This is a genomic window from Xanthomonas sp. WHRI 7065 (genome assembly GCF_040203115.2).
GTDB classification, from domain to species: domain Bacteria; phylum Pseudomonadota; class Gammaproteobacteria; order Xanthomonadales; family Xanthomonadaceae; genus Xanthomonas; species Xanthomonas arboricola.
Genome location: NZ_CP168194.1, coordinates 3778264 through 3893606 on the forward strand (window position 1 = coordinate 3778264; position 115343 = coordinate 3893606).

83 protein-coding genes, 1 tRNA gene, 2 other RNA genes and 1 pseudogene (1 of these 87 running past the window's edge) are annotated in these 115343 nt (G+C 64.6%); 41 read left to right on the forward strand and 46 right to left on the reverse strand.

All coding sequences use genetic code 11. The features are described from left to right. From pilB to ABQY64_RS15810, 3 genes are all read right to left on the reverse strand, one after another. Nucleotides 1–1188, reverse strand: the 5' portion of a protein-coding gene (pilB, locus tag ABQY64_RS15800) for a type IV-A pilus assembly ATPase PilB (RefSeq protein ID WP_349779527.1). It extends 549 nt beyond the left edge of the window; only the first 1188 of its 1737 coding nucleotides appear in the window; the start codon lies at nt 1186–1188; the stop codon falls past the left edge of the window. Between the two features lie 64 nt (nt 1189–1252). Then, entirely contained in the window at nt 1253–1654 is a 402-nt protein-coding gene (locus tag ABQY64_RS15805; protein WP_221238164.1) for a pilin, read from the reverse strand. A gap of 112 nt (nt 1655–1766) precedes the next feature. Next, nucleotides 1767–2207 carry a pilin gene (locus tag ABQY64_RS15810; RefSeq protein ID WP_039812285.1) on the reverse strand — a complete coding sequence of 147 codons (441 nt, stop codon included), beginning with the start codon at nt 2205–2207 and terminating at the stop codon, nt 1767–1769. A 323-nt stretch (nt 2208–2530) separates the two neighbouring features. Here ABQY64_RS15810 and ABQY64_RS15815 point away from each other — a divergent pair, with 323 nt between their 5' ends. The 5 genes from ABQY64_RS15815 (at nt 2531) to ABQY64_RS15835 (ending at nt 11466) form a co-directional block, all read left to right on the forward strand. Next, a complete protein-coding gene (locus tag ABQY64_RS15815; RefSeq protein ID WP_039812282.1) occupies nt 2531–3787 on the forward strand; it encodes a type II secretion system F family protein in 1257 nt (418 codons plus the stop codon). 6 nt (nt 3788–3793) lie between these two features. Further along, nucleotides 3794–4657, forward strand: coding sequence for an A24 family peptidase (locus ABQY64_RS15820; RefSeq protein WP_016849610.1), 864 nt, complete (start codon nt 3794–3796; stop codon nt 4655–4657). A 13-nt stretch (nt 4658–4670) separates the two neighbouring features. Continuing rightward, nucleotides 4671–5309, forward strand: coding sequence for a dephospho-CoA kinase (gene coaE, locus ABQY64_RS15825; protein WP_349779526.1), 639 nt, complete (start codon nt 4671–4673; stop codon nt 5307–5309). 151 nt (nt 5310–5460) lie between these two features. Continuing rightward, entirely contained in the window at nt 5461–10167 is a 4707-nt protein-coding gene (locus tag ABQY64_RS15830) for an RHS repeat-associated core domain-containing protein (RefSeq protein ID WP_349779525.1), read from the forward strand. 903 nt (nt 10168–11070) lie between these two features. Next, the gene (locus tag ABQY64_RS15835) at nt 11071–11466 is read left to right on the forward strand and encodes a SymE family type I addiction module toxin (RefSeq protein ID WP_104559906.1); all 396 of its coding nucleotides are present in this window, start codon (nt 11071–11073) and stop codon (nt 11464–11466) included. Between the two features lie 104 nt (nt 11467–11570). Here ABQY64_RS15835 and ABQY64_RS15840 read toward each other — a convergent pair whose 3' ends face one another. The 4 genes and pseudogenes from ABQY64_RS15840 to rimK all read right to left on the reverse strand — a co-directional run bounded on the left by ABQY64_RS15840 (nt 11571) and on the right by rimK (nt 15176). After that, nucleotides 11571–12905 carry a HAMP domain-containing sensor histidine kinase gene (locus ABQY64_RS15840; RefSeq protein ID WP_016904089.1) on the reverse strand — a complete coding sequence of 445 codons (1335 nt, stop codon included), beginning with the start codon at nt 12903–12905 and terminating at the stop codon, nt 11571–11573. Then, complete coding sequence (locus tag ABQY64_RS15845; protein WP_006448355.1) at nt 12898–13575, reverse strand: response regulator transcription factor; 678 nt, start codon at nt 13573–13575, stop codon at nt 12898–12900. Before ABQY64_RS15845 ends, ABQY64_RS15840 begins: the two co-directional genes overlap by 8 nt. Nucleotides 13576–13601: 26 nt before the next feature. After that, nucleotides 13602–14080 (reverse strand): annotated as a pseudogene (locus ABQY64_RS15850) (hypothetical protein). Between the two features lie 190 nt (nt 14081–14270). Beyond that, nucleotides 14271–15176, reverse strand: coding sequence for a 30S ribosomal protein S6--L-glutamate ligase (gene rimK, locus ABQY64_RS15855; RefSeq protein ID WP_166767257.1), 906 nt, complete (start codon nt 15174–15176; stop codon nt 14271–14273). 480 nt (nt 15177–15656) lie between these two features. On the opposite strand from rimK, the gene glgX reads away from it, so the two are divergent. Continuing rightward, nucleotides 15657–17789 (forward strand): glycogen debranching protein GlgX, encoded by a 2133-nt coding sequence (gene glgX / locus ABQY64_RS15860; protein WP_104570931.1) that lies wholly within the window; start codon nt 15657–15659, stop codon nt 17787–17789. Between the two features lie 633 nt (nt 17790–18422). On the opposite strand, the gene ABQY64_RS15865 is transcribed toward glgX, so the two are convergent. The 5 genes from ABQY64_RS15865 to ABQY64_RS15885 form a co-directional block, all read right to left on the reverse strand. Next, nucleotides 18423–18815 (reverse strand): H-NS family nucleoid-associated regulatory protein, encoded by a 393-nt coding sequence (locus tag ABQY64_RS15865; RefSeq protein ID WP_023904915.1) that lies wholly within the window; start codon nt 18813–18815, stop codon nt 18423–18425. An 88-nt stretch (nt 18816–18903) separates the two neighbouring features. After that, nucleotides 18904–19290, reverse strand: a complete 387-nt coding sequence (locus ABQY64_RS15870; protein ID WP_026064907.1) for a hypothetical protein — start codon at nt 19288–19290, stop codon at nt 18904–18906. A 1156-nt stretch (nt 19291–20446) separates the two neighbouring features. Beyond that, entirely contained in the window at nt 20447–22027 is a 1581-nt protein-coding gene (locus tag ABQY64_RS15875; RefSeq protein WP_349779524.1) for a hypothetical protein, read from the reverse strand. Nucleotides 22028–23108: 1081 nt separating this feature from the next. Then, nucleotides 23109–23182 (reverse strand) — tRNA-Gly (locus tag ABQY64_RS15880). A gap of 104 nt (nt 23183–23286) precedes the next feature. After that, nucleotides 23287–25071 (reverse strand): autotransporter domain-containing protein, encoded by a 1785-nt coding sequence (locus tag ABQY64_RS15885; protein ID WP_349779550.1) that lies wholly within the window; start codon nt 25069–25071, stop codon nt 23287–23289. Nucleotides 25072–25261: 190 nt separating this feature from the next. On the opposite strand from ABQY64_RS15885, the gene thiS reads away from it, so the two are divergent. From thiS to ABQY64_RS15905, 4 genes are all read left to right on the forward strand, one after another. Next, the gene (gene thiS, locus ABQY64_RS15890) at nt 25262–25462 is read left to right on the forward strand and encodes a sulfur carrier protein ThiS (RefSeq protein ID WP_016903326.1); all 201 of its coding nucleotides are present in this window, start codon (nt 25262–25264) and stop codon (nt 25460–25462) included. A 49-nt stretch (nt 25463–25511) separates the two neighbouring features. Beyond that, nucleotides 25512–26306 carry a thiazole synthase gene (locus tag ABQY64_RS15895; RefSeq protein ID WP_016903327.1) on the forward strand — a complete coding sequence of 265 codons (795 nt, stop codon included), beginning with the start codon at nt 25512–25514 and terminating at the stop codon, nt 26304–26306. Nucleotides 26307–26478: 172 nt separating this feature from the next. Next, on the forward strand, nt 26479–27237 hold the full coding sequence (gene trmB, locus ABQY64_RS15900; protein WP_053045691.1) for a tRNA (guanosine(46)-N7)-methyltransferase TrmB: 759 nt from the start codon (nt 26479–26481) through the stop codon (nt 27235–27237). A gap of 74 nt (nt 27238–27311) precedes the next feature. After that, nucleotides 27312–29174 carry an SLC13 family permease gene (locus tag ABQY64_RS15905; RefSeq protein ID WP_016903329.1) on the forward strand — a complete coding sequence of 621 codons (1863 nt, stop codon included), beginning with the start codon at nt 27312–27314 and terminating at the stop codon, nt 29172–29174. A 19-nt stretch (nt 29175–29193) separates the two neighbouring features. On the opposite strand, the gene ABQY64_RS15910 is transcribed toward ABQY64_RS15905, so the two are convergent. Further along, nucleotides 29194–29535, reverse strand: coding sequence for a Rieske (2Fe-2S) protein (locus tag ABQY64_RS15910; protein ID WP_039525787.1), 342 nt, complete (start codon nt 29533–29535; stop codon nt 29194–29196). A gap of 253 nt (nt 29536–29788) precedes the next feature. Between ABQY64_RS15910 and ABQY64_RS15915 the strand changes: the two genes are divergently transcribed. The 5 genes from ABQY64_RS15915 to ABQY64_RS15935 all read left to right on the forward strand — a co-directional run bounded on the left by ABQY64_RS15915 (nt 29789) and on the right by ABQY64_RS15935 (nt 34256). Then, nucleotides 29789–30064 (forward strand): hypothetical protein, encoded by a 276-nt coding sequence (locus tag ABQY64_RS15915; RefSeq protein ID WP_024940319.1) that lies wholly within the window; start codon nt 29789–29791, stop codon nt 30062–30064. 216 nt (nt 30065–30280) lie between these two features. Next, nucleotides 30281–30994, forward strand: a complete 714-nt coding sequence (locus ABQY64_RS15920; RefSeq protein ID WP_065050315.1) for a fumarylacetoacetate hydrolase family protein — start codon at nt 30281–30283, stop codon at nt 30992–30994. A gap of 60 nt (nt 30995–31054) precedes the next feature. Beyond that, nucleotides 31055–31486 carry a large-conductance mechanosensitive channel protein MscL gene (gene mscL / locus ABQY64_RS15925; RefSeq protein WP_024940317.1) on the forward strand — a complete coding sequence of 144 codons (432 nt, stop codon included), beginning with the start codon at nt 31055–31057 and terminating at the stop codon, nt 31484–31486. A 109-nt stretch (nt 31487–31595) separates the two neighbouring features. After that, entirely contained in the window at nt 31596–33014 is a 1419-nt protein-coding gene (locus ABQY64_RS15930; protein ID WP_349779523.1) for a M20/M25/M40 family metallo-hydrolase, read from the forward strand. A 189-nt stretch (nt 33015–33203) separates the two neighbouring features. Beyond that, nucleotides 33204–34256, forward strand: a complete 1053-nt coding sequence (locus ABQY64_RS15935) for a LacI family DNA-binding transcriptional regulator (RefSeq protein WP_039525778.1) — start codon at nt 33204–33206, stop codon at nt 34254–34256. 235 nt (nt 34257–34491) lie between these two features. Here the strand turns inward: ABQY64_RS15935 and ABQY64_RS15940 are convergent, their stop codons facing one another. Further along, on the reverse strand, nt 34492–37428 hold the full coding sequence (locus ABQY64_RS15940; RefSeq protein WP_102585144.1) for a TonB-dependent receptor: 2937 nt from the start codon (nt 37426–37428) through the stop codon (nt 34492–34494). Between the two features lie 141 nt (nt 37429–37569). Next, nucleotides 37570–41040 carry a LamG-like jellyroll fold domain-containing protein gene (locus ABQY64_RS15945; RefSeq protein WP_349779522.1) on the reverse strand — a complete coding sequence of 1157 codons (3471 nt, stop codon included), beginning with the start codon at nt 41038–41040 and terminating at the stop codon, nt 37570–37572. Nucleotides 41041–41259: 219 nt separating this feature from the next. Between ABQY64_RS15945 and ABQY64_RS15950 the strand changes: the two genes are divergently transcribed. Further along, nucleotides 41260–43224: a glycoside hydrolase family 97 protein gene (locus ABQY64_RS15950; protein ID WP_349779521.1), complete on the forward strand. Its 1965-nt coding sequence runs from the start codon at nt 41260–41262 to the stop codon at nt 43222–43224. 300 nt (nt 43225–43524) lie between these two features. Then, nucleotides 43525–45012: a neprosin family prolyl endopeptidase gene (locus ABQY64_RS15955; protein ID WP_349779520.1), complete on the forward strand. Its 1488-nt coding sequence runs from the start codon at nt 43525–43527 to the stop codon at nt 45010–45012. Between the two features lie 51 nt (nt 45013–45063). Here ABQY64_RS15955 and ABQY64_RS15960 read toward each other — a convergent pair whose 3' ends face one another. The 10 genes from ABQY64_RS15960 to cysD all read right to left on the reverse strand — a co-directional run bounded on the left by ABQY64_RS15960 (nt 45064) and on the right by cysD (nt 59333). Then, nucleotides 45064–46578 carry a carboxylesterase family protein gene (locus ABQY64_RS15960; protein ID WP_349779519.1) on the reverse strand — a complete coding sequence of 505 codons (1515 nt, stop codon included), beginning with the start codon at nt 46576–46578 and terminating at the stop codon, nt 45064–45066. Next, the gene (locus ABQY64_RS15965; RefSeq protein WP_115511503.1) at nt 46575–47498 is read right to left on the reverse strand and encodes a TrmH family RNA methyltransferase; all 924 of its coding nucleotides are present in this window, start codon (nt 47496–47498) and stop codon (nt 46575–46577) included. Before ABQY64_RS15965 ends, ABQY64_RS15960 begins: the two co-directional genes overlap by 4 nt. Nucleotides 47499–47820: 322 nt before the next feature. Next, nucleotides 47821–48363, reverse strand: a complete 543-nt coding sequence (locus ABQY64_RS15970; RefSeq protein ID WP_349779518.1) for a GNAT family N-acetyltransferase — start codon at nt 48361–48363, stop codon at nt 47821–47823. A 17-nt stretch (nt 48364–48380) separates the two neighbouring features. Next, a non-coding RNA gene (locus ABQY64_RS15975) (sX9 sRNA) lies at nt 48381–48457 on the reverse strand. Between the two features lie 116 nt (nt 48458–48573). Continuing rightward, on the reverse strand, nt 48574–51249 hold the full coding sequence (locus tag ABQY64_RS15980) for a M1 family metallopeptidase (RefSeq protein ID WP_349779517.1): 2676 nt from the start codon (nt 51247–51249) through the stop codon (nt 48574–48576). Between the two features lie 136 nt (nt 51250–51385). After that, a complete protein-coding gene (locus ABQY64_RS15985) occupies nt 51386–51715 on the reverse strand; it encodes a hypothetical protein (protein ID WP_104573754.1) in 330 nt (109 codons plus the stop codon). A 277-nt stretch (nt 51716–51992) separates the two neighbouring features. Next, nucleotides 51993–55118, reverse strand: a complete 3126-nt coding sequence (locus ABQY64_RS15990; protein ID WP_024940307.1) for an efflux RND transporter permease subunit — start codon at nt 55116–55118, stop codon at nt 51993–51995. Then, nucleotides 55115–56188, reverse strand: coding sequence for an efflux RND transporter periplasmic adaptor subunit (locus ABQY64_RS15995; protein WP_349779516.1), 1074 nt, complete (start codon nt 56186–56188; stop codon nt 55115–55117). The genes ABQY64_RS15990 and ABQY64_RS15995 overlap by 4 nt, the downstream gene beginning before the upstream one ends. A 260-nt stretch (nt 56189–56448) precedes the next feature. After that, entirely contained in the window at nt 56449–58425 is a 1977-nt protein-coding gene (gene cysN, locus ABQY64_RS16000) for a sulfate adenylyltransferase subunit CysN (protein ID WP_349779515.1), read from the reverse strand. After that, complete coding sequence (gene cysD, locus ABQY64_RS16005; protein ID WP_349779514.1) at nt 58425–59333, reverse strand: sulfate adenylyltransferase subunit CysD; 909 nt, start codon at nt 59331–59333, stop codon at nt 58425–58427. Before cysD ends, cysN begins: the two co-directional genes overlap by 1 nt. A gap of 179 nt (nt 59334–59512) precedes the next feature. Between cysD and ABQY64_RS16010 the strand changes: the two genes are divergently transcribed. From ABQY64_RS16010 to ABQY64_RS16020, 3 genes are all read left to right on the forward strand, one after another. Further along, on the forward strand, nt 59513–61360 hold the full coding sequence (locus ABQY64_RS16010; RefSeq protein ID WP_349779513.1) for an assimilatory sulfite reductase (NADPH) flavoprotein subunit: 1848 nt from the start codon (nt 59513–59515) through the stop codon (nt 61358–61360). A 120-nt stretch (nt 61361–61480) separates the two neighbouring features. Then, the gene (cysI, locus tag ABQY64_RS16015; protein WP_374151304.1) at nt 61481–63187 is read left to right on the forward strand and encodes an assimilatory sulfite reductase (NADPH) hemoprotein subunit; all 1707 of its coding nucleotides are present in this window, start codon (nt 61481–61483) and stop codon (nt 63185–63187) included. Continuing rightward, the gene (locus tag ABQY64_RS16020; protein ID WP_024940721.1) at nt 63184–63909 is read left to right on the forward strand and encodes a phosphoadenylyl-sulfate reductase; all 726 of its coding nucleotides are present in this window, start codon (nt 63184–63186) and stop codon (nt 63907–63909) included. Before cysI ends, ABQY64_RS16020 begins: the two co-directional genes overlap by 4 nt. Before the next feature lie 130 nt (nt 63910–64039). Here ABQY64_RS16020 and ABQY64_RS16025 read toward each other — a convergent pair whose 3' ends face one another. The 3 genes from ABQY64_RS16025 to ABQY64_RS16035 form a co-directional block, all read right to left on the reverse strand. Continuing rightward, entirely contained in the window at nt 64040–65605 is a 1566-nt protein-coding gene (locus tag ABQY64_RS16025; protein WP_349779511.1) for a PepSY domain-containing protein, read from the reverse strand. Then, nucleotides 65605–67608 carry a TonB-dependent receptor gene (locus tag ABQY64_RS16030; RefSeq protein ID WP_349779549.1) on the reverse strand — a complete coding sequence of 668 codons (2004 nt, stop codon included), beginning with the start codon at nt 67606–67608 and terminating at the stop codon, nt 65605–65607. Before ABQY64_RS16030 ends, ABQY64_RS16025 begins: the two co-directional genes overlap by 1 nt. Before the next feature lie 195 nt (nt 67609–67803). Further along, on the reverse strand, nt 67804–68238 hold the full coding sequence (locus tag ABQY64_RS16035; RefSeq protein WP_349779510.1) for a DUF2946 family protein: 435 nt from the start codon (nt 68236–68238) through the stop codon (nt 67804–67806). 303 nt (nt 68239–68541) lie between these two features. Here ABQY64_RS16035 and ABQY64_RS16040 point away from each other — a divergent pair, with 303 nt between their 5' ends. Next, the gene (locus ABQY64_RS16040; RefSeq protein WP_039525745.1) at nt 68542–69738 is read left to right on the forward strand and encodes a GAF domain-containing sensor histidine kinase; all 1197 of its coding nucleotides are present in this window, start codon (nt 68542–68544) and stop codon (nt 69736–69738) included. 527 nt (nt 69739–70265) lie between these two features. Here the strand turns inward: ABQY64_RS16040 and ABQY64_RS16045 are convergent. Together ABQY64_RS16045 and ABQY64_RS16050 are read right to left on the reverse strand one after the other, a co-directional pair. Further along, on the reverse strand, nt 70266–70547 hold the full coding sequence (locus ABQY64_RS16045; protein WP_104623748.1) for a hypothetical protein: 282 nt from the start codon (nt 70545–70547) through the stop codon (nt 70266–70268). Between the two features lie 509 nt (nt 70548–71056). After that, a complete protein-coding gene (locus ABQY64_RS16050; protein ID WP_024938173.1) occupies nt 71057–72040 on the reverse strand; it encodes a LysR family transcriptional regulator in 984 nt (327 codons plus the stop codon). A 163-nt stretch (nt 72041–72203) separates the two neighbouring features. Between ABQY64_RS16050 and cobA the strand changes: the two genes are divergently transcribed. The 4 genes from cobA (at nt 72204) to ABQY64_RS16070 (ending at nt 75960) form a co-directional block, all read left to right on the forward strand. After that, nucleotides 72204–73409: a uroporphyrinogen-III C-methyltransferase gene (cobA, locus tag ABQY64_RS16055; RefSeq protein ID WP_349779509.1), complete on the forward strand. Its 1206-nt coding sequence runs from the start codon at nt 72204–72206 to the stop codon at nt 73407–73409. A gap of 16 nt (nt 73410–73425) precedes the next feature. Next, nucleotides 73426–74385, forward strand: coding sequence for a cysteine synthase A (cysK, locus tag ABQY64_RS16060; RefSeq protein ID WP_349779508.1), 960 nt, complete (start codon nt 73426–73428; stop codon nt 74383–74385). Between the two features lie 330 nt (nt 74386–74715). Beyond that, nucleotides 74716–75222 (forward strand): isoprenylcysteine carboxylmethyltransferase family protein, encoded by a 507-nt coding sequence (locus ABQY64_RS16065; protein WP_349779507.1) that lies wholly within the window; start codon nt 74716–74718, stop codon nt 75220–75222. 198 nt (nt 75223–75420) lie between these two features. After that, nucleotides 75421–75960 (forward strand): O-acetyl-ADP-ribose deacetylase, encoded by a 540-nt coding sequence (locus tag ABQY64_RS16070; RefSeq protein ID WP_024938170.1) that lies wholly within the window; start codon nt 75421–75423, stop codon nt 75958–75960. Nucleotides 75961–76119: 159 nt separating this feature from the next. On the opposite strand, the gene ABQY64_RS16075 is transcribed toward ABQY64_RS16070, so the two are convergent. The 8 genes from ABQY64_RS16075 to gap all read right to left on the reverse strand — a co-directional run bounded on the left by ABQY64_RS16075 (nt 76120) and on the right by gap (nt 87375). Then, on the reverse strand, nt 76120–77124 hold the full coding sequence (locus ABQY64_RS16075; RefSeq protein ID WP_349779506.1) for a class I fructose-bisphosphate aldolase: 1005 nt from the start codon (nt 77122–77124) through the stop codon (nt 76120–76122). A 292-nt stretch (nt 77125–77416) separates the two neighbouring features. After that, a complete protein-coding gene (pyk, locus tag ABQY64_RS16080; protein WP_104583696.1) occupies nt 77417–78883 on the reverse strand; it encodes a pyruvate kinase in 1467 nt (488 codons plus the stop codon). A gap of 341 nt (nt 78884–79224) precedes the next feature. Next, on the reverse strand, nt 79225–79872 hold the full coding sequence (locus tag ABQY64_RS16085; protein WP_349779505.1) for an HAD family hydrolase: 648 nt from the start codon (nt 79870–79872) through the stop codon (nt 79225–79227). Then, on the reverse strand, nt 79869–81044 hold the full coding sequence (locus ABQY64_RS16090) for a phosphoglycerate kinase (protein ID WP_349779504.1): 1176 nt from the start codon (nt 81042–81044) through the stop codon (nt 79869–79871). Before ABQY64_RS16090 ends, ABQY64_RS16085 begins: the two co-directional genes overlap by 4 nt. 323 nt (nt 81045–81367) lie before the next feature. Continuing rightward, nucleotides 81368–82726, reverse strand: a complete 1359-nt coding sequence (locus ABQY64_RS16095; protein ID WP_349779503.1) for a DUF3999 domain-containing protein — start codon at nt 82724–82726, stop codon at nt 81368–81370. Then, nucleotides 82723–85503 (reverse strand): DUF2339 domain-containing protein, encoded by a 2781-nt coding sequence (locus tag ABQY64_RS16100; protein WP_349779502.1) that lies wholly within the window; start codon nt 85501–85503, stop codon nt 82723–82725. Before ABQY64_RS16100 ends, ABQY64_RS16095 begins: the two co-directional genes overlap by 4 nt. Nucleotides 85504–85685: 182 nt before the next feature. Beyond that, nucleotides 85686–86156 (reverse strand): hypothetical protein, encoded by a 471-nt coding sequence (locus ABQY64_RS16105; RefSeq protein ID WP_102585122.1) that lies wholly within the window; start codon nt 86154–86156, stop codon nt 85686–85688. Between the two features lie 217 nt (nt 86157–86373). After that, nucleotides 86374–87375: a type I glyceraldehyde-3-phosphate dehydrogenase gene (gene gap / locus ABQY64_RS16110; RefSeq protein ID WP_024938165.1), complete on the reverse strand. Its 1002-nt coding sequence runs from the start codon at nt 87373–87375 to the stop codon at nt 86374–86376. 487 nt (nt 87376–87862) lie between these two features. On the opposite strand from gap, the gene ABQY64_RS16115 reads away from it, so the two are divergent. The 9 genes from ABQY64_RS16115 to ABQY64_RS16155 all read left to right on the forward strand — a co-directional run bounded on the left by ABQY64_RS16115 (nt 87863) and on the right by ABQY64_RS16155 (nt 94534). Beyond that, nucleotides 87863–88375, forward strand: a complete 513-nt coding sequence (locus ABQY64_RS16115; RefSeq protein ID WP_039512379.1) for an SgcJ/EcaC family oxidoreductase — start codon at nt 87863–87865, stop codon at nt 88373–88375. Nucleotides 88376–88662: 287 nt separating this feature from the next. Next, entirely contained in the window at nt 88663–89286 is a 624-nt protein-coding gene (locus tag ABQY64_RS16120) for an OmpW family outer membrane protein (protein WP_349779501.1), read from the forward strand. Between the two features lie 119 nt (nt 89287–89405). Then, entirely contained in the window at nt 89406–90020 is a 615-nt protein-coding gene (locus ABQY64_RS16125) for an OmpW family outer membrane protein (protein WP_349779500.1), read from the forward strand. Continuing rightward, entirely contained in the window at nt 89992–90924 is a 933-nt protein-coding gene (locus ABQY64_RS16130; RefSeq protein ID WP_374151305.1) for a S1/P1 nuclease, read from the forward strand. Before ABQY64_RS16125 ends, ABQY64_RS16130 begins: the two co-directional genes overlap by 29 nt. A gap of 13 nt (nt 90925–90937) precedes the next feature. Continuing rightward, on the forward strand, nt 90938–91762 hold the full coding sequence (locus ABQY64_RS16135) for an MBL fold metallo-hydrolase (RefSeq protein ID WP_349779499.1): 825 nt from the start codon (nt 90938–90940) through the stop codon (nt 91760–91762). Nucleotides 91763–91837: 75 nt separating this feature from the next. Beyond that, a complete protein-coding gene (gene modA, locus ABQY64_RS16140; RefSeq protein ID WP_349779498.1) occupies nt 91838–92614 on the forward strand; it encodes a molybdate ABC transporter substrate-binding protein in 777 nt (258 codons plus the stop codon). Nucleotides 92615–92629: 15 nt separating this feature from the next. Then, a complete protein-coding gene (gene modB, locus ABQY64_RS16145) occupies nt 92630–93316 on the forward strand; it encodes a molybdate ABC transporter permease subunit (RefSeq protein WP_349779548.1) in 687 nt (228 codons plus the stop codon). Further along, entirely contained in the window at nt 93316–93930 is a 615-nt protein-coding gene (gene modC / locus ABQY64_RS16150) for a molybdenum ABC transporter ATP-binding protein (protein WP_016902262.1), read from the forward strand. The genes modB and modC overlap by 1 nt, the downstream gene beginning before the upstream one ends. Nucleotides 93931–93976: 46 nt before the next feature. Further along, nucleotides 93977–94534 (forward strand): flavin reductase family protein, encoded by a 558-nt coding sequence (locus ABQY64_RS16155; protein WP_349779497.1) that lies wholly within the window; start codon nt 93977–93979, stop codon nt 94532–94534. A gap of 18 nt (nt 94535–94552) precedes the next feature. Here ABQY64_RS16155 and ABQY64_RS16160 read toward each other — a convergent pair whose 3' ends face one another. The 4 genes from ABQY64_RS16160 to ABQY64_RS16175 form a co-directional block, all read right to left on the reverse strand. After that, nucleotides 94553–95146 carry a hypothetical protein gene (locus ABQY64_RS16160; RefSeq protein ID WP_374151306.1) on the reverse strand — a complete coding sequence of 198 codons (594 nt, stop codon included), beginning with the start codon at nt 95144–95146 and terminating at the stop codon, nt 94553–94555. Then, nucleotides 95135–95210, reverse strand: a non-coding RNA gene (locus tag ABQY64_RS16165) — sX9 sRNA. The genes ABQY64_RS16160 and ABQY64_RS16165 overlap by 12 nt, the downstream gene beginning before the upstream one ends. Nucleotides 95211–95280: 70 nt before the next feature. Further along, a complete protein-coding gene (locus ABQY64_RS16170) occupies nt 95281–96573 on the reverse strand; it encodes a TonB family protein (protein ID WP_349779496.1) in 1293 nt (430 codons plus the stop codon). Then, a complete protein-coding gene (locus ABQY64_RS16175; RefSeq protein ID WP_102585180.1) occupies nt 96563–96931 on the reverse strand; it encodes a BlaI/MecI/CopY family transcriptional regulator in 369 nt (122 codons plus the stop codon). The genes ABQY64_RS16170 and ABQY64_RS16175 overlap by 11 nt, the downstream gene beginning before the upstream one ends. Nucleotides 96932–97083: 152 nt before the next feature. Here ABQY64_RS16175 and ABQY64_RS16180 point away from each other — a divergent pair, with 152 nt between their 5' ends. The 5 genes from ABQY64_RS16180 to ABQY64_RS16200 all read left to right on the forward strand — a co-directional run bounded on the left by ABQY64_RS16180 (nt 97084) and on the right by ABQY64_RS16200 (nt 105233). Continuing rightward, nucleotides 97084–99042, forward strand: a complete 1959-nt coding sequence (locus tag ABQY64_RS16180; RefSeq protein WP_349779495.1) for an acetyl-CoA hydrolase/transferase C-terminal domain-containing protein — start codon at nt 97084–97086, stop codon at nt 99040–99042. Nucleotides 99043–99173: 131 nt separating this feature from the next. Beyond that, a complete protein-coding gene (locus ABQY64_RS16185) occupies nt 99174–100349 on the forward strand; it encodes a phosphatidylinositol-specific phospholipase C1-like protein (RefSeq protein ID WP_374151307.1) in 1176 nt (391 codons plus the stop codon). 134 nt (nt 100350–100483) lie between these two features. After that, nucleotides 100484–103198 carry a TonB-dependent receptor gene (locus ABQY64_RS16190; RefSeq protein WP_349779494.1) on the forward strand — a complete coding sequence of 905 codons (2715 nt, stop codon included), beginning with the start codon at nt 100484–100486 and terminating at the stop codon, nt 103196–103198. Nucleotides 103199–103569: 371 nt separating this feature from the next. Beyond that, entirely contained in the window at nt 103570–104499 is a 930-nt protein-coding gene (locus ABQY64_RS16195; protein WP_349779546.1) for a L,D-transpeptidase, read from the forward strand. Between the two features lie 2 nt (nt 104500–104501). Next, entirely contained in the window at nt 104502–105233 is a 732-nt protein-coding gene (locus tag ABQY64_RS16200) for a M23 family metallopeptidase (protein ID WP_349779493.1), read from the forward strand. Between the two features lie 55 nt (nt 105234–105288). Here the strand turns inward: ABQY64_RS16200 and ABQY64_RS16205 are convergent, their stop codons facing one another. After that, nucleotides 105289–106050, reverse strand: a complete 762-nt coding sequence (locus tag ABQY64_RS16205; protein WP_016902252.1) for an SDR family NAD(P)-dependent oxidoreductase — start codon at nt 106048–106050, stop codon at nt 105289–105291. Between the two features lie 101 nt (nt 106051–106151). Here ABQY64_RS16205 and ABQY64_RS16210 point away from each other — a divergent pair, with 101 nt between their 5' ends. Continuing rightward, entirely contained in the window at nt 106152–107123 is a 972-nt protein-coding gene (locus ABQY64_RS16210; protein ID WP_349779492.1) for a LysR family transcriptional regulator, read from the forward strand. Between the two features lie 288 nt (nt 107124–107411). Here ABQY64_RS16210 and fhuE read toward each other — a convergent pair whose 3' ends face one another. Next, nucleotides 107412–109604, reverse strand: a complete 2193-nt coding sequence (gene fhuE / locus ABQY64_RS16215) for a ferric-rhodotorulic acid/ferric-coprogen receptor FhuE (RefSeq protein WP_349779491.1) — start codon at nt 109602–109604, stop codon at nt 107412–107414. 448 nt (nt 109605–110052) lie between these two features. Between fhuE and ABQY64_RS16220 the strand changes: the two genes are divergently transcribed. Beyond that, nucleotides 110053–110994, forward strand: a complete 942-nt coding sequence (locus tag ABQY64_RS16220) for an alpha/beta fold hydrolase (protein ID WP_349779490.1) — start codon at nt 110053–110055, stop codon at nt 110992–110994. A gap of 113 nt (nt 110995–111107) precedes the next feature. On the opposite strand, the gene tkt is transcribed toward ABQY64_RS16220, so the two are convergent. Both tkt and ABQY64_RS16230 read right to left on the reverse strand, forming a co-directional pair. Beyond that, on the reverse strand, nt 111108–113108 hold the full coding sequence (gene tkt / locus ABQY64_RS16225) for a transketolase (RefSeq protein ID WP_349779489.1): 2001 nt from the start codon (nt 113106–113108) through the stop codon (nt 111108–111110). A 247-nt stretch (nt 113109–113355) separates the two neighbouring features. Beyond that, nucleotides 113356–114636 carry a dicarboxylate/amino acid:cation symporter gene (locus tag ABQY64_RS16230; protein WP_026064592.1) on the reverse strand — a complete coding sequence of 427 codons (1281 nt, stop codon included), beginning with the start codon at nt 114634–114636 and terminating at the stop codon, nt 113356–113358. Nucleotides 114637–115343 lie beyond the last annotated feature (707 nt).

Consider the following 115343-nt stretch of genomic DNA (forward strand, 5'->3'; position numbering starts at 1 on the left):
CAGGAACGAGCGCAGCGCCGCGGCGAAGGTCATGCCGCGCTTGTTGTTCTGCTGCACCTGGTTCACGCCGGGCAGACGGATTTCCACCGGGTCCTCGGCCGTGGAGATGTTGCGCGTCTCGTCGTTGAGGATGCCGAGTGCCGTATACAGCGACACCGTCTTGCCCGAACCGGTCGGCCCGGTCACCAGCACCATCCCGTACGGCTTATGGATTGCCTCCAGGAACAGCTTCTGCTGGTCCGCCTCGTAGCCCAGCTTCTCGATTCCCAGCTTGGCCGCGCTGCCGTCAAGGATACGCAGCACCACCTTCTCGCCGAACAACGTCGGCAAAGTGCTCACGCGGAAGTCGATCTGCTTGGTCTTGGACAGGTTGAGCTTGATGCGCCCGTCCTGCGGCACCCGCTTCTCGGCGATATCCAGCTGCGACATCACCTTCAGACGCGCCGCGATGCGCTGGTTCAGCTTCACCGGTGCTTTGGCCACATTCTTCAGCAGCCCATCGATCCGCAGCCGCACCCGGTAGTCGTCTTCATAGGGCTCGAAGTGGATGTCGGAGGCTCCCCGCCGGATCGCATCCACCAGCACCTTGTTGACGAACTTCACCACCGGCGTGTCGTCGCCCTTGGCATCGACCCCGGAATCCCCGCCGGCGCCCATGTCCTCGTCCCCGGCCGACACGTCCAGATCGCCCATCCCCTCGTCGTCGTCACCTAGCGACGAGCCAAGCGCAGCATTGCTGGCTTGCCACTGCTCTAACGTGCGCCGGATCTGATCCTCGTCGACCAGGATCGGCTCGACCACCAGATTGGTGTGGAACTTGATATCGTCCAGCGCCCGGGTCTGGGTCGGGTTGCTTACCCCCACGAACAACCGGTTGCCGCGCTTGAACAGCGGCAGCACCTGGTACTTCTGGAGCAACTCCTCACTGACCAGTTTGACGGCGTTCTGATTTGCGTCGAACACCGAAACGTCCATCAACGGCATGCCGAACTCGACTGCGTTGGCAGCAGCGAGTTGAGCAGCAGAGACTAGCTTCTTTTCGGCAAACCATTGCGGCAGAGGAATTTTGGCAGTAGCCGCCTGATCCATCGCACTTCGAGCAGTGGCTTCTTCCAGCGCACCATCCTGCACCAAGCGCCGAGCAATCCCAGTGATTCCAACAAGATTTGCAGTCAATGGAACGCTCATTACTCACCTACGATAGGACAGACATTTGATCTTTTAAACGCAATCTCGAGCACAACTGTAGAGATCACCTACACGCTTGAGGAAGATACTTTGACTGAATAGTAGTCCCAGAGCCATTGCATCGCCATACAGTCGAACCTGTCCCCGACCAGTCAGGCACCAATTGCATTCGTGACGTTCGTATGTATTGATTTGCGCCCTCACTTGAAAAGGCTACAGTAATAACTCCACCGGCCTCAATCGTGACGGAAGAAACATACTTCCCCTTGATGCTCTCAGGAGTTCCCAACCCAGCCTCAACATTCGTACTTGGTGAAGCACTCTTAGCCCAGTGGAACTCTTCGACAGCCACCTTTGCGCCTGAGGCCAGACTTAGGCCTTCCGACACCTGAGCTCTAACGAGGTAGTCCTGGTAAGCAGGCAATGCGATCGCTGCCAGAATGGCGATAACGGCAACCACAATCATCAACTCAATCAAAGTGAATCCGCGGACCCTCACTTTGCCCCCTTTGAGCTTAACACTCAGTCAGAAGTAAAAAAGCCCCGGGCGAGCCGGGGCCTTTCAACATGAGCCTTTATTACGGGGTCGCTGCAGTGCGGCAAGAGGTCGGCAGATACTTCTGATCAATCGTAGTGCCGGTGATGCACCCCCAGCTGATCGACCCGTTGTTGTCAGTCGGGGTGAGGACGAGATTCTTGCCACTCAACTTTGCATTAGCTGTATTGAATGCTGCAGTGATGATTCCACCTGCCCCAACCGTCACAGACGTCACATACTTTCCCTTGATGTTCGCAGCAGCCTCAAGGCCAGCGGCGGCATTATTGGCCGGGAAGGCGCCGGTGTTGGCATAAGTTTCAGCGACAGCTGTCTTCGCCCCAGAAGCGAGGGAAAGTCCTTCCGACACTTGCGAACGAGCCAAGTAGTCCTGGTAAGCCGGCAGCGCAATGGCAGCCAGGATTGCAATAATCGCGACTACGATCATGAGTTCGATCAAAGTGAAACCTTTTTGCTTCTTCATTGTCTACATCCCCTAAAGAGTTGAATGGATTCAGTTGCGGTACTAGCTGACTAACGGCACACCTGCGGTACTCACGGGTCAAACTAAGCACAGTTCATGCCAACTTGCTTTGCCGAAGCGCTCCCCGGAGCAATAGTTGCAGACAAACGGATCTCAGAGGAAGCACTTATGTCGACAAATGGGAGGCCGTGACGCAAGTGACGCTAGAGGTCATATTTGGCCCTCGCGCGGGTCCGAAGTGGACGAGCGCGAGGTGTGCCGAGGTTGAGCAAACAGGCTACCATTGGGGAGCACCGGCCTGGGGATGGCCGCGAGGAACGCTAATGTCAGTCGCCCGTAGCAGCATCAAGAAACAGCCGATAGACCGAAACGTAAATGAAATGGTGCCCTTCGTCTGGGAAGGTACAGACAAGCGTGGCGTCAAGATGAAGGGGGAACAGCCCGCTCGCAATGCAAACATGTTGCGCGCCGAGCTTCGGCGGCAGGGGATCACGCCGATAGTTGTAAAGACCAAGCCGAAGCCGCTTTTTGGCGCTGCTGGCAAAAAGATATCGTCCAAAGACATTGCGTTCTTTAGCCGCCAAATGGCAACAATGATGAAGTCAGGGGTACCTATCGTTGGGTCGCTTGAAATTATTGGCGAAGGACATAAAAACCCTCGCATGAAAAAGATGGTTGGTCAAATTAGGACTGATATTGAAGGAGGATCGTCGCTACATGAAGCAATTTCGCGACATCCAGTCCAGTTCGATGACCTTTATCGAAATCTAGTTCGGGCGGGCGAAGGTGCAGGCGTCTTAGAAACCGTTCTAGATACTGTTGCGAATTATAAGGAAAACATCGAAGCTTTGAAGGGCAAAATAAAGAAGGCCTTATTTTATCCTGCTATGGTGATGGCAGTCGCCATCATCGTTAGCGGAATTTTGCTTGTTTTTGTTGTTCCTCAGTTCGAGGATGTGTTCAAAGGGTTCGGAGCAGAATTGCCTGCCTTCACTCAGATGATCGTTGCCGCATCTCGCTTCATGGTGTCTTATTGGTGGCTAATGCTACTTGGCAGTATCGCAGCGATTGCGGGATTCATCTTTGCTTACAAGCGCTCTCCCCGCATGCGTCATGGGATGGACAGGCTAGTGTTGAAGGTGCCAATCATTGGCCAAATCATGCATAACAGCTCAATCGCCAGATTTGCCCGAACGACTGCTGTAACGTTCAAGGCGGGCGTTCCACTAGTTGAAGCTTTGAGCATTGTTGCCGGCGCGACTGGCAATAAAGTTTATGAGGAAGCTGTGCTCCGTATGCGCGATGACGTTTCTGTAGGCTACCCTGTCAATATGGCGATGAAGCAAGTCAATCTTTTCCCACACATGGTGGTTCAGATGACTTCGATCGGCGAGGAAGCAGGCGCCTTAGATGCCATGTTATTCAAAGTAGCTGAATATTTCGAGCAGGAAGTTAATAACGCCGTGGATGCATTGAGCAGCCTGCTGGAACCATTGATCATGGTGTTCATTGGCACAATTGTGGGCGGCATGGTAATTGGCATGTATCTTCCCATCTTCAAACTTGGCTCAGTGGTGTAAGGCAGCATGGCATTTTTAGACCAGCATCCCGGTCTCGGCTTTCCCGCCGCGGCCGGACTGGGACTGCTGATCGGCAGCTTCCTGAACGTGGTGATCCTGCGCTTGCCCAAGCGCATGGAATGGCAGTGGCGGCGCGATGCGCGCGAGATCCTGGAGCTGCCGGACATCTATGAGCCGCCGCCGCCCGGGATCGTGGTGGAGCCCTCGCACGACCCCGTCACCGGCGACAAGCTCAAGTGGTGGGAGAACATCCCGCTCTTCAGCTGGCTGATGCTGCGCGGCAAGTCGCGCTACAGCGGTAAGCCGATCTCCATCCAGTACCCGCTGGTGGAGCTGTTGACCTCGATCCTGTGCGTGGCCAGCGTCTGGCGCTTCGGCTTCGGCTGGCAGGGTTTCGGCGCGATCGTGTTGAGCTGCTTTCTGGTGGCGATGTCCGGCATCGACCTGCGACATAAGCTGCTGCCGGACCAACTGACCTTGCCGCTGATGTGGCTGGGTCTAGTTGGCTCGATGGACAACCTCTACATGCCGGCCAAGCCCGCCTTACTGGGCGCGGCGGTTGGCTATGTCTCGCTGTGGACGGTGTGGTGGCTGTTCAAGCAGCTCACCGGCAAGGAAGGCATGGGCCACGGCGACTTCAAGCTATTGGCCGCGCTGGGCGCGTGGTGCGGGCTGAAAGGCATCCTGCCGATCATCCTGATCTCCTCACTGGTCGGCGCCATCCTCGGCTCGATCTGGCTGGTGGCCAAGGGCCGCGACCGCGCCACCCCGATCCCGTTCGGCCCCTACCTGGCCATCGCCGGCTGGGTGGTGTTCTTCTGGGGCAACGACCTGGTGGACGGCTACCTGCACTTCGCAGGCCTGCGTTGATCGGGGCACGGCGATGAGCGATTTCATCGTCGGCCTCACGGGTGGCATCGCCTCCGGCAAGAGTGCCCTCGCTGCCGAGTTCGAGAAACTGGGCGTGCCGGTCATTGATGCGGATGTCGTTGCGCGGCAGGTCGTGGAGCCCGGCCCCATTCTTGATGCCATCGCCGATCGCTTCGGACGCGCCATCTTGTTGCCGGATGGCGCGCTAGATCGCTCCGCCTTGCGCCAAATTGTCTTTGCCGATCCACTTCAACGGAAGGCGCTCGAAGCCATCACTCACCCCGCCATCCGCGACGAACTGCGTCGCGCGGCACTGGCTGCCCGGGGACCGTACACCATCGTGGCGATCCCGCTGCTTGCCGAAGCCGGAGGACGTGCCACCTACCCGTGGCTCGACCGCATCCTAGTCGTCGATGTCCCGGCCGCCCTGCAGCATGCGCGCCTCATGCGCCGCGATGGCGCAACACCCGAATTGGCAAGTCGGATGATCGCCGCGCAGGCGGCGCGCGAACAGCGAGAAGCCATCGCCGACGATGTCGTCAGCAACGACAGCACTCCGGAACGATTGGAGCCCGAAGCGCGCAGACTTGACTTGGCATACCGGGCTAAAGCGGCAACCAAGCGACGTAGAGCGACACCAACCGATCTATAGCTCTTGAAAACCTGTTCCATTCTGGGACTTGGCCGTGAATCGATTAGAGAGGAACCTAGTCATCTGATACGTGTGGGCCATCACCCTCAGAACCACGCAAGGCCCTTCTCGTTTGATTAGGAGGCGACGTCGTTCCCAGCCAGATGAACTTATGCATTCCAACGCCACGGATAATAGGCTGACCATGAAGCAATTCAACAATTCGCAAAGCGCTTTTCTCTACGTAGCGTGGAATTGGATTAAAGGCTTGGCTACCAAGTACCATATCTTTCGCATCCCCGGTACAGCAAGGCGTTGCGCTACAGGCCGCAGGATGCCGTTTTGCGGTTCGACGAACGCCTTAGGATTACTGATCGGCCTAGCCCTAGCCATCTTTGTGAAAGATGCGTTGGCGGCCTCGCCCCAGTCCTGGACCACCAACGTCGTTCCCGGAGTTTTCCCGAGCGAGAGTTCAGCGCTGTCTGCAGTGCGCTCCAAAGGTGCCGAATACGTCTACGCAGAAGAGCTTCAATACACACAGCAAAGTTCCGACACTACGGCCTACGTCTATAGGGCGAGGCCGCGCCCTCCAGAAACCGGAGCCTGGGCTTACACGGGATACGGCAACGACTCCCCTGGAGTTGGTTCGGAGGAAATCGCCAACGCAATGACATTGGCAGCATACAACGCCCAGTATCCAGAATGCCGGTTTACGTCGTTTACTCCAACCGAGGACTGGCAGGACCAAGGTAGCTTTGGAGGAATTCCTTCAAATCAGTCACGCGTCTTCGACATGATCGCCAGTGACTCGAGTTGCTCCAGGCGCTGGACGGTGCAGCAATGGCGCAACCGGAAGGTGGAATGCGCCCAGTATCTCGGATGGAATGGATCCAGCTGTATACGAGACGCTATCGCAACACTGTACTCAAAGCCCCTTACTTGCTCTCCTTGCGATTTACGCGACAACCCTATCAGCCTTACCACAGGCAACAAGGTTCAAAAGGAAGTCGACATCTCGGTTGCCTGGACCAATTTTTATCGCACTTACAATTCTTCATTCAAAGTCACCGGCGGCATCGGAAGGCAGCACTGGACTCACAACTTCAATGTGCGCCTCGTGATTGGTAATGGAGCAAATTCCGTTCTCTACCCAGATGGTTCACTTTCCGTCTTCCAAAACGGCGAAGGGATTGACGGTTCTGGCGCCAGGCTCAGGTACGTCGGCGGCGAGTACACCCTGGAGACAGGGAGCGAAAGATATATTTTTAATGACTATGGCCGCGCTTATCAGATAGAGTATCCAGACGGTAGTGTCATATCACTTTATTTCGACTTCAAACAGAGACTTGCGCGCGCGATGCATTCATCGGGCCGCTATCTTGATTTCACTTATGCAGACTCAAATGGCGCTAATGAATCAGAAATCTCCACGGTAAGTGACGCGAGAGGAATTCTTGTCACCTATGTCTACGATGCTGCAAGAAGGCTTGCTGGAGTCATCTACGCAGATGGTACTTCAAAGCACTACTATTATAGCGACCCTAATTTTCCAGACGGATTAACGGCAATCGGAGACGAGTCCGAGACGATTTACTCCAACTACCAATACGACACCGATGGCATGGCCACTCTCTCGGAGCATGCTGGTGGTGTGAGCAGAGGTGTATTCGAGTACGTCAGCGGCGATCTGGTAAGACACACTGGTGCAAATGGCGCCATTGAAGAAGTCCAGCTTTCCAGCGATGAACCTTATCGGAAGGTATTAAGCATTTCTTCTTCACAGGGCGTTGCATCCAGGTCTTATGCGTCTTATTCGTCAGATTTCCGCAGGAGACTCGTCTCGAGTACGGATAGACTGGGGCGCACCGAAAATCTTTATTATCAAGAGCTTACAGATCCGGAATTGGGAAGCATCTTGGTGACGCAGAGCACGCAGGCCGCCGGAACGCCTCAGCAAAGAAAAATAGAAAGCTGGAAAAGCAGGGATACGAACCGGACAGTAAAAACTCTCTCAGAAGCAATCTCTGTCAAGTATCTGCTCAACTCGCGTGGCCAACCGTTGGGTATTATCAAGGAGGATCTTGCTTCTGCAACTACTAGGAGTTCAACGTCCAGGTATTGCGAACAACAGGACGTGCAAGCATTGACATGTCCAAGCGTCGGGCTGATTCTGGTTACGAATGGCCCGCTACCCGGAACTCAGGACACAGTTGCGTTCTCCTATTTCTCTGGTGACAGTGCGGGATGCAATTCGCAATCAGGCCTCTGCGCATACCGCAAAAGCGACTTGTGGAAAGTCACTAACGCCCTCGGCCAAGTCATCGAATACCTCGCCTACGACGGCGCCGGCCGCCCGCTGTCCATCAAGGACGCCAACGGCGTTGTCACCGACTACACCTATCACCCGCGCGGTTGGCTGACCGCCAGCAAGGTGCGCGGAAGCGATGCGTCCAGCGAGGCCGATGACCGCATCACCCACATCGATTACTGGCCGACTGGCCTGGTCAAGCAGGTCACCCAGCCCGATGGCGCGTTCACTGCCTTCACCTACGATGCGGCGCATCGGCTGACCGATATCACCGATAACGCGGGCAACACTGTCCACTACACGCTGGACAACGCCGGCAATCGCGTCAAGGAAGACACCCAGGACGCAACCGGTACGTTGAAGCGCACGCTCTCGCGTGTCTACAACCAGCTCGGCCAACTCAAGACGCAGGCCACCGCGGGCAGCGACCCCACCGATTTCGAGTACGACGCCAACGGCAACGCCACCAAGGTGACCGATGCATTGGCAACCGCGACGCAGAGCGAATACGACCCGCTAAACCGGCTGTCGCGCACGCTGCAGGATGTAGCCGGCATCAAGGCCGACACCACATTCGACTACGACGCGCTGGACAACCTCACCAAGGTCACCGACCCCAAGGGTCTGGACACCAAATACGAGTACAACGGCTTCGGCGATCTGGTGAAGCTCACCAGCCCGGACACTGGCGTCACCAGCTACACCTACGACAGCGCCGGCAACCGCGCCACCCAGACCGACGCGCGCGGCAATACCACCGCCTACGGCTACGATGCGCTCAATCGCCTGACCAAGGTCACCTACCCCACCAGCGGCCTCAACGTCACTTACACCTACGACGTGACGCAGACGGCCTGCACGAGCGGGGAGACCTTCTCCATCGGCCGCCTGACCAAGATGCAGGACGGCGGCGCCATCACCCAGTACTGCTACAACCGCTTCGGCGATCTGGTGCGCAAGGTGCAGACCAGCAACAGCAAGGCGTTGGTGCTGCGCTACGACTACACCGTCGGCGGCCAGTTGCGCCGCATGATCTATCCGGACGGGGCGGTGGTCGATTATGTGCGCAACTCGCAAGGCCAGACCACCGAGGTCGGCGTGACCCCGGCCGGCGGCAGCCGCCAGGTGCTGCTGGGCAACGCCAGCTACTACCCGTTCGGTCCGGCTGCCGGCTGGACCTATGGCAATGGCCGCATCCTCGCCCGCCAGTACGATCTGGACTACCGCCCGCAGGCGATTCAGGACACCCGCCCGGGTGGGCTGGAAGTGGGCTTCGGCTTCGACCCGGCCGGCAACCTCACCGCACTGACCCCAGCCGGCAATCCCACGCCCGAAATCGGCCTGGGCTACGACGCCCTGGGCCGCCTGACCGGCCTCAAGGACGGCCGCACCGGTACCCTGATCGACGGCTACAGCTACGACGCCACCGGCAACCGCCTCAGCGCCAAGGTCGGCACGGCCATGCAGGCCTACACCTACCCGGCCGACAGCCACCGCCTCAGTGCGGTGGCCGGCGTGGCCCGCAGTTACGACGCTACCGGCAACACCACCGCCATCGGCGGCACCGCGCGCCAGTACACCTACGACACCACCGGCCGCATGACCCAGGCCCGCCGCGCCGGCGCGGTGACCATGAACTACCGCTACAACGGCCGTGGCGAGCAGGTGCGCCGCTTCTTAGGCACCACCAACACCTACACGCTCTATGACGAAGCAGGCCATTGGCTAGGCGACTACGACAGCAACGGCGCGCCCAAGCAGCAGGCGATCTGGCTGGACGATCTACCGGTCGGCCTGCTGGCCAATGCCAACACGCTGCACTACATCGAACCCGATCATCTGGGCAGTCCGCGCGTGGTGATCGACCCAACCCGCGATGTGGCGGTGTGGACATGGAGCTTGAAGGGCGAAGCCTTCGGCAACACCGCGCCGAATCAGGATCCGGATGGCGATGGTGCGGCGCTGGTGTTGGATATGCGCTTCCCGGGGCAGCGGTTTGATGCAGCGAGTGGATTGAATCAGAACTACTTCCGGGACTACGAGGCCGCTACCGGGCGCTATGGGCAGAGTGATCTCATTGGATTGGAAGGGGGGACAAGCACATATAGCTACGTAGCGTCCAATCCGATCAATTCCCTGGATCGGAACGGCTTACTGGCAACACCAGGACCTGGCTATAGATTCGAAAATCACAAAGAGCTTGCCCGAGCCGAAGCGATTGCAAAGCTGCAAAGGTGCAATGTAGAAGATTGCGACCCGAGCAATCCTTACAAAATAACCGAGTCGCAGAAGGCGGAAGTAATTTCCAAGGTGATGTTCGCCACCATCTATCGTGACAACTCTGTTGGAACTTGCGGTTATGCCAATCCAAATTTGGACCCAAATGCTATCGGCATCGGCAATGCCATTTTCTCAGGAACAGGATGCTGCTCAATGGCCTCGGTCATCGCCCATGAAGCTGTGCACTTGGTACTTGGCAGCCCACTTTCGCTTAGCCTTCAGCAAAACTACGAAGGCGTCGCTAGATACTTGCAGCAAAAATGCTTCGGTTGCGGATCTGCCTTTGAATAATATTTTAAAACACCTACTTATCTTTTTTACGGGCATCACACCCATGCTAACAACGGCGTGTGGGCGAGGTGACATCGAACCGCCCACGCAAATTAGCGTAGGTAGCGATTATGGCGATCTCGTACAATTTCATAATTGCCAGGCTTCTGCCAGAAGACAACTCTCCGAAATTGAGAAGTGTGAAATTAACTTACTTAAGAAAGAGTGCACCCCTTCTGCCGATTGCCTCATCACCTGCCAATCCAGTCCGGATGGACATAAGGTAGGCGGAGGTTGCTACCACCTCTGCTTTAGCACTATAACGGGCCACAACTGGAGCGAAAGGCCTAAAGCTGATTTCAGCAGCTGCGGCGCCAGTTAAGATGAGGTAAAGAATAGTATTGAGAACAGCAAAACCCATATCCGTAGCCGGCTACATGTTTCGCGATTGCGCGCAGTTGGCTGAACTTGAGAGCCTTCAGAAGCTCTGTTTGCGGATAAACATTGCAACGGATAGGACGATCACGATATTTGCCCTGACCGTTGGTACGCCAAAGCTTAATTTTCATCTGACCCTACTCCATTCATTTTGCGCAGTTGACATCCCAGATGACTAGTAGCGACCTCTACCACAAGAAGCGTAGAAACTCCGCTTACAGCGGTACCCACCTCCGTCAAACCGGTGGGTTTTTGTGCCTGTTCGCAGTCGCAAGCCGACGCGATGCCTGCGTCGGGAGGGCGGCTAATACAACACTCCTTCGGGAGGAATACGCCCGCCGGCTATGAGCGGTTTCTAACCTCCCCACATCCCATCGCCGGCCGGCGACGGTGCCTGTTCCTGGAAGGAGGCGCTGTCATGACAGATGCATCGGTATTGCAGGTTGGTGGGCGTCGTCGCCCCGTGGTGCTGGCGGAGGTGAGGCGATGAGCCGGGCGCAGTCTCCAACCGCCAAGCGGTCCAAATCGAATACCAAGCGCACCGCTTCCGCCAAGCGAGCAGCCACGCCGGTAAAGGACACGCAGCCCATGCGGCTGGTGCCGTCACCCACGTTCGATGTGGACAATCTCACCTTCGACCGTCGCCACAGGCCTCCCGTGGACGATCTGCCGCCGCGGCCACCGCGCAAGGCACGTACGCCCACGCGCTGCACGGTGGGCTATGCGTTCTACGATGCGGAGCCGGGCCGGCCACATAGCCAGCGCATCCCGAGCGTACGCCTACGCGGGCTGTGGCTGGAGCAGTTGGGGTTTGCGGTTGGGTGCAAGCTGCAGATCACGGCGTGTGCGGGCGAGTTGGTGGTGACGGTTGTAGAGCGCTGAGCTGGGTTTTGGGTGCGGATGTTGTCTGCAAGCACCGGCGCGGGGGCGTCATGGGTATAAGGCTGTCGCGCCCGGGTGCGCTCCTACGGGAGTGCGGGTGGTGGTCAGCGGTGGAAGGCTAGGGTTGCGATGACGCCGCGCTGCTGGCCTGGTCGCACGCTGACGCGCCAGCCGTAGAGGTCGCACAGCCGGCTGACGATCGACAGGCCGATGCCGCCGCCTTGCGAGTGGCCGGCGTGGGTGCCGCGGTAGCCGCGCTGGAACAGTTTGGCGGCGTCTTCCTCGCTCAGGCCGGGGCCGGAGTCGATCACTTCCACCGCATCGCCAAGCACGCGCACGCGTACCTGGCCGTCCTGGGTGTACTTGACCGCATTGCCGATCAGGTTGCCCAGCGCCACCGACAAGGCGGATTCGGGCGCGTCGATGACCAGGTCGCGTTCACCCTCCAACAGCAGCTCCAGCTGCTTGCCGCCGAGCTGGGCGCGGTGCGCGTCGATCAGCTGTTCGGCCACCTTAGCGACGTTGCTGCTGCCCTGCCCGCGTTCGTTGCGCGAGAGCAGCAGCAGCGAGCCGATCAGGTCGCTGCACTGCAGTTCGGCGCGCTGGATGCGCTGCAGGCGTTGCAGCATCTTTTCGTCGAGATTGGGCTTGGTGAGCAGCAGTTCGGTGGCGCCGCGAATCACCGCCAGCGGGGTGCGCAGTTCGTGGCTGACGTCGGCATTGAATTCGCGATCGCGCTGCACCACCTCGGTGAGGCGGGCCGAGTAATCGTCCAGCGCTTCGGCCAGCTGGCCTACTTCGTCGTCCGGGAAGTGCGCGGCCAGCGGCTTGGGCTCGCTGGTGCCGCCGCGATAGGCGCGCAGGCGTGCAGCCAGGTCCGACACCGGGCGCATGACCTTGGATGCCGACCACCAGCCAATCAGCAGCGAGAAGCCGCTGAACACCAGCACCGAAAGCATCAAGGTGCGCTTGAGCTGGATCTCGCCCTTGATGGTCTGGGTCATGTCGTAGGCGAGGAAGAACCACTCGCTCGGCGTCTTGCGCACGGCCAGCTTGTACGAATACGCGTTGCCGTTTTCGTCCACGCCGGAGATGGTGTGGATGCCGTCAGGAAACTGGTACCACTCCGGCTGTTCCAGCCGCAGCGCTTCGAACTTGTCGCTTTTGACCACCCGCCCGCGCATCTGCTGCACCGGCAGGTCGGGGTTACGCAGCGGGTCGGAATAGAAGCGCTGCGCAAAGGCGTCGATATTGCGGTTCATCACGTCTTCCACCAACTGGTTTTCCACGCGCGAGCGCGCCCAGTTGGTGGCGAAGGCGAACAGCGTGGTCAGGCAGAAGCCCAACAGCACGAACGACAGGATGATGCGGCTGCGCAGGCGCCGCCGATAGCGGCCGCGCCTGCGGGCGGGCCGCGCGCCGTTATTGCTTTCAGGCATCGGGCGAGGCGATGCGATAGCCGATGCCGTGACGGGTCTGGATCATCGGCACATCGAAAGGCTTGTCGACCACCGCACGCAGGCCGTGGATATGCACGCGCAACGAATCCGAATCCGGCAGTTCTTCGCCCCAGACGCGGGTTTCCAGCTCCTGACGGGTAACCACGGCCGGCGAGGCTTCCATCAGCGACTGCAGGATCTTCAACGCAGTGGGGTTGAGCTGCAGCAGCTTGCCGCGGCGACGCACTTCCAGCGTGTCCAGGTTGTATTCGAGATCGCCGGTTTCCAGCACGCGGGTGTGCACGCCCTTGCCACGACGCGACAACGCATTGAGCCGCACTTCCACTTCCTGCAGCGCGAACGGCTTGATCAGGTAGTCGTCTGCGCCGGAGTCGAAACCGGCCAACTTGTTGTCCAGCGAATCGCGTGCGGTGAGCATCAGCACCGGTGTCTGCTTGCGCGCTTCGTTGCGCAGCTTGCGACACACCTCGATGCCATCCATGCCGGGCAGGTTGAGGTCGAGCACGATGGCGTCGAACTCGTGCACCACGGCCAGGTGCAGACCGGTCACGCCGTCGGCGGCAAAGTCCACCGTGTGGCCGCGGTCTTCGAGATAGTCGCCCAGATTGGCGGCGATATCGCTGTTGTCTTCGATTACTAGAATTCGCACTGGAACCTCATTGGTTAAGCTGTTTTTTAGCGCTGGCGCCGAGAAATGTTGTCTTGACTCGCAGTCGTCTGACGGCGGCGCTCGGCGGCGGTCATACCCTGCCTGATACTCATCTGCGGACCAAGTGCACGCGCGCGCCGGCAATTAGCCGATCATCTTCGCCTGCCTTGGTCAAAATCTGGGTGACGGGCTCCTGATCGTTATGCAACGCTGCGCACTTGTCCGGCTGCAGCACGGTGACATCCGGCTGCGCCTCCAACGTGGCTTCGCTGCAATCAAGTGCCGATGTCACCTTAGCGCGCTCATCCTGACTGATCTCGGAGTACTTCGCGCCCTTGTGCATATCGCTCCGCACCTGCTCAGCCGGTGGCTTGGACGGGGCGCCGACATCACCCGCCATTGCGCAGGCAGGGCTGATCAGGAAACCGCTCACGCTGAGCAGCATTGCGGTGCTGACTTGCCTTGCCATGCCGACGCCTCCTTGTGTGCCTGAGCGATTTAACATCAGCGAATGTAGACGCGAAGCCTGGGGGCAGCAAGCCGCCACATAAAAAGGCCCAAGTGCGACAACGCACTTGGGCCAAAAGTTCATCCCGATCACCGTCACTGCCGAGAGCGGAGCTACGGTCGGGTGAGGCTAGCGAGGAAAGGATTATATTTTCGTTAAATTTTCGCTAACAAAGCTGTTGGCCCGATCAGCGGATCGACTGCTCCAGGTGCTGGATGATCGCCGCCGCCACGTCCACCTCGCAGACCCCTTCCACACCCTCCAGTCCAGGGGTCGAATTGACCTCGAGCACCAATGGCCCGCGTCTGGAACGGATCAGGTCCACGCCGGCCACGGCCAAGCCCAGCGCGCGTGCCGAGCGTACCGCGACCTCCTGCTCCTGCTCGGTGGCCTGGGCTACCGCGGCACTGCCGCCCAGATGCAGGTTGGAGCGAAAGTCTCCCTCGGCCGCCTGCCGGCGCATGGCGGCAACCACCCGGTCGCCGACCACGAAGCAGCGCAGGTCCGCGCCCTCGGCCTCGCCGATGAATTCCTGCACGATGAAGTTGGCGTACAGCCCGCGCAGTGCCTCGACCACGCCGCGCGAGGCGCTGGCTTTCTCGGTGAGAATCACCCCGGCGCCCTGCGCGCCCTCGTTCAACTTCACCACATGCGGCGGCGGGCCCAGCATCGACAGCAGATCCTGGGTGTCGTCCGGGTTGTCGCCGAACACGGTCACCGGCATGTCGATGCCTTGCGCGGCCAGCAGCTGATGCGCGCGCAACTTGTCGCGCGAGCGCAGGATGGCGTCGGACGGGTTGGGCGTGTAGGTGCCCATGAATTCGAGCTGGCGCAACACGGCGGTGGCATAGCGCGTGACCGATGCGCCAATGCGCGGGATCACCGCATCGAACCCGGTGATCGGCTTGCCCTTGTAGTGCAGGCTGAAACCGTCGGCGGCGATGCGCATGTAGCAGCGCAGCGGGTCGAGGATGCGCACGGTGTGGCCACGCTTGCGCCCGGCCTCGATGAGCCGCCGGGTCGAATACAACTTGCTGTTGCGGGAAAGAATGGCGATTTTCATCGCGGCAGGTGTACGGCGCGGCCTGGACATGGTCGGAGTCTGATGACGGAGTGACCCAAGTCCGTACGTCTGCCGGTCGATTGCACGCGCGGGCAGCATCCCTGGCCTGCACGTTGCGTTCGACGGGTGTGCGACGGCCCCGAGAATGGGAGGTGGAAGTACCGCAGCAAGGCAGCTGTAACACTGCACGCGCGGCGTGGCTGCGACGGCCTGGATGCTAGCAGGGCGGCTGCGCGGCGCTCAAGCGCGCGCGTGGACGCACCTCGACACAGATGATGCACGGCGCCGGCTTGCCCGGCGACAGTCGCGCAGACAACGCAGCAAACGCGCTCGACTCAACGCCTCAACATGCTCGCTTCCTGTCACCGCGGTTGGAAAATGACCGGCCGCCGCGCGCCGTAGCAACCGTCCTCACGCCGCCCCCGTGTCGTCGTGACGCAGTTTGCACAGCGCAACCCGCAATGCTTGAGTTCCCTCAATGCCGGCATGCCGGCGCACCCGAGACTCTCAATGCGACGTCCAGCAAGCGCGGCTTACGCCAACCCCTCCCGCATCCGCCAAGGACGCCCGTTCCCGCGCGGCGCCGTCTTCGATGGTCAGGGCACCAATTTTGCGTTGTTTTCCGCGCATGCTACGCGCGTGGAGCTGTGCCTGTTCGACGAACAGGGCACCGAAGTGCGGGTGGATCTTCCGGAATACACCAACGAGATCTGGCACGGCTATCTGCCCGACGTCAAACCCGGCCAGCGCTACGGCTACCGCGTGCATGGCCCGTATGAGCCCACCGAAGGCCACCGCTTCAACCACAACAAGCTGTTGATGGACCCGTATGCACGCGAGATGGATGGCGACCTGATCTGGGCAGACGAACTTTACGGCTACACCGTGGGTCACCCGGATGGCGATCTGAGCTTCGACGAGCGCGACAGTGCGCCGTTCATGCCCAAGTGTGTGGTGGTTGAAGACACCTACGACTGGGAAGACGACGCGCGCCTACTCACGCCGTGGAACGAGACGGTGATCTACGAAACCCATGTGCGTGGCTACACCATGCGCAACCCGCAGGTACCGGAAGCCGTGCGCGGCACCTTTGCCGGCCTGGCGCAGCCGCAGGTGCTGCAATACATCAAGGACCTGGGCATCACCGCAGTGGAGCTGTTGCCGGTACATGCGTATCTGGACGACCAGCACCTGCTGGACAAGGACCTGCGCAATTACTGGGGCTACAACACCATCGGCTTTTTCGCGCTTAAGTCGCGCTACCTGTCCAGCGGACATCGCGATGAGTTCCGCGACATGGTCAAGGCCATGCACAAGCAGGGCCTGGAAGTGATCCTGGACGTGGTCTACAACCACACCGCCGAAGGCAGCGAGTTGGGCCCGACGTTGTCGTTCAAGGGCATCGACAACGCCAGCTACTATCGCCTTGCCGAAGACAAGCGTTACTACATCAACGATACCGGCACCGGCAATACGCTCAACCTGAGCAACTCGCGGGTGATCCAGTTCGTCAACGACTCGCTGCGCTATTGGGCCGGTGAGATGCATGTGGACGGCTTCCGCTTCGACCTGGCCACGATCCTGGGACGCGAGCCGAGCGGTTTCGACCAGCGCGGCGGTTTCCTGGATGCCTGCAACCAGGATCCGTTGCTGTCGGAGGTCAAGCTGATTGCCGAACCCTGGGACTGCGGCCCCGGCGGCTACCAGGTCGGTCACTTCCCGCCGGGCTGGTCGGAATGGAACGATAAGTTCCGCGACAACGCGCGCGAGTTCTGGAAAGGCGAAGATGGCAAGCTTGCCGAGTTCGCCACGCGCTTCACCGGCTCTGCCGATCTGTTCGATCGTCGCGGTCGCCGTCCATGGGCGTCGGTCAACTTCATCACTGCGCACGATGGATTCACCCTGCGCGACCTGGTCAGCTACAACGAAAAGCACAATATCGCCAATGGCGAGGACAATCGCGACGGTTCGTCCAACGACGGTTCCTGCAACTACGGCGAAGAAGGCGATACCGATAATGCAGAGGTGCTGCAGATCCGCGAGCGGCAGATGAAAAACCTGCTCGCCACGCTGCTGCTCTCGCAAGGGACGCCGATGATGCTTGCCGGTGACGAGCGGGCACAGTCGCAGGGCGGCAACAACAACACCTATTGCCAGGACAACGAGATCACCTGGCTGGACTGGGAAAACGACCCGACTGATGGCCGCCTGACTGATTTCGTCAAGGCACTGACGCAGTTGCGCAAGCGCTATCCGATCCTGTCCCGCGGCCGCTTTCTCAACGGCCAGTACAACGAAGAAGCGGGCCTGCGCGATCTCACCTGGCTCAATCCAGGTGGCACCGAAATGGACGACGCGCACTGGACCGATGCCGGCGCGCGCTCGGTGGGACTGCTGCTGGAAGGCAAGGCGCAGACCTCCGGCGTCAAGGAGTTGGCCAACGACGCCACCTTGTTGATCGTCATCAATGCCTACCACGAAGGCGTGACCTTCACCCTGCCCTCGGCCGACGAACCGGTGCACTGGAAGCTGGCGCTCTCGACCGACGAAGCACTGGAAGTGGACATGATGCCAGCCGGCGCCAGCGAATTCCTGGCCCCGCCGCGTAGCGTGTCGGTGTTCGAGTGCAAGAACGACCAGTAGTACCGATGCAGTAACACGAACTCGCGGCCTGCCGGAACCCGGTAGGCCGCGAGTTTTTTATTGCTTCAACATAGGCGCCGGAGCCTGCGGCTTTAACAGGATCTGCGTTATCGATTCATGGATGCCGATACAGTAGTGCATGTTCGGCTACAACCATCCCGATGACACTCAGACTCTGCGTCGAGCGCGGGGCAAGCAGAATCGCTACTGGTGCGCCGCAATCGCAGATAGAGCTCCAATCGCTTCGTTTGCCAAAGAGCTTGAAGCAGCGGCTTGGTATCTAGTGACACGCGTGGCGATGCGGATTAGGGCAAAACCTATCGGCTTATCACTCGTCTTTATCGATAGTCGATCAACTAACAAAAGCTGAAACAGCCGCACCCGGCAATCGCGCATTTCGAGTACATCTATCGAAAAACCCGCCGGTCAATCACGACGCAACAAGCTGTACGCGCAACTCTCCGTCTCCGGCTTAAAGCACGGCGACATCGGCACGTATCACCAGACCCACATTTGATTGCACGATCCGGCAGCTTCTCGAATGCAGCAATGACGGCGATAACACCAAAGTGCGCGACGGCCGTGAATCGCTAAACGCTAACGAGCCCCAGCAAGACCTTGAATACGCAGAACTCAGCCCGGATACAGCGGGAATCGCTTGTCCGGATGATTGGCCTTCCATTCCTTGTAGGAGCTGGTGCCTTCCCAGGCCTTGAACGCACGCGGCGTGCGACCACGCCCGGACCAGGTCTCGCCGGAATGCGGAATCCAGTATTTGGCCACCACCTCGCCCGTGGACGACAGCGGCCCCTTGGATTTGCCAGTCATTGCCAGCGAGGCAATCTGGGACTTCTGCTTGGCATTGAAGCGGCTACCGAACTGGGTCAGCACCTCGACCACCTGGTCGAAGGCTTCCAGCGTCTGGGCATACTTCAGCTGGGCTTCTTCCTGCTCGAGCTTGCGCAGCTCTTCCAGCAATTGGGCTTTGGCGGCAGCAGAGGGTGAAGCGGGCGGAACCTGGCGCATTGGCAAAACTAAGGTTGTACGGGTCAGCGAGTATTGCCGTTGCGCCGGCTAGCGTAAAGCGGCAGGACGCGTCCGAGTCTGGCTTCGGTCAGCGATGGCGCAGCAAGGCATGCTCACGGGCCATGGTAAGCACCGGCCCGATACGCCCGGCCCGGATCAGCTCACCGCAGTGCTTTCCGACAAACTCGACCCTGGGCGCCGAAAACCACTGCACCACCCGATCCAGCTCGCCGGCATTGATGGACCAGGCATGGCAGACCGCCTCGCCCAGCTCTTCCACCCCCACCAGACCAAGCTCGCGAATCTGCTCGGAATCCAGCGCGAACATCTCCAGCACCTTGCCCGCATCGTCCGGCGTGCCGTAACCAAAACGCATCTGCTCGGCGCGGTGAGCAACCGAGGCGGCACGCGCGGATTCGGCGCGACGTATGCCCTTGAGAAGTGCGCCGATGAGTTGAGGATGCGTGGCCGTCATGGTGCTCGCTCGATGATGGCTGCCACTATGCCCATCGCCGCAAGCCCGCTCAATCAGGAGGTTCCTGACCATGGGGAAGGAAATAGCGAAGCGCGCAACTAGCGTTATTCGCCGCGGCGCGCTGCAATCGATGTCAGCCTCAAGGCCAAAAATCAAGTCCAGCCGCATCTACGCAATCGGTTGTAGCAGACACTGCGACACACGATAGCCCCGCATCGGCAGCTAAATCGTTCCGCTCAGCCTAGCTGCTTCACAGATAGTTCCGAGATTGCGTTGCTACCTCCCGAAGGAGACAGCCTGCCCACGGGCATTACCTAGGGCAGGGCCCGTTATTGCCACACTGGAGTGGATCGGACATTGCCAGAAATACAGATCCAATACCACCCAATACAAAACCAATCGAACAATGGATTACTTATAGCAAATATCTATTTGCAGCACGCATACTTTCACGACACCATCACGCAACGCAGCGCGACACATAAGCCGCCCATTACGCAGATGAGGGGCGCCTGATGTTTACACGCCCACTGTCATTTGTATGCGAGGGGAGCATGCATCTCATCCGTTCTCATCAGCGCGCTGTCCATGCGGCGCTTGTCGTTGGCTACGTCGTGCTGCTCTCATACGCAGGTTGGATATTCACCCACCTAGCGGCCTGAGTCGTTTTTCCATGATGACGCGTTAGTGAGGGCGCATCGAAAGCCGGTCATCTGATACTGATGTTGGACGAACGTAGGTGCCAGCTCCAACAAGGAGCATCTCTATCGGGCGTCACTGCAATTTGACCTGTGGACGATTACTACGCACGCCCCCCCATTCCGCGCGATGGAAATCCCTACCGGAGCTCATGATTTCCAGATCCGGCGGCTTTACGTTGCATCGATTCCAACCTCGAGCTGTCGCCTTTGCTGATTAAAGCCCTGCGCTGGACTACGCCAGACGCTCGATGGCCATGTCGAGCACTGCGCTGAGTACGGCCCATTCATCGCCCAACCTACGATTGTTTTTTTGCCTGGAGCAATTTTGCTTTCGCGCTAATACCCGGTTCGCGCTAATACCCGGTAGGTCTAAATATGCTCAACATTGGCCACCTATATCGATATCTAGGGACAGGCAGGAAAACAACCTGCCCGTCATTAAGCGAGAAGCTAGCTCAACTGGAAATCCACCAGTTAGTGCCATCACATGTCCAGCGACTAACCTTCTCCGCGGACAATGACTGCTTCCTCAGGTTGTTTCCATTGGAAATGCTCGGAGATGCCTCGCAGTAAACAACAATCTCATGACCAGGCCACGTGGGTGTAGCAGCATTGATATTAGTCCCGCCTGTTACGGTTACCCGCTTGGCATACCCCGGAATTAATAACGTCGAAGCAGACGGTATCGTTACGGCCTCGAGATTCTTTCTCCGTCCAACCCAAGAGACTGGTGACCCTACATTGTAGACAGCCCTACAATCCGTCTCACCTACTTCCACGACGCAATCTGGAGTATTGATAGCCAAATCCGTGCTTTGGGCTACAGACGCTTTATGAGCCTCCGTGTAAAGTGACTGGATAAAGACACGCGCTCCGTTTTGAATTCCAACACCCACGCGGTCGGCTCCCACCCCAAGACCTCGGCCGTTATTAGCAACCTTAGTGACCCCCGACAACTGGATGTCAGCATTGTCAACAAGAATACCTTGTCCGCGACAATTATATATCTCGATGTCGCTTCCAGCTATTCTCTCGACCCGCGGACCAGCAAGGGTAACTCCCTTGGCATCCGGATAATCGGCAAATGCGGGGCGAAAGTTCCGAGAGTACCCTGAATACTCAATGAAAATTTTATCCCATAAAAATTGCACAATAGGCTTGGTCGAGTGAATTCCACCCCTCCCATCAAATGACGAGGAAAAGCGCCCAATCAGCCAAATGTTGGCACCGCCCTCCTGGATTGAAGCATCAACCTGCAAACCAAATTCCTGACTACAAAACGTCCCGCAATTGATGAGACGGACGCCAGTTTCACCAGGATTAGTCGCTAGTATATAGTATCCATTGCCACCACTATACTCCGCGTGGCATTCAAGCAGTTCACCGCGAGGGTTGACCCCAAAGAAACCATGCCGCTTGCTATCATAGCAACGGATGGCACTGAAAGACGTCACGCTGCCGCCCTTCCACTTGAAACCATCGAACTGCCCAACAATTGTGATGTCAGCAATTTCCCCACGCCCCCCCCAAGGCGCAGCAATGCCAATTTCGATACCGTTATCATTTTCTCCGACAAATTGATTGGCGGCGGTTGTAACGGCGAATCGCCGAAGCCAAGGCTGCTGACCAACATCACCCCCATTTCCCACGTAACTTATAAGTGCCTTTCCGGCGCTAAAATTTCTAACAAATCTAGTTTTCTCGCCGCACCCGATGATACCGCCGCCGGCTGGCACAACAAGCTGATCAAAGCACGCGTAGTTGCCTTCAGGAAAGTAGATTGGCTTCCCAAGGCTCAGCACCGAGTTGATTAATGCCGTCTGGTTAGATCCATCCCCGAGAATCCCGAACGACCTCGCAGAGGCCAGACCATCATATTTAAGCTTATCCACTAGCCTTAACGGACTAATAATCCCGTTGTCGGCTACCCCAGCCTGGGACTCAACGCTAGTTGAGTATGCCGAATTATTTATTTTTTGCCTGGTCACGCTACCATCAGGCACTTCTTCAACCGACATTTTTATTGACTCACTCATCACTTACTCCTGGATATTTGCAATCTCTCACGCCCCAAAAAACGACACGAAATACGACGATCAAAATTGGCGCTGGAAACTTGACCGCATTAGATCCGCAGTTGACGGCATTTCTATTCGAACTGTTCAACTTCGCGGAGGAACATGAAATCACACGGCCATCTCACAAGCTGCGACCCTAGGTTTAGTTAGACCAGCTCTTGTTATATGTTGATTTGCGGCGACCAGCTGGCTCCGCCATCTGTCCAGAGTCTGGATTCCGCCTAGCGAGAGGAGTAAACGCTCCAAGGCGCAATGTGCTGCTAGGACATGACGAATTGCGACGATAGATTGATGTACGCCCTGCCCAGGAATCAGCTGCGTGAGCGTGGAAGCCGCTGCTGCCCCTTAAACACGTGCGTCGAATATGGCCAGGAGCAGACCAGCTAGATAAATGCGCTCTCGTGGCATCAAGAAGTCAAATCCTCAGGGCTCCACCGGACATTCGGGAAACACGTGATGAATGCTGATATCGACTCGACTAAGGACACACCCCGGTTCTCGGAGAACATCACCCGGCATTAAAGGATCTTTACGCCGCACTATCGGATGAATCCTGCACGAACATCTTTGGATAAAATCTGTCCAGGTGCGCCGACATCGCCGCGATTTGATTGTGACTGGGTACTTGCGGATTCATACGATCTGGCTGGACGGAGTGTCTCTAGAGGAAATCCGCAACAGCATTTACGTGACTGTCATTTCGCAATTCACCTACAAGGCTGGCTTTTGATACTAGAAGAACTTAGCTAACCGACACGGACGGTCCGCTTATAGGGCGAAGCGGTCAGTGATCATTACCTGGTTGCTTGTCAATGTTGCGCGTACGGCACTGCGCTTCGCCTTATACGATGAGGATGACGGCCAAGATTAAGACCGGTGGGAACAAAGAAGCGCGCATATAGGCCAGCCGAGCGCGACATCATCAGAGGCTTGGGCAAGATTGATACCTCGATTGATACCTCAAGGGGGCATCGCTCGGAATCATCAATCGACCAAAATATCCAACCAAGTCAGGCACTTAGAGACTTGGCGGAAGCTCTGGAGCGGGCGATGGGAATCGAACCCACGTCAGTAGCTTGGGAAGCTACAGCTCTACCATTGAGCTACGCCCGCGCGGCGTTGCGAGAGTTTAGGCGGGTGCGGGGGCCGGGCGCAATGCGTAGATGTGACGAGGGCCGGTTGCCCGGCCCTCGTTTGCAACGCGTGTGGTGCTTGGATCAGAAGTTGCCGCTGAAATTCACGAACAGCGTCGCGTCGCGGGCGCTGCGCTGGGCGGTGGTGGTGCTCAGGCCGATGTTGCTCTGCAGGCCCCATAGGCCGGTGCGGGCGCCCAGCACGACGGTGGCGTAGTTGCGATCGAAGTTCTGGCCCGGGACGGTGTACATGCCCACGTCCGGCATCGACTGCAGCCAGGCGCTGGCTTCGGTGCCGTCCTTGAACTCGTGGTCGTAGGTCGCCTGCAGGTACGGCTTGACCGCAGCAACGTCCAGGCGCACCTGGAAGCCGATGCGGCCGACCATCGAGTCGATGTCCTGATCGGCATAGCCCAATGCGGTGGAGCTTTCGTTGCTCTCGGTGTAGCCGTCGAGCTTGAGCTTCTGCCAGGTCAGGCCGACCACCGGGCCGTACTTGACGTTGCCTTCGCCCAGCGAATAGCCAGCGTTGACCGCGGCGGTGAGGTTGCTGCCATCCGGCGAGCCGCTGTGCACGCGGGTGGCCGGCCCGAGCTGCACTTCGCGGTCGACGTCGTAGCTCAGCCAGCTGTAGCTGACCTGCGCGTTGACCCAGACCGGGCCGGTGTACCAGCCGAAGAAGCCGCCCAGCGTGGTGTCGTCCTGCTTGAAGCTGCCGTTACGGTTGCCGAAGTCGGCGTCCATGCTGCCGAAGCCGGCAAAGCCGCCGAACACCAGGTCGCCCGCAGTCCAGTCCACACCGAACAGGCCGGCCGGGGCCATGCCGTCGTACAGATCGGCGTGGTCGTAACGCTGCATGTCGCCACGCACGCTGCCCCACCAACGCAGGCCATCGGCGTCCGGCTTGCCGTCCAGATGCCAGGCCACCTGGTCGGCGCGCGCGCGGCCGATCGCCTGCGCCGAATGCGTGAGCACCTGCTGCAGACGCGGGGCTTCCAGCAGCGAGATGGCGTACTCGCCCAGGATCTGGTGGGTGGCGGTGGTCGGGTGGATGCCATCGGCGAACACATAGGTGTTGGGCGCGTTGGCGGCGACCAGGCTGGTCGGGTTGCAGGCCGGCAGCGGCACGGCCGGGTTGCAGGCGGTGCTGGTAACGTTGCTGAAGCCGTAGGTGCCCGGATCGGCAACCACTTCCTGCAGGATGTGGAAGGTGTCGACCGGGATCACGCGCAGGCCGGCCGACCGCAGGCCATTGAACAATGCGGTGTTGTAGGCGGTTGCCGCAGCAGTGCCCTGCGCCATCGCGGCGGCACCGCCAGCGCGGAAGCGCGGGGTGATGCCCACGTCCGGAATGGTCGGCACCATCACGTAGCGCGCGCCGGCGGCCTGCAAGGCGCCGACCGCACCGACCTGCGCGGTGACCGCGTTGCCGATGATGGCCTGCGCCTGGGCCGGCGCGGCGGCAGCGGCGAGCAGATCGTTGGCGCCGCCCCATACGGTGTAGAGCGCATTCGGGTTGGCCTGGCCGCCGTTGGCGCTCAGGTAGGTGTTGATCTGGCTGGTCACCGAGGGCGCGGCACCGAGCACGCTGGTCGAACCGGCCTGGATGCGGGCGCCGCCGGCGGCGTAGTTGTCGCCGGTCTGGCCATTGCCGTTGGGCGCGGCATTGGTGCCGTAATGGTCGGCGACGTACTCGGCCCAGACCCAGCCCGGGTTGGTGGTGAACTTGCCGGTGACGGCGCGCGAGGCGGCCGGCAGCAACGGGTTGTAATAGCCGCTGTCGGTGAGGCTGTCACCGAAGAACACGGTCTGGTCGAACGCAGACGCGGCCATGGCCGGGGTGGCCGCAATGGCGATGGCCACAGCCATCAGGGAACGGATCGGGCGAAGGGTTGAAGCCATGGGAGTGCCTGCTCAAGGTAGTGTGGAACTGGACCGGACCTGCTGACGTACGCCGGCGAATGGCACATGGTTTCACCCTCGCCGCCCGCGCTCACGCTGCATTGCCGCATAACGCAAAAACGCGCGCCCTGACGGCACGCGATGCCACAATGATGACATGAACATTCAACTCAACGGCACCCCGCGCGACATTCCCGACGACCTGCTGCTGGCCACCCTGCTGGAGCAGGAAGGTCTTGCACAACGGCGCGTGGCGGTGGAGATCAATGGCGAAATCGTGTCGCGCGGGCGGCATGCCACGCACCGGTTGCGTGCCGGCGATGTGGTGGAGATCGTGCACGCGCTGGGCGGCGGTTGATGCGGCACGCAGGCCGGCGCAGCTGCGCGCGATCGGTGATAATTGCCCGATGACCAATACCGCCCCCTCTGATGCGCTGATCATCGCCGGCAAGCCCTACCGTTCGCGCCTGCTGACCGGCACCGGCAAGTTCAAGGACCTGGACGAAACCCGCCTGGCCACCGAAGCAGCCGCCGCGCAGATCGTCACCGTGGCGATCCGCCGGGTGAACATCGGCCAGGACCCGAACGCGCCCAGCCTGCTCGATGTGCTGCCGCCGGATCGCTACACGCTGCTGCCCAACACCGCCGGCTGCTACACCGCCGAAGACGCGGTGCGCACCTGCCGGCTGGCGCGCGAGCTGCTGGACGGCCACAACCTGACCAAGCTGGAGGTGCTCGGCGACGAGCGCACGCTGTATCCGGACGTGGTGCAGACGCTCAAGGCTGCCGAGCAGTTGGTTGCCGATGGCTTCGACGTCATGGTCTACACGTCCGACGATCCGATCCTGGCCAAGCGCCTGGAAGAGATCGGCTGCGTGGCGGTGATGCCACTGGCCGCGCCGATCGGTTCCGGGCTGGGCATCCAGAACAAGTACAACCTGCTGGAAATCATCGAAAACGCCAAGGTACCGATCATTGTCGATGCCGGCGTGGGCACGGCATCGGATGCGGCAATCGCGATGGAGCTGGGCTGCGACGGCGTGCTGATGAATACCGCCATCGCCGGTGCACGCGATCCCATCCTGATGGCGAGCGCGATGCGCAAGGCGATCGAGGCCGGACGCGAAGCCTTCCTGGCCGGGCGGATTCCGCGCAAGCGGTATGCCTCGGCGTCGAGTCCGGTGGATGGCGTGATTGGATGAGTGGGTGGGCTGCGTTGACATTGCCGTCGATGCGCACTGCCTGGCCGTGTGACGTGCCGGATGTGGCCGTTGCTGGATCGCGCGTTGCTGCACGTGCTCCCTTACGCCGTACCCTCACCCCAACCCCTCTCCCCAAGGCAGAGGGGCTTTTGTTTTTTGATGTGACTTCCTCATGACTGATCCTTTCACCAGCGACGGCGCCAAGATGCCGCCCAAGCCCTTCACCATCGAAGAGGGCCGCCGGCAGGTGCGCAGCTTCGTGCTGCGCCAGGGCCGCTTCACCCCGGCGCAGCAGCGCGCGTTCGACGAGCTGTGGCCGCGCTTCGGCCTGGACTACAGCGGTGCGCCGCGCGATCTCGATGCGGCCTTCGGCCGTCCCGCACCCAAGGTGCTGGAGATCGGGTTTGGCAATGGCGCGGCATTGCGCTTTGCCGCGCAGCAGGACCCCAGCCGCGACTACATCGGCATCGAGGTGCATGCGCCCGGCGTCGGTCGCCTGCTCAATGCGCTGGACGAGGATGGCAGCACGCATGTGCGCCTGTATCACCACGATGCGGTGGAAGTGCTCGAACACGAGATCGCCGATGGCGCGCTTGACGAGGTGCGCATCTACTTCCCCGATCCGTGGCACAAGAAGCGCCACAACAAGCGCCGCCTGATCCAGCCGGCGTTCGCGCAGCTGGTGGTGCGCAAGCTGCGCGATGGCGGCCGCCTGCATGCGGCCACCGACTGGGCCGATTACGCCGAACAGATGTGGGACGTGCTCGACGCCACCCCGGGCCTGGTCAATCGCGCCGGCCCGCGCGGCCACGTCGAACGCCCCGCCTGGCGCCCGCAGACCCACTTCGAAACCCGCGGCCAGAAGCTCGGCCACGGCGTGTGGGATCTGGTTTATGACCGGGATTCGGGAGCGGGGATTGGGGATTCGTAACAGCGCTTCCCCGCATACTCGACGCCGCAGTCGCCTGACCAATCCCCACTCCCGAATCCCGAATCCCTGCCCCGATGGACACCGCGCTGACACTGACCAACGATATGAAGCTCGTCCTCGGGCTGGTCGGTTTCACGATGGCGATGTTTTTGTTCGAGCGCATCCGCGCCGACGTGGTGGCCTTGATCGTGCTGGTGGTGCTGGGCGTCACCGGGCTGGTGGCGCCGGAAGAACTGTTCGGTGGTTTTTCCGGTAACGCGGTGATGAGCATCATCGCCACCACCATTCTCGGTGCGGGGCTGGAGCGCACCGGTGCGTTGAATCGCCTGGCGACCTGGTTGCTGCGGCGCTCGCACGGCAGCGAACAACGCCTGATGATGATGACGCTGGCCATCTCCGGCTTGAATTCGTCCTTCATGCAGAACCCGTCGGTGATGGCCTTGTACCTGCCGGTCGCCTCGCGGCTGGCCGCACGCACCGGGCTGACCCTGCAACGCATGCTGCTGCCGATCGCCGCGGCCATCGTGATGGGCGGCGCACTGACCATGGTGGGCAATTCGCCGCTGATCCTGCTCAACGATCTATTGGTCTCGGCCAACAACAACCTGCCCTCGGGCATGGCCAGCATCGAGCCGTTGACGATGTTCGCGCCGCTGCCGATCGGCGTGGCCCTGCTGATCGCCGCACTGCTGTACTTCCGCTTCTACGGCGACCGCAAGCTGATCGAAGAAGAACGCCTGATCAACGAAGGCGTCACGCCCTCGCGCACCGAAAGCTACTTCGCCAAGACCTACGGCATCGACGGCGACGTGTTCGAGCTCACCGTCAGCGCCGAAAGCCCATTGGTCGGCATGACCCTGGGCGAGGCCGAAGCGCTGCACGACGCGCCGTTGCTGCTGGCCCTGAAGACCGGCAACGACACCCGCCTGGCGCCGCCGGCCGACATGCGCATCTGGGTCGGCAGCGTGCTCGGCGCGATGGGGCCGCGCCAGGAAGTGACCGACTTTGCGCAGAACCAGTTCCTGCGCATGTCCTCGCGCCTGCGCAACCTGGGCGATCTGTTCAACCCCAGCCTGGCCGGCATTTCCGAAGCATTGATTCCGCCCAACTCGCGTCTGATCGGCAAGACCGCCGCCGAGTTGCGCCTGCGCAAGCAGAGCGGCATCAGCCTGCTGGCGATCAACCGCGACAAGCAGGTGATCCGCGAGGACGTGCGCAACGTACCGCTGCGCGGCGGCGACATGCTGGTGTTCCACAGCATCTGGCAGGACCTGGCGCAGGCGGCGGAAAGCCGTGATTTCGTGCCGGTGACCGACTTCCCCAAGGGCGAGCAGCGCCCGCACAAGTTCAAGATCGCCATGGCGATCTTCGCCTTCACCATCCTGATCGCACTGACCTCGCGCTTGCCGGTGGCACTGACCTTGATGACCGGCGTGGCCTGCATGCTGGTCAGCGGCGTGCTGCGCATGGACGAGGCCTATGCCTCGATCAACTGGAAGACCATCTTCATGATGGCAGGCCTGATTCCACTCGGCTGGGCGATGGACAGCAGCGGCACCGCGGCCTGGGTGGCCGGCCACACCATCGACCGCCTGCCCGAAGGCATTCCGGTATGGGCGCTGGAAATCAGCCTGGCGCTGCTGACCACCGCGTTTTCGCTGGTGATCAGCCATGTCGGCGCCACCATCGTGATGGTGCCGATTGCGGTCAACCTGGCGCTGGCCGCCAACGGCAACCCCACCGCATTCGCGCTGATCGTGGCGCTGTCGGCGTCCAACAATCTGATGACGGCCTCCAACCCGGTGATCTCGATGGTGGCCGGCCCGGCCAACTATCAGCCGCGCGAGCTGTGGCGCGTGGGCGCACCGCTGTCGCTGATCTACATCGTGGTGATGGTGTCGATGATCAACCTGATGTTCTGGTGGGCGGCGCGCTGAGCCGCACCACTTTCAACGGTCACCCAAGCACCACCTGCTCACCCTCGATGCGCACCGGCACCGCCAGCAGCGACTGACCGCGGCACGGGCCGCTGATGCATTCGCCGCCGGTGAGCTCGAACGCTGCGCCATGCGCTGCGCACACCAGATGGCCGTCCTTGGTCTTGAGGAACTGGCCCGGCGCCCAATCCAGCCGGCGGCCGGCGTGCGGGCAGACGTTCAACCAGGCGCGCACCTGGGCGCCGTCGCGGTACAGCACCAAGGACTCCGGGCCGCCGTCCCAGACCGCTTCGACTTCCAGAAATCCGGCATCGGGAATCTGCGCCAGTTCGGCAAGCGTGGTGGGCGATGACGAAGACATGCAGTCTGCTGTTCGGAGAACGGACTGCGATTGTGGCATGCGCCTGCAGCGCTCCGACGCCACGCAGTGGCCACGGTCCACGCATTTGCTGGCCCGTGTGGGCGCTGCTCCGGGGCCGCCAAGGCGACAATCGCGCAACACATCGGATGTGATGGATTTAACAAAACGAGCTATCGCTTAACGAAGTTTTCACTCAATGACATGAAACCGCAACGATACTGCCTGCCTGTTTCCTGCCCGGCAGCCCACCGCCATGCCTGCACGCATCTTCCAATTCGGTAACCTCCACCACCTGTTTGCCCCGCGCAAGCCGCGTCACCCACTGGTGCGCGTGGCCGCCGGCCTGGCTGGTCTGGTCATCCTTGCGGTGCTGATCTTCTTCAGCGTGTTCGTGGGCGCGGCGATGATCCTGGGCGGCATTGCCTGGAAGCTGCTGAGCAAATCGAACCGTCGCACGCCGCAGCACACCCGCGTGGTCGAGGCCGAATACCGCGTGGTGCGCAAGCCTGCGCTGCCGTTGTCGCACTGAAGCGCCAGTCCACCGCCTCCAGCGCGGTGAGCATCCAATCCCGAATCAGTCGCGCAGGTATTGACCGGTGTGCGCGAGTTTGCGTGCGCCGATGCAAGCCGTGATCGCAGACCTGCCAGCCAGACGTTGCGCCGCACTGCACGCTGCAGCGCGACGGTTCCGTCATGCACAGCCAAACGGCTAGACTCACGTGCTCCGTTCCCCAAGGATGCGTGCATGACCCACGATGTGATTCCCGCCGCCGATGTTCCGCGCATTCCGGTGGTTGGTGGCGGCAACTTTCCGGTGCACCGCATCTACTGCGTCGGCCGCAACTTTGCCGATCACGCGCGCGAGATGGGCGCCACTGCGCCGTCCTCCAAGGCCGAGCGTGGCCAGCCGACCTTTTTCATGAAGCCTGCCGATGCGATCGTGGTCGGCCACGGCGACCACATTCCGTACCCACCCGGCACCAAGGAACTGCACCACGAAGTGGAACTGGTGGTGGCACTGGGCAGCGATGCGCCGGCCGGCGAGTTGCCGGTGGAGCAGGCAGAGGCACTGATCTACGGCTACGGCGTGGGCCTGGACCTGACCCGACGCGATCTGCAGGCAGCGGCCAAGGCCAAGGGCCTGCCGTGGGACATCGCCAAGGGCTTCGACCACTCCGCGCCGATCAGCGAGCTGGTGCATGCCGGCGAAGTGGGTGCGCTGGAGGCATTGAACCTGTCACTGGAAGTCAACGGCCAAGTGCGGCAGCAGTCGTTGCTGGATCAGATGATCTGGAACGTGCCGGAGATTTTGCATGAGCTCTCCAAGCTCTATGCATTGCGCGCGGGCGACCTGATCTTCATGGGCACGCCGGCCGGTGTCGGCCCGCTGCTGCCGGGCGATCAGTTCAGCGCACGCCTGGAAAACGTTGCCGAGCGCCACGGCATCATCGCGGGCTGACACGCGGCCCGCTACGATCACCTTGCGGCAGTTGGTCCGCGACCGCATCTGGAGTGCGCTATGGGAATGGTCAGCGAATTCAAGCAATTCGCGATGCGTGGCAATGTCATCGACCTGGCGGTCGGTGTCGTCATCGGTGCAGCGTTCGGCAAGATCGTCACTGCACTGGTGGAAAAGATCATCATGCCGCCGATCGGCTGGGCCATCGGCAATGTGGATTTCTCTCGCCTGGCGTGGGTGCTCAAGCCAGCCGGCGTCGATGCCACCGGCAAGGAAATTCCGGCAGTGGCGATCGGCTACGGCGATTTCATCAACACCGTCGTGCAGTTCGTGATCATCGCCTTTGCGATCTTCATGGTGGTCAAGCTGATCAACCGCCTGACCCACCGCAAGCCTGATGCCCCCAAGGGCCCGAGCGAAGAAGTGCTGCTGCTGCGCGAGATCCGCGATTCGTTGAAGAACGACACACTGAAGACACCGGGCGTGCCGTAAGCGGACACATCCGCTGCGCAACTTCGCGCAGGAGGATGACCTTTCGCACGCAGACGGGGGACCTCGCGCTGATAAGCTCGGGGTCCCCTTGTCGTTGGAGCCGCCCTGCATGCGTCGCCTCGCTGTTGCCATCTCTGCCCTACTCGCCTGCACACCCGCGCTTGCCGCACAGACCACCATCGCCGATGGCGCGCTGCGCACCGCCGCGCAGCTGCGCGAGCAGGCCCTGGCCGACACCACCGGCTTTGCGGTGGTGGAATCGTTGACCACCGAAGTGGGCCCGCGCATTGCCGGTGGCGAGGCCGACCCGCGCGCGGTGGCCTGGGCCAAGGCCAAGTTCCAGTCGCTGGGCTTCGACAAGGTGTGGACCGAGCCGGTGAGCTTTCCCAAATGGCAGCGGCGCAGCGAACAGGCGGCGGTGATCGGTGCGCATGCGCAGCCCCTGCACATCACTGCACTGGGCGGCAGCCCAGGCGGCACCGTCGAAGGCGAGGTGGTGCGCTTCGACAACCTGGCCGCACTGCAGGCCGCACCGGCCGGCTCGCTGGCCGGCAAGATCGCGTTCGTCGATTACCAGATGACCAAGGCGCGCGACGGCAAGGATTACGGCAATGGCGGCGCGGTGCGCAGCAAGGGTCCGTCGGAAGCGATCCGCAAGGGCGCGATCGGCTTCGTGATGCGCTCGGCCGGCACCGACTCGCACCGCGTGCCGCATACCGGCATCACCCGTTTCGATGAAGGCGTGACGCCGGTACCGGCAGCGGCGTTGTCGGTGCCCGATGCCAACCAGCTCGCGCGCCTGACCGCGCTGGGCAGCACACGTGTGCGACTGGCGCTGGATTGCGGCTGGGACGGCACCGCGACCTCCTACAACGTGATCGGCGAAATCACCGGACGCAGCAAGCCGAAGGAAGTGGTGGTGATCGGCGGGCATCTGGATTCGTGGGATCTGGGCACCGGCGCGATCGACGATGGCGCCGGCGTGGCGATCACCATGGCCGCGGGCCACCTGATCGGCCAACTCAACCAGGCGCCCAAGCGCAGCATCCGCGTGGTGGCCTTCGCCAACGAGGAGCAAGGCCTGTACGGCGGCAAGGCATATGCAGCCGCGCACGGCAAGGATGCCAAGGACATGGCGCTGCATCAGATCGGCGCGGAGAGCGATTTTGGTGCCGGGCGCATCTATGCGTTCAACACCGGCTCGGCGGCACCGGACGAGTCGCGCGCAGCGACCAAACAGATTGCCGAAGCGCTTGCGCCGTTGGGCATCGCGTATGAGCCGAGCAAGGGCGGCCCCGGCCCCGATGTCGGGCCGATTTCCGCCAAGGGTGGCGCCTGGGCATGGCTGGCGCAGGACGGCACCGACTACTTCGATCTGCACCACACCGCCGACGACACGCTGGACAAGATCGACCCCAAGGCGCTTGCGCAAAACGTCGCGGCCTACACGGTGTTTGCGTATCTGGCGGCCGAAGCCGATGGCGATTTCGGCAGCCGCGCAAAAAGCGTGCAGCCGCCGAGCGAATAACTGCATTTGCAGACGTCGCGTGCACTCCTCCGTTGAGTGCGCGCGGCAAAGAGCACGCGCACACTGCGCGTGATCTGTGCCGATACCGACATCGCAGCGACGATCGCCAGCGGCCAGGCACGTCCTGGTCGCTGCAGGCCTCAAGCACGCCACCTGCCTTTCGCTTCCACTCCAGGACGAGCACACACAATGGCGGCCAAGCGCCAACGCAGTGCGAACAACGCGGCAACCCTGCTGGATGTCGCCAAGCACGCCGGCGTCTCGCCGATGACCGCTTCGCGCGTCATCAACCGCCACCCGCATGTCGGCGAGGAAATGCGCGTGCGGGTGGAAGCCTCGGTCCAGGCATTGGGGTATCGCCCCAACCTGGCCGGCCGTTCGTTGCGCACCAGCGGCCTGTTGCGCATCGGCGTGCTGTACAGCAATCCCAGCGCGGCCTACCTCAACCAATTCATGCTCGGCCTGCTCGAACAGAGCAGCCTCAATGGCAGCCAGGTGCTGGTGGAAAAATGCGGCGCCATCCGCAGCCAGCGTGCCGCCACCGAGCGCTTGCTGGCGGCCGGCGTGGATGGCGTGATCCTGCCGCCACCGCTATGCGATTCGCGCCAGACCATCGCCGAACTCGATGCACGCGGCATCCCGGTCGTGGCGGTGGCGAGCGGCGCACCGATGGCGCAAATCAGCTCGGTGCGCATCGACGATTATCAGGCTGCGCGCGCCATCGTCGATCACCTGATCGAACTCGGCCATCGCCGCATCGCCTTGATCAAGGGCGACCCCAAGCACACGCCCAGTGCATTACGTGCCAATGGCTATCTCGACAGCCTGCAGGCTGCCGGCCTGCCTGTGGCCGAAGAGTTGATGGCGGACGGTCTGTTCACCTATCACTCCGGCCTGCTCGCCGCGCGCAGCCTGCTCGCGCAGGCGCAACCGCCCACCGCCCTGTTCTGCAGCAACGACGATATGGCGGCAGCCGCCGTTGCGGTCGCACACGGACTGGGCCTGCGCGTGCCCGAGGACGTATCGGTCGCCGGCTTCGACGACACCCCGGTCGCCACCACCATCTGGCCCGAGCTCACCACCGTGCATCAACCGGTCACCGCGATGGGCCGCGCGGCGGTGTCGCTGCTGGCCGATGCGATCCGCCAGCGACGCAAGGGCGATCCCGCGCAGGGCGTGCATCAGGTGATGAAGTACACCGTGGTCAAGCGCGGCTCGACGGCCGGGCCGCCGGCGCGCTAAGCGCCGCATCGATCGGCATCGGGTAACGCCTGCGCCATCACGCAAAAAAACGGCCACATCGCTTCCCGACGATGCGGCCGAATGGGAGGGTGCCTGACGTTGCCGTCAGGCGTACTGCAGCGCCGCACTCAGCGGCGACGGGAAGAAAGCGCAATGACCGCTTGGAGAGCGACAACAGCGAAACATGCGCGACCCAGCGCGGGGGTGCGCTGGGTCGCACAACGGTGCAGCCGGATCAGAAGCGCAGACGCAAGCCCGCGTAGTAACGACGTTCGAAGATGTTCTGGTCGTAGTAGTGGTTGGTCCACTGCGCGTAGCGCCGCTCGCTTTCGCCGGTCAGATTGGTGGCCTGGGCGTACAGGGTCAGGTGATCGTTGACGTCGTAGCTGAAGGACGCATCGAGATAGCCCACGTCGTCGTTCCAGATCGCCAGCTCGTCGCCCCAGGCACCGCTGTTGACCTGACTGAAGCGCTTGCTGCGCCAGTTGTAGGCCACACGCGCCTGCAGCTTGTCCTTCTGGTACCACAGCACCGCGTTGGCCTGGTGCTTGGAGTTGTCGCCGATCGGCAAGGTGTTGCCGTCGATATCGGTGTTGTCGGTGTCGGCGTCGGAGAAGGTGTAGTTGATGTTGGTACCAAAGCCGCTCAACCAGCCGGGCAGGAAGTCGAAGGCTTGCTGATACCCCACTTCAAAGCCCTTGATCTTGCCGCCACCGCCGTTGACGATGCGCTCCACCGGGCCACCCAGCCGCGCCACGCCATCGGCGTCGGGCAACAGCTCGATATTGGTCACTGTGGTGGGGAACGACTTCACATCGATCAGGAACGCACCCACGCTGACCAACGACGCATCGGAGAAATACCATTCCCACGAGGCGTTGTAGTTGGTGGCGCGGTACGGATCGAGATCCGGATTGCCGGAGCGGCCATTGAGGAACAGCACCGCATCCGAAGGCAACGCGGGGTTGCGCGGTGGCGTGCCGTTGACCGCATAGAAGCTCACCAGCCCGCGCCCGAGATCGGGCAGGTCCTGGCGCGCCACCGCCTTGTTGTAGGCAAAGCGCAGCTTCTGCGCGTCTGTGATGTCCAGCGACAGGTTGGCGGTGGGCAGCACGTCGGTGTATTGGCGGTTCAGGCGATTGGTACCGATCGCCGGGCTGACGCCGTTCCACTCGACATTGCCGATGAACACATTGCCGCTGCTCAGGTACTGGTCGATCGCCAGCTTGGTCTGCACGATGCGCGCGCCGATGTTCGCCGTCCACGGAACCGCGCTGCCGGTACCGCCTTCCAGATTGGCCAGAAAATACGCTGCGGTGCTCTTTTCGGTGACCTTGTAGGAGTCGGCGGCCTGCTGGTAGGCCACGTTGCCCGGGTACAGGCTGTTGAGATAGCCCACCGGATCCTTCATGACCTGCGGGTTGATCGCCGGCAGGCCCTGGCTGCCCAGGCCGGTGACCTTGAGCGGATCGAAGTCGTTGAAATACGCCCAGTAACCGGGAATCGAATTGAACGGCAGCAGGCGCGCTTCAGAGACGCCGCTGCAGGTGTCCACGATCAGCGGATCCTTGAAGTAATACAGCGAGCGGTTCGGGTCGGCGCAGCTGGTCGATACCGGCGACAGATAGCGATAGGTGTCCAGCTTGACCTCGCGCTCGCCGTAACGGATGCCGAACTGGAAGCCGCGCACCACGCCCTCGTCGAACTCGAAAGTGCCATCGGCGCGGAACGCGTCCATCGTCGCTTCGATCTTATTGCCCTGCGCCCAGGTCGACATCAGCTGCCAGTTGTCCGGGTTGGACACGTCGGTGCCGAGGTTGACCGCCGGATAGGTGCCACGGAAATCCACCGAGGCATCCACTGTCGGCAAGCCGTTGGCGTTCGCCCACTGCGTGACGCCGCCGGCGCGCGTGATCTGGTCGCCACGCGTCACCACCGCATCGGCACGCGCTTCGTCGTAGGTGCGCTGCGCATCGCCATGCACCCAGCGGAACGAGGCACGCAAAGGGCCACCATCATCGAAGCGCAGCTCCAGGTTGGTGTTGAGCGCGTCCGAGTCGGCAACGCCGGCCATCGAGTGGGCCTGGAAGCGGTTGTAGCGGAATTGGCCGTATTCGAGCACGCCGTTGGAGTCGACCACCGACCCGGGCTGCAACTGGTTGGTGGCCCAACCGGTGTGCAGCTGCGCGGCCACCGAGGTGTCCTGGTCTTCGAGCTTGGTGTAGGCCGCATCGGCCAACACCGTCCACGAATCGTTGATGTTGAACTGGAACGAGCCGTTGATGCCGGTGCGCTGGCGATCGGTGCTGCGGTTGTCCAGTTCGGTGGCGACCCAGTTGTAGAAGTAATCGCGCGGCAGATTGCTGGGGTCGGTGTTGCTGCCGATGCGCCCGTCGCCGTTGAAATCGAAGCCCACATTCTGCTCGGTGGATTTCTGCGCGCCATTGGAATACACGCTGGGGTGCTTGTTCTCCAGCGTGGCGTCGGAGTACGACACGGCGAGCAACGCGCCCCAGCGCTCGGTGCGGAAGCTGGCCAGCCCCGAGTACAGCTCGTTGAGTTCCTGCACGCGGTCGCCGTAGGAGCCTTCGGCCTGGCCGCTGAAGGTCCAGCCTTCCGGCAGGTCGAACGGGCGCCGCGTCTTCAGCGAGACGGTACCGCTGATGCCGCCATCCAGATCGGCGGCGGTCGGCGACTTGATCACATCCACCCCACTGAACAGCGTCGGCGGGATATCGACGAAATCCGGCTGCGCGCGGCCGATGTTCGGCTGGCCGTATTGATCGCCGCCACCGGCGCTCAGGTACAACTCGCCGTTCATGGTGGTCTGCACCTGCGGCATGCCGCGGATATTGAGCTGCGAGCCCTCGCCGGCCGAACGCCGGATCTGTACGCCGGGCACGCGTTGCAGCGAATCGGTGATGGTGACGTCGGGCAACTTGCCGATGTCTTCGGCAGAGATCGAGTCGATGATCTGCGCGGCGGTGCGCTTGTTCTCGATGGCCTCGGCCTGCGCGCCGCGCACGCCCTTGACCATGACCTTGTCCAGGTCGGTGACCCCGGCGGCGTTGCCGGCGTCCTGTGCGCCTGCGCTGCCGGCAAGCAGGGTGAGTGCAGCCGCGAGTGCGGCGGCCAGTGGGGTATGGCGGGTGTTCGAATGCAGCTTGTTCATGGTCCCCTCCCAGGGATGACGACAATCCACGACCGTTTCGAATGGCATTGCAGCAACGGCAATGCGGTATTGGCTGACGCGCAATCGGCGCGTCAGTGCGAACGCCGTGCGCGGGCACGGCGCGGCAACGTGCTGGCGCCGCTACGGAGGCCCGTTGGCAACGCCTGTTGATGGTTCGACATTCCAGCCGCGCACCTGCAGCGTGGCATTGCGCAAGCTCGCCGCGGACGGGCCACGGATCTCGATCTCGCGCTGCTCGCCCGGCACCAGGCTGAGGTAGTTGTCGCTGTAGTACGCCGGCAGGATGCGCTGGCCTTGCGCATCCACCAGGGTCAGCTTGGTGTTGAGCGCCACCTGCTGCGAGGCATTGCGCACGCTGGCGCGCAGCACCGGTTCGGCGCCCTCCTGCAGCTGCGTGCTGAGCTGCACCGGCACTGCCGCCAGCGCATCCAGACCGCGCATGGCCGCCGCATCGCGCGCCACCCAGTAGAAATTGCGCGAACGCACAACCGCATCGCGATCGAGCAATTGCAGCCGCACAAAGCCCAGGCCATTGGTATCCTTGAGCAACGGTGCCAGTTGCAGCACCGGTGCCGACACCGCAACCGCCGCGGCCTCCATCGCTTGCTCGCGCTGCTGCAGCAACTTTCCGTCGGCGGCATAGACTTCTGCGCGCACGCGCAGGCCGCTCACCGGCTCGGCCGCATTGTTGACCACCACCACCTCGTGGCCGGGCAGGTTCATCTGCACATGCAGCATCTCTGCCGCATTGCGCACACCGTAGTAGGCCGCGTGGGTGTCGTAGTCGTGGCTGTAGATCTGCCACATGTTGCTGGGCCAGGCCGGATGGCTCATCCATAGCAGCCGCCCGCTGTTCTTGCTCCACAGCTGCGCGTTGAAGCCTTCGAAGATGGCGCGGTGGGTGTCGTAGTTGAGCAACTGCGCCTTGCGTTCGAAGTCGGCCAGGCTGGTCGGCGCGCCGAGCTTGTCGGTCAGCGAGCGCATGAAGCTGGCGGTGTCGCCGTTACCGGACTGGTGCCAGTCGTGATACGCCCAGGCATCGCCGATCGGCCACTGGTCCTGCACCGCAGGTACCGATGCCTGGAACGACTCCAGGGTGGAGAACGAGGGCGTGCCCACCTCCACCGAAAAGCCCTGCGCCAGCTTGTTGAAGTACGCCACCGGCTCGCGGTAGTTGTACGGGCCGCTGCCCTGCAGATTGATCTCGTTGGAACTGCCGGTATACCAGCGCGTGCCATCGAGTTCGGCCACCAGCTGGTCCAGGCCTTCGTTGAGGATCGGCGCCGGCACACCTTCGTTGCGCCCGAACCACAGCACGATGGAAGGATGATTGCGGAAGCGCTTGATCACCTCGGCGGCGTTGTCCAGGAACAGCGCCGCGTCGGCCGGCTCCATGTTGTAGTTCTGGGTGGACTGCCAGAAGTCGTTGAGCACCAGCATGCCGTATTCGTCGGCCAGCTCGAAGAAGCTGGCTTCGGTGTTCTGCCCCACCCAGTTGCGCACCACATTGAAATGCGCATCGCGCTGCAGACGGAAGTACGGCTCCAGCCGCTCGCGCGAGACCCGCTTGCGCCAGTCGTCCATGCCCCAGTTGCCGCCCTTCACCGCAATACGCACACCATTGATACGTAGCGCCAGATGCGGAGCCAGGCTGTTGTCGTCGAGCTGCTGCACCGCCGGCGAGGACAAGGCGCCGGGATACAGGGATTGCGCATTACCGCCGGGTACGGGCCGGATCGCTGCATGCCGCACGTCGACGATGCGCTCGCCGCGTTGCCGGGCCTGATTGAGATCGACCAGGACGCGGCGCAGCGCGCCATCGTCGTCGAACAATGACAGTTCGTAGGTCACCTGACGAATGCCGAAGCGCAGCTGCTGCGCGTCCGACGGCGTACCGGCCACTTCGACGCCGGCCTGCAAGGTGTACAGCGCAGGCTCGCCATAGCCGTTGGGCCACCACAGGCGCGGATTGGCGATGACCAACTGCGGCGTATCGGCGGCGGTGAGCTTGAGCGTGCTGCCACCGGCCGGCACGTTGACCTCGCGCCGGATGCGCACATCGCCAAAGGCCAGCTGCACCGTGCCCTGCACTGCTGCGGCAGTGTCGTTGCGCAGCGGCAGGTTGATTTCGAGTTCTGCACGGCGGTGGTCGGGTGCCAGCCGTGCAGTGACCACCTGGGTATCGCCCAGCGCCAGCGGACCTGTGGCATGCAGCTGCACGTCCTGCCACAGACCGGCATTGCGATCGCGCACCGCCGGAATCCAGTCCCAGCCTTCGCTGGCGATGAAGCTCGGCCCATCCAGCGCCTGCATGCCGCCATTTTCGCCGACACCGGCCGTCATCGACTGTTCGTGTGCGATGCCGGGATGCGGTGGTGGCGACACGCGCACCGCGATGACGTTCCTGCCCGGCTTGAGCTGCTTGCTGACATCGAAGCGACCGCGCGCGAATGCGCCGCGGGTGCGCCCGACCTGGGTGCCATTGACCCAGATCTCGCCGGCGTAATTGATGCCGTTGAACAACAGCTCCAATCGCTTGCCTTGCAGTGCTGCAGGCATATCGAAACTGCTGCGGTACCACCAGTCCTGCCGGCTCAGCGATTCGGGAATCGCCATGTTGTTGAGGCCGACATCCGGATCCGGATACACGCCACGATCCACCAGCGTGGTCAGCACCGTGCCCGGCACGGTCGCGGCGCGCCAACGGCTCTTGCCGGCGGCGTAATCGCTGCGCGACAGCGTCGCACCGCTGGCTTGACCGAGCTCTGGTGCCGCAGCGAGTTGCCATGCACCGACCCGCCATGCGGCGGCATCCAGCGGCTGCAGCGCAGGCGCCTCCGATACCGGCCTGGCGACCGGCGCCGGGAAGGGCGCGGCACTGCGCGGCAGGGTCGCCGCCGCTTGCGGCGCGAGTTGCCCTGCCATCTGCTTGACCTGCACGCGCCAGCCGGGCGATGCGTCTTCGAAGCGCTGCAGCGCAGGATCCGGCGCCTGTCCGGAAAGCCGTGCGATGGCTGCCGCATCCAGCGCACCAGCCTGCGCAGTGAAGCCTGCAATCTCGCCGCCGAAGTGCTGCGTATACGCCGCCGGTTGCTGACGCGGGCCGAACACCAGCGTGGGCGCGACCGCGCTTTGCTGCACGTTGCCACTGGCCACCTGGCGGCCATTGGCATACAGGCTCAGGCGCGTGCCCTGCGCAATCGCGGCGACCTGCGTCCAGACACCGGCGCGCAGCGGCTGCTTGCTGCGCAGCACATGCTCGGCGCCTTGGGCAAAGCCCAGCATGCCGTTGTCGATGACGAAGAAACGGCCAGCCGCCTGCGGATCACCGAGCCCGGCAATTAATGCCGGGCCGGTAGTCCCGCTGGAGGGCCGCACCCAGGCGGACACGCTCCAATCCGCATCGGCGGCCAGCAGCGGTGTTCCGGCGGCAAGCTTCTTGCTCAGCCCGAGACCGCCCGCGAGCACGCGCACGTCGTAGGGACCGGGCGGATCGGCATCGGCGGGTGCAGCCTCCACTGCAGTCCAGGCGATGCAAGCACACAACAACCACAGCGCTCCACGGCGGAACGCCTTGCGAACCATCAGCATTAGAGGCCTCTCCCAAGCTCTACTGCCAAGCAACGGTGCACACCACCTCGACGCAACCGCCAAGGCGACGCGTGGTCGCCTTGTCATTGCATCTGTCGTGATGCCGCCCGTGGCTGCCGCCCCTGTTTCAGCGGCCATGGTGCGAGGTAACGTTACCCCAGGTGGATATCGACGACAACCGTTCTGCGTTAGGGTTGGCGCTCCCAGGAGGAGGGACCCATGCGAAACCTGATCCAGTCCGCATTACCGGCGGCGTGCGCGCTGCTGTGTTCGATCGCGTTGCCTGCAGTTGCGCAACGTTTGCAGGTGCAGTCACCCGACGCACGTACGCAGGTGGAATTTTCACTGCGCGAGGGTGGCGTGCCAACCTATCGCGTGCTGTATCGCAACAAAGTCGTGCTCGACGACGCTCCGCTCGGACTGGATCTGGGCCGCGCCGACACGCTCGGCAAGGCGATGACGTTGCAGGGCAGCACCACCGAAACGCATGACAGCCGCTTCGCCCTGCCCGTGGGCAAGACGCGTCAGGCACGCGATCACTACCGTCAATTGCGCGTGCAGTTGTCAGACCCCAAACAGCGACGCCTGACGGTGGAATTGCGCGCCTACGACGACGGTGTTGCGCTGCGTTATGTGCTGCCCGACGCCGGTGAGGTGCGGATTCGCAATGAGCTCACCAGCTTTGCATTCCCCAGCGATTACGCATGCTGGAGCTTGAACCTGGGCCGCTTCGGCACCAGCCATGAGGGCGAATACGATGCGATCGCCGCATCCAGATTGCGCCCGCACAATCTGCTCGAGGTGCCGCTGGTGTGCCAGACCGATGCCAGCGGCACCACGCTGGCGATTGCCGAGGCGAACCTGCGCGATTATGCCGGCCTGTATCTCACCGGCCGCGAGGATGGCAGTCTGGGCGTGTCGGCGAAATTATCGCCACGCCTGGACGACCCCAAGCTGGCCGTCAGCTTTGATGCCAAGGGCCGTGATTTCGCCACGCCTTGGCGGGTGATCATGCTGGGTGACAGCCCGGCCAGCCTGATCGAATCTAATCTGATTTCCGCACTCAACCCACCGCCGGCCTTCGATGCGAGCTGGGTGCGCGCAGGCAAATCGGCATGGGATTGGTGGTCCGGCTCACTGGCCAGCGGCGTGGCCCAGCCGGGCATGAATACCGCCACGATTCAGCGCTATATCGATCACGCGCAGCAATTGAAACTGCAATACATGCTGATCGACGATGGCTGGTATTTCGGCAGCACCGGCGATGGCCAGTACAACGTCGATGCCGATATCCGCCGGCCGGTGGAGCAGCTCGACCTGCCGGGTCTGGTGGCCTACGCCCGGCAGCGCGATGTCGGGCTGTGGCTATGGGCGCATTGGCGCGCGCTGGATGCGCACATGGACGAAGCACTCGCCTGGTATCAGCAACTCGGCATCAAGGGCATCAAGGTCGACTTCATGGACCGCGATGATCAGCAGATGGTGGATTTCTACCACCGCCTGTTAGCCAAGGCCGCCGAGCACAAACTGCTGGTGGACCTGCATGGCGCCTATCACCCGACCGGCCTGACCCGCACCTATCCCAATTACCTCACGCAGGAAGGCGTGCTCGGCGCCGAGTACAACAAGTGGACCACCCGCATCACCGCCACCCACAACCTCACGCTGCCGTTTACGCGCATGTTGCTCGGGCCGATGGATTACACACCGGGTGGCTTCCGCAATGTGCGTCCGGCCGAGTTCAAGATGCAGCACATCGCGCCGCAGGTGATGACCACACGTGCGCAGCAACTGGCGATGTATGTGGTCTACGAAAGCCCGTTCGCGGTGGTCGCCGACAGCCCGGAACAATACGAAAACGTGCCGGCAGCGCAGTTCCTGCGCGATGTGCCGGCGAGCTGGGATGAGACACGCGCACTCGATGGCGCGATCGGCGAGCACATCGCGCTGGCGCGGCGCAGCGGCAAGGACTGGTACGTGGGCGCAATGACCAACGAGCAGGCACGCACGCTGACCTTGCCGCTGGCATTCCTGGGCAAGGGCAGCTGGACAGCCACCATCTATGCCGACGGCGCGGCCCCGACGGAGGTGCGTATCGATACGCGCAAACTCACCTCCAACGACAGCTTGCAGCTGCCATTGGCTGCAAACGGCGGCGCCGCCGTGCGACTGCAAAAAAAGTAAGAACAGCCATGCTTATAACGAGGTGACCGTGCACACCTTTGCGCATCGGCAACGCGCCGTACGCAAGGGTGTGCATGACCATCGACACGGCATCCGCTTAGCGCATTGCGCTTGCGGTGTGCCTGATATCACGCAATGCGTGTCTGCCGATCCATTTGTTTTTCAGGCAGTTAGGATGCGCACGCCTTCAACGCAGCATGCGCCGGCTAGCCAAGCCCGGATGCCACTGCAGACTGAAGGCGCTGTCCTGCATGGTGCGCCGCGTGCAGGCAGTTCCGTTCCGGCGCCAGGGGAAAACACATGATCTTCCGTTCTTATCGGCCGATGTCGATCGGCCGCGCCGTTGCTGCGCTCTGCGTTTGTGCACTCGCTCCCGCCGTTGGCGCCGCCACGCTGCTACCGCCATCGATCTCGGCCAGCAGCGACCGCAGCATCGACACACTGATGCCACCGCTGCTACGAACACCTGCCACGGCAAGCATCGCAGCCGTGCGGCGCGATACGCTGCGTACGTCGCTGCCGGCATCGCGTGCATTTCCGCAGGTCACGCGTGACTTCAAGAAGTTCCTGGATGCGCAGGCGCAGCTCGGTTACGCCACGCGTGGTGCCACGGCCAAGGTCAGCAGCCCCAGCGCGTTCGCCGAAATGCAGCGCTATGTGTTCAACCGCTACAACGGCCTGACGGTGCTGCGCAGCGTACACCAGGATGGCAAGGTGTTCGACTGCATTCCGCGTGAGCAGCAGCCGGCACTGCGCGATGGCAGCGCGCCGGCGGCGCCGCCCGCCACCTCGGGCAACATCGGCACCGTCATGCCGATCGATACGGTGCAACGGTGCGACACCGGCAGCGTGCCGCTAGAACGCATCGGCCTGGCCGAGATCAGCAAGCATGCGGATCTGCGCAGCTTTCTGCGTGGCACCACCCCTAGCGTGATTGCGCACAGGCAGGCAGATGCCGCGCCGGCGGCGCAGGAGGCGGCATCGGTGGTGCATTACTACTCCACCATCTACCTGGACACCGCCGGCTCGCCGGTGACCGGCGCCGGCGCCGATCTCAACACGTGGGTGCCGACCGTCACCGCCAACGATGCGCAATCAATCAGCCAGATCTGGCTGGGCGGTTACACCCGCCAGGGCGTGATCCAGACGCTGGAAGCCGGTTGGCAGACACAGCCCGGGGCCGGTTGGGGCACGCGGCCGATCCTGTTTATCTACTCTACCCAGGATGGCTACATCACCACCGGTTGCCACAACCTGGATTGCGCCGACTTCGTGCAGACCAGCACTGCCAACGTGCTTGGTGCAGCACCGGCCGGTGGCTTCAGCACCGCAGGCGGCAAGCAGGCAATGCTGCATGTGGAGTTCCAGCGCAATGCCGACGGCTACTGGTGGTTCGGTTTGAATGGCGAATGGATCGGCTACTACAAGTCCGAGCTTTACGCGGGCGATATTGCCGAGGGCAGCGCGAACATCTTCATCTCTGCGGGCGGCGAAATTTCCACCTGGGATGGTCGTCCCAGCGCACCGATGGGCAGCGGCCGATTTGCCAACGCAGGCTATCGCCAGGCCGCGTTCCAGGCCAACCACTTCTATCGCGATGCGGCGATGGCCACCCATCCCGCGCAGCGCCTGTCGAGCCTGAATGTGGAGCAGCCGTCCTGCTACACGCTGGCGATGGCCGGTTACACCTATCCGTATGCACTGGGCGCAGGCGTCACCCGCACCAGCTTGTCGCCGGAAATGCAGAACGGCGGCTTCTACTTCGGCGGGCCGGGCTGCGCACGCTAAGTTCAATTGAGTGGAGTCAATCGCGCGTACCGTGGCGGTACGCGCGATCGATTACGGCAAGTCCACGCCTGCGCACACCGCCGGGCGTGCATCCTTGAGCGGGCGCACGCCACTGGCGTCGAACTGCAATGCCGCATGCTTGGGCGCAAATGCCGGCCAGGCCGGCATGCCCTTGGTGTTGGGATTGCCACGCTGCACGAACGCGGCCCAATAGCGCTGCAGACTCACCGGCGGCTGGCCGATCGGCAGATCCTTGAACAGGAACGGCAACTCGGCGCTATGCGTGACCTGCCCGCCCGGTGCGGCGGTATCGAACACGTAATGCCACACCGGCACGCCAAGCGCGGCCTGATGCTGGGCCACGGTCACTGCCGGGCAACGGAAGGTCAGATCGGTGGACAGCTGCATCGCTGCATCGCCCTGCCGTGCGGCACGCTGCGCCGCATGCGTGCGCTGCGCCTGCAGCACGGCATCGGCCTGCGCCGGATAGTCGCGACGCAGCCGCGCCTGTGCACCCTGTTTGCCGCCGTATTCCAGCTCCTGCACCACATAGCCGATCAACAGCGGCACCCTGGCCTGTGCACCGTCGGCCAGCAACGCGGCCGGCGCACGCGGCAGCACGCGCCCATCGACGACCGCCTGCAGCCAGATGTAGCCATCGTCATCCAGTGCCGGCACGTCGACATCCTGCCCGGCCTTAATCAGCTGCTCCACCGGCAGCGCGCGCAGCTGCGCCAGACGCGTGGCGGGGTCACCGATACCGGCACGCTTGGCGATCTCCACGCCCAGCGCGCGATTGTCCTCCAGCGAACGCGCCGGCAATCCGAACCCGGCGGTGCCGCTCTGCTCGATCGCCGCCGAAAACAGGCCGCGTGCCAGCGGGCTGAGCATCAGCAAGCCCACATCCTGGCCACCAGCCGACTGCCCGGCGATGGTGACCCGCGCAGGGTCGCCACCGAACTGCGCAATGTTGTCGCGCACCCACTGCAGCGCGGCGATCTGATCGAGCAAGGCGTAGTTGCCGGCGGCTTGATGGTCGCCATTGCGCAGTTCCGGCAGCGACAGGAAGCCGAGCGCACCGAGCCGGTACTGCAGCGTCACCACCAGCATGTCCTGTGCGACCAGGTTGGTCGGCAGATGGCCATCGGCGCCACCGGCCACATTGGCGCCGCCGTGGATCCAGACGAACACCGGCAGCGGCTTGGCCGGCTGCAGCGTTGGCGTCTGCACTTCGACGTAAAGGCAATCTTCCGTACCGCGACTGGCCATGGCGTCGTTCCAGCCCAGCGCCGGTTGCACGCACGGGGTGGCGGCCTGGGTGGCATCGCGCACGCCCGACCAGGCAGCAGCCGGTTGCGGCGGCTGCCAACGCAACGCACCCAGCGGCGGCGCGGCAAACGGAATCGCGCGAAACACCGCACTGCCATCGTCCTGCCACTGCCCGCGCACCAGGCCGTGATCGGTGCGCACCTGTGGCGGTGCGGCAGGCGTGGAGGCCGCTGCAGCATGCGCGCTGATGCTCAACGCACAAGCGGCGGCAAGCAGACCGGCACACAGGCGCATCACGACTCCCCACCCAACGCGCGGGCACGCCAGGCGGCCTGGAACACGGCGGTGGCCGAAGCCACGTTGAGGCTTTCGACCTTGCCGCTGCCGCGGATCGACAACTGCAGGTCGCAATCGCGCGCGAACTGGCGGTCCATGCCCTCGCTCTCCGCGCCCATCACATACACCAGCCGTTGCGGCAGCGCGGTGGCGAACACGTCCTGCCCGCCCTCCACCAGCGTGGCCGCCACTGCGAAACCGGCCTGACGCAGCTGCGCCATCGCCGTTGCGGTGTCGGGCAGTTGCACCAGCGGCACCGCTTCGGCGCCACCTTCGGCCACGCGCGCGGCTGCGCCGGACAGACCCAGCGTGGAGCCGGCAGGCAGCAGCAGGCCGGCCACCCCGAAGTGCGCGGACGAGCGGAGGATCGCGCCGAAGTTGTGCGGGTTGCCCACGCCATCCAGCCACAGCGCCAGCACCGGCCCCTGCGGCAACGCAGCCAGCCAGTCCGGCAACGGCTGCGGGGCGACGCGCAGCACATCGACCACCACGCCCTCGTGGTGCGCGCTGGCGGCAAGCTTGCTGAGATCAGCCTCCTCCACCACGCGGTAACCGATGCGCTGGGCCACGCACCAGGCCAGCAGGGCCTTGAACTGCGGAATGCGCGCCTCGCTCAGGTACAGCTTGCGCACGGCCTCCGGGCGCGCCTTGAACACGGCCTGCACTGCGTTGATGCCGTAAAGCCGCAGCTCGCGCGCGTTGCCGCCGGACGACGAAGCCGCGGACTGCGCAGCAGCAGGCGTGTAAGCCGTTGGCGCCTGCTGTGCCGGTGGGCGCGCTGCCGGTGTGCGCGGCGCGGCGCGGCCCCAGGGATTGTGCGAGGCGCCGGAGCTGCCGCCATCGCGCGGCGGTCGTCCGCCCCGTCCATCATGCTGTGTCATCGTCGTATCCAAGGTTCGTGTTGCTTGCCGGCTCTGCGGGGACGGCATCGCCCCTTCCGCCACCAGCGGTGTTCGTCATCCTGCAGGCCGGCATAGCCGGCGGTGCAGACGCATTGGCGACGATGGTAAGCCACTGGCGCAACGAGCCGTATACGAGGTAGCCGAGGCGCTGCTTTCGAGGCCCTGCAACACAGGGACTCAGGTTGACGTTGACGCTATGCAGGACACGCGGGATCGGTGCCGATGCCGGTGACGGATCTGCGCCAACCCGCAGCGTGCAAATGCGCCTGGCCCACGCGTTCGCCAGCGCACGTGGCCAGGATCAGTCCAGATCGGCCGGCAACTCCACCCGCGCGAACACGCGCAAATCGTGCAGCCCATCCGGCCGCATGATCGCGCAGCGGCTGCAGCCTTCTTCGACGAAGCCGTTGCGCAGCAGCACCCTGGCCGATGCCGGGTTAGTGTCGAGCACGGTGGCCTGGACGCGATAGAGCGGCAAGGTCTGCATTGCCCAGGGCACGTACGCGCCCACGATGCGCGTCATCCAGCCACGGCCCCAGTACGCACTGCCGATCCAGTAGCCCAGCTCGGCCGAAAAGCGTCGCTCGCCCTGCCCCGGACGCACCGCGATCGTGCCGCAGGCCTGGCCGTCGATCTCGATGGCCAGCACCGGATGCTGCAGGTCGACCACGCGTCCGGCCAGGAAGGCCTCGCCATCGGCGCGCGTATACGGATGCGGGAAGCGCTCGCTCAATCCACGCGGCACCAGCGGGTCGTTGGCATGCCGCAGCAAGGCGTCCAGGTCGTCCTGGCGCCAGCGACGCAGCACGAAACCGTCTCCGTTGAGTGTCAGTGATTCGTCCATCGCTTCGGCCCTGTAATGGCTGATGACACCTGGCGAGCAGGCGACGGATGCTTGCGGACGGCGCGCCCAGAACCGCAGTGCGCGCGTGGCACATGCCGATTCGGGACAGTGGGCGCGCGCCTGGCGGTGCACGCTGTCGTCTTGTCAGCTGCTCCGATATGCGCGGTATCGCCACTGCCGATACCGCACACCCGGGCCGCAGGCCGCGGCTCAGCGCTTGGTGGTTTGCGCCTGCTTGAGCGCGGCGCACAGGCGGATGGTCTCGCCGGTCTGCGCCATGCCGCGGTCGGCGCCACTGAGCGTGGCCAGGCGCGGCTTGAAGAACGCATCCAGGCGGTCGGCTTCTTCCACGCTGCAACCGCCGGACGCACCCAGCGCCGGCAATCCGCCGCCGTCGAACGAACCACTGCGCTGCACGATACGGTCGAAGTTGGCGGTGAACCACGGCCACATCGACGCGTGCGAGGCCTCATAACTGTGACCGCGCATCAGCAGGCTCTTCATCTCGCCCACCTTGATCGCATCGGTCAGCGCGAAATCACGCACCTGCTTGAGCAGCGCCGGGTCCTGCAGCGTGCCCAGGGCGGCGATCATGGCGTTGCGCTGCGCCGGGTCGGCATGCGTGCGCAATGCATCGATCAGGCTCTGCACCGCCGGTGCGCCGCGCTCCTGCGCGGTCACCGCCAGTGCGGTGCCGAGCAGATCCGGATTGGCTTTGGAGAAGTCCAGCGCACCATTGCCGCCGGCCAGGACCGCATCGCCCTGCGCCAGCAGTGCATTGCGCACTTCCGCGTTCTGCAGGCGCAGCGCGAACAACCCGGCCAGCGCCGAACGCAGGCTGGTGTCGTCGATCGACTCGCCGCTACGCCGCGTGTAACCCAGCTGACGCAGACGCGGCAGATACGCCTGTTCGGCCGCCTTGCGCAGTACGTCGCGCTGGGCCTGGCTGGTGGCCTGGTAACGCCAGATCCACACGAAGCGGTTCAGCAGCGCCGTGGACACATCGGCCGATTCGGACGGCGCCAACTGCTTGAGCGCTGCCAGCACGGCCTCGCCGTCGGTATCGCCGTGGCGGTAGGCCGCATCGATCGCATCGGCATAGGCCAGCTGTTCGTTGTCGTCGAGTTGGCCGACCTGCTTGCCCAGTTCAGCCAGCTGCTTCTTGGGCAGGCTGAAACGGTAGTAGCCTGCGCCACGCGCGTTCGGGAACACCCAGGTGTTCTTGCCGGCACCGTCCAGCACGATGCTACCGCTGCCGTCTGCGAGCATCTGGCAGGCAGTGCCGACCTGGTTCTTGCCCTTGCCGTACTTGACGCACACCGGCACGCCCCATTGCTGCGCGGTGGAGCCGGTGGAACCCAGCGGCAGATAGCGTTGCTGCTGCAGCTTGACCACGGTCTTGCCGCCTTCGCGGGCGAGCTGGGTCTGCAGATACGGCACGCCCGGCTGATTGAGGAAGCTGCGGAAGGCGGCCTTGAACTCCTCGCCCTTGCCGGCGGCATCGGCGATCGCATCGACCAGATCGTCGGCGGTGGCGCTGCCGAACTTGTGCTTGGCGATGTAGGCGCGCATGCCTTGGCGGAACACGTCTTCGCCAACGAAAGCCTCGAACATCGCCAGCACCGCCGCACCCTTCTGGTAGGTGATGCCGTCGAAGGCGGTCTCGATATCGCCGTTGCCGGTGATCGGCTGGCGGATCTTGCGCGCGCTGACCAGGCTGTCGTTGTCCATCGCATGCTGCGCGCCGCCGATGCGGTCCAGATTGGCGCGGTATTCCGGGTGCAGCTGCATGGTGATCTTCTGCTGCATCCAGGTGGCGAACGCCTCGTTCAACCACAGGTCGTCCCACCATTCCATGGTGACGGCGTCGCCGGTCCACTGGTGGGCCAGCTCATGCGCATTGGTGTTGAAGGAGCGCTGCACGTTCTCGGCCGGCGAGTCCTTGTCCAGCAACAGCAGCCAGTCGCGGAAGGTGACGAATCCGGGGTTTTCCATTGCACCGGCGCTGAAGTCCGGGGCGGCGACCAGATCGAGCTTGTCGAACGGATACCCGAAGGCGTAATAGTCCTCCAGCGCGGCGATGATCGCCGGGGTCTGGTCCAGCGCCGGGGTGATGCGCGGGCCCTGGCCCTTGGCGGCAATGCCGCGCAGCGGGGTCGGATTGGGGCGCTGCGGGGTGGCCGGCATGGCCGGCACGTCCACCACGTCCCAGGGGCCGGCGGCGTAGGCGACCAGATAGGTCGGCAGCGGCACGGTCGGGGCGAAGGTCACCGTCTTCCAGCCCTTGCCGGCCGGCTTGGTCGAGGTGGCGATGGTGTTGGCCAGCGCCTGGTCGTCGGTGGGCACGGTCAGGCTGAGGTCGAACGGGGTCTTGAATGCGGGTTCGTCGAAACCGGGGAACGCGTAGCGCGCGCTGATCGGCTCCATCTGCGTCATCGCATAGGCCTGGCCCTGGTACTTCACCTGATACAGGCCCTGCAGCTGCTGATTGAGCGGCGCGCTGTAGACGATGTCGACGGTGAGCGTCTGCGGCTGCAGCGTGCGGCCGAAATCCAGGCGCACCACACCGGCCTGCGCATCGGCTTGCACGTAGCGTGCGGTCAGCGCCTTGCCCTTGACCGGCTTGACCGTGACCTTGCTGACCTTCAGTTCCTTGCCGTGCAGCCAGAGGTGATCGGAAGCCTGCTTGAGCTGCACGCGGATGCTAGTGCGGCCGCTGAACTCGCTCTGGTCCGGATCGATCTTGAACGACAGGCTGTAGCGCTCGGGCACCGCCCAGGTCGGCAGGCGGCCATTGGGCACCGGCTCGCCGGAGGACTGCGCCAGCGCGGTGCCGCAGCACAGCGCAAGAAGGGAGGGAGCAAGCAGGCAGGCAAGACGACGCATTGGCGATTCCGGGCAGGGTAACCGCCGAAGTCGACCACAGCAGGCCATGACTGTCATGTGACCTTAGTCATTGCACGGCCGACGCGGTGGGGCGCAGACACGCCGCCGCATCGGCGCAGCCGCCCGCCAGCGCGCATTACGGCAGCGGCCACAGCACGAACATGTCCACCACCAACAGCACCAGCGCAATGCTGCCGAACAGGGCTGCGCGCAGGATCGGGCACTGCAGTGGCGCGATGCGGCGTGCTGGTTCGACCGAGCGTTGCCGATGCGTCGCCGGCTGCACGGACGCTACCGCAGTGGCGTCGGGCGGTTGCCCTGTCCCCGGTGTTGCAGCGCGTGCCGAGAGCGCAGCGACATCGCCAGCGCGCGATGCACCGCAATGCGGGCACGGCATCTGCGCAGCCTGCCCCTGCGCAAGCCGCAGCGTGGATGGGTCGTCATTGACGAAAGGCAGCGTCTGCATCGCATGCACTCCTGGGTTGGATTGCGGCGTCCGGTTCGATCACGCGGCAGTGCTGCCGGCGGTGGCGAAGACGCTCCCGGCAAGAAGACACCGGGCTGCGCAGCGTCATCGCATCGATGACGCCACCTGGCGCTGACACGTTCGATGGACACAGCCTGCGCCCCGATGTTTGGGTTTTGTTTGCGATGCAGCCAAATGCAAACGCCGCGATCAACGCCGATGCCGCAGCATCCCCGCTCATTGACCACCGGCAGCAGCGCACCGCTGCCGGTATCACTCAGGCGTGACCGCCTACCGAGGGCGTCTGCGCCTCCAGGGTTTCCAGCTCGCGCGCCACCGCTTCGGGCGACTTGGTGAATGGCGCAATCAGGCTGTAGAACGCCGGCACCACATACAGCGACAGCAGGGTAGACAGTGACACGCCGAAGATCACCACCACACCGATCGTGGCGCGGCTGGCCGAGCCGGGCCCGCCGGCCACCACCAGCGGAATCGCGCCGACCACGGTGGCGATCGAGGTCATCAGGATCGGACGCAGGCGCACCGATGCCGATTCCACGATCGCCTCATGCACGCTGCGGCCTTCGTCGCGCAACTGATTGGCGAACTCCACGATCAGGATGCCGTTCTTGGCCGCCAGCCCCACCAGCATCACGATGCCGATCTGACTGAACAGGTTGAGCGTGCCGCCGGTGACCCACAACCCGACCAGCGCGCCCAGCACCGCCAACGGCACCGTGAGCATGATCACCAGCGGATGGGCGAAGCTTTCGAACTGCGCGGCCAGCACCAGATACACCACCAGCAAGGCCATGCCGAAGGTCAGCAGCACCGCGCTGCCGGACTGCTGGTATTCGCGCGACTCGCCCTTCCAGTCCACCTGCGCATACTCGGGCAATTCCTCGCGTGCGGTTTGCTGCGCCCAGGCGATCGCCTCGCCGAGCGGGTAGCCCGGCGCCAGGCCGGCACTGATGGTGATCGCACGCAGGCGGTTGAAGCGATTCAGGGTGCCGGCTTCGGCCACTTCGCTGAGCGTGACCAGGTTGGACAGCGGAATCAGCTCGCCACGCGTGGAACGCACGCGAATAGCGGTGAGGTCTTCCGGCGCCATGCGGCCTTCGCGGCCGGCCTGCAGCATCACGTCGTATTCCTCGCCGTTGTCCACGAACGTGGTCACACGGCGCGAGCCCATCATCGCCTCCAGCGCGCCACCGATCGCGGTGACCGGCACGCCCAGATCGGCCGCACGCAGGCGGTCGATGTTGACGCGCATCTGCGGGCGGGTTTCCTTGTAGTCCGAGTCCGGGCCGACCAGGCCGGGATTGGCTTCCATGCGCTGCAGGATGCGATCGCGCCACTGTGCGATCTCCGCATAATCCGGCCCGCCCAGCACCAGCTGGAACGGCTGGCCACGGCTGCGCACCAGGCCGCCGCTCACCTGCGTGCGTGCGCGCACGCCGCTGAGCACATTGAGCTTCTGCTGCAGTTCGTCGGCCACCTCGGTGGTCGGGCGCGTGCGTTTTTCCCAGTCCTGCAGAAACACGCTGACCCGGCCTGTATGCATTTCCTCGCTGCTGCCGAAGCCGCCGGGCACGCGCGGGTTGGCCCGCACGATGGGCTTGTCCGGGCCTACGTAAGGGCCAAGGATCGCCTCGACCTGATGCATCTGCCCCACGGTGTAATCGAAACCGGCGCCTTCGGGCCCGTCGATCATGATCTGGAAGTTGCCGCGGTCTTCGGCCGGCGCCAGCTCGGAGGGGATCCGGCCCATCAACCACGCGCTGGCGCCCAGTGCCAACAGCATCAGCAGCGCAAAGATCCAGGTGCGATGCACATGCCGCTCCAGCGAGCGCCCGTACGCACCGGACACCGCCTGCATGCGGCCATCGAACCAGCGATGGAAGCGGTTGGGCCTGGCCTGCCCGTGCGAGCGCAACAGCTTGGACGACATCATCGGCGTCAGCGTCAGCGCCACGAAGGCCGAGATCGCCACCGCCGCGGCCAATGCCACCGCCAGCTCGCGGAACAGGCGCCCGGTATTGCCTTCCAGAAAGCCCACCGGCAGGAACACCGCCACCAGCACCGCGGTGGTGGCGATCACCGCGAAGGCGACCTGGCCGGTGCCGCGCTTGGCCGCCACCAGTGGCGGCTCGCCCAGATCGATGCGGCGCTGGATGTTCTCCACCACCACGATGGCATCGTCCACCACCAGGCCGATACACAGCACCAGCGCAAGCAAGGTCAGCAAGTTGATCGAAAAATCGAACGCGTACAGCGCGATGAACGCAGCGATCAGGCACACCGGCACCGTCACCGCAGGAATCAGCGCCGCGCGTGCGCTGCCCAGAAACACCCAGATCACCACCAGCACCAGCACCACCGCTTCGATCAGCGTGTGATACACGCGCTCCACCGCTGCATCGATGAAGGTCGTGGTGTCGAAGGCAACGAAGATATTGGTGCCCTGCGGCAGCGATTTCTGTACTTCCTCGGCCTGCGCGCGCGCCTCGCGTGCAACATCCAATGCGTTGGCGGTGGAGTTGCGCACGATGCCCAGGCCCACATTGGGCACGCCGTTGCTCTGGAAGTAGGCGCGGCGCTCGGCCGAGGTCAGCTCGACCCTGGCCACGTCGCCCAGGCGCACCACATAGCCGCCCTCGCCCTTGCTGAGCGGCAGCTTGGCAAAATCCTCGGGCTTGAGATAACTGCGCTCCACGCGCAAGGTGAAATCGCGCTGCGCCGATTCGATGCTGCCGGCCGGCAGTTCCACGTTCTCGTTCTGCAGCGCCGCTTCCACATCGGCCACGGTCAGTTCGCGCGCGGCCAGTTGATCGCGGTCCAGCCAGATCCGCATCGCATAGCGCTGGCGCCCGCCGATACGCACCTGCGCCACGCCGTCCAGGCTGGAGAAGCGGTCCACCACGTAGCGCTCGGCGTAGTCGGACAGCTGCAGCGTATCCATCGTGCTGGAGCTCATGTTGAGCCACAGGATGGGATCGGCGTCGGCCTCGACCTTGGAAATCTCCGGCGGGCGCGCCTGGTCGGGCATGCGGTCGGAGACGCGGCTGACCGCATCGCGCACGTCGTTGGCGGCAGCTTCCACATCGCGCGACTGCACGAATTCGATACTGATATCGGAAGAGCCATTGCGGCTGCGCGCCTCGATGGTCTCGATGCCTTCGATGCCGGCCAGCGCGTCTTCCAGCACCTGGGTGATGCGGCTTTCCACCACCGCCGCCGAAGCGCCGGTGTATTCCACGTCCACCGACACGATCGGCGGGTCGATCGCCGGCAACTCGCGCAAGGTCAGCCGGGTGAACGACATCACCCCCAGCACGATCAGCAGCAGGCTCATCACCACCGCCATCACCGGGCGGGTAATGGACAGGTCGGAGAGTTTCATCGTGCTGCCTGCGGGCGCGCCGCTACCGGCGCAGGCGCGGCCTGATCGACCACCTTCAGGCCCGGACGCAGCTTGCCGGTGCCGTCCACCACGATGCGCTCACCGGCCTTGACCCCGTCGAGAATTTCCACCTTGCCGTCGCGGCGCTCGCCCAGGCGCACGTCGGCGCGCTCCACGCTGCTGTCGGGCTTGACCCGGAACACGTAGGACTCGCGCCCCACCTGCACCACCGCAATCTCCGGGATCACCAACGCCTGCCGCGCCGGCTGGAACAGGCGCACATCCAGCAACATGCCCGGGCGCAGGCGACGATCGCCGTTGGGGAAGTCCGCCCGCACCGTCACCGAACGGGTGGTCTCGTCGATGCGCGAATCGATCGCCGCCACCACGCCTTCGAACTGCTCGCCCGGATACGCCGCCGCGGTGCCATTGACGGTATTGCCGAGCTGCACCAGGCCGAACTGCGACTCCGGTACCTGGAAGTCCACGTACATGCGCGCCACATCGTCCAGCGTGGCGATCACCGTGCTGGAGGTGATCAACGAGCCCGGGCTGATCTGGCGGATGCCGAGCACACCGGAGAACGGCGCGCGCACCTCGCGGTCGGTGATTTCCGCGCGCATCTGCTGCACGCGCGCCTGCGCCGCATCGCGCAGCGCGCGTTGCGTATCGACGGTGGATTTGGCCACCAGTTGCTGACCAACCAGACTCAACTGGCGCCGGTACAGCTGGTCGGTTTCCTCGAAGGTGGCCTGGGCGGCCGTCAGTGCCGCCTGCTGCGAATTGCCGCGCAGCCGCAGCAGCAGCTGCCCGGCCTTGACCTCGTCGCCGCTGTCGAAATTGACCTGCTCCACCACATCGCTTACCGCCGCGGTCAGCGCCACCGATTCGCGCGCACGCACGGTGGCGATCGACTGCACGGTCGAGTTCCAGGGCTGGGTGGTCACCGCCTGCACAGAGACCGGGATGGGTTTGGCGGCGGCCGGCGCGGCGGCCTCACGGCTACAACCGGCCAGCGCGACGGCCAACAAGAGCGCTGCGCCGAAACGCGCGCTGGGTCGAACAAGCATCAGAACATCCTGGCGGGGTACGTCGAAAGTTTAACGACCTAGCCGCCATGGAGTTGACAGAAAGGGCGTGCTTTGCACCATGACCAAAGACCCTTGCTGTCGTCGGCGCGATGCGCTGGTCAGCGCAGCCACCGACACGGCGGCGTGGCTGCCGGACGGACGCGGCCACCGCTCGGCCGCTGCATGTACGCATTCATGCATGGCGGCTTCGCGTTGCACACACCCACCTGACGCCTGCCGCTATGTCCTGTCAGCCCCGCTCAGCGTTCCAGCCCGAGAAACTCGAGCACATGACGCGCCAGCGCCTCTACGTTCTCACCATCGGCGTGAAGATGGACCTCCGGCGCCTCCGGGGCCTCGTAGGGCGAATCGATGCCGGTGAAATTGGGAATCTGCCCGGCCCGCGCCTTGCGGTACAGCCCCTTCACATCGCGCGCCTCGGCGACCGCCAGCGGCACGTCCACGAACACCTCGACGAACTCCCCGGCATCGAAGCGCTCGCGCGCCAGTTGCCGCTCGGCGCGGAACGGCGAGATGAAGCTCACCAGTACGATCAGGCCGGCATCGGCCATCAGCCGCGCCACCTCGGCCACGCGGCGGATGTTTTCCACGCGGTCTTCGTCGGTGAAGCCCAGATCGCGGTTGAGCCCGTGGCGCACGTTGTCGCCGTCCAGGATGAAGGTGTGATAGCCCAGCGCATGCAGGCGCTTGTCGACCAGGTTGGCGACCGTGGACTTGCCCGCGCCCGACAAGCCGGTGAACCAAAGCACGCGCGGGGCCTGGCCCTTGATGCGCGCGCGCGCGGCGCGGTCCACGTCCAGATGCTGCCAGTGCACGTTGCCTGCGCGGCGTAGCGCAAACTCCAGCGTGCCGGCGGCCACGGTGGCATTGCTCTGCCGGTCGATCAGGATGAAGCCACCCAGCACGCGGTTGCGCGCGTACGGCGAGAACGCAATCGGCTCATCCAGCGCCAGATTGCAGTAGCCCACCTCATTGAGCTCCAGCCGCTTGGCGGCCAGCCGCTCCTGCGTGTTCACATCGACCTTGTGCTTGATCTCGCTGATGCTCGCGGTGACCGTGCGCGTGCCGATCTTGAGCCAGTACGGGCGCCCCGGCAGCAAGGCGGCATCGTCCATCCACAGCAGATGCGCGGCGAACTGGTCGGCCACTTCCGGCGGGTCGTCGACGGCGGCAATGATGTCGCCGCGGCTGATATCGATCTCGTCGCGCAAGGTCAGCGTGACTGCCTGGCCGGCGCGTGCGCTGTCCACCTCGCCGTTGGCATCCAGTACGGATGCCACCTGCGTGCGGCGCCCGGACGGTACCACCACCACTGCATCGCCCACCCGCACCTGCCCGGCCGCGATGGTGCCGGCGTAGCCACGGAAGTGCTGATGGGGGCGATTGACCCACTGCACCGGCAAGCGGAAGCCGCTGCCGGCTTCCGGCGTCTCCACGTGCACGGTGTCGAGATGCTGCAGCAGATGCGGGCCGCGGTACCACGGCATCCGCGTCGATGGGCTGGACAGATTTTCGCCAGCCAGAGCCGACAGCGGAATGCACTGCACATCGGCGATGCCCAGCTGTGCGGCCAGCACGCGATAGCCCTCGGCGATGTCGGCGAAGACCTGCGCGTCGTAGTCCACCAGGTCCATCTTGTTGACCGCCAGCACCACGTGGCCGATGCCCAGCAACGACACGATGTAACTGTGCCGGCGCGTCTGCGCCAACAAGCCCTTGCGCGCATCCACCAGCACCACCGCGACATCGGCAGTGGATGCGCCGGTGGCCATGTTGCGCGTGTACTGCTCATGGCCGGGGCAGTCGGCGACGATGAACTTGCGCTGGTCGGTATCGAAGTAGCGGTACGCCACATCGATGGTGATGCCCTGCTCACGCTCGGCGGCCAGCCCATCCATCAACAACGCATAGTCGATACCCTCGCCCTGCGTGCCATGCCGCCGGCTATCGCTTTCCAGCGCGGCAAGCTGATCGTCGAACAGGCGCTTGCTGTCGTACAGCAGGCGCCCGATCAAGGTGCTCTTGCCATCGTCCACGCTGCCGCAGGTGATGAAGCGCAGCAGCGGCTTGGCTTCGTGTTGATGCAGGTAGGCGCTGATCGCGCCGGGAATCGGGAGTGGGGAATCGGGAATCGCGAAGGCGCCCTCCTCCGTCGTAACGTCTGCAGCAAACTGCTGTTGCGAATCCCCAATCCCGAATCCCGATTCCCTGCCCATCAAAAATACCCCTCAAGCTTCTTCTGCTCCATCGACGCACCTGGCGCATGATCGATCATGCGGCCCTGGCGTTCGGAGCTGGTGCTGACCAGCATTTCGGCGATCACCGCTTCCAACGTGTCTGCGGTCGATTCGATCGCACCGGTCAGCGGATAGCAGCCCAGCGTGCGGAAGCGCACCGAGCGCAGTTGCGGTGTCTCGCCGTCGTGCAGCGGCAGGCGGTCGTCGTCGACCATGATCCAGGCGCCGTCGCGCTCCACCACCGGGCGCGGCGCGGCGAAATACAGCGGCACCACCGGTATCCGTTCGCGGTAGATGTACAGCCAGATATCCAGCTCGGTCCAGTTGGACAGCGGAAACACGCGTACGCTTTCGCCGGGTTTGGTGCGCGCGTTGTACAGATTCCACAACTCCGGGCGCTGGTTCTTGGGGTCCCAGCGATGACGCGCGTTGCGGAACGAGAACACGCGCTCCTTGGCGCGCGATTTCTCCTCGTCGCGGCGTGCCCCGCCGATCGCCGCGTCGAAGCCGCCCCGCTCCAGCGCCTGCTTCAGGCCCTGGGTCTTCATGATGTCGGTATGCACTGCCGCGCCGTGGCTGATCGGGCCGACGTCCTGGGCGATGCCGTCGGGGTTGATGTGCACGCGCAGGTCCACGCCGGTCTCGGCCGCGCGGCGGTCGCGGAAGGCGATCATCTCGCCGAACTTCCAGCGCGTGTCCACATGCAGCAGCGGGATCGGTGGCGGCGACGGCGCGAACGCCTTGAGCAGCAGATGCAGCAGCACCGAGCTGTCCTTGCCCACCGAATACAGCATCACCGGGGCCCGGAATTCGGCGGCGACCTCGCGCAGGATGTGGATGCTTTCGGCCTCGAGCCGATCCAGGTGTGACAGGGGCAGCAGAGTCATCAGGGTGTCGTGGGCGTCGGCGGGCAGACCAGCCGATGGTAGGGCAAGGCGCCGCAGTGTGTGGCGCGGGCCGCCCGCACCCAAATAAGCGGCCGGCATAACGCGATAACGGCTCATCCTTTCTGGCCGCGGCAACGCTTCCCTAACATCACTGGTCTCATCAACCGCCCTGGATCCGAATGACCGCCGCCAGTTCCGCGCTACCGCCCAGCCCCTTGCCCGACGAGCGCAAGGCGCTGCTGGAACGGTTGGTCGACGGCCTGGATGCCGCATCGCTGTGGTGGCTGTCCGGCTACACCGCCGGACTGGCACAAGGCCAGCCGCCGCGCGCGCTGGCGGTGTTGCCGGGCGGCCAGCCGCACGCGCCGGCACAGGAAAGCCAGCGCCTGACCGTGCTCTACGGCAGCCAGACCGGCAATGCACGCCGGGAGGCCGAGCAACTGGCGGCCGAGGCCGAGGCCGCCGGACTGAGCGTGCGTCTGTTGCGTGCCGACCAGTACCCCACCCGCGAACTGGCCAGCGAGCGACTGCTCTACGTGGTCATCAGCACCCAGGGCGAAGGCGACCCGCCGGACGATGCGATCGGGCTGGTGGAATTCCTGGCCAGCCGCCGCGCGCCCAAGCTGCCCGAGCTCAAGTACGCGGTGCTCGGCCTGGGTGACTCCAGTTACGCCGATTTCTGCGGCATCGCACGCCGCATCGACGACCGCCTGGCCGAGCTTGGCGGCAGCCGCGTGCAGCCACGCGGCGAAGCCGACCTGGATATCGACAGCGTCGCTGCGCCCTGGCGCACGCAGGCGCTCAAGCACGCACGCGAGCAGCTCAGGAGCGGCCCGCCATCGGCCACCATCACGCCGTTGCGCAGCAGTGCAGCCGCACCGGCCTGGTCGCATCAGCAGCCTTTCCCTGCCGAATTGCTGGCCAACCAGATCGTCAGCGGGCGCGACTTCAAGGGCCCGCAGTTCCGCGTCTACGCCTTGCCGAGCAAGCGCGTGCGCCATCTGGAATTTTCGCTGGAAGGCAGCGGGCTGAGCTACGAGCCCGGCGACGCGCTGGGCATCCGCCATCGCAATCCGCCGGCGCTGGTGGATGCGGTGCTGGAGACGCTGCGCCTGGACGGTCATGCCGCGGTCACCGTCGGCGAAGAGACTCTGGCCCTGCACGAGTGGCTGGCCACCCGGCGCGAACTGACCAAGCTGTCGCGGCCGCTGCTGGCCGCACATGCCGAGCGTGCGCGCGCCGACGAGCTGCAAGCGCTGCTCGCCCCGACCCAGACCGCCGGCCTGGCGTCATTGCTTGCCGATCACCAGTTGATCGACGTGCTGCGACGCTGGCCGGCGGATTGGGACCATGCCGGCCTGCTGGCCGCGCTGCGTCCGCTCACCCCGCGCCTGTACTCGATCGCCTCCAGCCGCAAGCGCGTGGGCGAAGAAGTGCACCTGGTGGTGGACGAACTCACCTACCAGGCGCACGGGCATGCGCACCTGGGCTCGGCCAGCGGCTTTCTGGCCGCATTGCGCGAAGGCGACACCGCACCGGTCTACATCGAGCCGAACGCGCGCTTCCGGCTACCAGCCGATACCGATCGCGACATCCTGATGATCGGCCCGGGCACCGGCGTGGCGCCGTTCCGCGGCTTCGTGCAGGAACGCGCCGAAACCGGCGCCAGGGGCCGCAACTGGCTGTTCTTCGGCGCCCAGCATTTCAATACCGATTTCCTGTATCAGGCCGAATGGCAACAGGCCTTGCAACGCGGCGAACTGCACGCACTGGAAGTCGCGTTCTCGCGCGACCAGGCCGAAAAGATCTACGTGCAGCACCGCCTGCGCGCACGCGGCGCCGAGGTCTACGCCTGGCTGCAGGGCGGTGCGCATCTGTACGTGTGCGGCGCCATCGGCATGGGCAAGGACGTGCACGCCGCCCTGCTCGACATCGTCGCCACCCACGGCGCACTCGATGCCGAAGCCGCTGCTGCGTATCTCACTCGATTGCAGGTGGAGGGACGGTATGCGCGTGATGTCTATTAGTGCTGGGAATCGGGAGTGGGGATTGGGGATTCGTAATTGCGGGCTCCCCGGGTCTGGTTGTTGTCGTGCTGCTGCTTGTTTGTTTTTGCCAATCCCCAATCACGAATGCCGAATCCCGTCATGAGCCACTCCGTCGAAGACATCAAATCCGAAAGTCGCCGTCTGCGCGGGTCGCTGGAACAGAGCCTGGCCGATGCGGTGACCGGTGCGTTGCGCGAGGACGATCAGACCCTGATCAAGTACCACGGCAGCTATCAGCAGGACGATCGCGACATCCGCGATGAGCGGCGTCGGCAGAAGCTCGAACCGGCGTATCAATTCATGATCCGCACCCGTACGCCGGGTGGAGTGATCTCGCCCACGCAGTGGCTGGCACTGGATGGCATCGCCACGCGGTACGCCAATCATTCGCTGCGCATCACCACGCGTCAGGCGTTCCAGTTCCATGGCGTGATCAAGCGCGAGCTCAAGGCGACCATGCAGGCGATCAACGCCACCTTGATCGATACGCTGGCTGCCTGCGGCGATGTCAATCGCAATGTGCAGGTCGCCGCCAATCCGCTGCTGTCGCAGGCGCATGCCACGCTGTATGCCGATGCCGCGCGGGTGTCCGAGCATCTGTTGCCCAACACCCGTGCTTATTACGAGATCTGGCTGGACGAAGAGCGCGTGTCCGGCTCCGGCAACGAAGAAGAGCCGATCTACGGCGACCGTTATCTGCCGCGCAAGTTCAAGATCGGTTTCGCCGCGCCGCCACTCAACGATATAGACGTATTCGCCAACGACCTGGGCTTCATCGCGATCCTGCGCGACGGCGAATTGCTCGGCTACAACGTCAGCATCGGCGGCGGCATGGGCGCCAGCCATGGCGATGCGGAAACCTGGCCGCGCGTGGCCAATGTCGTCGGGTTCGTCACCCGCGATCAGTTGCTGGAGGTGGCCACCGCCGTGGTCACCACCCAGCGCGACTTCGGCAACCGTGCGGTGCGCAAGCGCGCGCGCTTCAAGTACACCATCGACGATCACGGCCTGGACACCATCGTGGCCGAGATCGAACGTCGTGCCGGCTTTGCGCTGCAACCCGCCAGGCAGTTCGCGTTCGAGCACAACGGCGACCGCTACGGCTGGGTCGAGGGCGACGATGGTCTGTCGCATCTGACCCTGGCCCTGCCTGCCGGGCGCATCGCCGATACCGACACCGCTGCGCACCTGAGCGGCCTGCGCGCGATTGCGCAATTGAACGTCGGCCAGTTCCGCATGACGCCCAACCAGAACCTGGTCATCGCCGGCGTGCTGGCCAGCGAGCGCGCGCGCGTCGATGCCCTGGTCGCGCACTACGGCCTGGATGCCGGCAATCGCGCGCCCACCGCGCTGGCACGCGGCGCAATGGCTTGCGTGTCGCTGCCGACCTGCGGGCTGGCGATGGCCGAGGCCGAACGCTACCTGCCCGATTTCAGCGCGGCCCTGCAGCCGGTGCTGGAGCAACACGGGCTGGCCGACACCCCGATCGTGCTGCGCCTGTCCGGCTGCCCGAATGGCTGCTCGCGCCCGTATCTGGCCGAGATCGCGCTGGTCGGCAAGGCGCCCGGCCGCTACAACCTGATGCTGGGCGGCGACCGCCGCGGCCAGCGCCTGAACACGCTGTACCGCGAAAACATTACCGAAGCGGACATTCTCGCCGCACTGGAACCGTTGCTGGCGCGCTATGCGGCCGAACGCGATCAGGCCGGCGACGAAGGCTTCGGCGATTTCCTGCATCGCAGCGGCCTGATCGCGTTGCCGCCCTACCCCACACACCGTCACCTCGACCTGGAATTGCTCGCATGACCGCGCTGCCTGCTGCATCGATCACTGCGTCCGCGCTGGACGACCTGGACGCGCTCAACGCGCAACTGGAAGGCCTGCGCGCCGACGAGCGCGTGGCCTGGGCCCTGCAACACGGTCCGCAGGAGGCGGCACTGTCGTCCAGTTTCGGCGCGCAGTCAGCGGTCACGCTGCACCTGCTCACCCAGCAGCGCCCGGACATTCCGGTGATCCTGATCGATACCGGCTACCTGTTTCCGGAAACCTACCGGTTTGCCGACGCACTGGCCGACCGGCTCAAGCTCAACCTCAAGGTGTACCGCCCGCTGGTCAGCCGCGCCTGGATGGAAGCGCGCCACGGCCGTCTGTGGGAACAGGGCATGGTCGGCATCGACCAGTACAACAACCTGCGCAAGGTCGAGCCGATGCGCCGCGCATTGGACGAGCTTAACGTAGGCACCTGGTTCACCGGCCTGCGCCGCAGCCAGTCCGGTGGCCGCGCACAGACGCCGATCGTGCAAAAGCGCGGTGAGCGCTACAAGGTCAGCCCGATCGCCGACTGGACCGACCGCGACGTGTGGCAATACCTGCAGGCGCACGACCTGCCCTACCACCCGCTATGGGAACAAGGCTACGTGTCCATCGGCGACTTCCACACCACACGCCGCTGGGAACCGGGCATGCGCGAGGAGGACACGCGCTTCTTCGGGTTGAAGCGCGAATGCGGCATCCACGAGGACATCTGAGCGCGGCGCAGCGCACGCTCATTACGAAGCGGGCCTGCACCACTACGCGTCAAGTTTGCCGGTGGGCACACCGCCAAGCGCATCCCTGCCTCGGCGCGTCCGCAGCGCATTTGAGGTGACGCGCACGTGCTCATGGCGCGGGAACAGGTGCCCGACTGCGCTGCATCCAGTAGCGATCGAACAGCCACATCAGCAACAGCGACACCCCGACCAGCGGGAAGATCAGCCCGCAGATCACCAGCAGCACCAGCAGACCGCGCAGCGTGCGCGGATCGGCCGGCAATGGCGGTACGCCCAGGCCGCCGACCGGGCGACGTTTCCACCACATTACCGCCGCGCTCACGCACAGCAGCACGATCGCCGCGCAGGCCAGCAACAGGATCACCTGATTGGCAGTGCCGTATTGCTGGCCCAGATGCACGTTGATGCCCCATTCCAGCGCGCGCCCCACTGGCCCGTAATCGCGATAGCGCATGTCCAGCAGCACCGCACCGCTGTACTGATCCAGATGGATCACGCGCTGGCGCTGCAGGTCGGCCGGATAGACCGAGGCGGTGTACACCCCGGTGGCGCCACGCGGTGGCGAGACGCTGTAGCCCGGTACGATGCCGAGCGCATCGAACCGCGCCATCGCCGCATCCAGCCCGATTGCACCGTGACCGGGCGCAGCGACATTGCCGGTGCCGCCGTGCGCGGCATGTTCCGACTGCACCGCATGTTCTGACGGGCTTGGCTGTCCCGCGTGTCCCGAATGTTCCGAATGTTCCGAATGTTCCGAATGTTCCGAATGTTCCGCATCCGCCAGCGTCACATCCACCCGCCCGTCATGCAGACCCTCATCCACCCCCGCGGCTCCACGCCCAGGCACCGCTGACTCCGGCACACGCGCCTGCCGCAACGACCACGCCGGATCGGTCGTCTCGGACAAACGCTGTTGCGACATCGGCTGCTGCACCCGCACACCGGCCGGATACCCGAAATCCTGCCCATTGACCCAGCGATTGACCTGCGCGCCCCACAGCCACGACCACGGCATCCCAGTCAGCGCCAGGAACAGCAACACCGCCCCGACGCCGGCACCGGTGACCGCATGCAGATCGCGCCAGAACAGCCGCTGCCCCGGCGTGCCGCGCACGCTGACCACCCCGCCGCGGCGCCCGCGCGGCCACCACAGATACACACCGGTCAACACCAGCACGATCGCCCAGCCCGCCGCCATTTCGATCAGGCCGCGCGCAAGCGGCCCGATCAACTCAAGACTGTGCAACCGGCGGATCGTCCAGGCCAGGGTGCCGTGCTCGGGCAGCGCGCCGAGCACGTGTGCGCGATACGGGTCGACATACACCACCTGCCGCACAGCGTGCGTGTCGACCAGCCCGATCTCGGCACTGGCATCGGCACGTGCGGGCGTGGTGTAACGAAACAAGCTGCCGCCATACCTGCGCTGCGCCGCATCGACCAGGCGTTGCGCAGACACCCGCCGCTCGCCCACCGATACGACCTTCAAGCCATGGTGCACGCTGCGGTCGATCGCATCCTGGTACAGGAATGCCGCACCGGTCAGCGCCAGCCAGACGATGAAGGGCAGCACCAGCAAACCGGCATAGAAGTGCCAGCGCCACACCGCGCGATAGAAGCGCCAGCGGCCATCCCGGCGCGGATCGGTGACGCGGCCATCGCCCATGATTGCGCGCATCAGAAGCTCCAGTCCCAGGACAGCGACAACGCACGTCCATCGCCCGGCGAATAGCCGGAACTACCGGTGTCGTACCACGCATACACGTACGCGCGATCGGTGACATTGCGCAGCTGCAGGCTGAGCGCGTTGCGTGCATCCAGGTTCCAGCGCGCGCCCAGATTGAGCAGGGCGTAGCCACCGGTGCGCCCCAGGGTATTGCTGCGCTCCAGATAATAATCGCCTTGCGCATTGCCCCAGGCGCTCAGCTGCACCGCCGCGGTGAGCTGCCATTCCAGCCCGGCGGTGGCCAGCCAATGCGGCACGTTTTCGATCTCCTTGCCGCGCGTGGCCGGCGCACTCGGGTCCGGCGTGGCGATGCTGGCCTTTTGCCGCGAATACGACATCCAGGCCCGCCAGTGTTCGGCCGGCTGCAGGTTCAGTTGCGCATCCCAGCCGCGCCGCAGCGTGCGCCCGACATTGGCTACATCGCCGACACCGGCCACGCCATTGACGCCCAGGATGGTGGCGACTTCGCCGGAGGCGCGTTGCTCCCAATACGCCAGGCGGCCGTCCATCAGCGCCGATGGCGCGAACTTGAAACCGGCCTCCCAGCCGTCATTGATCGACGGGCGGAGATTTGCCGGCTGGCGCCGATACGCGCCATCGCCGCTGCCGATCTGGAAGCTGCGCCCCCAGTTCGCGTACACGCTGCTTTGCCCGGCCAGCCGGTAGCTGGCACTGAACTTGGGCTGCTTGATGGTGCCGTAGTCGTACGTCGGTGCGTAAATGCCGGCACGCACATCGTGCAGTTGCCCATCGACACGGTCGATGCGATAGCCCGGCACCAACTGCAGCCGCTCGACCGGGGTCAGCACCGCCTGTACGTAGGCCCCGCGCGTGCGCAGGTCGTAATCCCAATCGCGCAATTGCGCGCCGCGCACCCGGGCCACGGTGCGGTAGCGCTGCGACTGATTGTCCTGCCACTGCGCATCCACGCCGGCTTCCAGATTGGCCACCAGCGCGCCCCAATCCGGCTGCCAGTTGCCGCGCAACAGCAGGCCGCGGTGTGTCTCGTCGGTATCGCGTTCCTGCTGCAGGCCGGCTGCGGAAAAGCGCACCCAGCGCCGATTGCGGTAATCGTTCTGGTAGGCCTTGGCGCTCCACTGCGTAGCGGCGCCCAGCGTGCCGTCCGCGTGCAACGCGGTCTGCCGCAGCTGGCGTTCGCTGCGATCGTCCTGTGCATACGCCGGAGAACTGCGTGGCGCCGCGCGTGCGCTGGCCGCATCCAGATAGCCGGCTTCCAGTGCGTGATTGTCGTAGTAACGCGTGGTGAGCCCGGCACGGAAGCCGCCATCGGGGTCGGTATAGAACCACTTGCCGGCCACGCTGCGTTTGCGCGCGTCGGCGTGTTCGCGATAACCATCGGAATCGCGCCAGGCCAGCACATAGTTCTGGCTCCATGCGCCATGTTCGAAGCCCTTGCCCAACTGCACCTCGCGCGCACCGAAACTGCCCGCCGTCACGCTCAGGCGGCCATCGTTGCCGCCGGTACGGGTCAGCACATCCACGCTGCCGGCGATCGCATGCAGACCGTAGCGCGCATCGTTGGTGCCGCGCACGATCTCGATTGCGCTGATGTCCTGCGCAAACACCGCGTCCAGATACGGCATGCCGCCGGCATTGTCGTTGCTGGGGATGCCGTCGATCAGCAGCTTCACCGCATTGATGCGTCCCTCGCCATTGAAACCACGGAACGAGAACCGCCCCGCATCGGTGCCCATGCGGAACTGGGTGACCTGCACGCCCGGCGCACGCATCAACAGCTCCCAGCTGTAGTCCACGTGCTGATCGTGCAGCAGCTCGCCACCGATCACATCCACCGAACTCAGCACGCGTGCCGTGCTCGGGCTGCGCTGGGGTTGCGCGCTCACCTGCACCTTGCCCAGGGTCAATGCCGCATCCTGCGCCTGCACAGTGCACGCAGGCCCCCATACCAGCGCCAACGATGGCGCGTACCACAGCGTTTTCAATAATCGCAACCGCATGACCAACCCTTCGCCGTGCCGGCACGGCAACACCGCCGTGCACCGCGGCAACACAGCGGGCACAGGCATCACTTCAGGAGAGCGGGTCGTCCATGCAACTGCATGCGGGCGCGCCGGAAGATCCGGCACGCAATCGCTACAACGCAACGGACGCCCGCGATGGGGCCAGACTCACGCGTACAGCGGCGGCCCACGTGCCCCGAGTGCGGCCCAGCGCACCGTCGATGTTGCGCGCGCCTGCCTGTGCACCGGCGCCGGCGCCGGCCGCGCTTGCAGCAGGCACAGCACCAGCAAGGCCAGCCAAGGCAGCAGACGCGCGGCCAGCACGCAGTAATCGCAGGCTTCACCATGCGCGCCTGCGTGGTCGCCGGTGTGCGGCTTGGCGGGCGTTGCAGCGGCGGCGTGATGGTGCGCGGCCGTCTGCGCCGGCACGGCCTGATGGTCCGCATGCAGCGACCCGCCTGCGTTCAGCGCCGGCCCGCTCATGCACATCGGCTCGGGCGACTGCGCCTGGCTCCAACGGCTGATCAGCGGCGCCACCAGCATCAGCAGCACCGCCAGACAGGCGAGCAAGTGCAGGCAAGGGTGGCGGCGGAGCGAAGGCATTGCGCGAGTGTAAGCCGCCGCATGCCGCGGGGGCGATGGTGGCGGCCGGTGCGCGACCGCATGTCGCACCCGTCGGCAGCGGTCGACCTGCCGGACCGCAGCCCAGTGACGCGCGTTCTGGTCGGGCGACATCTGCCGGCCTGATCGCGAAAATCGCCGACGCACAGGTACAACCCTGAAGGGTCGATGCACCGCCGTTGTCGAGGTCGGTAGTCACAGTTCCAGCAGTGGACGTGACAGCGCGCACATGGCAGGCCCTGGCATGCCCTATGCTTATACGTCACCCCATCCATCTGCGCGCGCATGAGCACCGTCCTGTCCGACCCAGCGGCCGAGCCCCTTCCCTGCGCTGCCAAGCCGCCGAGCGAGGCATTGCGCCTTCAGGCGCTGCGCAGTTACGGCATTCTCGACACGCCGCGCGAGGCCGCCTTCGAAGACATCACCAGGCTGGCCTCGATCATCTGCCAGACCCCGATCGCGCTGATCAGCCTGGTGGATGCCGAGCGGCAGTGGTTCAAGAGCGAACTCGGCATGGGCGAGCGCGAAACGCCGCTGTTCAAGTCGATGTGCGCACACGCACTGCTCGACAGTGACGTGCTGGTGGTGCCGGACACCCGCGAGGATGTGCGCTTCGCGCGCAATCCGTTGGTGACCGGCGAGGCGCCGTTGCATTTCTATGCCGGTGCCGTGCTCAAGACCAGCGAAGGTCTGCCGCTGGGCACGGTTTGCGTGCTCGACCGCCAGCCGCGCCAGCTCAGTGCCGAACAGGTCGATGCGCTGCGCGCACTCGCGCGCCAGACCATGGCACAGCTGGAGCTGCGCCGCGCGCTGCAGGTGGCCGAAGAATCCGACCGCTACCGCAGTCGTCTGATGGCCATCGCCGGGCACGACCTGAAGACCCCGCTGCGCACCGCCGCCTACGCCATCGACAAGATGCGCCGGCATGCCAATGTCGATTCCGTCCCGACCCTGGTCACCGCGCGCGATGCGATCAATCTGGTGGCGCGCAACCTCGACGAGCTGGCCACCCTGGCGGCCGCCAGCGAGACCGCCACGCCGGATCTGCAACCGCTGGCGCTGGAAGATGTGCTGCATTCGGTGCTGGGTGTGTGGCGGCAACCGGCGATCGACAAGTGCCTGGCCTTGCGCCATGTGCCCACCTCGCTACGCGTGCGCAGCCACCCCACGCTGCTGACCACCTTGCTCGGCAATCTGATCGGCAATGCGGTCAAGTACACCGAACGCGGGCGCGTGCTGGTGGGCGTCCGGCGTCGCCCCGGCCATGCGGTGGTGGAAATCATCGACAGCGGCATCGGCCTGAACCTGGACCACCCCGAACAGGTGTTCCAGGCCTTCCGCCAGGCCGACCCACGCAGCGACGGGTTGGGCATCGGCCTGTGGATCGTGCACCGCACCGCCGAGACCCTGGGCTGCGAAGTGGATGTACGCCCACGCCCAGGCGGCGGCACCTGCTTTTCGGTACGCATTCCGCTGGCCTGACCAGCGCGCTCGGCAGCGCCGGGCCAGACCGAGTCAGCGCAGCAGGTGGGCGCTGCTTGCCGGCATTGCGTAGACCGGCAACGCCATGCAGCCGATGCCGCGCAAAAAAAGGCGGACCCGGGCTCCCGACCCGGATCCGCCGCCAAGCACGCCAGGTCTCTCCCCAGGGACCCGGGTGCGCCAGTCGCTCCATTCGCGCAACGGTGATGCGACAGCGCTAGCAACCGCTTGGCGACACTGACAAACAAACCGGAGATGCGATGTGCCGCATCGCCGGTCCTGCGCCGTCCACCCCTAGACGTCCGAGAGTGTCGCGTGATGGTTGCTATAAGGATTTACGACAGCGCAGCGCGCAACTTGATGCGATCAGACCACCCCGCCGCCACGGCCCTGACAGCTGTAGGGAGAATCACCGACAGCGCGCATTTCGGCGAGCGCGCACCGCTTCACAAGTGATTGATAGAAGAAGGGTTTTCAAGAAAGCGGACGCTGCAGCGCAGCATTCCGGTGTGCGTTCGCAGGCTGTCTCAGAGCCCGGAATCGGCCGCATCCTGGCGCGCGAACCAGTCCGCCGAATGCACCTCTTCCGTCGCAACCTCCAACAGCTGGCGCAGCACCGCCAGCGGAATCTGCACCTGGGTGCCGTTAGCCTGCAGTTCCACCCACAGCGACTCGTCCCGGGAATCGGCCAGCACCGTCAGTACCGCATGCTCGCGGCCCTCGACGCTTGCTGACAGCTGCAAGGCCATACCGCCGTCCTGGTCGGGCGACCACAGCCGGCTAAGGGGCGGACGCAGTGGCTCGGTCATCGGTTGCAGTGCCTCACAGTGGCGAACAGGGATCGCGCGCAGCAGTACTCCCGGCGCACAGGTCGCAGTGTACGAACAGTCGCCATCGATTCCGCACGCTGCCGCCGGCATGACGCAGTTGCACAGTTGCTGCGTGGACGTACTTGCGGTGTGTGTCATGCCGGTACGCGCGCAGCGCCCGCAGCCGAAACCGGCAGACATCTTCTGCGGGTCGATCGATGCGGGATGCCGCATCCGCTCTTCACCGCAACTGATTCGCAGGCCACGCCTTCGCTTTTCCTGCAGACACCGGCACCACTCGGTGGTGCTTGCACGCGTACCGGCCTGGGACCTTATGCGGCATGGATGCCGCAGAAGAGCCTACATGGACGTACTTGCGGCGTGTCCCATGCCGGTACGCGTGCAAGCGCCCCTCAGTGGCCGAAGCATTCCCCCGGACACAGCAGACGTCGACAGCAGACGTCGTGAGCAAGCGCGCTGGATGCGCGCAGCAATCTTCGGCAGGCAGCTCAGCTGGTAATGGTCTGGGTCAGCGATTCCCAGGTCGGCGGCAGCGGCCAGGCCGGGGCCTGGTTGCCGTCCAGCACGCGGCGCAGGTCGCGCTTGTCGATCTGCGGCGCCAGCACGTGCACCAGGTCCAGAGCGTAGTCGCGCAGCACGCGGTCGCGCGGCAGCACTGCCCAGGCGATGCACTCGGCGATCGGCGCCGGTGCCGGCCAGGCGCGCAGGTCCTCGTCGCTGGCGCTCACCGCCATCTCCGCCACCAGCCCGACGCCCAGCCCGGCACGCACGTAGGTCTTGATCAGGTCCGCGTCCAGCGCAGTCAGCGCGATGCTCGGCTCCAGCCCGACCTGGGCGAACGCGCGCTGCAGCGACGAGCCCGGCCGCGTGGAGGATTCGTAGCTGATCAACGGGTGCTGCGACAAAGCCTGCATGTCCGGCGCGGTGCGTGCCTGATCCAGCGCATGGCCGCGCGGCACGATCACCAGCCGGCGCCAGCGATACAGCGGCACCGCGATGCCGGCGCTCGGTTCGCCGCCGGCGGTGCTGACCACTGCGATATCCGCATCGCCCTGGCTGAGCAGATCCAATGCCGCACTTTCGGCGGCCTGCTGCAGGTGCACGCTGACCTGCGGATAGGCGTGCTTGATCTGCGCCACCGCCGGCGGCAGCACGAAACGCGCCTGGGTGTGGGTGGTGGTCAGGGTCAGCTGGCCCTGGCTCTCGCGGCGCTGGTTGGCCGCGTAGGTGCGGATGTTGTTGGCTTCCGACAGCACCGAGCGCGCGCGCTCGATCACTTCCACACCGGCCGGCGTCACCGCATCCAGGCTGCGCCCCTTGCGCACGAACAGCAGAAAGCCCAGTTCGTCCTCCAGCTGCTTGAGCTGCTTGGACAGACCGGGCTGGGTCGCATGCACACGCGCGGCGGCGAGCGTGATGTTGAGCTCGGCATCGGCGATGGCGACCAGATAGCGAAGTTGGGTCAGCGTCATGGGCTTATATCCAAAAAAGCGCGAGGCGCCACGAAGGACTCGACTGTAGAGGAGTTCTGCGGGCCAGCTTATAACCGAACGCTATTTTCAGGGTGTATGAAGTCATTTCCGACCGCTATATGCCGGCGTTACGGTCTGGCCCTCCCCTCTCGATGCGCTGGCCGTGCCCTCTGTGTTCCCGCTTCTTGCCGACCTGCGTGGCCGTGCCGTCCTGGTGATCGGCGGCGGCGCCGAGGCCGAGCACGCCACCTCCGCGCTGCTGCAGGCCGGCGCCGTCCCCTTGGTCGGCGCGCCGGAACTCAGCCCGCAACTGCGCGACTGGGCGCAGGCCGGGCGGCTGCGTTGGCTGGTGGGACGGTTCGAGCCGGCATGGCTGGAGCTGCCCGATCAACCGGTCTGGCTCACCATCGCCGCCAGCACCGCGCCGGACCTCAACGATGCCTTGCGCACCGCAGCCAGCGCGCGCCGCCTGCTTACCCACGACGCCACGCCCGCCGCGTCGGCAGCGCCGCCCGCACGGCCCCCCGTGCCGCGCCCTGCGGTCGGCCGGCTCTCCCCCGGCAGCGTGACCCTGGTCGGTGCCGGCCCCGGCGACCCCGGCCTGCTCACCCGGCATGCCTTGCGCGCGCTACGGCAGGCCGATGTACTGCTCTACGATCGCCTGGTCAGCCCGCAGATCCTGCAACTGGCCCGACGCGACGCGCTGCGCGTGGAAGTCGGCAAGGCCGCCAAGGGCCACAGCACGCGCCAGGAGCAGATCCACGCCCTGATGCGCGAGCACGCGCGCGCCGGGCGCCGCGTGGTGCGGCTCAAGGGCGGCGACCCGTTCGTGTTCGGCCGCGGCGGCGAAGAGCTGGAATTCCTGCGCGCGCACGGCATCGGCTTCCAGGTCATTCCCGGCATCACCGCCGCGATCGCCTGCGCCGCCTATGCCGGCATTCCGCTCACACACCGCGACCATGCGCAGTCGCTGCGGCTGATCACCGCGCACTGCAAGGATTCGCTGGACACGCTGGACTGGCAGGCGCTCGGCCAGGAACGCCAGACCCTGGCGTTCTACATGGGCGTGGCCGGCCTGGACGGCATCCAGCAACGCCTGCTGCAGGCCGGCCGCGCACCCACCACCCCGTTCGCGCTGGTGGAAAACGGCTCGCGCCCGCAGCAACGCGTGATCACTGGCACCCTCGCCAGCCTGGCCGCCACCGCGCAGCAGCACGCCGTGCGCGCCCCGGCGTTGCTGATCCTGGGCGAGGTCGCCGGGCTGGCCGCCAGCCTGCACTGGTTCGGCGCAGCGCCGCTGACCGCGCAGCCTCCCCCGCACTCACCCATCGCAACGCCCGACGCGCCCACACTCGCCCACGCAGCCTGATTCCGACGGAGACCCCATGGCCCTGTACGACAACATCCTCGACACCATCGGCCGCACCCCGGTGGTCAAACTCAACCGGCTCGCGCCCGAGCACGTGACCCTGTACGTCAAGGTCGAGTCGTTCAATCCGGGCGGCTCGGTCAAGGACCGCCTGGCGCTGGCGATCATCCTCGATGCCGAACAGCGCGGCCTGCTCAAGCCCGGCGATACCATTGTCGAAGCCACCTCCGGCAATACCGGCGTGGCGCTGGCGATGGTGGCCGCCGCGCGCGGCTACAAGTTCGTCGCCACCATGGTGGAAACCTTCTCGATCGAGCGCCGCAAGCTGATGCGCGCCTATGGCGCCAAGGTGATCCTGACCCCGGCCGCCGAGCGCGGCAGCGGCATGGTGCGCAAGGCCAGGGAGCTGGCCGAGCAGCATGGCTGGTTCCTGGCCAGCCAGTTCGCCAACCCGGCCAATCCGGCCTACCACCGCAATACCACCGCGGCCGAAATCCTGCGCGACTTCGCTGGCCACCGGCTGGACCATTTCGTCAGCGGCTGGGGCACCGGCGGCACGCTCACCGGCGTGGGCGAAGTGCTGCGCGTGGCCCGCCCGGAAGTGCGCATCACCGCCACCGAACCGGCCGGCGCTGCGCTATTGCAGGGACAGGACTGGAAGCCGCACAAGATCCAGGGCTGGACCCCGGACTTCGTGCCGGAAGTGCTCAACCGCGAGGTCGCCCACGAAGTGCTGAGCGTGGAAGACACCGACGCAATCAGCGTGGCCCGCCGTCTGGCCGCCGAAGAAGGCATCTTCACCGGCATCTCCGGCGGTGCCACCGTCGCCACCGCCTTGCGCGTGGCCGAAAGCGCGGTGCCCGGTGCGGTAGTGCTGGCGATGTTGCCCGACACCGGCGAGCGCTATTTCTCCACGCCGCTGTTTGCCGACATCAACGAAGGCTCCGACGACGACTGGCTGGCCGGTCTGCCCTGACGATCGCACAGCGTTGGTTTGCACGCACAGGCCGCGCCCACAGCGCGGCCTGTGTGTTTTGGTTGATCCAGTCATCGCGCCGGCCTTCCCCGCACTTCCCAGCATGCACACGCGTGGGGCCGCAGAGACGTCCGATGGCACTGCGCACTAGAACACCGGCGTCGCACCTTGCCGGCGCCACCTGAATCCTTCGACCCTTGGCCGTGGATCGATGACCACGGACCGGTGTTGTGGCTCCTCGTGTGCAGCACAACGCGCACTTCGGCCCGCGTGTACTCCCGTCCATGTCAAGGAAACGTTAGGATGGCGGCCGATGCAGGGAGAACCGTCGTGAGCAACCAGCCGTATGGACACAGCGACACCCGCGTTTCGCGGGCGCCATGGCTGGTCAAGATCACCTCGCCTGCGCACTTCGCGCTGGCCCTGGGCATGGGCGCCTGGCTGCAGAGCGCACTGCAGCTGCCATTGCCCGCGCCAACGCCGTTGGCCTGGATCGAGCTGGCCGGCGGCATGATCGCCTGTCTCGGCCTGGCGCTGGCAGTGAGCTGCTTCATCCTGTTCGCGCGTCGGCGCACCACCATCATGCCCAGCGGCCATCCCTCACGGCTGGTGCTGGAGGGCCCGTATCGCTTCACCCGCAACCCGATGTACCTGGCGCTGGTGCTCAGCTATGTGGGCCTGTGCCTGCAGCTTGGCCTGCTCTGGGCGATCGCCTTGCTGCCGCTGCCCTGGCTGGCCTTGCAGCTGTATGTGATTCCGTTCGAAGAGGCGCGCCTGCGCAACGAATTCGGCCGCCAATACAGCGCCTATTGCGCACGCGTGCGGCGCTGGCTGTAAGCCCCCGAGCGTCGCGACATCGCTGCTCGGCGATTGAGCCGATCGATCGCATCTACGAATTCGCACGCTTGCCGCAGCACGACCGCCACAGCCGTTTCCGGCAATCGCAGCAGATGAGATGAATGGGCGATAGCGTGCCCATTCCGCAACGCGCGCCCCATCACGCGTTCCTCATGCAAATCCCATAATTATCGCGCTATGAAGATCGAAGTCTGGCAAGGCGACATCACCGAACTCGACGTTGACGTCATCGTCAACGCCGCCAACGAATCATTGCTGGGCGGTGGCGGCGTGGATGGCGCCATCCACCGCGCTGCCGGCCCGCGCCTGCTGCAGGCCTGCGAGGCATTGCCGCAGGTGCGTCCTGGTGTGCGCTGCCCCACCGGCGAAATCCGCATCACCGACGGGTTCGATCTTAAGGCGCGCCACGTCTTCCATACCGTCGGTCCGGTGTGGCGCGACGGCAAGCACAACGAGCCGGAACAACTGGCCAACTGCTACTGGCAGTCGTTGAAGCTGGCCGAGCAGATGATGCTGCATTCGATCGCGTTCCCGGCCATCAGCTGTGGCATCTATGGCTATCCGCTGTACCAGGCCGCGCGCATTGCCGTGACCGAAACCCGCGACTGGCAGCGCTCGCACAAGGTGCCCAAGCACATCGTGCTGGTGGCCTACAACGAGGCCACGTTCAAGGCCTACCAGCAGGCGCTGGCTGCGCAGGAAACCGCTGCCGCCTGACGCCTGTGCAAGGCAGAGGTTGAAGATGACGAGCGCCGCAAGGCGCTCGTTGCTTTTAGGGCTCATGCGAGCGTGGCGACCCACACAAACAAAAACGCCGGCATCGCTGCCGGCGTTTTTGCTAGGTGTGATCCGGCTCTAACGCGGCCGGCACATCGATCAGCCTTTCCACTTGCCCAGCGCGGCCAGGCCGTTTTCCTTGGCGCGCTCATAGATGATCTGCTGCGCCTTGGCGAAGTTGCCGGTCATGTGCTTGGCCCACAGCTTCAGCGCGGCCTGCTGCATTGCGCGGCCGTAGGAGAAGCTCAGCGGCCACGGCAGATTGCCGAGCTGGTGCATCTCGTTGAGGTGCGCGGTGGACTGCTCGTCGGTCTGGCCGCCGGACAGGAACACGATGCCCGGCAGGATCGCCGGCACGGTCGACTTCAGGCACATCACGGTGGATTCGGCCACTTCTTCGACGCTGGCCTGCTCTTCGCAGCCCTTGCCGGAGATGACCATCGAGGCCTTCAGGATGGTGCCTTCGAGCACGACATTCTGCTCATACAGTGCGCCGAACAGCGAACGCAGCGTGGCTTCGGTGACCTCGTAGCAGGTCTCGATGTCGTGGTTGCCGTCCATGATCACTTCCGGCTCGACCATCGGCACCAGGCCCTGCTCCTGGCACAGCGCGGCATAACGCGCCAGCGCATGCGAGTTGGCCTCGATGCAGGTGCCGGACGGGATGTCTTCGCCGATGTTGATGACCGCACGCCACTTGGCGAAGCGTGCGCCCAGCGTGTAGTACTCCTCCAGACGCGCGCGCAGACCGTCCAGGCCTTCGGTGACCAGCTCGCCCGGCATGCCGGCCAGCGGCTGCGCACCCTTGTCGACCTTGATGCCCGGGATGATGCCGTGGGCGGTCATGTATTCGGCGAACGGCACGCCGTCCTTGGTCTTCTGACGGATGGTCTCGTCGAACAGGATCGCGCCGGAAATGTAGTCGCTCAGCTTGGGCGTGGTCAGCAGCAGTTCGCGGTAGGCGCGACGGTTTTCTTCGATGTTCTCGATGCCGACGCTGGCAAAACGCTTGGCGATCGTGCTGGTCGATTCGTCGATGGCGATGATGCCCTTGCCCGGGGCGACCATGGCCTGGGCGGTTTCGGCAAGCTGTTCGATGCTCATGTAGTTCCTGTGGCAGCTGCGGGGGAGAACGAAAGTATAGCGACGAAAGTTGCAGACATTCCTTCACGGAATGCCTGCAACCGATTACACGTGTCCGGCATGGCGGATGTGTGGCGCGGCTCCCAGCGTGATGCGCACGCTGCGGGCTGCGTGCCCCGCAGGCGCACTCGCACCGCAGACCCTATCCCGCACAGCACAACGGCGACCCGCAGGCCGCCGCTGTGTCTGTACGCAACGATGTGGATGCAGCGCGTGTGTCGACCGACGACGCACGCGCTGCGCAGGCCGTGCGTTACAGCTCGCCCAGACCGCTGGCGCGGCCGTCTTCGCCCACTTCCAGCAGACGCAGCGTGTTGGTGGCGCCGTGGGTTTCCATATGCTCGCCGCTGGTGAACACCACGCGGTCGCCAGGCCCCATGCGCTCGTTCTCCACCAGCAGACGGATCGCCGCACGTGCGGCTTCGCGCGGGGTCAGGCCGCGGCTGTCGAAGCTGATCGGGAACACGCCACGCATCATCGCCATGTGGCGGCGCGCGCCATCGTGACGGGTGAAGGCGTAGATCGGCATGTTGGAACGGAAACGCGACAGGTACCGCGGCGTACCGCCGGACTCGGTCAACGCGACCACGCCGGCCAGACCGATGTGCTCGGACAGGAACATGGTCGCCATCGCGATCGCCTGGTCGGCGCGCTGCAGATTGCGTTGCGCCGCTTCGAAGTCGGTGTCGAACTCGAACTGGCGCTCGGCGCCCAGACAGATGCGCGCCATCGCTTCCACCGCACGCACCGGGTAGGCACCGGCTGCGGTTTCGGCCGAGAGCATCACCGCGTCGGTACCGTCGATGACCGCATTGGCCACGTCCAGCACTTCGGCGCGGGTCGGGATCGGGCTTTCCACCATCGACTGCAGCATCTGCGTGGCGGTGATCACCACTTTGTTCTGCGCCAGCGACTCGCGGATGATCTTCTTCTGCAGGCCCGGCAATTCGGCATCGCCGATTTCCACGCCCAGATCGCCACGCGCCACCATCACCACGTCGGAGGCTTCGACGATCTCGACCAGGTTCTCGATCGCTTCGGTGCGCTCGATCTTGGACACCAGCGCGGCGTCGCAGCCGTGCTGACGGGCGATGCGGCGCGCGTCATTCATGTCTTCGGCGTTGCGGCAGAACGACACCGCGATGAAGTCCACGCCGATCTTGGCGACGATGCCGATCAACTCCTTGTCGCGCTCGGTCAGCGCGCCCAGCGACAGGCCGCCGCCCTGCTTGTTCAGGCCCTTGCGATCGGACAGCACGCCGTCGTTGAGCACGGTGGTGACGATGCGCTGACCCTGCACTTCGGTCACCTGCAGCTGCACCAGGCCATCGTCCAGCAGCAGCACGTCGCCGGCGGCCACGTCCTGCGGCAGGCCGAGGTAGCTGACGCCGACCTGGTGCTGGTCGCCCGCAGGCGCATTGGGGTCGGCCACCAGGTCGAAACGCTCGCCGGTGGTCAGCTTGATCTTGCCTTCGGCAAAGCGCTCGACGCGGATCTTCGGGCCCGGCAGGTCGGCCAGGATACCGACTTCGGCACCGACGCGCACGGCCGCGGCGCGCACTTCGGCCGCGCGCTTGGCCTGGCCGGACGGGTCGCCATGGCTGAAGTTGAGGCGCACCACGTTGACGCCCGCCTTGAACAAGGCTTCCAGCACACCGGGCGGATCCGTCGCCGGTCCGAGCGTGGCGAGGATCTTGGTGCGGCGTTGACGTTCTTTCATGATGGCCTCCCTGTAAAAGCCGCGAAACTTAACACACGCGTCACCTACCGAGGATGGCATTGCGGCATAGCCACCCTCGTATTCCGGCATGTCCTAAAGACAGTGCGGGACAGTACGTACGCTTTCCGCAGCGCTGGCGCGCGGCGGGATGTTGCTGTGGGCTGCCACCCTAACGCGGCAGCGGTGAAGGTCCTACGGGTTGCAGCGGCGATCAGATGACGGCGAGCGGTCGTTGCAGCGCGGATGCTGCAAGACGCTCACCGCATCCGCGTGCTGCCACCCAACGACGAGCGCCGGCCGCGCTCGCCTGGTGATGCGCGCAGTTGCTCTGTTTGTCACTCTTACGACTGGATCAAGGCGCGCAACCCGGCAGGCGTGTGCGCGATCGCACCGGCACCGGCGGCACTCAGCTCGGCTTCGTCGCCGAAGCCCCACAACACGCCGATGCTGTGGATGCCGTGGTGGTTGGCGCCATCGATGTCCATCCGACGGTCGCCGATCATCACGCAGCCGGTCTTGGCGATGTCCAGCCGCCGCAGCGCTTCGGCGATCAGGTCCGGCTTGAAACGGCGTTCGCCGTCTTCGCTGGCCCCGATTACGTTCTCGAAGCACGCACCGAACGGCAGATGCTCGACGATGCGGCGTGCGTAGCGCTCGTTCTTGGAGGTCACCACCGCCAGGCGATGGCCGGCGCGGTGCAGGTCGACGACGACCTCACCGATACCGTCGAACACGCTCAGTTCGGTCCAGCCGACCGCGTCGTAACGCCCGCGATACGCCGCCAGTGCGCGCTGCACTAGCTCCGGATTGTCGGGAAAGCAGTCGGTGAAGCTGTCGCGCAGCGGCGGGCCGATCCACGCGCGCAGGGTCTGCGGCGACGGACGCGGCTGGCCCACCTCGTCGAAGGCATGCACGATGCTGGCGACGATACCCGGCTCCGAATCGACCAGGGTGCCGTCCAGATCGAAAAACAGCGTGGCTGCACTCACTTGCCGCGTGCCTCGAGCGCCGCCACCGCCGGCAAGATCTTGCCTTCCAGGAATTCCAGGAAGGCGCCGCCGCCGGTGGAGATGTAGGTGACGTCCTTGGCGATGTCGTACTTGTCCACGGCCGCCAGGGTGTCGCCACCACCGGCGATCGAGAACGCCTTGGAGCTGGCAATCGCACGCGCCAGCGTCTCGGTGCCGTGACTGAAGGGCTCGAACTCGAATACGCCGACCGGCCCGTTCCACACCACGGTGCCGGCGCTGGCGATCAGCTCGGCGTAGCGCGCGGCGGTCTGCGGGCCAATGTCCAGGATCAGGTCGTCGGCCTCCACGGCGTCGAGCGCCTTCACCGTCGCTTCGGCATCGGGCAGGAACTGCTTGGCAACGACCACATCGGTGGGCAACGGAATCTCCGCACCGCGCAGCTTCGCATCGGCGACGATCTGGTTGGCGGTGGGAATCAGATCCGGCTCGCTCAGGGACTTGCCGACGCCATGCCCGGCCGCGGCGATGAAGGTGTTGGCGATGCCACCGCCGACGATCAGCTGGTCGACCTTGTTGACCAGGTTGGACAGCAGCTCCAGCTTGGTGGACACCTTGCTGCCGGCCACGATCGCCAGCAGCGGCTTGGCCGGGTTGTCCAGCGCCTTGGCCAGCGCGTCGAGTTCGGCCATCAACAGCGGGCCACCGGCAGCCACTGGCGCGAAGCGGATCACCCCATGCGTGGAGGCCTGCGCGCGATGCGCGGTGCCGAAGGCGTCCATGACGAACACATCGCACAGCGCCGCGTACTTGCGCGCCAGCGTCTCGTCGTCCTTGCCCTCGCCGACATTCATGCGGCAGTTCTCCAGCAGCACCACCTGGCCCGGCGCGACGTCCACGCCGTCGACCCAGTCGCGCACCAGCGGCACGTCCACACCCAGCAGCGCAGTCAGGCGTGCAGCCACCGGCGCCAGCGAATCTTCTTCGCTCCAGCTGCCTTCCTTGGGCCGGCCCAGGTGCGAGGTGACCATCACCGCAGCGCCCTTTTCCAGCGCCAGCTTGATGGTGGGCACCGACGCGGTGATGCGCTGCTCGGAGGTGATCTGGCCGTTGTCGATCGGCACGTTGAGATCCTGGCGGATCAGCACGCGCTTGCCGGAGAGATCGAGGTCGGTCATGCGGACGATGGACATGGGGTCAGCTCGCTAGGTCTGGGGATTGGAGATTGGGGATTCGGGATTGGGGAATCGAAAAAGCAGCTGCTACACGTGGCGCCAGTGTCTGGGCGCTGCGCGGATGGATGGCTTGGGGCAGCCATTGCACGCTGGCGTTGCGCCCGCGTGCAGGTCGCGGAGATTGCAGCTTGCCTGTCGCGCATGTCGCTGCCCGTACGGCTGGCGATGCGGGGGATGCTCGATCGAAGACGACGGGCAATGCGGCTGCCTTGGCGACGGGGGATGCCCATTGTCGGACCTTCGCGCCGCAGCGGCAAACCGCGGTGCAACGCGCGGGGTCGTCAGGGGCTGCGATCGGTTGCCGAGTTGCGCAGCAGGCTCACCGCGAAACCACCGACCAGCAAGGCACCGCCGACCAGCAGCGCCCATAGCAACCAGCGCTTCCAGTCGCGCGGTGTGGCGGCCGGCTGCAGTGCGGCATCGCCGGCCAGCGGCTGTGCCTGCGCAGCGACGTTGGCCTGCGCCGGTTGCCATTGCGCTCCGCGTTCGCGGCGCAGTGCCTGCAGCATCGAGGCCAGCGGCGCATCGCCACGTTGCAGCCGCGCGCTGCCGGCGACCACCGCATACGGAGGCTGCCCCTGGGCGAGGAACATCATCCGCTCCGGCTGATAGCCCACACGCAGCGTCGGCATCGCAGTGCTGCGCCCTTGTGCGGCGAGCAATCGCCACTGGCGATCACGCACCGGGGCCGACAGCTGTTGCGGTGGCGACGCGGCGGCGGTGCCAGTACCCAGGCGATACGCCAACCACGGCCCGGCACGTTGCAGCCATGGCGCCTCATCGGTATCGCGGCTCGCCACGGTCCATTCGACCGCCTCGGCCTGACCGCCGCTGACATCGACCTGGGTGATCGGAAAGCGCCCAGGCAAGGCATACACCACTGCCTTGTCCTGCGCAGTGCCCGGCAATTCCAGCCACAGCGATTGCGGCGGCGCCGAGACGCCGTCCAGTTCCGCATCGACCACGCGCAAGGCCGGCAACTCGCCGGACACCGGCACGATGCGCAGATAGCGCGCGCCCGCGTCCAACGCGATGCGGCGCTGCTGCAGACGCTGCGCCTGGTTGTCCAGCGCCATCACGGTGGCATCTGCGGCGAGCAGGTGCCAGTCGCGCAGATCGTCGCTGCCTTCCACGCGCAGCCGGGCCTGCACCGGCGTATTGCCGTCCCAGTCCAGCCACAGCGCGCGCGGACGATCGCGCAACGCGCTGGCATCGATCAGCCAGCTGCCACCGGCACTTGCAGCGGCAGCGGTGCCGGTGGCGAAGCGGCCTTCCAGCCGCCGCACCGCGCCACTGGCATCGCGTTCGGCGATCAGTTGCAGATCGCCGTTGGCAGGCGCTGCACCAGCCGGCAGCGCGAACAAGGGCAGGCGTTGCCGACGCGGCGCGGCAGCCGGCAAGGCATCCACCGGCAAGAGCGCGGCCGGCATCTCCTCGCCACGCGCATCGATCACCGTGACATCGCGCAGCCCCGCGTCATGGGCGCTGCGATAGATCGCCGCGTTCAAGCGCAGCTGATACATGCCGGCATCCGAGCCGGCCACCTGCAGCGGCCATTGTTGACGATAGTCCTGGCGCACATCGGCTGCCTGCGCCAGCAGCGGCACCAGCAGCAGCCATCCCCATTGCCTCGATTTCATGCCTTATCCTTGTCCACGCCATCGTCTGCGACAGCCTGCTCTTCGGCCACCGGCTGGCGCGGCGGCGCCGGTGCCAGATAGCCCACCACGGTGCACAACAGGCCATAGGCCATGAACGAGCCGATGCCAAGCAGATTGCCCAGATGCTGCCGGTCGACCAGCACCAGCTTGGCCAGCACCAGGCCCATCAACAACGCACCACCCAGCCACAGTCCACGCTGACCGCGCCGCGAGCCGATCACCCAGCCCAGCACGCCCAGCACGCTCCAGACGATGGTCAGGCTGGTCTGCGACAGGGTCGCGCCGATCAACCCGGCATCCCACGCCACGCCACCCCAGTGATGCACGCTGTGCAAGGTGCTGCCGGTGATCAAGGCCCAGCCCGACACGCCCAGCGCAGTCACCCGCCAGCGTTGCACGGCCAACGGCGCCTGCGCAGACCAGGCCCAACGCGCCAGCAAGGCCAACACCGCCAGCTGCGCCAGCTCGGCCGGGTTGAGCAAGGGCAGCCACGGCAATGGCGCCGCGCTCACCGGGTCCAGCAGCACGATCAACCAGCCGATGCCCAGCACCGCGAACACACAGCCCAGCAAGGCATTGCGTGCCCGATCGAAACCGGCACCCTGCGGCCACGCCAGCCATGGCCAGCGCAACAGACCCACTGCCGCCACAATCAGCCAGGGCGCGGCCAGCAAGGCGCAACGCCAGCCATTTGCCAGCATGTACGTATCGGCCAGCCAGGCCACGCCCAACGACACCACCAGCGGCCACAGCAGCCACCAGATGAACTGTGCGGCCATCGCGCCGGCGCCGTGCTGCCTGCGCAGGCACCACAGCGCGCGCGTGCCAGCCACGGCGAACGCCAGCCAGGCCAGCGCCCCCCAATGCGCGAACGGTTGCGTATGCGCATGGCTTTGCCACAGCGCCAACGGCGCGGCCAGCGCCAGCCCGAACATCGCCGTCCACACCAGCGCCGTCGCCGGGCGACGCCGGTGCACCTCGGCTGCCAGCCACACGCTGAGCGCGACAAAGCCCAGCAACAGATCCGGCTCACTGCGCAGATCGCCGGCAAAGCGGAAGATCTCGTGCACACCGCACAGCGCCCACCAGCCCAGCCCCCACAGATACGCCACCAGCGCGCGGCGCGGCTGCCCTGCGTCGCGCAGGAACCAGGCACTGGCCCAGCCGGCCAATGCAAGCAGCAAGGTACTCATGCAGGTGGCGTTGGCAACGGCCACCGTGTCGTAGCGCCACGCATCCACACCGAAGGCGACCCCGACCGCCGCCAGCAACTGCAACGCCACCCCGCTGAACTGTGGGATGCGACGCTGTTGCCGCAGCCCCAGCCACAACAAACCGACGCCTTCGAGCGTGAAGACGCTGGCGGTCGCGCGCGCCGACAAGGCCAGCGGCACCGCCAGGGTCGCAAAACCGACCGCCAGCATCGCGTGCGCCTGGCCCAGCAGGCGCGTGGAGGCACGCCGCAGCAACCAGTTGGCCAGGCCGGCGTACAGCGCAGCCACCGCCAGCGCACACAGCGCCAACGGCAGGCGCTCGCCATCCAGCAGGCGCGCCTGCAACGCGAAGGCCACCAGCGGGGTACCGAACAACAGGCTGCCGTCGATGAGCTTGCCCGCGCTGCCATCGCCACGCCGCGCGTGCAGTACCGGAATCGCCACATACATGGCGAAGAACAACAGCAGGAACGGCTCGGTCGTGGCGAATTTCGCCGGGGCGTATTGCAGCGCACCCCACAGCGTGCCGATGCCGAAGGTGAAGGCGAATCCGAGCAGGTTCAGCACCCGCCACGGACGCGTCCAGGCGATCGCCACGATGCCGGCATTGAGCACCGCGTAGTACGAAAACAGCGCGACATGATTGCCGCTGCCGGTGGACAGCCAGATCGGCGCAAGGAAGCCGGCCAGCACACCCAGCACCGCCAGCGTGCGCGAATCCTGCACCACCGCCAGCACGCACATGCCGGCAATCAGCACCACGCTGATGCCCATCGCCAGACCCGCGCCGAGCAGCCCGTACAACTTGAACGCGGCAAAGACCGTCAGCAGCAAGCCGCCAATGGCGCCGCCCTGCAACGCCAACGCAAAGCCCGGCCGCTGCAGCCGTTGCTTCCAGCCGAAGACCAGGCCGACGAGCGCCAGCACGCTGATACCTGCCAGCCGCAGCTCGATCGGCATCCGCATCCAGCCCTGGTCGCTGGCGTACTTCAACAGCGACGCCACGCCGGCCAGCAGCACCAGCATGCCGACCTTGACCGGCACATTGCCCTCGGTAAACCAGCGCTTCACTGCGCTGGCCACGCGCGCCAGCGGGCCCGGCCCGGAGGGCACGTCGTGCGCTTGCGGCTCGAACTCGGCAGGCGCAGCGATCAGGAGCGGCGCTTGCACTACGCTGCGCGCCGCCGACGATGCGGGAGCTTCTGCCGGCAATGATGGCGGCACTGGCAGTGGTGCGGCCGGCGACTGCGTCGGCGCGGCTTGCAGATCTGCTGCGCGCGGCAGATCAGGCTCGCCGGAGGCAGACATACCGACGTCGGACGCCTCTTGCGGCTCCCACGCCCCGGCAGGCGATGGCGTTGGCGCTGACCTGTGCACCGCCGCCGCGTCCGCACCTGCTGCGCCGCTGGCCTGCCATTGCGCAAGCCGCTGTTCCAGCGCATCCACGCGCCGCCGCAGCCCGGCGATCCACACCAGGGCGATCACCAGCCCTACCGGCACCGCAAGCAGCAACAGCACCACCGTCACAATCATCGTTTCCAACGCACAACCCCTGAGTCGGCATCCGGCCGAATGCGCGAACCATACAGGCTCAGGCCGCGTCTGGGCAGCCAATCACTGGCTGAAGCGCAGCGACGCGATGCCGTTGGCGCCGCCTAGCCACACTGGCTACTGGCACGGACATGCACCCAAAAAAACGCCCGGAAAAACCGGGCGTCTGATACTTATTCGCGGTAGCCGCTGTCGTTCTTGTTATGGATGATCCAGATCAGGTTGCCGCCGGTGTCCATCGACTTGCCAGCGAACACCAGGCGCCCCTGGCCCTTGTAGGCCATCTCGTAACGGTAACGGTCGCCGCCGAAGAAGAACGGGATAAACGCCTTGCCGGTCACGTAGGAACCCTGATCATTCGGCTGACCAATCAGGTCGGTGACCTGCTTCATCGGCATACCGATCTTCAGCTGGGTGAACTTGCTGTCAGGCGCCGGCTTGCCGGTGATCTCGCCTTCGTAATCGTTGATGCCCTTGACCGTCTCGCCATAGCCAGCCTCGACATCGGCCGACTTGATCACCTCACCATCGGCATTCATCCAGGCCGGCGTACCGGTCTGCTTTTTTGCTGCCCAACTGGTCGACGGAGCCGACACTGCAAACACCACACCGAGCGCCAATATGCCCGCCAGAAATTTACTCATGAGTTTTGTTCTCTCGATCCATGGAGTTCCCCGATCCTTCGTACACGACACGGGAACGACCGCCGTGCCAGCAAATTAGCGCACGTGGGCCTCTCAAAGTCCACTTTTCGTACTGACGACGACGCTGCGACGGTACATGCACACATCACATTCCGGCAGGCACAAAACGAAAGGCCCCGGCATGCCGGGGCCTCTACGCATCGCGTGAGCGCGAGGTTTACTTCGCGACAACCCGCACCATTTCCAGGCACTTGTTGGAATAGCCCCACTCGTTGTCGTACCAGGACACCAGCTTGACGAAGGTCGAGTCCAGCGCGATGCCGGCGTCGGCGTCGAACACCGAGGTGCAGGTTTCGCCGCGGAAGTCGGTGGCCACGACCTTGTCTTCGGTGTAACCCAGCACGCCCTTCAAAGCGCCTTCGCTCTGCGCCTTCACTTCGGCGCAGATCTCGGCGTAGGTGGCCGGCTTTTCCAGTTCGACGGTGAGGTCGACCACCGACACGTCCGAGGTCGGCACGCGGAAGCTCATGCCGGTCAGCTTCTTGTTGAGCTCAGGGATCACCACGCCCACGGCCTTGGCAGCGCCGGTGGAGGACGGGATGATGTTTTCCAGGATGCCGCGCCCACCGCGCCAATCCTTGTTCGACGGGCCGTCCACGGTCTTCTGCGTCGCCGTGGCCGCGTGCACGGTGGTCATCAGGCCGCGCTTGATACCCCACTTGTCGTTGATCACCTTGGCCAACGGCGCCAGGCAGTTGGTGGTGCACGAGGCGTTGGAGACGATCGCTTCGCCCTTGTAGGTGTTGTCGTTGACGCCGAACACGAACATCGGCGTGTCGTCCTTGGACGGTGCCGACAGGATCACCTTCTTGGCGCCCGCGTCGAGGTGCTTTTGCGCGGTTTCCTTGGTCAGGAACAGGCCGGTGGACTCGATCACCACGTCGGCGCCGACTGCATCCCACTTGAGGTTGGCCGGATCGCGTTCCTGGGTCAGGCGGATCTTGTTGCCGTTGACGATCAGCGTGTTGCCGTCGACCGACACATCGGCCTTGAAGCGGCCATGCACCGAGTCGTACTGCAGCATGTAGGCGAGGTAATCGGGCTCGAGCAGGTCATTGATGGCCACGATCTCGATGTCATTGGCGAAGTTCTGCACCGCAGAGCGCAGCACGTTGCGGCCGATGCGACCGAATCCGTTGATGCCAACCTTGATTGCCATGTTCACTAGCTCCTGCGGCCGCGATGGCGCGGCGGATGGAAAGGGACCGCCATTCTAGCAGCGTCGCACTCGTGCAGCCGTGCTGCGGCCAGCGCTGCAGCATGTGGCGCTAGGACGTTGTGCCGTGGTGCATGCGTGGTGGGGATTGGGGATTGGGAATCGGGAATCGGGAATCGAAAGGTGGGCACGCTATGTGGGTGCCGTCAATTGACACGGTGATGAGCTCGGTGCTGCCGGCGCGATGCGGTGGGGCTGACGCCTGCCTGACTTGAGGGCCCGCGACGATCTGAGGTGCGGCACGGACGCGGCAATCGAAACCACGCCTGATTTTTCGATATATCCATTTTAATTCAATCACTTACTTTTTAATTTTATACGCTGAAAGGCGTATCGATGCATATGCCGAACAGCAGCATTTCGGCGCTCCGTGGATTTCGATACTGGCCCTGCCTGCTGAGGCACCCATCCATCACAACGGAGATTCCCCATGCGTCGCACCCTTTTCTCTCTGGTTCTGGCCCTGGCCGCCACCCCGGCGCTGGCTGGCGGCGTGATGCACTACACCGAAAAGGCCTCGCTGCCCGCCGATGGTGAAGCGCGCGAAGTCGCTGCGCTGTTCGACACCTGGAATGCGGCGCTGGCCACCGGCAACCCGCACAAGGTGGCGGACCTGTACGCGCCGGACGGTGTGTTGCTGCCGACCGTCTCCAACGAAGTGCGCGCCTCGCGTGCGCAGATCGAAAAGTACTTCGAGATGTTCCTGACCAAGAAGCCGCAAGGCGTCGTCAATTACCGCACCGTGCGCGTGCTCGATGACGACAGTGCAGTGGATGCCGGCGTCTATACCTTCACGCTGACCGACAAGGACGGCAAGAAGAGCAAGGTGCAGGCGCGCTACACCTTCGTGTACGAAAAGCGCGACGACAAATGGCTGATCATCAACCACCACAGCTCGGCGATGCCGGAAGTGGATGCGCCCAAGCTCGCCAAGGTCAAGTAAGTGCGCGAGCGCTGCAGCCATCCGCTCGCTGCCTGCTCCACCGCGCACGCAGGCGGCGGCGTTCCTCCGCCGCCGCCGCCTGCGCCAGGCGCATCGCGTTGCAGACCGGACGCGATACGCCGGTGCGATCACCGGCATGGCGCAGATCGCTGCTGTCGCTGCCGGTCCCTGCTCGCATCCGCGCATGACCCGCAGCGTCCTTGCGCGGACGGATTGATCAGGATCAAGGCATCCAGCGCGCAAACAATCAAGACTTCTTCCATCCCCTGCACACAACGAGAGTTTCCATGCGCATGCGCTCTACCCTTCTGCTCGCCGGCCTGGCCGCCAGCTTCGCCAGCATCCCCGCACTGGCTCAATCCAAAGGTGACTGGACCGTTGCCGTCGGTGCCCATCAGGTCGCTCCCACGTCCGATAACGGCCGTCTGGTCGGCGGCACGCTGGAGGCGGACGTCGGCAAGGACATCAAGCCGACCTTCACCGCCGAATACTTCATCGCCGACAACCTGGGCATCGAAGTACTGGCTGCGCTGCCGTTCGAGCACGACATCGCGCTCCGTGGCCTGGGGCGTGTCGGCAGCACCAAGCATCTGCCGCCGGTGATCTCGCTGCAGTACCACTTCAACAGCCAGGGCAGGCTCTCGCCGTTCGTTGGCGCGGGCATCAACTACACCCGTTTCTTCAGCACCGACACGCGCGGCGCACTGGCCGGCAGCGAGCTGGAACTGGACGATTCCTGGGGCCTGGCCCTGCACGCGGGCGTGGACTACAAGCTCAGCGACCGCGGCGCGCTGCGGGTGAACCTGCGCTGGATCGACATCGACACCGAAGCGCGCCTCGACGGCAACCGCATCGGCACCGTCAACATCGACCCGCTGGTCTACGGCGTGGCCTACGTGCACCGGTTCTGAGCCCGGCAGCGTGCGCGATGCATCTCTGGCACACTTGGCGTCCAGGGACGTGAATCCACCGCCGGAGTTGCGGACAGGTTGGTCACGTCGACCGCCTGTCCGACCTATCCGGGGATTCCATGAGCATGCTGATCCGTACCGCCCTCGCCATCGCACTGGCCGCCTCGGCCGCACCCGCCCTTGCACAATCGGCCGGCCACTGGACCACTGGCTACGGCGCCGGCTATGTCTCGCCCAAGTCCGACAGCGGCAGCTTCGGCGGCACGCGTGCCGAGATCAAGGGCGCCCCGGCGCTGTCGTTCACCTACGAATACTTCCTGCGCAACAACCTCGGCATCGAGGTGCATGCCGCAGTGTCGGGCAAGCACGATCTGGAGCTTGAGGGCGTCGGCAACGTGGGCAGCTACTGGTCGGTGCCGCCGAGCGTGCTGTTGCAGTACCACATCAATGGCTACGGCACGGTGTCGCCGTTTGTGGGTGTCGGCATCAACTACACCACGTTTGTCGGCGAAGACGTCGATGACGCCTTCGGCAATGGCGACCTGAGCTTCGACGACTCGGTGGGCGCCACCGCGCATGTCGGTGTGGACTTCATCTTCAACGATCGCAGCGGCCTGCGGGTGGACGCGCGCTGGACGAATTCGCGCAGCAATGTCGACTTCAATGGCAGCCGGCTGGGCAAGGCGCGGATCGATCCGCTGACCTATGGCGTGTCGTACCTGGTGTACTTCTGAGCATGCCGCTGACGCCACGCTGAGCCGTGGCTGTGTTCGACCGGAGACGGCCATCAAACCGTCCCGGACCGATGCGTACAATTGCCGGATGAAGACCTTCTCTCCTCGCATCCTCCTTCTTGCCGCAACCGTTGTCGCGGCCCTTCAGCCCATCAGCGCCTTCGCCTGGGGGCCGCAAGGCCACCGCCTGGTGGCGCGCATTGCCGAGACCGAACTGAGCCCGCAGGCGCAAGCGCAGGTGGCGCAATTGCTCAAGGGCGAAGCCAACCCGACATTGGCCGGTGTCGCCAGCTGGGCCGACGAGTTGCGCGAGCACGACCCGGAGTTGGGCAAGCGCTCCGGGCCCTGGCATTACGTCAATCTTGGCGAGCACGACTGCACGTATGCGCCGCCGCGCGACTGCCCGGACGGCAACTGCGTGATCGCCGCGCTCGACCGGCAGACCGCGCTGCTCGCCGACCGCAGCCAGCCGCTGGATGTGCGCCGGCAGGCCCTGAAATTCGTGGTGCATTTTGTCGGCGACATCCATCAGCCGATGCATGCCGGCTACGCGCACGACAAGGGCGGCAATGAATTCCAGCTGCAGGTCGCCGGCAAGGGCAGCAACCTGCATGCGCTGTGGGACAGCGGCATGCTCAACGACCGCCATCTCGATGACGATGCGTATCTGCAACGCCTGCTGGCGTTGCCGGCGACCGCTGCGACATCGCCGGTGCTGCCACCGCCGGCTGCGGCATGGGCGCAGGCCTCCTGCAAGATCGCGGTCACGCCCGGCGTCTATCCGAGCAAGCACGTGTTGCCGGACGACTACATCGCGACCTATCGTCCGCTTGCAGAGACCCAATTGCGCGAGGCTGGCGACCGACTGGCCGCCGTGCTCAATGCGGCGCTGGCCGCGCCCTGAGATGGAGACGCCGATGCAGCCCGAGGTGCTTGCGTTCTTTCACGCCGACAGCAACACCTTCACCTACGTGGTTGCCGACGCGGCGACCGGGGCAGCAGCGGTGATCGATCCGGCGCTGGACTATGCGGCCGACACCGGCAAGGCCGGCACGCGCGCCGCGCAAGCCATCGTCGATGCCGTCGCCCACCACGGCTGGCAGGTGCAGTGGCTGCTGGAAACCCATGCGCATGCCGATCACCTGTCTGCCGCACAGTGGCTGAAGCAGCACTGGCCGCAGGCACGCATCGGCATCGGTGAGGGCATCCGCGATGTGCAGCAGACGCTTGCGCCACGTTGTACGTTACCGGACGACTTTCGTGCCGACGGCTCGCAGTTCGATCACCTGTTCGCCGATGACGAGCGCTTCGAGCTTGGCACGCTGCAGGTACGTGTCATCGCGGTGCCCGGGCATACCAGCGACAGCATCGCGTACCTGATCGGCGATGCGCTGTTCCCCGGCGATTCGTTGTTCATGCCGGACGCCGGCACCGCGCGCTGCGATTTCCCCGGCGGCGATGCACGGCAACTGTTCGCCTCGATCCAGCGAATGTACGCGCTGCCGGCGGACACGCGCGTGTTCGTCTGCCACGACTACGGCCCGGGCGGCCGTGAGGTGGCGTACCAGACCAGCATCGGCGAGCAGCGGCGCAGCAATATCCACGTGCGCGACGGCGTGGAGATCGATGCATTCGTGGCGCAGCGCCAGGCCCGCGATGCCACGCTGGCCGAGCCCAGGCTGATCCGGCCGGCATTGCAGACCAATCTGCAGGCCGGCCGCTGCGACGGCGTGCTTGGCTGACGCGCCAGCATAGCCACCACGCGGCGCATGACGCGCAGCCGCTATGATCGCTGCCTGACCCTGCTGGAGCTTCCCATGCGCACGATCGGTTTTTGGCAGCGCGCGTTCTGCGTGCTGATGCTTGCCCTGCCCGTCCTGGCCACTGCGCAGACCGCGCCGGTGACGGTGTTTGCTGCAGCAAGCCTGAAGGAATCCATGGACGAGGCCGCGGCCGCTTACGAAAAGGCGACCGGCACGCCGGTGCGCGTTTCCTACGCCGCCAGCTCAGCACTGGCGCGCCAGATCGAGCAAGGCGCACCGGCAGACGTGTTCTTTTCGGCCGACCTGGAATGGATGGACTATCTGCAGCAACGCGGCCTGGTCGTGCCGGCGCAGCGCCGCAACCTGCTCGGCAATACCCTGGTGTTGATCGCCCCGGCCACCAGCAAGCTGCGCGTGGATCCGCGCCAGCCCGGCGCGATTGCCAAGGCGCTCGGTGACAGCGGTCGGTTGGCGGTTGGCCAGACCAACAGCGTGCCGGCCGGCAAGTATGCCGCCGCAGCGCTGCGCAAACTCGGTCAGTGGGATGGAGTAAGCAATCGCCTGGCCGAGTCCGAAAGCGTGCGCGCCGCATTGATGCTGGTCTCGCGCGGCGAAGCGCCGCTGGGCATCGTGTACGGCTCTGATGCACGCGCCGAACCCAAGGTCCGCGTGGTCGCCACCTTCCCCGCCGATAGCCACGATGCCATCGTGTATCCGGTGGCTGCGTTGAAGAACAGCAGCAATGCCGGCACGGCCGCGTTCGTGCAATGGCTGGGCAGCAAGCCGGCCAGGGCGATCTTCGTTCGCCGTGGTTTTTCGTTGCAGGATTGAGGCGCGCCGTTGTCGATGTTCACCCCGCAGGAGCTGACCGCGATCGGCCTGAGTCTCAAGGTCGCCATCGTTGCGGCCGTCGCCAGCCTGCCGCCCGGCATCGCCTGCGGCTGGCTGCTGGCTCGGCGGCGCTTTCCGGGCAAGGCACTGCTGGATGCCCTGCTGCATCTGCCGCTGGTGATGCCGCCGGTGGTGACCGGCTATGCGCTGCTGGTGGCGCTGGGCACGCAGGGGCCGGTTGGCAGCTGGTTGCTGGAACACCTCGGCATCCAGTTCGCGTTCCGCTGGACCGGCGCGGCGCTGGCATGCGCGGTGATGGGATTTCCGTTGATGGTGCGCGCGATCCGCTTGTCCATCGAAGCGACCGACCGCCGTCTTGAAGCGGCCGCCGCCACGCTCGGTGCGGGCCCGTGGCGGGTGTTCTTCAGCATTACCTTGCCGCTGGCCTGGCCGGGCCTGGTCGCCGGCATGGTGCTGGCGTTCGCCAAGGCCTTGGGCGAATTCGGCGCGACCATCACCTTCGTGTCCAATATTCCTGGCGAAACCCAGACCTTGTCGTCGGCCATCTACGGGCTGATGCAGGTACCGGGCATGGAATCGGGCGTGTGGCGGCTGGCCGGCGTTGCGCTGGCAATCTCGCTGGCGGCGCTGCTGCTGTCCGAGTGGCTGGTACGCAGGCCGCATCCGCGCGAGGACGGCTGATGCTCGATATCGACCTGCAGCTGCAGCGCGGCAATTTCCAGCGGCATCTCCACATCCAGGACCAGGCGCGGGTGGTGGCCCTGGTCGGCCCTTCCGGTGCGGGCAAGACCACGGTGCTCAATGCCATCGCCGGACTCGTGCAGCCACAGGCCGGGCATATCCGCATCGACGGGCGCTGCCTGTACGACGCCCGGCAAGGCATCAACCTGCCCACGCACAAGCGCAGGATCGGCTACGTGTTCCAGGATGCGCGGCTGTTCCCGCATCTGGATGTGCGCCGCAATCTGCGTTACGGCCGGCATGCGCGTGGCACGGCGCCATTCGGTTTCGACGATGTGGTGGCGCTGTTGGGGATTGGGCCGTTGCTGCAGCGCCGGCCGCGCAATCTGTCCGGAGGCGAAGCGCAGCGCGTGGCGATCGGCCGCGCCTTGTTGTCGCAACCGGCGATCCTGTTGTTCGACGAGCCCTTGTCGGCACTGGATCAGGCGCGCCGCGAAGAGCTGATTCCCTACCTGCAACGCGTGCGCGACGAAATCCGCCTGCCGATGCTGTATGTCAGCCACAATCCCGACGAGGTGCAGCGCATCGCCGATAGCGTGCATGTGCTGGAATGAGCGCATCGGCATTGTCGATCACCGCATTCAATCAGTTGGTGTGTCCATGAAACAGTATCGAAAGCACGCATTCCCGGTGGAGCAGGCGCGCCGCTTCCTGGAACCGGGGCCGGTGGTGCTGGTGAGCTCGGCCCACAAGGGCCAGCGCGACATCATGACCATGGGCTGGCACATGGTGCTGGAGTTTTCGCCCTCGCTGATCGCGTGCTGCATCGCCCCCGGCAACCACAGTTTCGAACTGGTCCGGCGCAGCAAGCAATGCGTGATCAACCTGCCGACGGCCGAGCTGCTCGACACCGTAATCGGCATCGGCAACAGCAGCGGTGCACAGATCGAAAAGTTCGACCACTTCGGGCTGACTGCCGTGCCCGGCCAACGGGTCGCAGCGCCGGCCATCGCCGAGTGCTACGCCAGTTTCGAATGCCGCCTGCACGACGGCCGGCAGATCAAGCGCCACGCGCTCTTTGTCTGGGAAGTGGTGAGCGCGCAGGTGGCCAAGCGGCCCGCGCTTCCCAGGACGGTGCACTACCGCGGCGATGGCCGCTTCATGCTGTCCGGCGACGAAGTCTCGCGGCGGCGCCTGTTCGCCCCCGACATGCTCTGATCGCCGCGATGCGCGCGCTCAACGCGCCACCTTGCCGGTGCGCACGCTGACCTTGCCCTGCCGCACTTCGAAGGTGAACGCGAACGACAGCGTCACCGGTACCGGCTCCTGGCTGATGGCGCCGCTGCAATCGTCCAGCGCGGCCGGCTGCGCCACACTTGCGGCAAACGTGCACAGCGCGGCCGGAACGAACTGCCATTGCTGCACCGTGGTACGCACCGACTGCACCAGATCGGCATTGTCCGGCAACAGACCGGCCGCACATTCGTCGCGATCGGACATGGGGTCGACGCGCTGTACCGCGCCTTCGGCGGTCAGGATCACATGCGCGCACACGGTGGTCGGCGGCAAGCTCTGCCGTGGCGAATCGGACGGCAGCACCGGCGCATCGCTGCGCAGCGCGCGCGGCATGCGGAAGCGCTGCGCCGGCGCCAACGTGTAAGACTGGATGGAGCCGCCACCATCGCCGCCCGGTTGCGCGCTCAGCATGCGCTGGTCCACCGAATCTTCGCGCTGGCTGCGCTGCTGTTCCTGCACCCCTTGCGTTGCACATGCGCCAAGCGACAGCGCCAGGATTGCAGCGCAGGTCGGCGCGAGGGCGGCCGACAACACGTGGCGAGCAGTCGTCGGGTGGGCGTGGCAAGCGCGCAGGAACCGGCGTGTATGAGTGGTACATGCGAATGCTGGGCACCGGGCGCGCCCGCCAGACAGTTGTGCAGTCGTTTTGCTGGTTGCCCTAGATTGCATCACGGCCTCTCCTGCTTTGCGCAGCCCGCTGAAGCACAACCGGCAAGGCGGTTGGACGCTGGCGCCTCCGAGCGCGCGGCGCCGGCATCGGTAGACGTTTGCTCCGGCGCGTCCATTTCGAACTTCACCGGAACGCGCACCGTGGCAGCAATCGGCTTGCCATGTGCATAGACAGGTTTCAGCCGCCACTGACGCGCTGCCTCCAGCACCGCTTGATCGAACACGCCGGCCGGCGTGCTCTGCACGACGTCGATGTGCTGCGGCACGCCGCCAGGGTCGATGTCGATCTGCAGTTCGACAAAGCCCTCGATACCGCCGTCAAACGCGGCTGCCGGATATCTCGGCGGCTGCATCGTGGCGAAATCCACCGCGTTGCCGGCCGCCAGCGCCGGTTGTGCCGCTAACGCAATGCGTGCCGGCTGCAGGGCCCAGGCGGCGGTGCTGACCCCCGCCGCCAGCAGCAGGACCATCGCCACGCGCCAGCGCGCACGTCCGGCAGCGATGGGGGAAGCGCGCAGCGCCGCGATCCGCTGCGTCAACGGATGCGATGCAGCCCAGTGACAGGCGAGCGGCGTAAAGTCGCATCCAAGCTGAGTCTTGAGCAGGGCGGTGGCGTAACTGCGGCGCTTGCCCGGATGTTGCGCCAGCACGGCCGCATCGCAGGCCAGCTCCTGGTCGAGCCGGAACGCACGCCAGCCCAGATGCATCAGCGGGTTGAACCAGCCGATGCAGAGCATCAACGCCGCCAGCAGGTTGGCGTGCAGGTCGCCGCGGCGCAAATGCATGCGCTCGTGCGCCAGGATCAGGGCGCGCTCATCGGCATTGTAACGCTCACTGAAATCCGCCGGCACCACGATGCGCGGACGCCAGAGTCCTAACGATGCAGGAAGACCGGCGTCGCGCGCGGCCGACCAGAGCCGGTCGTCGAGCCGGTGCAACGGCCCCAGGCTGCGCATGAAACGCCGTTGCCGCGTCCGCAATCCGATCGCCATCACCACCGCGCCGCCCAGCCACGCTGCTGCCAGCCATGTTGCCCACGCACGACCTTCGTCATGCACGCTGGAGAGCGCCGGCATGGCGGTCAGCGCCGGCAATCCCGGCACCGCGATGCCGAGAGACGGACCGGGCAACAAGGCCGCCACCAGCGCCAGCGGCACGCAGGACCAGATCGCATACGCCGCGCCGGCACCCGCCCGCTTGCGCAGCGGGCGACGCAGGAGCAGGCAGACCAGCAGCGCAGCGGTGGTGTACAGCGTTGCGCGCGACAACAGGACCCAGGCCTCAGGGTTCATCGTCCAGCTCCTTGATCAGTCGTTTCAGTTCCGCGATATCGGACGCACTGAGTTTTCCGCGCTCGCTGAAGTGCGCCACCAGCGGCGCCACCCGTCCGCCGAACAGGCGCTGCAGCAATCCCTCGCTCTGTTGCTGCACCCACTGCTCGCGCGCCAGCACCGGCGAATAGAGATAGCGTCGCCCTTGTTTGACCGCGCGGATGGCGCCCTTGCCAAGCAGGCGGTTGAGCAAGGTCTTGACGGTGGGCTCGGCCCAGTCGCTGCGGCCTGCCAGCGCGGCGACCACGTCGTCGGCGCTGCGTGGCGCCGCGTCCCAGAGCACCTGCATCACCACCGCTTCGGCGTCACTGATCGACATGCGATTACATCCGTAATTTTTATCGATTACGCATGTAAATCTTGTCCCTGTCAAGCGTGTTTTCGATTGCCTTGCGGGAAATGCATACGCCGACCTGGCCTTGTCGGCGATCCAGATACCTGCCCCGCCATCGCCTCGGCTACCCTGCACCGATGACTGAATACCTCACCGACCTGCCCGGCGCGGTTGCGCACATCCTGCAACGCCTCGATGGCCCGCTGCGCGTCGGCGCGCCGTTGGGCATCGGCAAGCCGCACCGGTTGTTGAACGCGTTGTATGTGCAGCTCAAGCACACGCCGACGCGGCCGCTGGCGCTGTACACGGCGCTGTCGCTCAATCCGCCCAAGCCCGGCGCGGGACTGGAGGCACGCTTTGCGGCGCCGTTCATTGCGCGCCATTTCGGCGAGGATTTCTCGCGTCTTGCCTATGTCGATGACATGCTGCGCGATGCGTTGCCGGCGCATGTGCAGGTGGAAGAGTTCTACATGCAGTCCGGCGGGCTGCTGCACTCCACCCAGGCGCAGGCCGACTACACGAGCCTCAACTACACCCACGCTGCAGCGGCGGTGGCGAAGCGCGCGCCGAACCTGATCGTGCAGAAAGTGGCGCGCGAACCGGGCGGCACGCGGCTGTCGTTGTCGTGCAACAACGACATCACCCAGGACACGCTGGAGGCGGTGCAGGCGCTCGGCCTGCCGCGCCCCATGCTGGTGGCGGAAGTGGACACGCAACTGCCGTGGATCGGCGGAACCGCGGCAGTGGAGGAGGCGTTCTTCGATCTGGTGATCGACCTGCCCGGTCCGTCGCCGCGCCTGTTCGGGTTGCCCAGGCAACCGGTGAACAGCGTCGACTACGCCATCGGCTTGTATGCCAGCGCGCTGGTCCGCGATGGCGGCACCTTGCAGATCGGCATCGGCACCCTGGCTGATGCGCTGAGCCATGCGCTGGTACTGCGACATACCGACAACGCCACCTACCGGCGCGTGCTGCAGGCGCTGGACCCGGAACTTGAGCAGCATCCTGCGGTGCGCGCCAGCGGTGGCCTGGCGCCGTTCGAGATCGGCCTGTACGGCTGCAGCGAAATGCTCAACGAAGGGTTCAAGCAGTTGGTGGACAGCGGCGTGATCCGCCGCAAGGTGCACGACGATCTGGCGCTGATGCAACGCATCGCCGACGGCAGCGCCGATGCGGCCGATCACGCGCGCCTGGCCCGCGAAGGCGAGTTTCTGCATGGGGCGTTCTATCTGGGCTCGCCGGATTTCTACCAGTGGCTACGCGAGCTGGATGCGGACACGCGCGATGCCATCGGCATGCGTCGCATCAGCGAGATCAATCAGCTGTATGGCGGCAACGAAGCGCTGGAGCGCCTGCAACGCCGCGATGCGCGCTTCTTCAACTCCTGCATGATGGCCACCGCGCTCGGCGCGGCGGTGTCCGACGGGCTGGAAGATGGCCGTGTGGTTTCCGGCGTCGGCGGCCAGTACAACTTCGTGGCGATGGCACATGCCCTACCGCAGGCGCGCAGCGCGTTGATGCTGCGGGCCACGCGCGATGCCGGTGCACACGCAGCGAGCAACGTGCGCTGGAACTACGGGCACACCACCATCCCGCGCCATCTGCGCGATCTGTACATCACCGAGTACGGCATCGCCGACCTGCGCCACCAGACCGATCAGGATTGCGTGCTGGCGATGGCCGGCATCTGCGATGCACGCTTCCAGGACGCGTTGCTGGCAACCGCCAAGGCATCGCGCAAGCTGCGTGGCGACCTTGCACTGCCTGCGCGTGCGCAACGCAACACGCCGCAGGCACTGGAACAGGCGCTGGCGCCGTACCGCCGCGATGGCAGCCTGCCCGACTACCCGCTCGGCAGCGACTTCACCGAGGTCGAGCAACACCTGCTGCGCGCCCTGAGCTGGCTCAAACGCGCAACCGCCGGCAATAGCGCAAAGCTGATGACGGTCTGGCGCGCACTGCTGTCACGCGAGAGCGGCGATGCACACGATGCCGCCGCTTTGCAACGGATGGCACTGGATGCGCCGCGCAGCATCGGCGAACGCGTGCAGGCGCGGCTGCTGGCGTATGCCTTGCAAAAGACCAGAGTGCCCTGAAGCGTCCGTGTCGCGAAAAGCGATGCCATGGCGCGTTTTTCGCACTGTGACGCACGACGGCAATACGGCGGAAAGCCTTGCGTCAAATTTGGCCCGGATGATGGCGACCACCTTCTTTCCGGCCTGGCTGCATGCGCTGCTTATTCGTTGTTTCGGCTGTGAATCCAGGCGATGACCGCACAGCAAAGCCAGCGCGCGCAAGGCGAAGCAACACACGCAGCGCGGCATGCCTTGGCCTGCTGATGCTGGCCGGCGTGACCGCGCATGCCGCGCCTCGCCTCACCGATCTGCAATACATCGGCAGCCACAACAGCTACCACGCCGGCTTCGCCCCCAGCGAAGCGACACTGCTGCAACGACTGAGTCCGGAGCTGTTCGCGGCACTGGATTACCGCCATCCGCCGCTGAGGCAACAACTGGACGATGGCGTCAGACAACTCGAACTGGATGTCTTTGCCGACGCCAACGGTGGTCGCTACGCGCACCCGGCCAGCGTCGCGCAGATCGCCAAGGCCGGCTTGCCGCCCGCACCGCCCAGCGCACCGGCCGGAGTGATGAGCAAACCCGGCTTCAAGGTCATGCACGTGCAGGACGTGGACCAGCGTAGCAACTGCCAGCCCTTGATCGCGTGCCTGCAGGAAGTGCGCGCGTGGTCGAAACAGCACCCCGGGCATGTGCCGATCTTCATCCTGCTGGAAACCAAGCAGGCGCCGGTGCAACTGGCGTTTCCGACCGTGCAGCCGGAGCCGTTCGATCCGGCGGCGATGGATGCATTGGATGCCGAACTGCGCTCGGTGTTTCGACCCGGCGAATACCTCAGCCCGGATCAGGTCCGTGGCAACGCAGCCACGCTCAACGCCGCAGTGCTTGCGCATGGCTGGCCGTCGTTGAGCGAGGCACGCGGCAAGGTGGTGTTCCTGCTCGACCAACGCGCGGCCGGTGCCAGCTACCTGCCCGGGCATCCGTCGCTGCGCGGACGCGTGTGCTTCACCAATGCCGTGCCTGGCCAAGACGATGCCGCCTTCACCGAACTCAACGATGGCCCTGCCGAGACGATCACCCAATTGGTGAAAGCCGGCTATCTGGTGCGCACGCGTACCGACGCCGACCTGAAGGAAGCACTGCAACACGACACCACCCGCCGCGACCGCATGCTGACCAGCGGCGCGCAGTTGCTCAGCACCGACTTCCCCGCACATGAGCCGGCCGGCAACGGTTACGCGGTGCGCTTCGATGACGACGCGGTCGCACGCTGCAATCCGCAGCTGGCGCAGGCGCACTGCAAGGGCGTCGACCTCGGGCATTGAGTCGAGGCCACTAGCGTCGTCGCAATCTCCGCACCACACATAGACCTGTCGCAACGGAAGGCGTCGGCGATGCACACCCGCACCCGCAGTAAGGGGCCGGGCACTCCACCTTGTCCAACCACGCGAGCCATTGCATGCAGTCCCCACGCACCACCCATCGTCTGACCTGCGCCATCGCACTGGCACTGTCCGCGCCGGCGTTTGCCGAGACACCGGAGCTCGGCACCACCACGCTGGATTCGGTCAACGTGCAGGCCAAGCACGCCGCCGCACCGGGATCGCTCAACGAACAGCGCCTGTCCAGCAGCGTCAACAGCGTGATGAGCAAGCAGCAGATCGATGCGATCCCCTCCGGCGGCATCGCCGATGTCGTGTCGCACATGCCGGGCCTGTCCGCATACAGCGACATGCACCTGGGCCAGGCCACCACCGGCGAGAACGCCTACGTCAGCATTCGCGGTATGGACGCCAGCTACAACGCCTACACGCTCAACGGCTTTGGCATGCCGGAAACCGATTCATCGACGCGCGCCATCTCGTTGAACATGCTGGCGCCGTTCGGCATCCAGTCGGTGCAGGTGTCCAAATCGCCCACACCCGATATGCCCGGCGATGCGATCGGCGGCGCGATCGACATGCGCACACCCAATGCCTTCGACTTCGGCCAGGATGTCTACGCCAAGAGCACCGCGCAGGGCCAGTTCAATGCGCTGGCCTCGAAGCTGGGCGGCAAGGACAGCGGCGGCACCTTCCAGCAGGAGCTGGCCTGGAAATTTGGCGATGGCCATGCCTTCGGCCTCTACGCATCGGCGTATTACGGCAGGAACAACAACATGGCGCAGGCGCCGGCGCCCAACAGCAAATACGTGCCGGCCGATCCCGCCCTCGCCACTGCAACCGACCTGCGTGATGTCGGGCCGTTGATCAGCACCCGCTACAAATACAGCCTCTACACCAGCCAGATCGAACGCTACGGCGGCAACCTCTCGCTGGATTGGCAAGGCGACAACAGCGCGCTGTACGCGCGTGCGATCTACGGCAGCTACGGCGTCACCGGGCAACAGGACCAGTCCAGCGCACGCCTGGAAACCTATCGCAACCAGCCCACCGCCGTGCGTGGCGGCTACTTCAACACGCACGATATCGACGAGAAACTGGCGGCGCTGCAATTGGGAGGCCAGACCACGCTGGGCCGCCTGCGCTTCGACTACGGCAGCTCGGTCGGTCGCGGCACCCGCAGCCGCCCGGATTACGTGTCGGCAAGCCTGTATGGCTTTACGCCCGGCAGCTTCGCCTTCGACCTCAGCAACCCCCGCTATCCCAGCATCGCGCCAAGCACGCCGGGCTTGCAGGACTTCTTCTACAACCTGGATTCGTCGTTGCTGTGGAAGGTGCAGGGGCACGATGCCGGCAGTCACGACAACCGGATCAACGCGCACACCGATATCACCTACCAGGTCGATGGCGACCTACTGGACAGCGTCAAGCTCGGCCTGTCTGCCGACCACTCCGACCGTGGCGCCTACGATCACCCGTTCTTCCACAAGGACGGCAACTTCGTCACCAACGGGCCTTATTTTGGCGGACCCAATTACGCGTTCCCCACTGCAGGTGGGCCACCACTGAGCGCGATCCCGGGCCGCGTCACCTATCACGCCTTCGACGGCCGCTACGCCGGCCCGTTCAAACTGCTGGACCGCAACTGGATGCTTGCGCAGGCGCTGCCCTACAAGTACGTCAACGATTCCAACGGCGCAGGCGTCTATACCGCCAACGACTACAACGCCAACACCACCTCCAGCACCGAGGCGATCTATTCCGGTTATGCAATGGCCGCGCTGCATGTCGGCTCGGTGAGCGTGCTGCCCGGCGTGCGCTACGAGTTGACACGCTATGCGGCTGAATCCTGGCAATCCAGCGGCGATGGCAGCACCGGCAGCTTCGTCGGCACCGGCAGCACCTATGGGCAAGTGCTGCCGGGCATCAGCATCAACTATCGGCCGGATGATCTCACCGTGTATCGCGCTTCGTTGCGGCGCAGTTTCAGCCGGCCGGCGTTCGGCCTGATTTCCGGCGAGACGGTGTACACCATCGACGATACCCAGAAGGTGGTCGGCATCTCCAGGCCCAATCCCGATCTGCAGCCGAGCAAGGCCGACAACGCCGATCTCTCCGCCGAGTTCTACGACCAAAGCGGCGGCGTGCTCAGCGCATCGACCTATTACAAGCGCATCACCGGCTTCATCTACACCTCGCAATCGGCGACCAGCAACGACAACACACTGGGCGGGCTGGTACCGACCGGCACCACCTTCGAAAACGGCGTGCCGGTGACCATGCCGCAGAACGGCGGCACCGCCAAGCTCTATGGACTGGAACTGGCAGCGAGCAAACGCCTGCAGGAGTTGCCGGGCCTGTGGAGCAACGTCGGCATCACCGCCAACCTCACCCTGCAGCACAGCGAAGCAGACAGCAGACGCAGCGACCAACCGGAAAAGACCTGGCTGCCGCGCGCACCCGAGCGCATCTACAACCTGGATCTGTTCTACGACGATACGCACCTGCGCGCCGACCTGAGCTACAACTACACCGGCCTGCAATTGCTGGGGCTGACCAGCGACCGGCTCAACTATTATCTGCAACCGGTCAAGTCACTGGACTTCACCGCGACCTATCATCTGCCGCACCACGTCGATGTCGGTGTGTCGGCCAAGAATCTGCTCAATGCCGCCACGTTCTACGAAACCCAGGGCAAGTCCAAGCGCTACATGGCCTACGACCCTGGCGCCGACGGCGCCTATGTACAGACCGGACGGGTATACATGCTGACCTTGGGCTACACCTACTGATGGCAGACCTGCAGACAGCTGCGGCGCAATGTCTGCAGCTGCAGGGACCGGGTCTGCACCACTCCGCATCGATCGCCTGACTGACATGCAGGCGATCGATTGCGGCGTGGTGCACCACGCCCTCCGCCAACCGGGTGGAAGCTTCAGCAACAGGCGGCCGCATCGAATCGGCAGCCGCATAGAGGCGAGATAGCAGGTATCCACTCCTGACCCGCATCACGACTGCGTCCCCAGTCAGTCCCGGTGCAGCCATTTCACGCAGACCACGCAGGCGGCTCGGGCAAGGTGCGCGCATGCCTCTTCCGGACCTGCTCATGCCACCACGCATCTACGCTCGCGCCTGCTTGCTCGCCCTCGCCCTGGGCACCTCCCTGTCCGCACTGGCGCAAGCGCCGCAGCCTGTCGCGGCACCTGCGCCTGCACCTGCAGCAGCTCCCGCTGCGACCGTCGTGCCGACCGGCCCGCGTTCGGACCTGCACGCGCAGGTGCTGCTGGATCGCGCGCATTTCTCGCCGGGGCAGATCGACGGCGAGCGTGGTTCCAACCAGAAGCGTGCGGTGTCCGGATTTCAGGCAGCGCACAAGATCAAGGTCACCGGTGAGCTCGATGACGCCACCTGGCAGGCCTTGGAGGCCGACACCACGCCGGCGTTGGTGCAGTACACGCTCACCGATGCCGATGTGGCCGGGCCGTTCCAGCCGATTCCGAAAGGACCGGCCGAACAGGCCAAGCTGACGTCGCTGGGCTACACCTCGGTGGACGAGGCGCTGGGCGAGCGTTTCCATGCCGCTCCGGAACTGCTGCGCCAGCTCAACCCTGGCGTGGATTTGAGCAAGGCCGGTGGCGTGATCCAGGTGCCCAACATCGACGGCGTCCCACCATTGGCCAAGCCGGCCAAGCTGGTGGTCGACAAGTCCGAGTCGACGCTGCGCCTGTTCGATGCCGACGGCAAGGTGTATGCGCAGTTCCCGGTGTCCTCCGGCAGCAAGCACGACCCGCTGCCGATTGGCCGCTGGAAAGTGTTGGGCGTGGCGCGCGACCCGGTGTTCAAGTACAACCCCAAGCTGTTCTGGGATGCGAAGAAGGGCGATCAAAAGGCCACCCTGCCCTCCGGCCCGAACAACCCGGTCGGACGCGTGTGGATCGATCTGTCCAAGCCGCATTACGGCCTGCACGGCACGCCGGAACCCGGCCATGTCGGCAAGACCGAATCGCATGGCTGCGTGCGCCTGACCAACTGGGACGTGGTCAATCTGGCCAGCGTGGTGGGCCCGTCCATGCCGGTGGTGATGCAGGAGTAAGCATGAAACTGCTGATGATGCTGGTGGTCGGTGTGTTGCTCGGTGCAGCCGGCTATTGGTGGCTGGAACGCGAGGCGCCGCAGGCGGCGGTAGCACCGGCGTCCGCCACAGATACACCCGCGGTGACAGCGCAGCCTGACGCGCCAGAGGCGGCAATGGCAGCACCTTCTGCGGCTCCAGCTGTTGCGGCTCCAGCCGTTGCCGCATCGTCGCCATCCACCGAGGTGATGCCCGCCGCAAATACGCCAGCCGCGCCTGCGTCTGCAGCCGCTCCTGAAGCTGCCAATTCAGGCAGCGGCCTGCTGATTCCGGTGCAAGGCATCGGCAGCGGCCAACTGCAGGACACCTTTACCGACGCACGCAGCGAAGGCCGCGTACACGATGCCATCGACATTCTTGCTCCGACCGGCACACCGGTCATTGCAGTTGCAGACGGCACGGTCGAGAAACTGTTCAACAGCGAGCGCGGTGGCCTGACCGTCTACCAGTTCGATCCAAACGGCACGTACTGCTACTACTACGCGCACCTGGAACGGTATGCCGACGGCCTGGTAGAAAAGCAGGCAATCAAGCGTGGCCAGGTCATCGGCTACGTCGGCAGCACCGGCAATGCCGATCCTGCCGCACCGCACCTGCACTTCGAGATCCACCGCCTGGGGCCGGAAAAACAATGGTGGAAGGGAGAGGTCTTGAATCCCTATCCCGTATTGCATGGCGACCAGACCCTGCAGTGATGCACCAGGCGGTGATGCAGACACAGGCCTGCGCGTGATGCGCAGGCCTGTGCATTCAGATCAACATGCCGCCCGATACCTCGATGCGTTGCGCATTGATCCAACCGGTTCCCGGCGCGAGTAACGCAGCGACCACCGGCCCGATATCGTCCGGCAGCCCTGGGCGCCCCAGCGCCGTGACCGACGACACCATCGCATTGACCTGTGCGTTATCGCGCACGCTGCCGCCGTTGAAGTCTGTCTCGATCGCACCCGGCGCCAGCGTATTGGCACGAATGCCACGCGCGCCCAGTTCCTTGGCCAGATAGCGCGTGAACACCTCCACCCCGCCTTTCATCATCGCGTAAGCCGAGGCACCGGGCAGCGCGAAACGTGCCAGGCCGCTGGACACGTTGAGGATGCGTCCGCCGTCGGCGATCAACGGCAGCAACGCCTGGGTCAGGAAATACGGCCCCTTGAGATGGATATTGACCAGGGCGTCGAACTGCGCCGGCGTGGTGTCGGCGATGGCCGCGTGCAGCCCGGTACCCGCGTTGTTGACCAGCGCATCGAACTGCGTGCGATCCCAACCGGCCAGCACCTGCTTCAACTGCTCAGCGAATGCCGCGAACGACTCGGCGTCGGCAACATCCAGCGGCAGTGCCTGCGCGCGGCGGCCGAACTTGTGGATCTCGGCGACCACCGCAGCGGCCTCATCTGCCTGGCTACGGTAGGTCAGCACGATATCGCTGCCGTCTGCAGCGAGCGCAAGCGCGGCATTGCGGCCCAGGCCGCGGCTGCCGCCGGTGATCAGAGTGATCGGTGCGGTGATCGACATGGATGGACTCCGTTGCGTGTTGAGAGGCGATTTGGGGCGATCACCACAGGCGGTGCATGACCGCGGGGCGGGCGTGACGCTGTCTGACCGCGCCAAGACTATTGCGCTTGCCGCGCCACATAAATCGGTCCAACCTGATTGCACCGTTCAAGAACGTCGACCAATCGATGGATACCCTGGAGTCGCTGCGCGCCTTCCTGCGCGTCGCCGAGCTCGGCAGTTTCACCCGCGCTGCCGAAACGCTGGGCCTGCCCAAAGCCAGCGTCTCCACCGCCGTGCAGCGGCTCGAAGCCTCGCTTGGGACGCAGCTTTTGCATCGCACGACCCGCCGCGTGCAACTCACCGGCGACGGCACCGCGTTCTACCAGCGCAGCCGCGATCTGCTCGACGACATGAACGAATTGCAGAGCATGTTTCAGCGCGAGCGCAGCCAGCTGCGCGGGCGCCTGCGGGTGGACATGTCCTCCGGCATCGCACGCAATTTCGTGATTCCCGCATTGCCAACGTTCCTGGCGCAACACCCGCAGCTGGAAGTGGAAATCAGCGGCACCGACCGCCGCGTCGATGTGGTGCGCGAAGGCTTCGATTGCGTGTTGCGCGTGGGCACGCTCGAAGACACCAACCTGGTCGCACGACCGCTCGGCGTGTTTCGCATCATCAACTGCGCCAGTGCCGACTACCTCGCACGACGGGGCACGCCGCAGCGCCTGGACGATCTGGTTCACCACGACCTGGTGCATTACGTGCCGACGCTGGGCCAGCGATCATCCGGCTTCGAGTACCGCGATGGACCGGCCTACCAGCTACTGCCGATGCGCGGCCCGGTGACGGTCAACAACGGCGATGCCTATCTTGCTGCGGCATTGGCGGGCCTGGGCATCATCCAGGCGCCGGCCAGCCCGTTGCGCCCACACCTGGACAACGGCGCCTTGATCGAGCTGCTGTCCGCCATCGCGCCGGAACCGATGCCGGTCACCCTGCTCTACGCGCAGCGTCGCCATCTGCCGCAACGCGTAGGTGCGTTCATGGACTGGGTTGCAGAGGTGATGGCACCGTATCTGGACCCGCTGTAGCCCTGACCGTCGATGCGATTACCGGCGCGTCTTCGCGTGTACGTTTGCGTAGGCAGGAAGTGTTTCTGTAGCGCGCCGACATTGTTGGAAAGCATCAGTTGCTTGCGCGCCACTTCGATACCACCGAAGCAAACCGATATGAGCATGCAGCGCAGGCAGTGCGGCATGCGCCGCAGATCCACGATCACTCCGCTGGCGCCAGACACAAAAACAGGCACCTTCTGCAAGGTGCCTGCATCGTTGCAACAACAGGCCAGGCGCTGACATCGCGCCCGGCCCGGTCTGCGATCAGAACATGTAGTTGAAGGTCAGCATGCCGTTGCGCGAGGTGCCCCATGCGCCATAGCCACCGTTGAACTGAGAGTAGTAGCGCTTGTCGAGCAGGTTGTCGACATTGAGCTGCACCGAGAACTGCGGCGACAACCGGTAGCGCGCAAACGCGCTGACCAGTGCGTAAGCACTCTGCTGAAAAGCGCCATAGACCGGGTCCACATAGTACGAGCGGTTCTGCCAGTTGACGCCACCACCCACGGTCAGATCGCTCCACGCACCTTGCGGGGTGTAGCTGTTGAACAGCTTGAGGGTGGTGCGCGGCAGATGCGTATTGATCGAGGTGCCGCTGTCATCGCGCGCGGTGTAGTGCGAGGCGCCGAAGGTGGTGTTCCAGCTCTCGGTCACCCGCCCGGACACCTCGAAATCGAAGCCTTCGCTGACCACGCCGTTGGCGGCCTCATACGCGAAGTCGCTGCTACCGGGGACGAAGCCGCCGGTGGCCACGCCCAGGTTGTCCTGCTCGATGCGGAACACCGCAAGCGAGGCGTTGAGCCTGTCGTCGAACCATGCTGCCTTGACGCCGGCTTCGTAGCCCTTGCCGGTCAACGGATCCAGGTAGCCGCCATTGGCATCGCGCAGGGTCTGCGGGTTGAAGATTTCGGTGTAGCTGACGTACGTCGACCACACATCGTTGATGTCGTAGACCAGACCGGCGTACGGGGTGACTTCGGTCTGGCTGTCGGAGAACGGCACCAATTGCTGCGTAGCGGAGTCGAGATTGCGGCCATCGATCTGCCAGTCGGTGTAGCGCGCACCCACCAGCAACTTCAGCGAATCGGCCAGCGAAAAGCGCGCAGCCACGTAGGCCGCCTTCTGCTTGATGGTGCCGTCGCTCTGCACCAACCGCGGACTCCAGTTGGGTTCCGGGTAGGCACCGGTCCAGCCGAGATAGCTGTCCAGCGGCGCCGGGAAATCGAAGGTGCCGTTATTGACGTACTCGCGGCGGTTGTAGCTGGCGCCGGCAACCAGCTGATGCTCGCGGCCGAACAGCTGGAACGGGCCTTCCGCATAGACATCGGCACCATCGGCCTTGCGCTCGGTCAGGTAGTTGCCCGAATACGGCACCACGCCGCCACCGGTGGCGCGGTCGAACCCGAAGATCGTATAGAACGGATAGAACAGGTGATTGGCCGCTTCGGTCTTCTCGTGGCTCAGATTGGCCTTGAGGGTCCAGCCGTTGTCGAAGCTCTGCTGCAGGCTGGCAAAGGTGCGCTGCAGGCGCGTGTCCCAGAACGTCCAGTCGGCCGCCGGGTTGAACGAACGATCGTAGTTGGTGCGGGTGCCATCGCTGTAGAACAGCGGGAAGCCGCCCCAGGTGACATCGTTCGATTCCTTTTTCTGGTACTCGTAGCCCACGCTCAGCAAGGTGCTGTCGGTGAGGTCGGCATCGATGATCGCCGAGCCGATCTTCTTGCGCAGGCCGTAGCGGTCCATGTCCGACTCGCCGTCCTGGTACACGCCGATCACGCGCGCGCGCACGGTGCCTTCGGGGCTGAGCGGCACGGTGACATCGGCCACGCTGCGGGTCTTGTTGAAATCGCCACCGCCCACCGACACGGTGCCGGTGAAGTCGCGGCTGAGTGCATGCTTGCGCACCAGGTTGATCGAGGCCGACGGGTTGCCCGAGCCAGTCAGCAGGCCGGTGGCGCCACGCACCACTTCGACACGGTCGTACAGCGCCACGTCCAGCGCCGAATCGCCGTAGCTCCAGGCTTGCTCCATGTACGCCGGGATGCCGTCGAACTGGTAGTTGTCGATGTAGAAACCACGTGCATAGAACTCAAGCCGCTCGCTGTCGCTCTGCGCAACCGAAATGCCGGTGACGTTGTTGAGCACGTCGGTGATGCTCTGCAGGTTCTGGTCGTCCATGCGGTCGCGGGTGATCACGGTGACCGACTGCGGGATCTCCCGCAGCGACAGGTCCATGCGCGTGCCGGCGGTGGTCTTCTCCACCGTATAGCCCTTGGCCTGCTCGCCCTGCACGATGAGCCGGTCCAGGGTGGTGACCTCGGCATCGCCGGCGGCGGCAGGCGTCTCGGCCAATGCCTGGCCAGCGGCCATCGCGCACAGCGCGGCGAACAGCGCGCGCGGCAGGGCACGGCGACGCGCGCCCACGGAAACAAGACGCAACTCGGTACTACGGATCATCGGGAACTCCAACGCAGACGGATCAGACCACGCGCTGCGAAGACGCCGCGCCGGCAACAAGGGGGAGGAAACGGTGTGCCTTACCAGCGGCAGCGCGCCATTTTAATGGGAATGATTCACATTTTAAATAGCCGGATTGACATATTTTTAGCATTTACTTGACATAAGCGAGCGCTACCTGGACAGGACACGCACTGCGCAACTCCCGGTTTGACCTCAGCCATTGCAGCCGAACTCGCATAGACGCGACACTCGGAACGGGAGCTACTGAACAGTTGGCTGACGTAACGACGGAACTCACTACAACGGGGATCAGATGAAGAAATGCTGGATGGCTGTCGCTCTGTTGCTGCTGTGCACGCCGGGAGTGAGCGCTGCAGGGCCAGATAAAACGTCGCTGAACGAGGCTTGCCGGCTACCCGGCAACGCCGTGCACGAGGCAGGTCTCGTGCAGATCGGAGGCATCCAGCAATGGGTCACGATCGAAGGTCAGGACTGCCGCAATCCGGTGGTGCTGATCGTCCATGGCGGGCCGGGCAACCCCAACACGCCGTTCGCGCATCGCCTGTTCGGCAGCTGGACGCGCGACTTCACCATCGTGCAGTGGGATCAGCGCGGCTCTGGCAAGACCTACGCGGCAAGCAAACCTGCCGACGGCGAGACGCTGACCATGCAGCGGCTGACCCAGGACGGTAGCGCGGTTGCGCGCTATGCCATGCAACGGCTGGGGAAACCCAAGCTCATCCTGATGGGCGGATCGTGGGGCTCGGCACTGTCGGTCACTATCGCCAAGGCAAATCCCAGTCTGTTCCATGCGTATGTCGGTACAGCGCAACTGGTCAATTACCAGGACGATATGGCGGCCAGTTACGCCAAGACGCTGAGTCTGGCCCGCGCAGCCAGCGATGCGGATGCGATCGGCAAGCTGGATACGATCGGCCCGCCGCCATGGACCAACCCGCGCAACTTCGGAGTCCTGAGGCGCCTGACACGCAAGTACGAAGCCTTGAGCACCGACCCGGCACCGGAAGACTGGTTCACCTTCGCAGCGGAGTACGACACGCCCGACTACCGTGCAGCCTATGAGGCCGGAGAAGACTATTCCTTCCTGCAGTTCGTCGGGCTGGCAGGCGACGGCATGGGCCCGCAGATCGACCTGCGCAAACTCGGGCCGCAGTTCGCCATGCCGGTCTATCTGATTCAGGGCGAACAGGATCTGGTCACGCCGGCGCAGATCAGCAAAGCCTATTTCGATGGACTTTCTGCACCGAGCAAGGAATTCCTGCTGCTGCCACGCACCGGGCACGACCCCAACCCGCCGATGATGGACGCACAGCTGAAAGTGCTGACCAGAATCCGCGCAGCGGCGATGGCCAACGACGCACGCTGAAACACGCAACGCGCTCGTTGAATGATGAAGTACCGCACATCGCGCATTGATCACGAGATCCAACAAAAAAGCCGGCTTTCGCCGGCTTTTTCTTTCAGGCACCACGCAAGGCGTTACAGCGTCTTGGCTGCCGCAACCACATGCTCGGCGGTGATCTTGAAGTACGCATACAGCTGATCCGCCGGTGCCGAGGCACCGAAGGTATCGATACCGACCACATCACCATCCAGGCCCACGTACTTGCGCCAGAAGCCGGTCACGCCCGCTTCCACCGCCACGCGCTTGCGCACCGCATTGGGCAGCACCGACTCGCGATAGGCCGCATCCTGGCGATCGAACACATCGGTCGACGGCATCGACACCACGCGCGTCTTCAGCCCGGCCGCGTCCAGGGTCTGCTTGGCTTCCACCGCCAGCCCGACTTCCGAACCGGTGGCGATCAGGATCACGTCGGGCGTACCGCCTTCGGCATCGGCCAGCACATAACCGCCGCGCTCGATCAGCTTGAGCTGCGCGTCGCTGCGCGGCTGGTGCTGCAGGTTCTGGCGACTGAACACCAGGCAGCTCGGGCCGTCCTTGCGGGTGATGGCGGCCTTCCAGCTCACCGCCGATTCCACCGCATCGCCCGGGCGCCACACATCGTTGTTGGGGATGTAGCGCAGCGAGGCCAGGTGTTCCACCGGCTGATGGGTCGGGCCGTCCTCGCCCAGGCCGATCGAGTCATGCGTGTACACGTGGATGGCATGGGCCGGATTCAACGCGCTCATGCGCACGCCGTTGCGCGCGTAATCGCTGAACACCAGGAAGGTGGCGTCGAACGGAATGAAGCCGCCATGCAGCGCCAGGCCGTTGGCGATGGCGGTCATGCCGAACTCGCGCACGCCGTAATAGACGTAGTTGGCATCCGGATCATCGGTGGCCACCGACTTGCTGGCCTTCCACAAGGTCAGGTTGGAATGCGCCAGATCGGCCGAACCGCCGATCAATTCGGGCAACAACGGCGCGAACGCTTCGATCGCCAGCTGCGAGGCCTTGCGCGAGGCGATGGTCTGGCCGTCCTGCTGCGCCTTGGCGATATAGGCATCGGCCTGGGCGATGAAGTCGGCCGGCAGCTCGCCGTGCGAGCGGCGGGTCAGCTCGGCAGCTTCGGCCGCGTACTGCTTGCCGTACTTGTCGAACAGCTGCTCCCACTCGGCCTGGCGCAGGGTGCCGGTGCCACCTGCGCGCCAGCCGGCGTAGATCTCTTCGGGAATCTCGAAGGGGCCGTACGGCCACTCCAGCGCCTTGCGGGCACCCTCGAGTTCTTCCTTGCCCAGCGGTGCGCCGTGCGAGGATTCCTTGCCGGCCTTGCTCGGTGCGCCGAAGCCGATCTTGGTGCGGCAGCAGATCAGCGTGGGCTTGTCGGTGTTCTCCAGCGCGGTCTCGATGGCAGCCTTGATCTTCTCGGCGTCGTGTCCGTCCACATCGCGGATCACATGCCAGCCATAGGCCTCGAAGCGCTCTGGGGTGTTGTCGCTGAACCAGCCGGCGGTGTTGCCGTCGATGGAGATCTGGTTGTTGTCCCAGAACGCGACCAGCTTGCCCAGGCCCCAGGTACCGGCCAGCGAGGCGGCTTCATGGGAAATGCCTTCCATCATGCAGCCATCGCCCATGAACACCCAGGTACGGTGGTCGACGATTTCCAGCTCCGGGCGGTTGTAGCGCTGCGCCAGCAACTTCTCGGCCAGCGCGAACCCGACCGCATTGGCGAAGCCCTGCCCGAGCGGGCCGGTAGTGGTCTCCACGCCGGGGGTTTCGCTGCGCTCGGGGTGACCCGCGGTCTTGCTGTGCAGCTGACGGAACTGCTTGAGCTGCTCGATCGGCAGGTCGTAGCCGGACAGGTGCAGCAGCGCGTACTGCAGCATCGAGCCGTGGCCGTTGGACAGCACGAAACGGTCGCGGTTGAACCACTGCGGGTTGTTCGGGTTGTGCCGGAAGAAATCGTTCCACAGCACTTCGGCGATATCGGCCATGCCCATCGGCATGCCGGGATGGCCGGATTTGGCGGCTTCGACCGCATCGGCGGCGAGAAAACGGATGGCGTTGGCCAGCTGGCGGCGGGTGGGCTGGGTCATGGGCGTCTATGGAAGCGGAGGGGAACACCGCTGGAAGCGGAGCCGCTTATTCTCCCACAGAGCGCGTTAGGGGGCTGGGATTGGGGAGTCGGGATTCGGGATTGGTGAAGCCAGAGCCGACCTTAGGCAGCCTCCTCCGCTGGACAGCGATGCAACCAGTGCCGGACACCGCCGCAACAGCGCAAGACCCGACCTGGCGCCTGACGATCGCAGCAGCCCGTTGTGACGAATCCCCAATCCCGACTCCCTACTCCTCGCCCTTGGCAACCAAGGTCGTCAGCGCCAGATCGCCGGTCACGTTCAGCGCCGTCCGGCACATATCCAGGAAATGATTGACGCCCAGGATCATGCCGATGCCGACCGGGTTGACCCCGACCATCGCGCAGATCAGCGCCACCACCGGCAGCGAGCCGGACGGCACGCCGGCGGTGCCGATGCCACCCAGGATGCAGACCAGCATCACCATGAACTGCTGGCCGATGCTCAGGTCCACGTTGAAGAACTGCGCCAGGAAGATCACCGTCACCCCTTCGAACAGGGCGGTGCCGTTCTGGTTGGCGGTGGCGCCCACGGTCAGCACAAAACGCGACACCCGCGGCGGCAGGCCCATCTCGTCGGCCACGCGCAGGGCGGTCGGCAGGGTCGCGTTACTGGAGGCGGTGGAGAACGCCATCATCGTGGCCTCCTGGGTCTGCTTGAAGAAGCCGATCGGCGAGCGCCCGGCGAACTTCACTGCCAGCCCATAACTCACCACCATGTGCAGGCCCAGCGCCAGCACCACCACGCCCACATAAGCGCCCAGGCGGATCAGCAGATCGAAGCCGAACAGCGCGGCCAGATTGAACATGAAACAGGCCACCGCATACGGCGCCAGGCGGATCACCAAGCCGATCAGGGTCATCGAGATTTCGAAGATGCCCTCGATGCCGCGCTTGAGCGTGGCCACTTTTTCGTCGGCGGTCAGCACCATGCCAACGCCGAACATCACCGCAAAGAACATCAGCGACAGGATCGCGCCGTTGCTGGACGCTGCCGCGATCACGTTGCTGGGCACGATCGACAACAGCATGTCCATGCCCTGCGGCTGGGTGCCGGAGCTGGAGATGATCTCGCGGGTGCGCTCGGCGTTCTGCTGGATCAACTGGTTGGCCAGCTGCGGGTCCACGCCGGCACCAGGCTTGAGCACATTCACCAGCACCAGCCCCAGCAACACCGCCACGCCGGACAGCACGACGGTGTAGCCCAGGGTGCGCCACCCCACGCGCCCGAGCGCACGGATGTCGCCCATTTCGGAAATGCCCATCACCAATGCCGAAAACAGCAGCGGCACGATCAGCATGAAGATCAGATTGAGGAAGATCTGCGAGAACGGCGTGGTGACGTATTTGGTGACCACGCGCACCCAGTCGGCATCGCTGCCGGCCAGGTAGTAGACGGCCAGACCCAGCAGCAGACCGACGGCGAAGCCAATGCCCATCTTCCAATGCAGGGGCAGGCCCGGGCGGCGTGCGGCGGGGGATGCAGTCATCTGGTCGGGCCTTGATCTGGACACAAGCCCCGGAGCTTAACAAACGCCATCGACGCGGCCACCTACCCGGCCTGCCGCGGTGCGCCTGCCCGAGGGTAGGTGTAGCTCCCACGTCAGCCGATACGGGCGCTGGAGCGCTCAATACGTCTGGCGCGCTCATCGTAGGGCAGGCAAAGCGGATGCGTGAGCCGCCTGGACCGGGCGCACGATGCCCAACCGCTTTGGGAACACGCCATGGGACCCGTTCTTGAGTTCTTGCTTGCAACCATGCACACCGACCATCCCGACTGGCCCTTGCCCGGCCACCGTCGCGGGACCTTACGCGGCATGGATGCTGCGTAAGAGCCTACAAGGACGTACTTGCGGCGTGTCCCGCGAGGGTGGGCGGGTAAGGGCCTTGCAGCGAAGTCGCAGATCCGTCGCTCTGCCACTGATCTCTCCACACTATCCAAGCGCATCATGCTCTGCTTGCAACCAACCGCACCGACCATCTCGACGGGTCCTTGCCCGCTCACCGTCGCGGGACCTTACGCGGCATGGATGCCGCGTAAGAGCCTACAAGGACGTACTTGCGGCGTGTCCCGCGAGGGTGGGCGGGCAAGGGCCCTGCAGCGAAGTCGCAGATCCGTCGCTCTGCCACTGATCTCTCCACACTATCCAAGCGCATCATGCCCTGCTTGCAACCAGTCACACCGACCATCCCGACT

Bases quoted from the DNA above. Each gene is read 5' to 3' on its own strand.
- ABQY64_RS15805 (WP_221238164.1), bottom strand. From the start codon at position 1,654: ATGATTGTGGTTGCCGTTATCGCCATTCTGGCAGCGATCGCATTGCCT.
- ABQY64_RS15810 (WP_039812285.1), bottom strand. From the start codon at position 2,207: ATGAAGAAGCAAAAAGGTTTCACTTTGATCGAACTCATGATCGTAGTC.
- ABQY64_RS15815 (WP_039812282.1), top strand. From the start codon at position 2,531: ATGTCAGTCGCCCGTAGCAGCATCAAGAAACAGCCGATAGACCGAAAC.
- ABQY64_RS15820 (WP_016849610.1), top strand. From the start codon at position 3,794: ATGGCATTTTTAGACCAGCATCCCGGTCTCGGCTTTCCCGCCGCGGCC.
- coaE (WP_349779526.1), top strand. From the start codon at position 4,671: ATGAGCGATTTCATCGTCGGCCTCACGGGTGGCATCGCCTCCGGCAAG.
- ABQY64_RS15830 (WP_349779525.1), top strand. From the start codon at position 5,461: ATGCATTCCAACGCCACGGATAATAGGCTGACCATGAAGCAATTCAAC.
- ABQY64_RS15835 (WP_104559906.1), top strand. From the start codon at position 11,071: ATGAGCCGGGCGCAGTCTCCAACCGCCAAGCGGTCCAAATCGAATACC.
- ABQY64_RS15840 (WP_016904089.1), bottom strand. From the start codon at position 12,905: ATGCCTGAAAGCAATAACGGCGCGCGGCCCGCCCGCAGGCGCGGCCGC.
- rimK (WP_166767257.1), bottom strand. From the start codon at position 15,176: ATGTCCAGGCCGCGCCGTACACCTGCCGCGATGAAAATCGCCATTCTT.
- glgX (WP_104570931.1), top strand. From the start codon at position 15,657: ATGCGACGTCCAGCAAGCGCGGCTTACGCCAACCCCTCCCGCATCCGC.
- ABQY64_RS15865 (WP_023904915.1), bottom strand. From the start codon at position 18,815: ATGCGCCAGGTTCCGCCCGCTTCACCCTCTGCTGCCGCCAAAGCCCAA.
- ABQY64_RS15870 (WP_026064907.1), bottom strand. From the start codon at position 19,290: ATGACGGCCACGCATCCTCAACTCATCGGCGCACTTCTCAAGGGCATA.
- ABQY64_RS15875 (WP_349779524.1), bottom strand. From the start codon at position 22,027: ATGAGTGAGTCAATAAAAATGTCGGTTGAAGAAGTGCCTGATGGTAGC.
- ABQY64_RS15885 (WP_349779550.1), bottom strand. From the start codon at position 25,071: ATGGCTGTGGCCATCGCCATTGCGGCCACCCCGGCCATGGCCGCGTCT.
- thiS (WP_016903326.1), top strand. From the start codon at position 25,262: ATGAACATTCAACTCAACGGCACCCCGCGCGACATTCCCGACGACCTG.
- ABQY64_RS15895 (WP_016903327.1), top strand. From the start codon at position 25,512: ATGACCAATACCGCCCCCTCTGATGCGCTGATCATCGCCGGCAAGCCC.
- trmB (WP_053045691.1), top strand. From the start codon at position 26,479: ATGACTGATCCTTTCACCAGCGACGGCGCCAAGATGCCGCCCAAGCCC.
- ABQY64_RS15905 (WP_016903329.1), top strand. From the start codon at position 27,312: ATGGACACCGCGCTGACACTGACCAACGATATGAAGCTCGTCCTCGGG.
- ABQY64_RS15910 (WP_039525787.1), bottom strand. From the start codon at position 29,535: ATGTCTTCGTCATCGCCCACCACGCTTGCCGAACTGGCGCAGATTCCC.
- ABQY64_RS15915 (WP_024940319.1), top strand. From the start codon at position 29,789: ATGCCTGCACGCATCTTCCAATTCGGTAACCTCCACCACCTGTTTGCC.
- ABQY64_RS15920 (WP_065050315.1), top strand. From the start codon at position 30,281: ATGACCCACGATGTGATTCCCGCCGCCGATGTTCCGCGCATTCCGGTG.
- mscL (WP_024940317.1), top strand. From the start codon at position 31,055: ATGGGAATGGTCAGCGAATTCAAGCAATTCGCGATGCGTGGCAATGTC.
- ABQY64_RS15930 (WP_349779523.1), top strand. From the start codon at position 31,596: ATGCGTCGCCTCGCTGTTGCCATCTCTGCCCTACTCGCCTGCACACCC.
- ABQY64_RS15935 (WP_039525778.1), top strand. From the start codon at position 33,204: ATGGCGGCCAAGCGCCAACGCAGTGCGAACAACGCGGCAACCCTGCTG.
- ABQY64_RS15940 (WP_102585144.1), bottom strand. From the start codon at position 37,428: ATGAACAAGCTGCATTCGAACACCCGCCATACCCCACTGGCCGCCGCA.
- ABQY64_RS15945 (WP_349779522.1), bottom strand. From the start codon at position 41,040: ATGCTGATGGTTCGCAAGGCGTTCCGCCGTGGAGCGCTGTGGTTGTTG.
- ABQY64_RS15950 (WP_349779521.1), top strand. From the start codon at position 41,260: ATGCGAAACCTGATCCAGTCCGCATTACCGGCGGCGTGCGCGCTGCTG.
- ABQY64_RS15955 (WP_349779520.1), top strand. From the start codon at position 43,525: ATGATCTTCCGTTCTTATCGGCCGATGTCGATCGGCCGCGCCGTTGCT.
- ABQY64_RS15965 (WP_115511503.1), bottom strand. From the start codon at position 47,498: ATGACACAGCATGATGGACGGGGCGGACGACCGCCGCGCGATGGCGGC.
- ABQY64_RS15970 (WP_349779518.1), bottom strand. From the start codon at position 48,363: ATGGACGAATCACTGACACTCAACGGAGACGGTTTCGTGCTGCGTCGC.
- ABQY64_RS15980 (WP_349779517.1), bottom strand. From the start codon at position 51,249: ATGCGTCGTCTTGCCTGCCTGCTTGCTCCCTCCCTTCTTGCGCTGTGC.
- ABQY64_RS15985 (WP_104573754.1), bottom strand. From the start codon at position 51,715: ATGCAGACGCTGCCTTTCGTCAATGACGACCCATCCACGCTGCGGCTT.
- ABQY64_RS15990 (WP_024940307.1), bottom strand. From the start codon at position 55,118: ATGAAACTCTCCGACCTGTCCATTACCCGCCCGGTGATGGCGGTGGTG.
- ABQY64_RS15995 (WP_349779516.1), bottom strand. From the start codon at position 56,188: ATGCTTGTTCGACCCAGCGCGCGTTTCGGCGCAGCGCTCTTGTTGGCC.
- cysN (WP_349779515.1), bottom strand. From the start codon at position 58,425: ATGGGCAGGGAATCGGGATTCGGGATTGGGGATTCGCAACAGCAGTTT.
- cysD (WP_349779514.1), bottom strand. From the start codon at position 59,333: ATGACTCTGCTGCCCCTGTCACACCTGGATCGGCTCGAGGCCGAAAGC.
- ABQY64_RS16010 (WP_349779513.1), top strand. From the start codon at position 59,513: ATGACCGCCGCCAGTTCCGCGCTACCGCCCAGCCCCTTGCCCGACGAG.
- cysI (WP_374151304.1), top strand. From the start codon at position 61,481: ATGAGCCACTCCGTCGAAGACATCAAATCCGAAAGTCGCCGTCTGCGC.
- ABQY64_RS16020 (WP_024940721.1), top strand. From the start codon at position 63,184: ATGACCGCGCTGCCTGCTGCATCGATCACTGCGTCCGCGCTGGACGAC.
- ABQY64_RS16025 (WP_349779511.1), bottom strand. From the start codon at position 65,605: ATGCGCGCAATCATGGGCGATGGCCGCGTCACCGATCCGCGCCGGGAT.
- ABQY64_RS16035 (WP_349779510.1), bottom strand. From the start codon at position 68,238: ATGCCTTCGCTCCGCCGCCACCCTTGCCTGCACTTGCTCGCCTGTCTG.
- ABQY64_RS16040 (WP_039525745.1), top strand. From the start codon at position 68,542: ATGAGCACCGTCCTGTCCGACCCAGCGGCCGAGCCCCTTCCCTGCGCT.
- ABQY64_RS16045 (WP_104623748.1), bottom strand. From the start codon at position 70,547: ATGACCGAGCCACTGCGTCCGCCCCTTAGCCGGCTGTGGTCGCCCGAC.
- ABQY64_RS16050 (WP_024938173.1), bottom strand. From the start codon at position 72,040: ATGACGCTGACCCAACTTCGCTATCTGGTCGCCATCGCCGATGCCGAG.
- cysK (WP_349779508.1), top strand. From the start codon at position 73,426: ATGGCCCTGTACGACAACATCCTCGACACCATCGGCCGCACCCCGGTG.
- ABQY64_RS16070 (WP_024938170.1), top strand. From the start codon at position 75,421: ATGAAGATCGAAGTCTGGCAAGGCGACATCACCGAACTCGACGTTGAC.
- ABQY64_RS16075 (WP_349779506.1), bottom strand. From the start codon at position 77,124: ATGAGCATCGAACAGCTTGCCGAAACCGCCCAGGCCATGGTCGCCCCG.
- pyk (WP_104583696.1), bottom strand. From the start codon at position 78,883: ATGAAAGAACGTCAACGCCGCACCAAGATCCTCGCCACGCTCGGACCG.
- ABQY64_RS16090 (WP_349779504.1), bottom strand. From the start codon at position 81,044: ATGTCCATCGTCCGCATGACCGACCTCGATCTCTCCGGCAAGCGCGTG.
- ABQY64_RS16095 (WP_349779503.1), bottom strand. From the start codon at position 82,726: ATGAAATCGAGGCAATGGGGATGGCTGCTGCTGGTGCCGCTGCTGGCG.
- ABQY64_RS16105 (WP_102585122.1), bottom strand. From the start codon at position 86,156: ATGAGTAAATTTCTGGCGGGCATATTGGCGCTCGGTGTGGTGTTTGCA.
- gap (WP_024938165.1), bottom strand. From the start codon at position 87,375: ATGGCAATCAAGGTTGGCATCAACGGATTCGGTCGCATCGGCCGCAAC.
- ABQY64_RS16115 (WP_039512379.1), top strand. From the start codon at position 87,863: ATGCGTCGCACCCTTTTCTCTCTGGTTCTGGCCCTGGCCGCCACCCCG.
- ABQY64_RS16120 (WP_349779501.1), top strand. From the start codon at position 88,663: ATGCGCATGCGCTCTACCCTTCTGCTCGCCGGCCTGGCCGCCAGCTTC.
- ABQY64_RS16125 (WP_349779500.1), top strand. From the start codon at position 89,406: ATGAGCATGCTGATCCGTACCGCCCTCGCCATCGCACTGGCCGCCTCG.
- ABQY64_RS16130 (WP_374151305.1), top strand. From the start codon at position 89,992: ATGGCGTGTCGTACCTGGTGTACTTCTGAGCATGCCGCTGACGCCACG.
- ABQY64_RS16135 (WP_349779499.1), top strand. From the start codon at position 90,938: ATGCAGCCCGAGGTGCTTGCGTTCTTTCACGCCGACAGCAACACCTTC.
- modA (WP_349779498.1), top strand. From the start codon at position 91,838: ATGCGCACGATCGGTTTTTGGCAGCGCGCGTTCTGCGTGCTGATGCTT.
- modB (WP_349779548.1), top strand. From the start codon at position 92,630: ATGTTCACCCCGCAGGAGCTGACCGCGATCGGCCTGAGTCTCAAGGTC.
- modC (WP_016902262.1), top strand. From the start codon at position 93,316: ATGCTCGATATCGACCTGCAGCTGCAGCGCGGCAATTTCCAGCGGCAT.
- ABQY64_RS16155 (WP_349779497.1), top strand. From the start codon at position 93,977: ATGAAACAGTATCGAAAGCACGCATTCCCGGTGGAGCAGGCGCGCCGC.
- ABQY64_RS16170 (WP_349779496.1), bottom strand. From the start codon at position 96,573: ATGAACCCTGAGGCCTGGGTCCTGTTGTCGCGCGCAACGCTGTACACC.
- ABQY64_RS16175 (WP_102585180.1), bottom strand. From the start codon at position 96,931: ATGTCGATCAGTGACGCCGAAGCGGTGGTGATGCAGGTGCTCTGGGAC.
- ABQY64_RS16180 (WP_349779495.1), top strand. From the start codon at position 97,084: ATGACTGAATACCTCACCGACCTGCCCGGCGCGGTTGCGCACATCCTG.
- ABQY64_RS16185 (WP_374151307.1), top strand. From the start codon at position 99,174: ATGCGCTGCTTATTCGTTGTTTCGGCTGTGAATCCAGGCGATGACCGC.
- ABQY64_RS16190 (WP_349779494.1), top strand. From the start codon at position 100,484: ATGCAGTCCCCACGCACCACCCATCGTCTGACCTGCGCCATCGCACTG.
- ABQY64_RS16200 (WP_349779493.1), top strand. From the start codon at position 104,502: ATGAAACTGCTGATGATGCTGGTGGTCGGTGTGTTGCTCGGTGCAGCC.
- ABQY64_RS16205 (WP_016902252.1), bottom strand. From the start codon at position 106,050: ATGTCGATCACCGCACCGATCACTCTGATCACCGGCGGCAGCCGCGGC.
- fhuE (WP_349779491.1), bottom strand. From the start codon at position 109,604: ATGATCCGTAGTACCGAGTTGCGTCTTGTTTCCGTGGGCGCGCGTCGC.
- tkt (WP_349779489.1), bottom strand. From the start codon at position 113,108: ATGACCCAGCCCACCCGCCGCCAGCTGGCCAACGCCATCCGTTTTCTC.
- ABQY64_RS16230 (WP_026064592.1), bottom strand. From the start codon at position 114,636: ATGACTGCATCCCCCGCCGCACGCCGCCCGGGCCTGCCCCTGCATTGG.